Origin of the sequence: Pseudomonas sp. GM78, assembly GCF_000282475.1 — a bacterium.
In the GTDB taxonomy this organism is placed as follows: Bacteria; Pseudomonadota; Gammaproteobacteria; order Pseudomonadales; family Pseudomonadaceae; genus Aquipseudomonas.
In genome coordinates this window covers 1-115,343 of the sequence record NZ_AKJF01000074.1, presented here as the reverse complement: position 1 = coordinate 115,343, position 115,343 = coordinate 1, and the positions used below count along the sequence as shown (strand labels likewise).

The following is a 115,343-nucleotide window of genomic DNA, read 5'->3' as shown; positions in this document are numbered from 1 at the left end:
GGACAACGCGGTCACGACGCTGCCCAGGCTACGGCCACCCAGGATGTAGTCGGAAAGGTTGTTGGTGGAGCGATAGGCCATGAAGCCGATCAGCACCATTGCTGCGATGTAGATCACGAACGTGATCAGGGTTGGATTGCTTACGCTCATTTAAGTGATGCCCTGGCTTTGTTTTTATGTAGCTGCGGCTGGTGAACCGCACGCAAACGCTAAGGTTTGACGGACGATCCGGGATCCCGCGCATTTATGACTGATGTTTCCCCAGGAAAGCCATCAGCCGGCACACCGGTCTTATGACTGGTTGCACCTTGGGGCGCGAATGCTATTCAACAAAGCAAATAAGGTGCAACCCATTTCTTGAGAATAAGTTGCACCTAGTCGGAATTTTATTTCATAGCGGGTTTCTTGCTCCTTTTCGGAGCAAGAACAGACACCCTCCAATCCAAAAAGCACCAACCCGATGCAGCACTGACGTACCAGAATTTATTTCCTGACGAACTGCCGTTTATTCCAGCAAAAAAAGGGTTGCACCCGGTTGCACCTCTCTCATCGCGCGGCTAATCTTTGCGCCAGCTGATGCCACGCAGTCGTGGCAAACATGAGGATAAAAACATGGCTACCACCACCCTTGGGGTCAAACTCGACGACCCGACCCGCGAACGCCTCAAGGCTGCCGCGACCTCGATTGATCGCACGCCGCACTGGCTGATCAAGCAGGCAATTTTCAATTACCTGGAAAAACTCGAGGGTGGTGCAACCCTGTCCGAGCTCAACGGCATGGTCCGGGATATTGACGAAGCGGGCGAAGTCCACGTCGACCACGCGCACCAGTGTTTCCTCGAATTCGCCGAGAGCATCCTGCCGCAATCGGTCCTGCGCGCTTCGATCACCGCCGCTTACCGTCGCCCGGAACCCGAAGTGGTGCCGATGCTGATCGAGCAGGCGCGCCTGCCGGCGCCGACGGCTGAAGCCACCAACAAACTCGCCGCTTCGATCGCGGAAAAACTGCGCAATCAGAAGAGCGCTGGCGGCCGCGCAGGGATTGTTCAGGGCCTGCTGCAGGAGTTCTCCCTGTCGTCCCAGGAAGGCGTGGCGCTGATGTGCCTGGCCGAGGCGCTGCTGCGCATTCCGGACAAAGGCACCCGTGACGCGCTGATCCGCGACAAGATCAGCACCGGCAACTGGCACCCGCACCTGGGCAACAGCCCGTCGCTGTTCGTCAACGCTGCGACCTGGGGCCTGCTGCTGACCGGCAAGCTGGTGTCCACGCACAACGAAGCCGGCCTGACTTCGTCCCTGAGCCGCATCATCGGCAAGAGCGGCGAGCCGATGATCCGCAAGGGCGTCGACATGGCCATGCGCCTGATGGGCGAGCAGTTCGTCACCGGCGAAACCATCGCCGAAGCCCTGGCCAACGCCAGCAAGTTCGAAACCAAAGGTTTCCGCTACTCCTACGACATGCTCGGTGAAGCCGCACTGACCGAACACGACGCGCAGAAGTACCTGGCCTCGTACGAACAAGCCATCCACTCGATCGGCAAAGCGTCCCACGGTCGCGGGATTTATGAAGGCCCGGGCATTTCGATCAAGCTGTCCGCCCTGCACCCACGCTACAGCCGCGCCCAGTACGAGCGCGTGATGGACGAGCTGTACCCGCGCCTGCTGTCGCTGACCCTGCTGGCCAAGCAATACGACATTGGCCTGAACATCGACGCCGAAGAAGCCGACCGCCTCGAGCTGTCGCTGGACCTGCTCGAGCGCCTGTGCTTCGAGCCGCAACTGACTGGCTGGAACGGCATCGGTTTCGTGATCCAGGCTTATCAGAAGCGTTGCCCGTACGTGATCGACTACGTGATCGACCTGGCTCGCCGCAGCCGTCATCGCCTGATGATCCGCCTGGTGAAAGGCGCGTACTGGGACAGCGAAATCAAGCGCGCCCAGGTCGAAGGCCTGGAAGGCTACCCGGTGTACACCCGCAAGGTGTACACCGACGTGTCCTACATCGCTTGCGCACGCAAACTGCTGTCGGTGCCGGAAGTCATCTACCCGCAGTTCGCCACGCACAACGCCCACACCCTGTCGGCCATTTATCACATCGCCGGTCAGAACTATTACCCGGGCCAGTACGAGTTCCAGTGCCTGCACGGCATGGGTGAACCGCTGTACGAACAAGTGGTAGGCAAGGTTTCCGAAGGCAAGCTGAACCGTCCGTGCCGCGTGTACGCACCGGTTGGCACCCACGAAACCCTGCTGGCGTACCTGGTACGCCGCCTGCTGGAAAACGGCGCGAACACCTCGTTCGTCAACCGTATTGCCGACCAGTCGATTTCGATCCAGGAACTGGTGGCCGACCCAGTGGCGAGCATCGAGCAGATGGCGACCGTGGAAGGTGGCTTCGGCCTGCCGCACCCGCGCATTCCGCTGCCACGCGACCTGTACGGTTCCGAGCGCGCCAACTCCAGCGGCATAGACATGGCCAACGAACATCGCCTGGCTTCGCTGTCCTGTGCTTTGCTGGCCACCGCGCACAACAACTGGAAGGCCGCGCCGATGCTCGGCTGCGTTTCCAGCACTGAAACCCCTGCGCCAGTGCTGAATCCGTCCGACCTGCGTGACGTGGTTGGCCACGTACAGGAAGCGACCGTCGAAGACGTGGACAACGCGATCCAGTGCGCCCTGAACGCCGCACCGATCTGGCAGGCCACCCCGCCGGCCGAACGCGCCGCGATCCTGGAACGCGCCGCCGACCTGATGGAAGCCGAGATCCAGCCGCTGATGGGCCTGTTGGCTCGCGAAGCCGGCAAGACCTTTGCCAACGCTATCGCCGAAGTGCGTGAAGCCGTGGACTTCCTGCGCTACTACGCAGTGCAGGCGCGCAACGACTTCACAAACGACGCCCACCGCCCTCTGGGCCCTGTGGTGTGCATCAGCCCGTGGAACTTCCCGCTGGCGATCTTCAGTGGCCAAGTGGCTGCGGCACTGGCTGCCGGTAACCCGGTATTGGCCAAGCCTGCGGAACAGACGCCGCTGGTGGCTGCTCAAGCCGTGCGCCTGCTGCTCGAAGCCGGGATTCCGCAAGGCGTGCTGCAACTGCTGCCGGGCCGTGGCGAAACCGTCGGTGCCGGCCTGGTGGGCGACGATCGCGTCAAAGGCGTGATGTTCACCGGCTCCACCGAAGTTGCGCGCCTGCTGCAACGCAACATTGCCGGTCGCCTCGACAGCCAGGGTCGTCCGATTCCGCTGATCGCCGAAACCGGTGGCCAGAACGCGATGATCGTCGATTCTTCGGCACTGACCGAACAAGTGGTGATCGACGTGGTTTCGTCGGCCTTCGACAGCGCCGGCCAGCGTTGCTCGGCCCTGCGCGTGCTGTGCCTGCAGGAAGATTCCGCTGACCGCGTCATCGAAATGCTCAAGGGCGCCATGGCTGAAAGCCGCCTCGGCAACCCTGAGCGCCTGTCCGTGGACATCGGCCCGGTGATCGACGCCGAAGCCAAGGCAGGCATCGAGAAGCACATCCAGGCCATGCGCGACAAAGGTCGCAGCGTGTACCAAGTGGCCATCGCCGACGCCGAAGAAGTCAAACGTGGCACCTTCGTGATGCCGACGCTGATCGAACTGGAAAGCTTCGACGAACTGCAACGGGAGATCTTCGGCCCGGTGCTGCACGTGGTTCGCTACAAGCGCAAGGACATCGATCAACTGATCGCCCAGATCAACGCTTCCGGCTACGGCCTGACGCTGGGCGTGCACACCCGTATCGACGAGACCATCGCCAAGGTGATCGACAACGTCAATGCCGGTAACGTCTACGTCAACCGTAACATCGTGGGTGCCGTGGTCGGCGTACAACCGTTCGGCGGCGAAGGCCTGTCGGGTACCGGCCCGAAAGCCGGTGGTCCGCTGTACCTGTACCGCCTGCTTTCGACTCGTCCTACCGATGCGATCGAACAATCCTTCGCCCGTGGCGATGCGATTGCCGCACCGGACGTTCGTCTGCGTGACGCCATGGGCAAACCGCTGACCGCCCTGAAAGCCTGGGCTGACAGCAACAAGTTTGCCGACCTGAGCACCCTGTGCGTGCAGTTCGCCGCGCAAGCGCAAAGCGGTATCACCCGCTTGCTGGCCGGCCCGACCGGCGAGCGCAACAGCTACGCGATCCTGCCGCGTGAGCACGTACTGTGCCTGGCGGAAGTCGAAGGCGACCTGCTGACGCAATTGGCTGCGGTACTGGCTGTCGGCGGTTCGGCGGTATGGCCGGAAGCTGAACTGACCAAGGCCTTGCTCGCCCGTCTGCCGAAAGACATTCAGGCACGCATCAAGCTGGTTGCCGACTGGAACAAGGACGAAGTGGTGATCGATGCGGTTCTGCATCACGGCCACTCCGACCAGTTGCGTGCGGTTTGCCAGCAGGTTGCCAAGCGTGCCGGCGCGATTGTCGGGGTTCAGGGCTTGTCGCAAGGTGAGACCAATATTGCGTTGGAGCGCCTGGTGATCGAGCGTGCGTTGAGCGTTAACACCGCTGCGGCGGGTGGTAATGCCAGCCTGATGACCATCGGTTAAACAGAAGTAAAGCCGGGTGACTGCGATGGTTGCCCGGCGTTGTCAGAAGCAAGATCAAAAGATCGCAGCCTTCGGCAGCTCCTACATTTGGAATGCATTTCACTGTAGGAGCTGCCGAAGGCTGCGATCTTTTGCTTCTCCATCACCAAGATCAATCATCCTGTTCACCCTCCATTCCCACGCCTAGACTCGGCCCATCCCAATAAAAGGTAGGCCGCCATGTCCGAGACGTTGCTCAGTTCCCGCAATCTGGCTTTCGAGCTGTATGAAGTCCTCGATGCCGAGGGCCTGACCCAGCGTGAGCGTTTCGCCGAACACAATCGCGAAACCTTCGATGCCGCCCTCGGCACCGCCCGCAACATCGCCGAGAAGTTCTTCGCCCCGCACAACCGCAAGGGTGACGAGAACGAGCCGCGCTATGAAAACGGCCAGGCAATCCTGATTCCGGAAGTGAAACCGGCGGTGGATGCCTTCCTCGAAGCCGGCTTCCTCAACGCCGCACGCAGTTTCGATGCCGGCGGCATGCAACTTCCTACCCTGCTGTCGCAAGCCTGCTTCGCGCACTTTCAATCGGCCAACGCCGCATCGACTTCGTACCCGTTCCTGACCATGGGCGCAGCGAATCTGATTGAAAGTTTCGGTACCGAGGAGCAGAAACGCCGCTTCCTGCAGCCGATGATCGACGGCCGTTTCTTTGGCACCATGGCCCTGACCGAACCTCACGCGGGCTCGTCGCTGTCGGATATTCGTACACGGGCTGAGCCGGCATCCGACGGCACCTATCGACTCAAGGGCAACAAGATCTTCATCTCCGGCGGCGACCACCCGCTGTCGGAAAACATCGTGCACATGGTGCTGGCCAAGCTGCCGGATGCACCCGCCGGTGTGAAGGGTATTTCGTTGTTCATCGTGCCCAAGTTCCTGGTCAACGAGGACGGCAGCCTCGGCAAGCGCAACGACGTACTGCTGGCCGGGCTGTTCCACAAGATGGGCTGGCGCGGCACCACCTCCACCGCGCTGAACTTCGGCGATAACGGCGATTGTGTGGGCTATCTGGTAGGCAAGCCGCACCATGGCCTGAGCTACATGTTCCAGATGATGAACGAGGCGCGCATCGGCGTCGGCATGGGCGCGGTGATGCTCGGTTACGCCGGCTACCTCTACTCGCTGGAATACGCCCGTGAACGTCCCCAGGGGCGCGTGCCCGACAGCAAGGACCCGAACACCGCACCGGTGGCGATCATCCAGCACGCCGACGTCAAACGCATGTTGCTGACGCAAAAAGCCTACGTCGAAGGCTCCTTCGACCTCGGCCTGTACTCGGCGCGGCTGTTCGATGACACCACCACACTTGCGACCGAAGCCGAACGCAAGCAGGCCCATGAACTGCTGGACTTGCTGACCCCGATCGTCAAATCCTGGCCGTCGGAGTTCTGCCTGAAGGCCAACGAACTGGCGATCCAGATCCTCGGCGGCCACGGTTATACCCGTGAATACCCGGTGGAACAGTACTACCGCGACAACCGCCTGAACCCGATCCACGAAGGCACCCACGGCATTCAGTCGCTGGATCTGCTGGGGCGCAAACTGGCGCAGAACGGTGGCGCGGGGCTCAAGCAATTGATCCGCTTGATCGCCGACACCGCTGAGCGCGCACAGGCCCATGAATCGCTGAGCGCATTGCGTGAACCGCTGGAGAAACTGGTGGCGCGCCTGCAAACCGTGACCATTGACCTACTGACGGACCTGGCCCAGGGCAAGGTCAACAGCAGCCTGGCGAACTCGGCGCTGTACCTGAAAGTGTTCGGCCACACGGTGATTGGCTGGCGCTGGCTGGAACAGGCGATTCGTGCCGAGGAAGGGCTGGCCAATGGGAATGCGGCGGATGTGGGCTTCTATAAAGGTAAGTTGCAGGCGGCGCGGTACTTCCTGACGTGGGAAGTGCCGGCTTGCCACCATGAGTTGGCGATTCTTGAGGCGCGGGATGATGTTTGCCTGGGCATGCAGGATGAGTGGTTCTGATCCAACTTCTATGGAGTAGCTGAAATCCAATCGCGAGCAGGCTCGCTCCTACAAGGGAATTGCGTTCCAAATGTAGGAGTGAGCCTGCTCGCGATGGCGCCAGCACAGACAACACATCAGCTGAGTTTGAACCCACCCATCTGCCGCGCCAGATCATCCGCCAACCGCTGCAACGTCTGGCAATCCTCCCGACAAGCCCTGACCTCCCCCGCCGTCGCCCGCGCCAGATCGGAAATCCCCTGCACGTTGCGGTTGATCTCCTCGGTCACCGCCGACTGCTCTTCTGTCGCCGTCGCCACCTGGTGGTTCATGTCGCTGATGTGTTCGACCTGCCCGGTAATCGCCGCTAACGAAGCCCCAGTGCGCTGACTCGACTCCACCCCCGTGCCCGTCGCCGCTTGCCCGGTGTGCATCGACGACACCGCATTCTCCGCGCCCTGCTTGAGGCTGCCGATCATCTGCTGGATTTCATCGGTGGAAGCCTGCGTACGTCGAGCCAACGTACGCACTTCATCGGCAACCACCGCAAACCCGCGCCCCATATCCCCGGCCCGCGCTGCCTCAATCGCAGCGTTAAGCGCCAGCAGGTTGGTCTGTTCGGAAATCCCGCGAATCACCGCCAGCACCTGATCAATCGATGCCACCTGATCTGCCAGTTCGGCAACGGCGCTGGCGGCGACACCGATTTCGTCAGACATGCTTTCAATGTGACGGATCGAACCGCCGACCACCTCCCGCGCCTGCATGGCTTCATCTCGGGCGTTTTGCGAAGCGACTGCCGCGTTGCCGGCATTTTGCGCAATTTCCTGCACGGTCAGGCCCATTTCATGGACAGCAGTGGCAACCATGTCCGTCATCTCCTGCTGGCGCCCGGAACGCTCAGCGGTGTTGTCCACCACCCGCGCCACCTGGCCGACGGCGGTACGCAAGCGTTCGCTGGTGGCCAGTACTTCACCGATCATCTCGCGCTGGCTGTCGAGGAATCGATTGAAGCCGCGTGCCAGGCCACCGAGTTCATCGGCGCGGCTGGAATCTAACCGGTGGGTCAAATCTCCACCACCGCTACCGATAGCTACCAGCGCCGCTGTTACCTGACGAATCGGTCGTACCAACCCACGGGCCAGCAATACCACCAGCAACAGGCACACCAGGGCCACCGCCAGGCCAATTGCGCCACTCATCCACATGGCGCGACGGGCTTCGGCGTAGATCTGCGACTGTGGCACTTCGGCCACCAGGGTCCAGCCCAGATCACGAAGGGGCAGGCTCAATGCCAGGAAATCTTCGTCATCGCGCACAAACGCAGACGTCTTGGAGGTAGACAGCTGGCCCATCACGGCTTGCGCAGCCGGCTCGCCGATCTGTTCTGCCAAGGTACGCTTGCCGCTGAGTTGCGCCTCGGGATGGACCTGGATCAAACCATCGGAGCGCACGAGATAGACCTTGCCACGCTCACCGAAACTGAAGTTGTGGATCAGCTCGGACAGCTCTTTCATGCTCAGGCCCAGCCCGGCAACGCCCACGACCTTCCCGGCCTTCTCGACTTTAAGGTCGATGAAAAGCGCCAATTCTCCGGTGGCCGCATCGTTGTCGATATTGAGGGTGCGCGGCTGGTCGCTGTCGAGGAACGTATAGAACCAGGCGTCTTTGGGATTGGAACGACTGAGGGTCCGGTCCAGGCCCTTTTCGTTGAAGTAATGGTTGGACGCCGTGCCCACCATCAACGCGGTAAAGGCTTTGTGTTCGGCGCGCACGCCTTCAAGGTAAGTGGTGAATGTGCCGGTCTGGGCACTGTCTTCACCCGCGGCCAGCCAGTCACGCACCATGCTGTTGCTGGCGATGTCCTTGGCGGCGGTGAGGGGTTGCACGAGAATGCGTTCGATGTCGTTGCGCATCGCTTCGATGCTCGACGGCAGTGCCTGCTCGACCAGATAGCGCTGGGCGAGGCGGTTGACCACTAGGGTATAAACGCCAACCACGATCAGAATGCTGACCAGCAGGGCGGTGCCCATGCTCAGGATCAACTGCCACTGAATACCGCGTCGCCAGAACTGCATGGAGCACCCCCAAAGAATAAGAGGCTGAAACACTGCAACAGCCGTGCCGATTGTATACAACTAAACCGACAATTTATTCTTTGGTTGTGCGCAAAGCCGATCAGGCCTGATTGATCGTCTTGGAGATCACTTCAACCGTGGCGCTGACTTGCTCTTGGTAACGGTCGAGTTCCTGCTTGTGGCGCTTTTGCATTTCGATCTGCTGGGAACACAGATTCATTGCCGCCAGCACCAGCAGTCGGTCACCGATCAGGGTCGGGTACTTCTTCTTGGTGTCGGCCAGCGCAGCCTTCAACATCAATGCGGCGTCCAGCAGGGTCTGTTCTTCCCCGGCCGGAGCCCTGATCGAATAGTCCTCCCCCAGGATCGAGACGACTTTTACCCCTGCGCCGTAACTCATGCGCCGACAGGGCCAGCGCTGACGCGCTCAACCAGGGCCTGGATGCGTGCCACGGTGGCGCCTTGTTTCTCTTCCTGTTCCATCAGGCTCAGTTGCAGGCTTTCGTTTTCATCCTTGGCCTGGGCCAGTTCGGCGCTCAGGGTCTGGTTAGTGCTGACCAAGGTCTGGTTTTGTTGCACCAGATCGCTGACCAGTTGTTCCAATTGGCTTAGGGATGCTTCCAACATTTTGATTTTCCGGGCATTTTCAAAGGGCGCGTACGATAAAGAAAAGTCACGGTGGATGCCAGGGTTATACGGGCGCAAGGCCTTGATTTTCCTGACCAGTGACCATTCTCGCGAACTGTAGAGACTGTGATTGGCCCATCTGGTTCCTGCACTTCGTCGCCGTGGCGCAAATCAACGAACTTCGACCGACCGCTCCTGCAAAGCTTTTTGACAGCATCACAATTCAACAGGTTAGAATCGATGGCACGCAGACTGCATGGTCAGTTTGTGCCCGCCTTTCAGCCTTTCCGGAGTACTGCCTTTGAATGCGACGACCATCAACAGCCTGTTCTTGATCGGCGCGTTGCTGGTAGGTGCGAGCATTCTGGTGAGTTCACTTTCATCGCGCCTCGGCATCCCGATCCTGGTGATCATCCTGGCCGTGGGCATGGCGGCCGGCGTCGATGGCGGCGGCATTATCTTCGACAATTACCCCACCGCTTATCTGGTCGGCAACCTGGCACTGGCGGTGATCCTGCTGGACGGCGGCTTGCGTACCCGCGTATCGAGTTTCCGCGTGGCGTTATGGCCGGCGCTATCGCTGGCCACGGTTGGGGTGTTGATCACCACCGGGTTGACCGGCATGGCCGCGGCCTGGCTGTTCGATTTGAACCTGATCCAGGGCCTGCTGATCGGCGCCATTGTCGGCTCCACCGACGCCGCGGCAGTGTTTTCGCTGCTGGGCGGCAAGGGCCTGAACGAACGGGTAACCGCCAGCCTGGAAATCGAATCCGGCAGCAACGACCCGATGGCGGTGTTCCTCACCGTGACCCTGATCGACATGCTTGCCAGTGGCCAGACGGGCCTGCACTGGAGCCTGCTGACCCACCTGCTGCGCGAGTTCGGCATCGGTGGCGTCATCGGCCTGGGCGGTGGCTGGCTGATGCTGCAACTGGTCAACCGGATCAACCTGGCCACCGGCCTCTATCCCATCCTGGTCATTGCCGGTGGCCTGGTGGTGTTCGCCCTGACCAACGCTCTGCACGGCAGCGGCTTTCTGGCGGTGTACCTGTGCGGCCTGGTTATCGGTAACCGGCCGGTGCGCAGCCGCCACGGCATCCTGCACATGCTCGACGGCATGGCCTGGCTGGCGCAGATCGGCATGTTCCTGGTGCTGGGGCTGCTGGTCACGCCCCACGACCTGTTGCCGATTGCCCTGCCGGCGCTGGGACTGGCGCTGTGGATGATCCTGTTTGCCCGGCCGTTGTCGGTGATGGTCGGCCTGCTACCGTTCAAGGCATTCCACGGGCGCGAGAAGGCGTTCATTTCCTGGGTTGGATTGCGCGGCGCAGTTCCGATCATTCTGGCGGTGTTCCCGCTGATGGCTGGCCTGCCCAACGCCCAGCTGTACTTCAACCTCGCCTTCTTCATCGTGCTGGTGTCGCTGCTGGTGCAGGGCACGAGCCTGCCGTGGATCGCCAAACTGCTGAAGGTGACGGTGCCACCGGAGCCTGCGCCAATTTCCCGCTCGGCCCTGGAAGTGCACGTCACCAGCGAATGGGAGCTGTTCGTTTACCGCCTCGGTGCCGAAAAATGGTGCATCGGTTCGCACCTTCGCGAGCTGAAAATGCCCGAAGGTACCCGTATCGCTGCCCTGTTTCGTGGCGAACAACTGCTCCATCCGTCGGGTAGTACGGTGCTCGAAGTCGATGATTTGCTGTGTGTTATTGGCCATGAACACAACCTGCCGGCCCTTGGAAAACTGTTCAGCCAGGCACCGCAACGGGGTCTCGATTTGCGCTTCTTCGGTGACTTCGTACTCGAAGGAGACGCCCAGCTGGCCGCGGTTGCCGCCCTGTACGGGTTGAAGGTCGAAGGCATCGATCCGGACATGTCTCTGGGGCACTTCATTGCCCAGAAGGTTGGGGGTGCACCCGTGGTCGGTGACCAGGTTGAATGGAACAACACCATCTGGACCGTTGCGGTCATGGAGGGGAACAAGATCGGCAAAGTGGGCGTCAGATTCCCCGAAGGAAGTCGCCCGGGTCCTGGACTCTTCCTCTAAACTCCACTCTTCGCCTCGTATTTGATCGGTCTTTATGTCAAGCCTGCGCACCTTTTTCGTCATGGTCCTGTTGGGCCTGAGCCTCTCCGTCGGCACGCTGCAAGCCGCCGAACCACCCACCCGCGAATCCGTGCAGGCGAGCCTGGACAAGATCGCCGACCGCAAACTGCCGGAAGCCGATCAAAAGGCCCTGCAGTCCGTCCTGCAAAGCACGCTGACACAGCTCAACAACAAGCGCGATTACGAGCAGAAGCTGGTCGACCTCAAGCAACAACTGGCCAGCGCGCCCAAACTGACCATCGAGAACCAGCGTGAGCTGGCCCGCCTGAAGGCCAGCAGCGTGGTGCCGGTCGCGCAACGTTTTGCCAAAGAGTCGATCCAGCAACTTGAGCAACTGCTCACCGAACGTGCGACCCAGCAAAGCGATCTGCAAAAAGCCCTGGGCGACGCCAACAGCCTGATCATTACCGCCCAGACTCGCCCCGAACGTGCCCAAGCGGAAATTTCCGCCAGCCAGACGCGCATCCAGCAGATCAACAACATCCTCAAGGCCGGCAAAGACGCCGGCAAGACCCTGAGTGCCGAGCAGCGCGACCAGCTCAATGCCGAGCTCACGGCATTGAACGCTCTGATCCCGCTGCGCCGCCAGGAGCTGGCGGGCAATACCCAGCTGCAAGACCTGGGTAACAGCCAGCATGATCTGTTGACGGAAAAGTCCGATCGCCTGGATCAGGAAATTCAAGAACTGCAAAACCTGATCAACCAGAAGCGCCTCGCACAGTCTCAGGAAACGGTCACCCAGCAATCGATCGAAGCACAGAAGGCCGGTGGCAGCAGCCTGCTGGCTGTCGAAAGCACGGCCAACCTGAAGCTCTCGGACTACCTGCTCAAAAGCACCGACCGTCTCAATGAAGTCACGCAGAAGAACCTGCAAACCAAGCAACAACTGGACAGCCTGACCCAGAGCGATTCCGCCCTGGACGAGCAGATCAACGTGCTCAAAGGCAGCCTGCTGCTCTCCAAGATTCTCTACAAGCAGAAACAAGCCTTGCCACGCCTTCGGGTCGACCGTGACCTGGCGGACCAGATCGCCGATATCCGCCTGTATCAGTTCGAGGTCAGCCAGCAACGGGAGCTGCTCAGCAACCCGGCGACCTACGTCGACAACCTGCTGTCGACCCAGCCGCCCGAGCAGGTCACGCCACAGCTGCGCAAAACCCTGCTGGAACTGGCCACCACCCGTGCCGACCTGCTGGAACGACTGAATCGCGAACTGAGTGCAGTACTCAACGAATCCATCACCCTGCAACTCAACCAGAAGCAACTGCTCAGCACTGCGCAAAGCCTGCGGGCGACACTTGATGAGCAGATGTTCTGGATTCCCAGCAACAAGCCGCTGGATGTGGAGTGGTTTCGTACTGTGCCGGAGCGCCTGAGCCGTCAGGTCGATAGCCTGCCCTGGGCTTCGAGCCTGAGCGAATTGGTCGACGGCCTGACCCAACGCCCACTGTTGTTCCTGCCGCTGGCACTGCTGATTGGCGCACTGCTATGGCGACGCAAGCAGCTGTATGCCCGCCTGAACAAAGTCCACCAGGACATCGGACACTTCAAGCGTGACAGCCAGTGGCACACGCCCCAGGCGATTTTGATCAACATCCTGCTGGCAATGCCGGTGTCCCTGGGCCTCGCCTTGTGTGGCCTGGCCCTGCAAATCGACGCCCGCGGGCAAAACGCGAGCATGGGCGCGGCATTGCTGCAAATGGCCGGAGCCTGGCTGGTGTTCTACACCGCCTACCGAATCCTTGCGCCGGCTGGCGTGGCGGAACTGCACTTCCGCTGGGAAAAACCCCAGGTGGAGTTCCTGCGCGGTTGGGTCCGTCGCCTTGGCATGGTGGTGATGGCGCTGGTCACCGTGGTGGCGGTGGCGGAACTGCAACCGGCGGCACTGGCCGATGACGTGCTCGGCATGCCGGTGGTGCTGATCTGCTACGCCTTGATGACCTGGCTGCTCAGTCGCTTGCTGATCAGCAGCCCGACCCACGAAAACGCCTCGTTGTTCCGCAAGGCCCTGGGCATCGTGTTTACCGCGCTGCCTATCGCGTTGTTCGTGGCCGTGTGCTTCGGCTACTACTACACCGCGCTCAAACTCAGTGACCGGCTGATCAACACCCTTTACCTGCTGATGTTCTGGCTGGTAATCGAAGCGACCTTCGTGCGCGGCCTGAGCGTGGCGGCACGCCGCCTGGCTTACCAGCGCGCCCTGGCCAAACGCCAGGCGGCGAAAGAGGCCGGCGACGGCGAAGCGGTCATTGAAGAACCCACGATGGACATCGAAAAGGTCAATGAACAGTCCCTGCGCCTGATCCGCCTGGCGCTGCTGGGCGGCTTCATCGCTGCGCTGTATTGGGTCTGGGCCGACCTGATCACGGTGTTCTCGTACCTGGACAACGTCACCCTCTACGAATACACCAGCGGCACCGGCGCCAACATGAGCATGGTGCCGATCAGCATCGGCGACATGCTCGGCGCGCTGATCATCATCGGCATCACCTTTGCCCTGGCGCGTAACTTGCCGGGTCTGCTGGAAGTGTTCGTGCTGTCGAAGCTGAACCTGGCCCAGGGCAGCGCCTATGCCACCACCACGTTGCTGTCCTACGTGATCGCCGGTATCGGTTTCGTCTCCACCCTGTCGACCCTCGGCGTGAGCTGGGACAAGTTGCAATGGCTGGTCGCGGCGCTCTCGGTCGGCCTCGGCTTCGGTATGCAGGAGATCTTCGCCAACTTCATCTCCGGCATCATGATCCTGTTCGAACGCCCGGTGCGCATCGGTGACACCATCACCATCGGCAACCTGTCTGGCACGGTGAGCAAGATCCGCATTCGCGCCACCACCATCACCGACTTTGACCGCAAGGACATCATTGTCCCGAACAAGACGTTCATTACCGGACAACTGATCAACTGGTCGCTGACCGACACCATCACCCGCGTGACGCTCAAGCTTGGGGTCGATTACGGCTCGGACCTGGACCTGGTGAAAGAGCTGCTGTTGAAAGCCGCACGGGAAAATCCGCGGGTGCTCAAGGAACCCGAGCCGCACGTGTACTTCCTGAACTTCGGCGAAAGCACCCTCGACCACGAGTTGCGCATGCATGTACGCGACCTCGGCGACCGCAACCCGGTGCTCGATGAGGTCAACCGCTTCATCAACCGCGAGTTCAAGAAGCAGCACATCAACATCTCGTTCCGCCAGATGGAGGTCTACCTGAAGAATCTCCACGGCCAGGAATACAAGATGGTGCCGATCGAACCGGAAGCGAAAACCATCGTGCCACTGGTCGACGGCAAACCGGCGCAAGAACCGCCTGCCGCCAAACTCGACTAACCGGCCATTCCCCAGCAGAATGCTCGGACATTCTGCTGGAGTCGGCCCTTGAAAGCCCTCGACGAACTGACCTTCGACAATCGCTTCGACCGCCTGGGCGATGCGTTTTCTGCCCACGTGCTGCCTGAACCTATCGATAACCCGCGCCTGGTAGTCGCGAGCCCGGCTGCCATGGCGTTACTCGACCTAGACCCCGAAGTGGCCGAAACCCAAGAGTTCGCCGAGCTGTTCAGCGGGCACAAGCTCTGGGCTGACGCGATCCCCAGGGCCATGGTCTATTCCGGTCACCAGTTCGGTTCCTACAACCCGCAATTGGGCGATGGCCGCGGCCTGTTGCTGGGCGAGGTGTACAACGAGGCCGGCGAGCATTGGGACCTGCACCTCAAGGGCGCCGGTCAGACACCCTTTTCGCGCATGGGCGATGGGCGCGCGGTGCTGCGCTCCTCGATCCGCGAATTCCTCGCCTCCGAAGCCTTGCAGGCCCTGAACATCCCGACTACCCGAGCCTTGTGCGTGATTGGTTCCGACACCCCGGTCTGGCGCGAAAAACAGGAGCGCGCGGCCATGGTCCTGCGCCTGGCACCGAGCCATGTGCGCTTTGGGCATTTCGAGTATTTCTACTACACCAAACGGCCCGAGCAGCAAAAAGTACTGGGTGACCACGTTCTGGCCATGCATTTCCCGCAGTGCCTGGAACAACCGGAGCCTTACCTGGCAATGTTCCGTGAAGTGGTCGAGCGCAATGCCGAACTGATCGCCAAGTGGCAGGCCTACGGGTTCTGCCATGGCGTGATGAACACCGACAACATGTCGATTCTCGGCATTACCTTCGACTTCGGCCCATTCGCCTTCCTCGACGACTTCGACGCCAATTTCATCTGCAACCACTCCGATGACCAGGGCCGCTATTCATTCAGCAACCAGGTGCCGATCGGCCAGTGGAACCTCAGCGCCCTGGCCCAGGCCCTGACGCCGTTTATCAGCGTCGAGGCCCTGCGCGAAACCCTCGGCCTGTACCTGCCGCTGTTCCAGGCCCATTACCTGGATCTGATGCGTCGCCGCCTGGGGCTGACCACCGCCGAAGAGGACGACCAGAAACTGCTGGAACAACTGCTGCAACTGATGCAGAACAGCGGCGTCGATTACAGCCTGTTCTTCCGGCGCCTGGGGGAAGAATCACCCGAGGCGGCCGTCGGTCGTTTGCGCGATGACTTCGTCGACCTCAAGGGTTTCGATGCCTGGGGCGAGCTTTACGTCGCCCGCGTGGCCCGCGAAGGCGAGGTGGATCAGGAGCAGCGGCGCGCCCGGATGCATGCGGTCAATCCGCTGTACATCCTGCGCAACTACCTGGCGCAGAAGGCCATCGATGCAGCGGAAAGCGGTGACTACTCAGAGGTTCGACGACTGCATGCGGTGCTGAGCAAGCCGTTCGAGGAACAACCGGGGATGGAAAGCTACGCCGAGAGGCCGCCGGAGTGGGGCAAGCATCTGGAGATCAGTTGTTCGTCGTGAGGTGCCACGCGATTGAAAATCCGAGCGGGTGGCTCCAGATAGGAACTACTCGCTTCTCACTGGATATACCTCATGACTGAACCACTCCTCATCCCCTGCCCCCACTGCAACGGCCTCAACCGCATTCCCGCCGAGCGCCTGGGCGACCATCCGAAATGCGGACGCTGCAAGGCCGAGGTCCTGCTGAACAAGCCCTTCGAACTCAAGCAAGGTGATTACGCCAGTCAGATCAAGGGCGATCTGCCGCTTTTGGTGGATGTGTGGGCGGACTGGTGCGGGCCGTGCAAGTCGTTTGCGCCGGTGTTCGAACAGGCGGCAGGGCAATTGGCCGGCAAGTGTCGGCTGGCCAAGCTGGACAGCGAGGCGAACCAGCAATTGTCGGCACAGTTGGGAATTCGCTCGATTCCGAGCCTGATTCTGTTCAAGAACGGCCGGGAAGTGGCACGTCAGAGCGGGGCGTTCCCGTTACCGCAGCTGATGAGCTGGTTGCGTAGCCAGGGGATCTGAAGGTCTTCGGAACCACTGGAGGAGCGAGCCTGCTCGCGATGAGGGCTTTACATTCAACATCTCTGTTGACTGATCTACCGCCATCGCGAGCAGGCTCGCTCCTACAGTGTTTTGTGCAGACAGCAAAGATCAGGTGTTTTCCAGCAGATTGTGCAACTCGACAAACTGCTGCGTCAGCTTGTGCCGCGGGTCGAGATGGATCAGCGGCGTGTTGGCCTGATGGGATTCGCGCATGCGCACCGAGCTGCCCAAGTACACCGGCAGCACCGGCAGGCCTTCGGCGATCAATTCGTCGAGGATTTGCTGCGGCAGGCTGGCGCGGGCCTGGAACTGGTTGACCACGATGCCTTCGACTTCCAGGCCTTCGTTATGGTCATCCTTCAGCTCTTCTATCTCAGCCAGCACTCCGTACAGCGCCTGCCGCGAAAAACTGTCGCAATCAAAGGGAATCAATACACGATCAGCGGCAATCAACGCCGAAACCGCATAAAAATTCAATGCTGGCGGCGTGTCCAGATAGATTCGGTCGTAATCTTCATCAAGCTCTTCGAGCAATTTGCGCAGCTTGTTGATCTTGTGCTTGGCCTCAAGTTTGGGCTGCAAGTCCGCCAGCTCGGCCGTGGCAGTGATGACATGGAGGTTATCAAAGGGCGTTTCGTAGATATCGACCTGGTTCTTTTTGGAGAAAGGCCCGGAGGACAGGGTCTGCTTGAAGAAATCGGCAATCCCCATCGGGATATCGTCACCGGTGAGTCCCGTCAGGTACTGAGTGGAGTTGGCCTGGGCATCGAGATCGACCAACAGGGTGCGATAACCCTCGCTGGCGCTGACTGCCGCCAGATTGCAGGCAATGCTGGATTTGCCCACGCCACCTTTCTGATTGAACACCACGCGCCGCATTGCAAAACCTCCGTGTATCAAAGAATGACCGAGTGTAGTGGTGCACGGCATGGCTTCGCTACCTCGCAGGGACAAGGACTACACAGTCATCAGTCTTTTCTTGCCGAAAAAGCCTCTGGAATCACTGTGAGCCGAGGCCAAAGCCGACAGACGGCCCCGATGAAAATGTGAATAATTGCCAAACGTTCAGTTTTTGCGAACTGACCGGTACATCTCATTGAGCAAAACGTAACCAGTATTTGCTACACGTTCGTCGCACCGGGATAATGCGCACCACTTGGCGACAAGCGCCACGCAGGGTGTGCCGTGCCGTTGCGCCACTCACCGCGTCAGGAAGCCTGCAAGGGCGGGATTGAATGTCTGTGATCAATTTCAACATCGCCCAGTGGCGCGCTTGGGCCCCGGGGCTTGAAAGCGTGGATGACTGGCAGGCCTGGTGCCGGCAACCGTTGATGTTGCCGGCCAGCGATGCCGCACCCGATGTTTCGTTCCTGCCAGCCATGCAGCGTCGGCGGCTCAGCCGTCTGGCGCGCATGGCATTCAGTGTCGGCTGGCCATTGGCCGAAGGTCGTCAGGACCTGCCATTGGTGTTTGTTTCCCGTCACGGCGAAACCCCGCGCACCTTCGACATTCTCAGCGAACTGGCCGTCGACCAGCCGTTGTCGCCGACCCAGTTCAGCCTGTCGGTGCATAACGCGATCATCGGCCTGTGGTCGATCATGCGCGGTGAAACCAGCGAAATGACCGCCCTGGCCGCCGCCGGTGACGGCCTTGAATACGGCATGCTGGAGGCTGCGGCCCTGCTGACTGAAGGCTCACCCGCGGTATTACTGGTGGTCACCGAAGAGCAACCGCCGCAGGCCTATTCGGCCTGGATCGACGATGTGCCCTTCCCCTACGCCGTCGGCCTGCTGATTACCCCGGGTAATGACTGGCAGTTGTCCCTGAACAGCGCCACGGATGCGTTGTCCAACGCTCGCTGGCCCCATGCATTGAACCTGTTGTGCACGCTGCTGGGCCCGCAAACCACCTGCCAACATGCCTGGAAAAATCGTGTATGGACCTGGCAACGCAACCTGTGACTGAAAAAAACCGCGATGTCTATTACTGGCGCCTGCTGGCCACTGCCGCGAGCTTCGCCCTGTTCGGGCTGGGCGGCCTGTGCCTGCGCCTGGTGATTTTTCCGTTGCTGGCCTGCCTGCCGGGTGATGCCCAAACCCACCGGTTGCGTGCGCGTCAAACTGTCAGCCGCTGTTTCTGGTTGTTCGTCCGCTTCATGGCCCGCGCCGGCGTGCTGACCTACGAGATTCAAGGCGCGGAGAAACTCGGGCGGCCGGGCCAGATGATCATTGCCAATCACCCATCGCTGATCGACGTGGTGTTCCTGATCGGTCTGGTTCGCCATGCCAACTGCGTGGTCAAGCAAAGCCTTTGGGATAACCCGTTCACCCGCACCCCCCTGCGTCGCACCGAATACATCAGCAACGACGGCAGCATGGACATGCTCGATGCTGCCGCCGATGCGCTAAAACAAGGCCAAACCCTGATCATCTTTCCCGAAGGTACACGCACCCAGCCAGGCCAGGCGCCCGCCTTTCATCGGGGGGGCGCGGCAATTGCCGTGCGTGGTGCGAAAATCCTCACCCCCGTGGTAATCAGGGTCAGCCCGACCACACTGACCAAGGCCGAGCCCTGGTATCGGATCCCCCAGCGCCGCGTACACTTCAGTTTCCGCGTCGGGGACGATATAGATCCCCAAGCCTTCGCAGCGCTAGGCCCGCCCCCCCAGGCCTCGCGCAAGCTCAACGATTATTTGCATTCTTACTTTATCAAGGAGCTCGCCGAAGATGAGCGATCTGCACCGTGACATAAAGAACCTGATCATCGACGCCCTTGGCCTCGAAGACATCAGCGCCGAGGACATCGGAGACGATCAGACCCTGTTCGGCGAAGGCCTGGGCCTGGATTCGGTGGACGCCCTGGAACTGGGCCTGGCGATCCAGAAAAAGTACGGCATCAAGATCGATGCCGACGCCAAGGACACGCGCAACCACTTCAGTAACGTGGCGAGCCTTGCGGCCTTCGTCACTGCAAAACAGGCAGCTTGAGACCGGACCATGCAAACTCGTGACGACATTTTCAACACCCTGCGCGATGCCTTGGTCGAGCTGTTCGAACTGGACCCTGAACGGGTGAGTCTCGAATCCAACCTGTACCAGGACCTGGAAATCGACAGCATCGACGCGGTCGACCTGATCGATCACATCAAGCGCCAAACCGGCAAGAAAATCGCCGCCGAAGAATTCAAGTCGGTGCGTACCGTTAGCGACGTGGTCGAGGCGGTCTACCGTCTGGTTCAACCGACCGCATGAGTCGACTGATCGGCCTCGGCCTGCTGCTGGCGGGCTTGCTATACCCTTTTGCGGTGTATTTCGGCATGGAGCATTTCGCCCCGTGGCAGTTCGGGCTGCTGCTGGGCAGCCTGTGGCTGGCCCGCGCGATGACGGGGAAGCGACGCCCAGGCAGTTCGTGGATGGCTGGCGTGGCCATCCTGTTCTGCCTGCTGCTGGCGCTGTTCGACAGTCCGCTACTGCTGCGTTGGTACCCGGTATTGATCAGCGGGTTCATGCTGGGGCTGTTCGGACTGAGCCTGAAGTATGGTCCGCCGATGGTCGAACGCCTGGCCCGCCTGCGCGAAGCGCATTTGCCGGCCAAGGCCATCCGCTATACCCGCCAGGTGACCATCGCCTGGTGCGTGTTTTTCCTGTGCAACGGGATCTGCGCTGCAGCCCTGACACTGTGGGCGCCGCTGAGCTGGTGGATGCTGTACACCGGCCTGATCTCCTACGGATTGATAGGCCTGATGTTTGCCATTGAATGGCTAATACGACAACGGGTACGAGGCCGCCCATGAACTGGATAAAACTTGAGCATCTGCTGCTCAAGGCCGAGCCGGAGCGTGCCGTGACGGCCGAACCGCAGCTCGATCACGCACAATTGCGCGAGCAGGCCCTGCGCCTGGCCGCCGGCCTGCAAACCCGGGGTGTACGGCGCATTGCCGTGCACCTTGAAGATGCCGCCGACCTGGCGATTACCCTGTTGGGCGCATGGCGTGCCGGGGTCAGCGTGCTGCTGCCCGCCGACTTGCAACCGCAAACTCGCCAGCGCTGGTCCGGCGAAGTGGATGCATGGCTCACCGATCAGCCGGACGATACGCATCCTGGGGACTTTCAGGATCCGCCCCTTGGCGCCGCTGCGCTCGACCTTGACCGCTGCTCGCTGAGCCTGTGCACCTCCGGCTCCAGCGGCGAACCCAAGCGCATCGAAAAAAACCTGCGCCAACTGGCCAATGAAGTCCAGGCCCTGGAACAGCTGTGGGGCGCCGACCTGGGCCCAGCCTGCATCATTGGCAGCGTCGCCACCCAGCACATCTATGGCCTGCTGTTCCGGGTGCTGTGGCCACTGTGCGCGGGGCGCCCATTCGTTCGCAGACAACTGGCCTTCCCGGAAGACTTGCAGCGCGCCAGTCGCGAGCACCCGGTCTTCGCCTGGGTGGCCAGCCCGGCCCTGCTCAAGCGCATGGGCGACAACCTCGACTGGCCGGCGCTGAGCGCGGTACGTCGAGTGTTTTCTTCCGGTGGCGCGCTGCCCGTCGAGGCCGCGCAGCGCCTGCACCAATGCCTGCAGCAATGGCCCACGGAAATTTTCGGCAGTTCGGAAACGGGCGGCATCGCCTGGCGTCAGGGCCAGTCAATGTGGCAGCCCTTTGCCGACGTCCAGTTGAGCCAGGACAAGGAGGGTGCCTTGCTCATCGCCTCGCCCTACTTGCCTGACGGTCATATCGAACACACCGCCGATGCAGCACGGATCGCGGCTGACGGCCGGTTCGAATTGCTCGGGAGGCTGGACCGGATCGTCAAGCTGGAAGAGAAACGGATCTCGTTGCCGATGCTGGAGCAGGCGCTGATGGCCCACGACTGGGTTGCCGAGGCACGCCTGGGTGTCGTCCAGGAAAACCGCGCCTCGCTGGGCGCGTTGTTGGTCCTGAGTGACGCGGGCTTGCATGTGCTGCGTAATCAGGGTCGACGTACACTCACGGAACAACTGCGTCAACACCTGAGCCTGCACTGTGAAGCCCTGGCTTTGCCAAGGCGCTGGCGCCTGCTGCAACAACTGCCGTTGAACGCCCAGGGCAAACTGCCACAGGCCGACGTCGAAGCCCTGCTGCTGGCACCACGCCCCAAGGCGCCGCAAGTGCTGGAAAAGGTCGAAACCAACGGTGAGTGGAGCCTGCAGCTGGCCGTACCGCCGGACCTTGCCTATTTCAGCGGGCACTTTCCCACGGCTCCCGTGTTGCCCGGCGTGGTGCAGGTGGAATGGGCGATGCACCTGGGCCAGCAACTGATGAACCTGCCGGAGAAATTCGCCGGCATGGAGGTGCTGAAGTTCCAGCAACTGGTGCGTCCCGGCGACGAAGTCCAGCTGCACCTGCGCTTCGACCCAACCCGCGGCAAACTGTATTTCGCCTATCGCAACGAAACCGCCACCTGTTCCAGTGGGCGGATTTTGCTGGAGGCGGCACATGCATAACCCCTGCGCCGTCGTCCCGGTCTACAACCACGAGACCGCGATCACCACCGTGGTCGATGCGCTGCTCGCCAACCATCTGCCGTGCGTTCTGGTGGACGACGCCAGCAGCCCGGCCTGTGCCAGGGTGCTCGATCAATTGGCGCTGCGTGACAACGTGCATCTGATCCGCCTCGCCGCCAACCAGGGCAAGGGCGGCGCGGTGATGACCGGTCTGCGGGAAGCCTCGCGCCTGGGCTTCAGCCACGCCTTGCAGGTGGACGCCGACGGCCAGCACGACCTGCAGGATGTCCAACGTTTTGTCAAACGCTCGCGTGCCCATCCCGAGGCCGTGATCTGCGGCTATCCGCTGTATGACGACAGCGTGCCGAAGGGTCGTTTGTACGCCCGCTACCTGACCCACGTGATGGTCTGGATCAACACCCTGTCGCTGCAGATTCGCGACTCCATGTGCGGCTATCGCCTCTACCCCCTGCCCCCGGTCCTGGCGTTGATCGACGCGGCGAAGATCGGCAAGCGCATGGACTTCGACTCGGACATCCTGGTTCGCCTGGCCTGGCGCGGACAGCCGATGCAATGGCTGCAAACCAGGGTCCATTACCCATTGGACGGCGTTTCGCATTTCCGCATGTTCCACGACAACGTGTTGATTACGAGCATGCACACCCGGTTGTTCTTCGGCATGCTGCTGCGCTCGCCGCTGATCCTCTGGCGACGGTGGCGCACATGAACGCCGACAAGCAACACTGGGCCGACCGCGAGGAGCGCGGCAGTTTCTGGCTGATGAAATTCACCGCGGTCGCCGCCAGATTGCTAGGTCGTCGACTGCTGAGCCCATTGCTGTACGGCATCGTGTTGTACTTTTTCCTGTTCGGCCGCAGCGCCCGTCATAGCGCCTGGCAGTACCAGCAACGGCTCGCCGACTGGAGTGGGCGCGACGAACTGCGCCCGAGCCATTGGCGGGTGTTCGGCCAGTTCATGGCCTTCGCCGACTCCCTGCTCGACAAGCTCGACGTGTGGAACGGCAAGCTGGGCATCGAGCAAATCGAAATCATCGACCCGGCATTGCTGCGCAACCAGCTACGCGGTACACGCGGGCAAATGCTGGTGGGTGCACACCTGGGCAACCTCGAAGTCTGCCGTGCACTGGCGGAGATCGGCGAAAAGGTCACCATGAACGTGCTGGTGCACACCAAGCACGCCGAGCGCTTCAACCGTTTGCTGGGCGAAGCCGGTGCGACCAATCTGCGGTTGATCCAAGTCAGTGAACTGGACCCGCTGACCATGCTGCAACTGCACGAACGCCTGGAACGCGGCGAATGGCTGGCGATTGCCGGCGATCGCGTGCCGCTGCACGGCGGGCGTAGCGTGACCGTGGATTTCCTCGGTCACCCGGCAAAATTTCCGCAAGGGCCGTGGCTGCTGGCCGGACTGTTGAAGTGCCCGGTCAACCTGTTGCTGTGCCTGAAGAAACCCGATGGCGATTATCGCCTGACCCTCGAACCCTTCGCTGACGCGATCACCTGGAAACGCAGCGACCGTGAACAGGTCATTCATCAGTGGGCCACCCGCTATGCCGAGCGCCTGAGTCACTATTGCCTCGAAGCACCTCGACAATGGTTCAACTTTTACCCTTTCTGGAAGACCGATGACGACGCCAACGCTTGAGCCTGTAATCTTCGGCGAACGCCCTTTGCGCATCGACGATGTGCTGGCCCTGGCCAACCGCCAGGCGCCGACGCAGTTGCAGGGCGACCCAACGTTCCGCCAGCGCATCGCCAAAGGCGCGCAGTTCCTCGACTCCCTGCTCGACAAGGAAGGCGTGATCTACGGCGTGACCACCGGCTACGGCGATTCCTGCGTGGTCGCGGTGCCCCTGCATCACGTCGAGGCCTTGCCGCGTCATCTGTACACCTTCCACGGCTGCGGCCTGGGCAAGCTCCTTGACGCGCAGGCCACCCGCGCGGTGCTGGCGGCACGCTTGCAGTCGCTCTGCCAGGGTGTGTCCGGGGTGCGCGTGGAGCTGCTGGAGCGCCTGCAAGCATTCCTTGAACACGACATCCTGCCTCTGATTCCGGAAGAAGGTTCGGTCGGCGCCAGCGGTGATCTGACGCCGCTGTCGTACGTCGCCGCCACACTGTCCGGCGAGCGTGAAGTGATGTATCGCGGCGAGCGCCGGCAAGCTGCCGATGTTCACCGCGAACTCGGCTGGCAGCCGCTGGTGCTGCGTCCCAAGGAAGCGCTGGCACTGATGAACGGTACCGCCGTGATGACCGGGCTCGCCTGCCTGGCATACGCCCGCGCCGATTACCTGCTGCAACTGGCCACGCGCATCACCGCGTTGAACGTGGTTGCGCTGCAAGGCAACCCGGAGCATTTCGACGAGCGTCTGTTCGCCGCCAAGCCGCACCCGGGGCAGATGCAGGTCGCCGCCTGGCTGCGCAAGGATCTGGCCATCGACGCGCCGACCGCACCGCTGCATCGCCTGCAGGACCGCTACTCGCTGCGTTGCGCTCCCCATGTCCTCGGGGTGCTGGCCGACAGCCTGAACTGGTTGCGCTCGTTCATTGAAATCGAACTCAACAGCGCCAACGACAACCCGATCATCGATGCCGAAGCCGAACGCGTGCTGCATGGCGGGCACTTCTACGGCGGGCACATCGCGTTCGCCATGGACAGCTTGAAAAACCTCGTGGCCAACGTCGCCGACCTGCTCGATCGTCAACTCGCCCTGTTGGTGGATGAGCGCTACAACCACGGTTTGCCCAGCAACCTGTCGGGTGCCACGGCCGATCGCGCCATGCTCAACCACGGCTTCAAGGCTGTGCAGATCGGTGCCAGCGCCTGGACCGCCGAAGCGCTGAAAAACACCATGCCCGCCAGCGTTTTCTCTCGCTCCACCGAGTGCCATAACCAGGACAAGGTGAGCATGGGCACCATCGCGGCCCGTGATGCGATCCGCGTGCTGGAGCTGACCGAACAGGTTGCCGCCGCCACCTTGCTGGCCGCCAACCAAGGCGTCTGGCTGCGCGCTCAGGCCGAGGATGCGCGACCGCTGCCACCGGCCCTCGCGGCCATGCATGAAGCCTTGGGCCAGGATTTCCCGCCGGTCATCGAAGACCGCGCGCTGGAAGGCGAATTGCGCCTGTGCCTGCAACGTATAGCCGCACAACACTGGAGGCTGCATGCGTAGCAAGGGAGTGCTCTACACCGACACGCAAATCCTCGTGCCGTTCTTCGACGTCGACAGGATGAACGTCGTGTGGCACGGCCATTACGTCAAATACCTGGAAATCGCCCGCTGCGCATTGCTGGACAAGATTGGCCACAACTACTTGGCGATGTCCGAGTCGGGCTATGCGTGGCCGGTGATCGACCTGCAATTGCGCTACATACGCGGTGCGCAGTTCGGCCAGACGCTCAACGTGCGCGCCAATCTGGTGGAATGGGAGAACCGGTTGAAGATCAACTACCTGATCAGCGACCTGGAAACCGGCGAACGCCTGACCCGTGGGGTTTCCGTACAGGTCGCCGTCGACATGAGCAATCGCGAAATGCAATTGGCTTCGCCCAAGGTGTTCACCGACGCCGTTGCCAGGGTGCTGGCATGAACGCGCTCGGCAAATGCCTGGGCACTTTGTTGCTGTTCGGCTTGTGCTCGATGGCAAATGCTTTCGACCTGCAACAGCTCAGCGAGCAACTGGCCCGGCCCGATGTCATCCACGGCCAATTCATCCAGGAAAAACGCCTGCGTGCCCTGCCCCAGCCACTGACCAGCAAGGGCACTTTCGTCCTGGCGAAAAATCACGGCCTGTTGTGGCTGCTCAAGACGCCGTTGCAACAGGACTACCGCATCACCGCCACCGGCATTGCCCGGCGTGACGCCAGCGGCTGGCAGATGTTGCCGGGCAAGAGCGCCGGGGCTGAGCAGAACCGCTTGTTCCTCGCTGTTCTGCAAGGCGACAGCAGCGGACTGCAGCGCGATTTCGAGCTGTCGCTCAGTGGCGATGCTCAGAACTGGACATTGAAGTTGACGCCACGCTCGATGCTGCTCAAGCAGGTGTTCAACCAGATCAACATTACCGGCGGCGAACTGGTACACAGCATCGAACTGCTGGAAACCCAGGGCGACAGCACGCTGTTGCGCATGCAGGACAGCACCAGTGCGCAACCCTTGAGCGACACGGAGCAACATGACTTTGCCGAGTGAACGCAGGCTGCCGTGGCTGTTCCTGATCCTGCTTCTGGCAGTGCTGGCGCTCGCCGGCTGGCAATGGCGCGATGGCGCCCCGCTGTCGGCCAACCTGATGGAACTGGTGCCCGGCACAGCGCCGGATGCGCTGGAACTGCGCGCTGAACAACGCATGCAGGAACCGCTGAACCGCGAAATGCTGGTGCTGGTTGGCCACGCTGATCGCCAGCAAGCCATTGCCATGGCGCAGACACTGGGAGATCAGTGGCAAGCCAGCGGCCTGTTCGAAAAGGTCCAATGGAACCTGCAGGCCGACCTGCCGGCCCTGCGCACGCAACTGCTGCAAGGCCGACTGGCCATGCTCGCGGCAGAAGATCGCGAGCAGTTGATCGAACACCCCGATGCCTTTATCCAGCAACGGGTGCAGGCCTTATTTGACCCGTTCAGCGGTTTCAGCCTGGTGCCGAGCCAGGACGACTGGCTGGGCCTGACCGGGCGCATCCAGAACAGCCAGCCACAGCACGGTGCCGTGCAACTGGACATCGGCAGTGGCGCCCTTATCGCCGAGGCGGATGGCAAGCACTGGGTACTGCTGCGGGCGCGGACCACCGGCAATGCTTTCGACATGAACCTTCCGCTGCAGGTAGCCGACCTGCTCCAGCACAGCCGAGAGGAGGCCGCCCGGGCCGATGTGCAACTGCTGGCCGCGAGTGGTTTGTTGTACGCCGCCAACGGCCAGCGCCAAGCATCCCGCGAGATGACCTGGGTCGGTGGCGGTGCCACGGTCGGAATCCTGTTGTTGCTGTTGCTGGCCTTCCGCCGCTGGCGCGTCTTGCTGGCGTTTGTCCCGGTACTGGTGGGCATGCTGTTTGGCGCGGTGGCCTGCGTGGCACTGTTCGGCCACATGCATGTGATGACGCTGGTGTTGGGTTCGAGCCTGATCGGTGTCGCCGTCGATTACCCGCTGCATTACCTGTCCAAGAGCTGGAGCCTGAAACCCTGGCACAGCTGGCCGGCACTACGCCTGACCTTACCGGGCCTGACCCTGAGCCTGATCACCAGCGCCATCGGCTACCTGGCCCTGGCCTGGACGCCATTCCCGGCGTTGACCCAGATTGCCGTGTTCTCGGCGGCGGGCCTGCTGGGTGCCTATTTGTCCGCGGTGTGCCTGCTGCCCGCGCTGCTCAAGGGTGCCGAGCTGCGCCCGGCGCAATGGCCCCTGCGGCTTTGCGAGTTTTTACTGGGGCGCCGCGAAGCGCTGCTCAGGCATTTGAGCACCCCCGTGTTGCTGGCGCTGCTGATCGCTTTTTGTGCCGGCGGCCTGCTGCAGCTCGAAACCCGGAACGACATCCGCCAGTGGGTAGGCGCCCCGCAGCAGTTGACTGACGAAGCGCAGACCATTGCGCGAATCACCGGCTACCAACCCACCAGCCAGTTTTTCCTGGTGCAGGCGGCCGACCAGCAGCAATTGCTCGAACGCCAAAGCGCCCTGAGTGAACGCCTGGATCAGTTGGTCAGTTTGGAGAAACTTCAAGGCTACCTATCGCTCAATCAACTGGTCAGCCCGCCCAGCGAACAGCGCAAGGTGCGCGAAGCGTTAAGCAAATTGCCGCCGTTCTGGCAGCCGTTGCTCGATGTCGGCGTACCGGCACAGGCGCTGCAAGCGGAGCTGAGCCAGTTGCAGGCATTGCCCGTCGAAGACATCGACAGCGCGCTGGCCGGCCCGCTGGCCGAGCCTTATCGCCTGTTGTGGCTGGGGCCGACCGCTGACGGCGTGGCGGCGATGGTCAGCTTGCAGGGCCTGAACAATCCTGCCCTGTTGCGGGTACAGGCCGAGGACCTGCCAGGCGTGAAACTGGTGGATCGGTTGGGCGAATTGAACAGCGTGTTCGCCGCCACTCAGATCAGTGCCGCAGAATTGAAACTTGCCTCCTGCGTACTGATCGTGCTGGTGCTCATCCTGCCGTTCGGTGCTGGCGGCGCACTGCGCATTGTGTCCCTGCCATTGCTGGCGGCCTTGTGCAGCCTGGCCAGTCTGGGCTGGCTGGGACAGCCATTGACCCTGTTCAGCCTGTTCGGCCTGCTGCTGGTGACGGCGATCAGCGTCGACTACGCCATCCTCATGCGCGAACAGGTCGGCGGCGCCGCCGTGAGCCTGCTGGGCACCTTGCTGGCCGCACTGACCACCTGGCTGTCGTTTGGCCTGCTGGCGGTGTCGAGCACGCCGGCGGTGAGCAACTTCGGGCTGTCAGTGAGCCTGGGCCTGATCTTCAGCTTCCTGCTCGCGCCCTGGGCCGGTCGCCAGGTGCATGCCGCCAGCCTCACGGAACCGACAACATGATGATTGCGCTGTTCTGGGCGATGGCCCTGGTACTGTTCGCCCTGGCGACCCGGATCGGTCGCCATTTCGGCCTGATTCCGATCGTCAGCCAGTTGTTGCTGGCGACCCTCGGCCTGCCCCTGCTGATGTACTTCTGGATCGAACCGCAATGGCAGCTGAGCGGCACGGCGCTGGTGTCTCCCGGCTGGCTGAGGAACCTCTACAGCCTGAGTTTCGCGCTGCTGCTGGGCTATATCCTCAGTGATGTGATCGACCTGCAACTGGACCGCCAGAGCCTGAAAATCGCCCTGCCGAGTTTCTGCATTCCGTTCGCCTGCGGCCTGGCCACGGCCATCTGGCTGCTGCCGCCGCAACCCTGGATCAGTTCGCTGGCGGTCGGCCTGTTGTTCGCCATTACCGCGATCCCGGTGTTGTACCTGTACCTGCGGCACATCGCTTACCCGCACGCCGCCACCCGACGCCTGGTGCAAACCGCGATCATCATCGACCTGGCTTGCTGGACCCTGTTCGCCCTCGCCCAGGGCAGCCTGAACCTGAGCAGCCTGCTGCTGCCCCTGGCCGGCGCGTGTCTGCCGGTGCTCCTGCGTTTGCTGGGCCTGCGGCAAACGTGGCTCTACAGCCTGGGCTTTTTCGCGTTGCTGGTGGTCGCCGAACACTACAAGCTAAATGCCCTGATTTTCGGCATCGGTTATGTACTGATCATGGCGGCCCTCAAGGCACCGCTGATCCTGCCGTTGCCGGCGATCTGGATGAGCCGCTTGCAGACCTACATCGCCATTCCCCTGATCCTCACGTTCGGTATCGTGCAGATCAACGTGCACAGCGCGATGGACAGCCTGGGCTGGGCGCAGCTGGCGGCCCTGCTGCTGTTGCCGATTGCCAGCAAGCTGCTGGGCAACTGGCTCGGCCTTGGCTGGGCCGGCGCCTCGTTCCAGGGTGCCAGCCGCTGGCGCGAAAGCGTGCTGCTGAACATTCGCGGCTTGAGCGAGATCGTCTTTCTCAACCTGCTGCTGCAACAACAGCTCATCAGCCCGGCGCTGTACTTTGCGTTGATGCTGATGGGCCTGGTCGCGACCCTGCTGCCGGCACTGGCCGGCATGCATAAAGTCCCATTGATAGCTGCCGCCCCGGCAAGGAGCCCCCATGCCAATCGTTGAAACGCAACGTCGCCAGATCCTGGTCATCGGCGCTGGTCCCTCAGGGGCCATCGCCGCCGCGCTGCTCAAGCGCAAGGGGCATGACGTACTGGTGATCGAGCGTCAGCATTTCCCGCGGTTTTCCATCGGCGAAAGCCTGTTGTCCCACTGCCTGGATTTCGTCGAAGAAGCGGGCATGCTCGACGCCGTCAACGCCGCGGGTTTCCAATTGAAAACCGGGGCCGCGTTTGCCTGGCGCGAGCGTTACAGCACCTTCGATTTCGGCGATACATTCACGCCGGGCAAGCCGACGACGTTCCAGGTCCAGCGCGCCGATTTCGACAAACTGCTGGCTGATCAGGCCGCACTGCAAGGCGTGGAAATCCGCTATGGCGAAACCATCGTCAGCGTCGATTTCGATCAGGCCAAGCCGATACTCGGTGTACGACGCGAGGACGGCAGCGAGTACCGCATCGAGGCTGACTTCATGCTCGACGCCAGCGGATACGGCCGCGTCCTTCCGCGCCTGCTCGACCTTGAAGCACCGTCGAATTTCCCGGTACGCCAGGCGGTGTTCACCCATGTCGAAGACCATATCGACCACCCGAACTTCGATCGCACCAAGATCCTCATCACCACCCACCCTGTGCAGCGTGACGTCTGGTTCTGGACCATTCCGTTCAGCAATGGTCGCTGCTCGGTCGGCGTGGTGGCCGCAGCGGAACACTTCGCGGGCCGCAGCGACAACCTCGACGATTGCCTGCGCGGCTTCATTGCCGAGACTCCCAGCCTGGCCGGAGTGCTGGACAATGCGGTGTGGGACACGCCAGCACGCACCATCGGCGGTTACTCCGCCAATGTGAAAACCCTGCACGGGCCGGGCTTTGCGCTGCTGGGCAATGCGGCGGAATTCCTCGACCCGGTGTTCTCCTCCGGCGTGACCATCGCCATGCGCTCGGCGAGCATGGCCGCCGGGGTGCTGCACCGCCAGCTGCAAGGCGAGGCCGTGGACTGGCAGCGTGAGTTCGCCGAACCCCTCAAGCGCGGCGTCGATACGTTCCGCTGCTACGTCGAGGGCTGGTACGCCGGGACATTCCAGGACGTGATTTACTACCCTGACGGCAATGCGGAAATCCGCCGCATGATCAGCTCGATCCTCGCCGGTTATGCCTGGGACGAGCGCAATCCATTCGTCGCCGAACCGAAACGTCGACTGCGGATGCTGTCAGAACTCTGTGCACGGGATGCGACATGACTGGCAAACGCTACGTGGTGCGCAAACCCGTTGAAGGGTGTGCCTGATGATTCGATATCTGCTGTTGGGCTGCATCCTGTTGCTGTGCGCCTGTGCCAGCCAGGCGCCGCTGCCCGAACAGACCCCGAGCGTGGCGTTGCCGCTGCAATTGCACATCCAGCGCCTGCAAGCCGAACAGCGGCTGGATTGGGTGCTGGTCATCCAGCGTGAAGGTCCGGCCATTCGCTGGTCGATGATGGACTTGCTGGGTATTCCCCAGGCCCGTCAGAAACTGATCGATGGCCATTGGCACGCCGATGGCCTGCTGCCGCCCAACCCGGAAGCCCGCGAGCTGTTCGCCGCGTTGCTGTTTGCCCTGACCCCCAGGGATGAACTGCCTGGCAACTATCCGCAGGCGTGGCAGCACGGGGCACAACGCTCGTTGCCGGCGCGCTGGGACGTCCGTTACTCACAACCATTGAGCTTCGAATTGAATTTGCCCAAAGGCCCGACATATCAAATCACGCCCCTGAGCGGTGACGCACCATGACGGCTTACCTCAATGCCCTCGGGGTCGTCTGCGCCCTGGGCCGCGACAAAAACGAAGTCGCCCGCAACCTGTTCGCCGGCGATTGCTCCGGCATGCGCAGCGAGGCCGGCTGGGTGCCGGAGCGGTCATTGCCGGTGGGCGCGGTCCAGGGCGCACTCGTGCCGATTCCCGCAGAGCTGACCTGCCAACGCAGCCGCAACAATCAATTGCTGATGGAGGCCGTACTGCAAATTCGCAGTGATATCGATCAGGCGATCCAGGCCTACGGTCGCGACCGCATCGGTATCGTGCTGGGCACCAGTACTTCGGGCATCGAGGAAGCCAGCCAAGGCCTGGCCCGTTACGTGCGCGAACAGCAATTCCCGGCCGAATACGACTACCAGCAACAGGAACTCGGCGCACCGGCGAATTTTCTCGCCGACTGGCTGCAATTGAGCGGCCCGGCCTATGTGATTTCCACCGCCTGCACCTCCAGCGCACGCGCATTGATGAGTGCCCAGCGCTTGCTCGATCTGGGCGTGTGCGACGTGGTGCTGTGCGGTGGTGTCGACACCCTGTGCAAGCTGACCCTCAACGGGTTCTCGGCACTTGAAGCGGTGTCCGGGCAACGCTGCAATCCTTTTTCGGTGAACCGCAACGGCATCAATATCGGCGAAGCCGCCGTGCTGTTCCTGATGAGCAAACAGCCTGGCGACAGCCAGCCGATCGCCCTGCTGGGCAGTGGCGCCAGTTCCGATGCACACCACATTTCCGCACCGGAACCCACTGGCCGCGGCGCCCAACAGGCGATGCGCAAGGCGTTGAGCCGGGCCAACCTGCAACCCGGGCAGATCGCCTACCTGAACCTGCATGGCACCGCCACCCCGCACAACGACGCCATGGAAAGCCACGCGGTGGCGGCCTTGTTCCCGGCCGGCGTGCCCTGCTCTTCGACCAAACCCATGACCGGTCATACCCTTGGTGCGGCCGGCGCGCTGGAAGCCGCGTTCTGCTGGTTGAGCCTGAGTGACGACAACCGCGAACACAGCCTGGCACCGCATGTCTGGGACGGCCAGGCCGATCCCGAACTGCCCGCCCTGAAATGGGTGACTCCCGCCGATCGCCTGGCGTCCACTGGACCTCGCTACCTGATGAGCAATTCCTTCGCCTTCGGTGGCAACAACGTCAGCCTGATTATCGGAGACGCCCCATGATTGACTGGCCGCTCGCCGAACTGCTGCCCCACGCTGGCGACATGATTCTCATCGACGAGATCCTGGCATTCGATGAAGAACAGATTCATACCCGCCTCAGGGTCAAGCCCGGCGGGCTGTTCAACCTCGACGACGGCAGCCTGCCGGCCTGGGTCGGGATTGAACTGATGGCCCAGAGCGTCGCGGCCTTCGCCGGTTGCCAGGCGCGCCAGCGTGGCGATGCCGTGGAGCTGGGCTTTTTGCTCGGTTCCCGCAAGTTCGAATGCAACGTCGACCGTTTTCCCGCCGGCACCGAGCTGACCCTGCATGGCATCCGCTCGCTGGAAGATGACAACGGCATGGGCGTGTTCGAGTGCCACATCAACGCACCCGGCATTCACGCCAGCGCCCGCCTGAACGTGTATCGCCCGCCCCAGGCGGCTCAATATCTTCATGAATCCGAAGGAGTCCAGTCATGACTGAATTCGTACTGGTCACCGGTTCCAGCCGTGGCATCGGCCGCGCCATCGCCCTGCGCCTGGCCCAGGCCGGGCATGACATCGTGCTGCATTGCCGCAGTGGCCTGGCGGATGCCCAAGCCGTGCAAGTCGAGATCGAGGCCCTGGGTCGCACGGCGCGCATCCTGCAATTCGACGTGTCCGACCGCGCCGGCTGCAAAGCCATTCTTGAGGCCGACGTTGAAACCCATGGCGCCTATTACGGCGTGGTGCTCAACGCCGGGCTGACGCGTGACGGTGCTTTTCCGGCGCTGAGCGAGGATGATTGGGATGTGGTGATGCGCACCAACCTCGACGGTTTCTACAACGTGCTGCACCCGGTGATGATGCCGATGATCCGTCGGCGCGCCGCCGGGCGGATAGTCTGCATCACCTCGGTGTCCGGCTTGATCGGCAATCGTGGCCAGGTCAACTACAGCGCCTCGAAGGCCGGATTGATCGGTGCGGCGAAGGCGTTGGCGATCGAGTTGGGCAAGCGCAAGATCACCGTCAACTGTGTCGCACCCGGCCTGATCGACACAGCCATGCTCGATGAAAACGTGCCGGTGGAAGAAATGATGAAGATGATCCCCGCACAGCGCATGGGCACCCCTGAAGAGGTGGCCGGCGCGGTGAATTTCCTGATGTCGGCGGAAGCCTCGTACATCACCCGGCAGGTTCTGGCCGTCAATGGAGGCCTGTGCTGATGAAGCGCGTCGTCGTCACCGGCATGGCCGGCATCACCTCGCTGGGCAGCGATTGGGCAACCATCGCCGGCCACTTCGTGGCCAACCGCAGCGGCATCCGCCGCATGGACGAATGGGACCGCTTCACCGAACTCAATACGCGCCTGGCCGGGCCCATCGATGACTTCAAGGTGCCCAGCCACTGGACGCGCAAACAACTGCGCAGCATGGGCCGCGTTTCACGCTTGGCCGTCGGCGCGGCGGAACAGGCGCTGGCCGACGCCGGATTGCTCGGCGACGAATCGATCAAGGACGGGCGCATGGGCGTTGCCTGCGGCTCGTCCACCGGCAGCACTGACGAGATCAAGGCGTTCGGCAACATGCTGCTCAACTCGGTGGCCGAAGGCCTGAACGCCAACTCCTACGTGCGCATGATGCCGCACACCACGGCGGCCAATATCAGCATCTTCTTCGGCCTCACCGGCCGCCTGATCCCCACCTCCAGTGCCTGCACCAGCGGCAGCCAAGGCATCGGCTATGCCTACGAAGCCATCAAGTTCGGCCGCCTGCCGCTGATGCTCGCAGGCGGCGCCGAGGAACTGTGCCCGACCGAAGCCATGGTGTTCGACGCCCTCTACGCCACCAGCCTGAAAAACAACGCCCCGCACACCACCCCGCGCCCCTACGACAAAGGGCGCGACGGCCTGGTGATCGGTGAAGGCGGCGGCATGCTGGTGCTCGAAGAACTGGAACACGCCCTTGCACGGGGTGCCCGTATTCACGCCGAACTCGTCGGTTTCGGCAGCAATGCCGACGGCCAGCACACCACCCGCCCGGAACAAGTCACCATGAGCCGGGCCATGGAACTGGCCCTGGAAGACGCGGGCTTGAGCCCTGCCGACATCGGCTACGTCAACGGTCACGGCACGGCCACCGAACAGGGCGACATCGCCGAAACCCTGGCCACCAGCAGCCTGTTCGGCCAACACATGCCGATCAGCTCACAAAAGAGCTTCCTCGGCCACACCCTTGGCGCCTGTGGCGCGCTGGAGTCCTGGTTCAGCATCGAAATGATGAACAGCGACCTGTACGTCCATACCCTGAACCTCGACGAGGTCGACCCGCATTGCGGCAAGCTGGATTACCTGCGTGGCGAGTTTCGGCAGATGAGCAACCAGTATGTGATGAACAACAACTTCGCGTTTGGCGGGGTGAATACGTCGCTGATTTTCAAGCGCTGGTCGTAACCTGAAATATTTCCCCTGTGGGAGCGAGCCTGCTCGCGATGGTCGTTAACGATGACGCGTGTTTCCTGGATAACCGCGGCGCTCTTTAGTCCATCGTCGGAACGCCGCCCGGAGCATGCTCGCCCCTACAGTGACTCACCTTCCCCGTACTCAACTTTTTCAGGAACACCAGAAACGACAAAGGGCGCCTTTCGGCGCCCCTTCACAAACAGGTCGGCTTGTCATCGCCCTATACCTGCCTGGCTCTGTGATGGCTGGTTGCCCAGGATCCGCAGAGTCTCACAAGCCCCTTTCGGGAACGCAGTCAGTATTGTCCGAAATCACCTTGCGAACAACAGCTGGCAACTGGCCTGCCTCAATCAAACCTGTTGCGATTAAAGGCCTAAGGCCTTGCGCACCGCGACTTTGATCGCAAAAAACCCGTCTGTTTCAAGTTGTAAGATTACGTAAGAGCGCTTCCCTCGACGATCTCGGCTCTTGATCCGGTCAAGCCTGGAAAGACTGACGGTGGCAACCATATCGCATTTAGCCCAACAGGTCGGACTTGCTCCCTGCAGATGATTCGGCAGCTCCAGATGGTGTTCCAACATACGGTCCGGAGCGGTTGTACTGAGCGGCACAACCGTCACCAACAAGTTGTTGGTTCTGTGTTTGCGAATCACGACAACAGGTCTGACCTTTATCATCTCGGGAACTTCATATCCTCGAAAATCACAAATCAGTACGCTGCCTTCCTTGGGTTGAAATAGAAGTGACATCCATGGCACTCATCTAAAGAAATCGATTGTGCTCAATAACCGGGTGAATCACGAAACCGGATCCGTTACGCGAAGTGTCCCAGGACGCCAGTTCCGAGCCCTAAGCGTCAGCCTTCATGACTTCAACGGCTCAACCTTCCTCGTCAACAACTCCACAAACGCCCGCGCCATCGGCGACTTCTGGTCATTGCGCTGTACCAGCCACACCGCCGACACCGCCGCCGGATCAAGCAGCGGTCGATAGACCACGCCGTCAATGCGCATCCGTTGATAAGACGCCGGCAGCACCGACACACCAAGCCCCGCGGCCACCAAGCCGATAATGGTCATCGCCTCGCCGGCCTCCTGGGCGAAGTGCGGGCTGAAGCCGGCGTCTCGGGCCAGGCTGAGTAATTGCGCGTACAGGCCACTGCCGTAGCTGCGCGGGAAAAATACGAAGGGTTCGAGCGCCAGGGCGGACAGGAACAAGCCCTCTTCACTGTCTTTCACCAGCGGATGCTTGGAGCTAAGCACCGCGACCAAGGGCTCGCGCATCAGTTCGACCACGCTGAGCGAGTCGGGCAGCCCCAGCGGTCGCATGATTCCGACCTCGATCGACTCATCCACCAGTGCATCGGCGACCTGGGTGCTGCTCATTTCCCGCAGGTTCAAATGCACCGCCGGAAAACGCTGGCGAAACGAAAAAATCGCCTGGGGAATCGTTGAGTTGAACGGTGCCGACGAGGTGAAGCCGATTTTCAGTTCGCCCAGCTCGCCCAGCTGTGCCCGCCGCGCAACATCCGCGGCCTTGTCGACCTGCGCCAGCACCAGGCGCGCCTCTTCCAGGAACAGTCGACCGGCCTCGCTCAGCTCGACCCGACGATTGGTACGCTCGAACAAGCGCGCGCCGACCTCCTGTTCCAGCGTCTGAATCTGCTGGCTCAGCGGTGGTTGGGAGATGCCCAGCACCTGTGCGGCGCGGCCGAAATGCAGTTCTTCGGCGACGGCGATGAAGTAGCGCAGATGACGCAATTCCATGAAAACCCCATTAGGTCGTTAAAGCTATCAAACAGGTCGAACAATATATTGGATTGAATCATTAGCCAGCTATATGCTTTTTTCGTTGCCTGACCGGCTGCACTCCTCCGAGGTCCACCGTGAAAACTGCTGTCGCTCCACTTGCCCATGAAGTTCCTCCCACCGCCTTGGACGATGTGGCTGTTGAGCTGAAAGAGATCTACATCGAAAAAGGCACGCCGGCGTTCATGCGCACCGTGTTGGCGCTGTTCTGCGGCGGCTTCGCGACGTTCGCCCTGCTCTACTGCGTGCAACCGATGATGCCGCTGCTGTCCCACGAGTATTCCATCAACGCGGCACAGAGCAGCCTGATCCTCTCAGTGGCCACGGGCATGCTTGCCATCGGCCTGCTGATCACCGGCCCGATCTCCGACCGTGTCGGACGTAAACCGGTGATGGTGGCGGCGCTGTTCGCCGCCGCACTGTGCACCATGGCCAGTGCGATGATGCCGAGCTGGCATGGCGTGCTGGCGATGCGCGCACTGATTGGATTGTCGTTGAGCGGCCTGGCGGCGGTTGCGATGACCTACCTGAGCGAAGAGATTCACCCGCAGCACATCGGCCTCGCCATGGGCTTGTACATCGGCGGCAACGCCATCGGCGGGATGAGCGGGCGTCTTATCACCGGTGTATTGATCGACTTCGTCAGCTGGCACACGGCAATGCTGGTGATCGGTGGTCTGGCGCTGATTGCGGCAGCGGTGTTCTGGAAAATCCTCCCTGAGTCGCGCAACTTCCGCCCCCGCTCGATGCACCCGCGCAGCCTGGTCGACGGTTTCACCATGCACTTTCGCGACGCCGGCCTGCCGCTGCTGTTCCTCGAAGCCTTCGTGCTGATGGGGGCGTTCGTCACCTTGTTCAACTACATCGGCTACCGCTTGCTGGCCGAGCCGTATCACATGGATCAGGTCTTTGTGGGGCTGCTTTCCGTGGTGTACCTGTCGGGTATCTACAGCTCGGCGAAAATCGGCTCGCTGGCGGACAAAATCGGCCGCCGCAAAGTGCTCTGGAGCACTATCGCGCTGATGATCAGCGGCCTCGCCCTGACGATGTTCACGCCATTGCCGCTGGTCATCCTCGGCATGCTGGTCTTCACGTTCGGCTTCTTCGGTGCCCACTCCGTCGCCAGCAGCTGGATCGGCCGCCGCGCCCTCAAGGCCAAGGGCCAGGCATCGTCCTTGTACCTGTTCAGCTACTACGCCGGCGGGAGCATTGCCGGTACGGCGGGCGGCGTGTTCTGGCACTTGGGCGGCTGGAACGGCATCGGCTTGTTCATCGGCACCTTGCTGGTCGTGGCATTGCTGGTGGCGTTGAAACTGGCGAAGTTGCCACCGCTGGGTGGTGTTAAAACTTAAGAAAATAAAGTTTTCTGAAAAAAACGCCCGGCATGAGCCGGGCGTTTTTTATCGGGTTTCGATTATTCGTGATACTGCGCCGACAACTCATGTACCGCACGCAGGAAGGCGCCGGCGTGTTCCGGATCGACTTCCGGGGTAATGCCATGGCCGAGGTTGAACACGTGGCCACTGCCTTTGCCGTAGCTGGCGAGGATGCGGCCAACTTCGGTGCGGATCGCTTCAGGCTTGGCGTAGAGCACCGTAGGATCCATGTTGCCTTGCAAGGCAACCTTGTCACCGACACGGGCGCGGGCGCTACCGATGTCGCAGGTCCAGTCCAGGCCAAGGGCATCAGCGCCAGCATCGGCAATGCTTTCCAGCCACAGGCCGCCGTTCTTGGTGAACAGGATGACCGGCACCTTGCGGCCTTCGTGCTCGCGGATCAGGCCGCTGACGATTTTGCGCATATAAGCCAGGGAAAACTCCTGGTACGCCGCCGCCGAGAGGCTGCCGCCCCAGCTGTCGAAGATCTGTACCGCTTGCGCGCCGGCCTGGATCTGGCCGTTGAGGTAACTGGTGACCGTCTGCGCGAGCTTGTCCAGCAGCAGGTGCAAGGCTTGCGGGTTGTCGTAGAGCATGGTTTTGGTCTTGCGGTAGTCTTTCGACGAGCCGCCTTCGACCATGTAGGTGGCCAGGGTCCATGGGCTGCCGGCGAAGCCGATCAACGGCACGCGGCCGTTCAGTTCACGGCGAATGGTGCTCACCGCGTCCATCACGTAACCCAGGTCTTTCTGTGGATCAGGAATCGGCAGGGCTTCGATGTCGGCGAGGGTGCTGACGACTTTCTTGAAGCGCGGGCCTTCGCCGGTTTCGAAGTACAGGCCTTGGCCCATGGCATCGGGGATGGTCAGGATGTCGGAGAAGAGGATCGCCGCGTCCAGCTGAGGGTAGCGGTCGAGGGGCTGCATCGTGACTTCGCAAGCGAACGCCGGGTTCATGCACAGGCTCATGAAATCGCCGGCCTTGGCGCGGCTGGCGCGGTATTCAGGCAGGTAGCGACCGGCTTGACGCATCATCCACACAGGGGTGACGTCTACGGGTTGCTTGAGCAGGGCGCGCAGGAAACGGTCGTTCTTCAGGGCAGTCATGTCGGCATCCGGAAAAAAAGTGCGGGCATTTTCTCAGAGCCGGACGCAAAAGGCACGGCAAGCGCCGCACCTTTTGTCTATCGGGTCAATTTGTCGCAATGGAATGCTGTTTTCAGCAACACCGAGAAACAACTGTAGGAGTGAGCCTGCTCGCGATGACGGAGTGTCAGCCATTGCATCTGGTGACTGATTCACCGCCATCGCGAGCAGGCTCGCTCCTACAGGGTTTTGTGTTGCCTGATCAGACGCCCAGGTAATCCAGGATCCCTTCCGCCGCATTACGGCCTTCGAAGATCGCCGTCACCACCAGGTCAGAACCGCGAACCATATCGCCACCGGCGAAGATTTTCGGGTTGCTGGTCTGGTGCTTGTACTGACCCTGTTCCGGAGCGACTACACGGCCCTGGCTGTCGGTCTGGATGCTGAACTGTTCGAACCACGGCGCCGGGCTCGGACGGAAACCGAAGGCGATGACCACGGCGTCAGCCGGAATGATCTCTTCGGAGCCCGGGATCGGCTCGGGGCTGCGACGGCCACGGGCGTCCGGCTCGCCGAGACGGGTCTCGACCACCTTCACGCCTTCGACCCGGTCTTCACCGACAATCGCGATCGGCTGGCGGTTGTAGAGGAATTTCACGCCTTCTTCCTTGGCGTTCTTCACCTCTTTGCGCGAGCCCGGCATGTTCGCCTCGTCACGACGATAGGCACAGGTCACCGACTTGGCGCCCTGGCGAATCGAAGTACGGTTGCAGTCCATCGCGGTGTCGCCACCGCCGAGTACCACGACCCTCTTGCCTTTCATGTCGACGAAATCTTCCGGCGACTTTTCAAAGCCCAGGTTGCGGTTGACGTTGGCGATCAGGAAGTCCAGCGCGTCATACACGCCCGGCAGGTCTTCACCGGCGAAGCCGCCTTTCATGTAGGTGTAGGTGCCCATGCCCATGAACACGGCATCGTATTCTTCGAGCAGTTGCTCCATGGTCACGTCCTTGCCCACCTCGGTGTTGAGGCGGAACTCGATGCCCATGCCGCTGAAAACTTCGCGACGATTGCTCAGCACGGTCTTTTCCAGCTTGAACTCGGGGATACCGAAGGTCAGCAGACCGCCGATTTCCGGGTTCTTGTCGAACACCACCGGCGTCACGCCACCGCGCACCAGCACGTCGGCACAGCCCAGGCCCGCCGGGCCCGCACCGATGATCGCGACACGCTTGCCGGTCGGCTTGACCTTGGACATGTCCGGGCGCCAGCCCATGGCGAACGCGGTGTCGGTGATGTACTTCTCCACCGAACCGATGGTCACCGCGCCGAAGCCGTCGTTGAGGGTGCAGGCACCCTCGCACAGACGGTCCTGCGGGCACACCCGGCCGCAGACTTCCGGCAGGGTGTTGGTCTGGTGCGACAGCTCGGCGGCGGCGAGGATGTTGCCCTCGGCCACCAGCTTCAGCCAGTTGGGAATGAAGTTGTGCACCGGGCACTTCCATTCGCAATACGGGTTGCCGCAACCCAGGCAGCGGTGGGCCTGGTCGGCCGACTGCTGGGGTTTGAACGGTTCGTAGATTTCAACGAACTCTTTCTTGCGTTGACGCAACAGTTTCTTCTTCGGATCCTTGCGCCCGACCTCGATGAACTGGAAGTCATTATTCAGACGTTCAGCCATTTTAAAACCTCATCAAACTCTTCAGGCGCATATCACTGCGGGTTGGCACGGGTGCTGGAAAGCAACGATTTCAGGGAGGCAGCCTTGGGCTTCACCAACCAGAAACGGCGCACGTAATCGTCGAGGTTCTCGGCGAGCTCACGACCCCACTCGCTGTCGGTTTCCTCGACGTACTCGTTCAGCACGCGTTGCAAATGGCTGCGGTAGGCTTCCATCGCCTCGCCGCTGATCCGCTGGATTTCCACCAGTTCGTGGTTGACCCGGTCAACGAAGGTGTTGTCCTGGTCGAGCACATAGGCGAAACCGCCGGTCATGCCAGAGCCGAAGTTGTAACCGGTCTTGCCCAGGACGCAGACGAAACCACCGGTCATGTACTCGCAGCAGTGATCGCCAGTGCCTTCCACGACGGTGTGGGCACCGGAGTTACGCACGGCGAAACGCTCACCCGCGGTACCGGCGGCGAACAGCTTGCCGCCAGTGGCACCGTACAGGCAGGTGTTGCCGATGATGGCACTGTCCTGGGTCTTGTAGATGCTGCCTTTTGGCGGAACGATCACCAGCTTGCCGCCGGTCATGCCCTTGCCGACGTAGTCGTTGGCATCGCCTTCCAGGTACATGTTCAGGCCGCCGGCGTTCCACACACCGAAGCTCTGGCCGGCCGTGCCCTTGAAGCGGAAGGTGATTGGCGCATTGGCCATGCCCTGGTTGCCGTGCTTACGGGCGATGTCGCCGGAGATCCGCGCGCCAATGGAACGGTCGCAGTTGCAGATATCCAGTTCGAACTCCGCGCCGCTCTTGTCGTTGATCGCCGAGGTGGCCATGTCGACCATTTTCTCGGCCAGCAGGCCTTTGTCGAACGGCGGGTTGCGCTCAACGCCGCAGAACTGCGGTTTGTCCGCCGGCACGTGGTCGCTGCCCAACAATGGGGTCAGGTCCAGGTGATGCTGCTTGGCGGTCTGGCCTTCGAGCACTTCCAGCAGATCGGTACGACCGATCAGCTCTTCGAGGGAACGCACGCCCAGCTTGGCCAGCCACTCACGGGTTTCTTCGGCGACGTAGGTGAAGAAGTTCACCACCATGTCGACGGTACCGATGTAGTGATCCTTGCGCAGCTTCTCGTTCTGGGTCGCGACGCCGGTGGCGCAGTTGTTCAAGTGGCAGATGCGCAGGTATTTGCAGCCCAGGGCAATCATTGGCGCGGTGCCGAAGCCGAAGCTTTCAGCGCCGAGGATGGCCGCCTTGATCACGTCGAGGCCGGTCTTCAGGCCGCCGTCGGTCTGTACCCGGACTTTGCCGCGCAAGTCGTTGCCGCGCAGGGTCTGGTGGGTTTCGGCCAAGCCGAGTTCCCAAGGAGCGCCCGCGTATTTGATCGAGGTAAGTGGCGAAGCACCGGTACCGCCGTCGTAGCCGGAGATGGTGATCAAGTCCGCATAGGCCTTGGCCACACCGGCGGCGATGGTACCCACGCCCGCTTCCGCTACCAGCTTCACCGAGACCAGTGCCTTCGGGTTGACCTGCTTGAGGTCGAAAATCAGCTGCGACAAGTCTTCGATCGAATAGATGTCGTGGTGCGGTGGTGGCGAAATCAGGGTGACGCCTGGCACTGCGTAACGCAGCTTGGCGATCAGGCCGTTGACCTTGCCGCCTGGCAGTTGACCACCTTCGCCCGGCTTGGCGCCTTGGGCAACCTTGATCTGCAGCACTTCGGCGTTGACCAGGTATTCCGGGGTCACACCGAAACGACCGGTAGCAACCTGCTTGATTTTCGAGCTCTTGATGGTGCCGTAGCGCGCCGGGTCTTCGCCGCCTTCGCCGGAGTTGGAACGTGCACCGAGGCGGTTCATGGCTTCGGCCAGAGCTTCGTGAGCCTCAGGCGACAGGGCGCCCAGCGAGATACCGGCGGAGTCGAAGCGCTTGAGCACCGATTCCAGCGGTTCGATTTCGCTGATGTCCAGCGGCGTGTCGAGGGTTTTCACCTTCAGCAGGTCACGGATCATCGACACCGGGCGGTTGTCCACCAGCGAGGTGTATTCCTTGAACTTGCTGTAGTCGCCCTGCTGCACGGCGGCTTGCAGGGTGTTGACCACGTCCGGGTTGTAGGCGTGATATTCGCCGCCGTGGACGAACTTCAGCAGGCCGCCTTGCTGGATCGGCTTGCGCGCGCTCCAGGCTTCGGTGGCCAGGGCTTTCTGCTCGGCTTCGATGTCGACGAAACGCGCGCCCTTGATGCGGCTTGGCACGCCCTTGAAGCTCAGGTTGCAAACTTCCTCGGACAGGCCGATCGCCTCGAACAACTGCGCACCGCGGTACGAAGTGATGGTCGAGATACCCATCTTCGACAGGATCTTGAGCAGGCCTTTGGTGATGCCCTTACGGTAGTTCTTGAACACCTCGTAGAGGTCGCCCAGCACTTCACCGGTACGGATCAGGTCGCCCAGCACTTCATAGGCCAGGAACGGATAAACGGCAGAGGCACCGAAACCGATCAACACGGCGAAGTGATGCGGGTCACGTGCGGTCGCGGTTTCCACCAGTATGTTGGAGTCGCAACGCAGGCCTTTTTCGGTCAAGCGGTGGTGTACCGCGCCGGTGGCCAGGGAGGCGTGGATCGGCAACTTGCCCGGGGCAATATGACGGTCACTCAGGACGATCTGCGTACGACCGGCGCGCACGGCTTCTTCAGCCTGATCGGCGACGTTACGGATCGCCGCTTCCAAACCGATGCTTTCATCGTAGTTGAGGTCGATTTTCTGGCGTTCGAAGCCCGGACGATCGAGATTCATCAGCGAGCGCCACTTGGCCGGGGAAATGACCGGCGAGCTGAGGATCACGCGTGAAGCGTGTTCCGGCGACTCCTGGAAGATGTTGCGCTCGGCACCGAGGCAGATCTCCAGCGACATGACGATGGCCTCACGCAGCGGGTCGATCGGCGGGTTGGTCACCTGCGCGAACTGCTGGCGGAAATAGTCGTACGGCGTGCGCACGCGCTGGGACAGCACGGCCATCGGCGTATCGTCGCCCATCGAACCCACGGCTTCGTAGCCTTGTTCGCCGAGCGGGCGCAGCACCTGGTCGCGCTCTTCGAACGTGACCTGGTACATCTTCATGTATTGCTTGAGCTGATCGACGTCGTAGAAGGCCGAACCGTGGTCGTTGTCTTCCATGGTCGCCTGGATGCGCAGGGCATTCTTGCGCAGCCATTGCTTGTACGGATGACGGGACTTGAGGCGGTTGTCGATGGCATCGGTGTCGAGGATCTGACCGGTCTCGGTGTCCACGGCAAAGATCTGGCCCGGACCCACGCGGCCCTTGGCGATCACGTCTTCAGGCTGGTAGTTCCAGACACCGATTTCCGAAGCCAGGGTGATGAAGCCGTTCTTGGTGGTGACCCAACGCGCCGGACGCAGACCGTTACGGTCGAGCAGGCACACCGCGTAGCGACCATCGGTCATTACCACGCCGGCCGGGCCGTCCCACGGTTCCATGTGCATCGAGTTGTATTCGTAGAACGCACGCAGGTCCGGGTCCATGGTCTCGACGTTCTGCCACGCAGGCGGAATGATCATCCGCACGCCACGGAACAGGTCGATGCCACCGGTGACCATCAGCTCGAGCATGTTGTCCATGCTCGAGGAGTCGGAACCGACGCGGTTGACCAGCGGGCCGAGCTCTTCCAGGTCCATCAGGTCGTTGCTGAACTTGGTGCGACGGGCCACGGCCCAGTTGCGGTTGCCGGTGATGGTGTTGATCTCGCCGTTGTGCGCCAGGAAGCGGAACGGTTGGGCCAGCGGCCATTTCGGCAGGGTGTTGGTGGAGAAGCGCTGGTGGAACACGCAAATCGAGGTTTGCAGGCGCTCATCGCTCAGGTCCGGATAGAAGGCGGTCAGGTCCGCCGGCATCATCAGGCCTTTGTAGATAATGGTCTTGTGCGAAAAGCTGCAGACATAGTGGTCGGTATCGGCGGCGTTGGACACCGATGAGCGACGACGGGAGGTGAACAGCTTGACGGCCATGTCCTGGTCGCTCAGGCCTTCGCCACCGATGAACACCTGCTCGATCTGTGGCAGGCGCTCAAGGGCCAGGCGGCCGAGGACGCTGGTGTCGATCGGCACTTTGCGCCAGCCGACCAACTGCAGGCCGGCAGCCAGGATCTCGCGGTTCATGTTCTCGCGAGCGGCTTCGGCCTTGACCGGGTCCTGGTTGAAGAAAACCATGCCCACAGCGTATTGCTTGGGCAATTCGACGCCGAAGGTTTCCTGGGCGATGGCTCGCAGGAACACGTCCGGCTTTTGAATCAGCAGACCGCAACCGTCGCCGGTCTTGCCGTCAGCATTAATCCCACCGCGGTGGGTCATGCAGGTCAGGGCCTCGATGGCCGTTTGCAAAAGGGTATGACTGGGCTCGCCCTGCATATGGGCAATCAGGCCGAAACCGCAGTTATCCTTGAATTCATCTGGTTGGTACAGACCTGCTTTCATAGACACTTTCTCACCAGGCTGCCTCTCATCGAGGCAAATTTCTTTTCAATTCAACCACTTACCATCCGCGCCGAACGTACGCCAGCTTTGCGGGGGCAAAAGGGAGGTCATTGTACACACCGACACTTGGCCTCACAAATTTGGCGACGAAATGTCGCAAATCTATGTCGCATTTGTGAAAGGTTTAAAGCGATCTGCTGTGCTAGTCAAAACTTTTTTAATTTTGACCGCAACGACTCAAAGACTACTGTGACGCAGACACCACAAGGCACGCGGCCTGTAGAGGCGGCATGCCGTGCAGAAATTTTGAGGTGCTTGGAGAGGCGGCCTGGGTAAGGCCGCCGAATCTTCAGCGGGCTGTTGCCAGTTCCTGTTGGACGCTGGCGACAGAGCGTGGCCAAGGTTTACCAGCCTGAACCTTCGCTGGCAAGGCCTTGATGGCGGAAACGGCTGCATCACGATTGGCGAAGTTGCCGTAGGTGATCACGTAGAGCGGCTTGCCGTTGAGGACTTTCTTGAAATAACGGTACTCGCCGCCCTGCTCCTTGACGAAGTTTTGAGCGGCGGTTTCGGAGCTGGTGCCGAGGATCTGCACCACGTAGTTACCTGGCGCCTGACCTGCGTACCAGGTGCCACCGGCAGCCTTGGCGACGGTCGCTGGCTTCTCGGCCGGCTTGGCGGCAACGGCGGCTGGCTTGGCTGGCGCCGGAGCTGGAGCCGGCTTGGCAACCGGAGCAGGCGCTGGCTTGGCGGTAGCGACCTGGGTCGGTGCAGGCGTCGGCTTGGCTGCTGGCGTTGGCGCTGGACCGGCTGGAACGCCGGCTGGTGGTGCAATGGTGGTCACGGTCGGCGGTGTGGCGCTGGAACCCTCGACCGGCACCCCGTCATCGCCCTCGGTGATGCCTCCCGCCGCTTCGGCCAACGGAGCCCGCATGACCGGTTGCGAATTGCCGACCAACGGCAATGGCGTTGGCTGCGAGTTGCCAGCGAATTCGACGGCCGGTGCACCGCCTTGCGAACCCTGGCCGAGCGGTAGTTGCGCCTGCTCGTTGGCAGGCGCCCCCGTGGTCGGTGTCTTGCTGCGACCGGGCATCAACCAGGCGGCAGCTACCGCGACCACAACGACGGCGGAAATCGCCAATACGTGTTTCTTCGGCATATTGAACCCCATACTTGGACGCTTCACCGCTGAGCGGCTGGCAATCATGGCTTCGATCATCGCATCGCGGGCAACCTGGTTGATGTTGCCAGGCCAACCCTCGGAGCTTTCGTGAATATCAGAGATCTGATTTGCGGTGAAAAGTTCGATACCCCGGCCGGCGCCTTCGAGCCGCTGCTCCAGGTATTCACGCGTTTCCTCTTCGGTGTAAGGCTGCAGCTCGATGACGTGGAAGCGTTCTTCCTCGAGTTGCAAAGCCTCAAGCTGAGCGATCATTGACGACTCGCCGAACAGGAACACATGCGGACGGCCTTCCGGTGCGCCCGCGCCCAGGGCCATCAAGGCTTCAAGCGCGGACTCGTCGAGCTGCTCGGCATCATCGACCAGCAGATACACTTCCTGCCCCGTGAGAGCAAGCTGCACCACCTGTTTCAGGATCGCACCGACCTCGGCCTGGGCAACGTCCAGTGCCTGGGCAACCTGGCGCAGCACACCAGCCGAATCTCCCGCACCACGGGCGGAAACCACCACGCTTTGCACGGTCTGCTTGTTGGTACTGGCCACCAGGGCCTGGCGCAGCAGGGTCTTGCCACTGCCGTGCGGACCTGTGACCACCAACAGCAACTGGCTGTACCGCGCCAGATGGTGCAACTGCCCCAGCACCGGCTTGCGCTGGGCAGGGAAAAACTTGAAGCCAGGGACCCGTGGAGCAAAAGGGTCATGATTCAACTGGTAGTGGCCGAGGAAAGCCTCGTCGGCATGCAAACTAGTCATCGTGTTCTTATTAACCTTTAAGCTGAGCCAAGGCGCGGTAATCCGCTCCCAGCGTGGCCTGTAGAACCTCTTTCGGATAATCGTCGGTCACTACCGCTTCGCCCATGTGGCGCAGCAGCACCAGGCGCAAACGACCGTCGATCACTTTCTTGTCAATTGCCATGTGTTCGAGGAAATCGGCTGGCGTCATCTCTTCAGGCGGAACAACCGGCAGGCCGGCGCGCTGGAACAGGCGAATGCCGCGATCGCGCTCCTGTTCGCTGATCCAGCCCAGGCGCGCGGACATTTCCAGAGCCATTACAGTGCCAGCAGCGACCGCTTCACCATGCAGCCAGACACCATAGCCCATATGGGTCTCGATGGCGTGACCGAAGGTATGACCCAGGTTGAGCGTTGCCCGTACACCGGTCTCCTTCTCGTCGGCGCCGACCACGGCCGCCTTGGCTGCACACGAGCGCTCGATGGCATAGGTCAGGGCTTGCTGATCCAGATTGCGCAGGCGGTCCACGTTGTCTTCCAGCCAGGTCAGGAACGGCTCATCGCAGATCAGCCCGTACTTGATGACTTCGGCCAGGCCGGCGGACAGCTCGCGGGCCGGCAGGGTGTTGAGGGATGTGGTGTCGATCAGCACGACGTTCGGCTGATAGAAGGCGCCAACCATGTTCTTGCCCAGCGGGTGGTTGATCCCCGTCTTGCCACCCACCGAAGAGTCAACCTGCGACAGCAGCGTGGTCGGAACCTGGATGAAATCGACACCGCGCTGGTAGCAGGCAGCCGCAAAGCCGGCCATGTCGCCAATCACGCCGCCGCCCAGGGCAATCACCGTGGTGCGCCGGTCGTGCCGCGCGGTCAGCAGACCGTCGAAAATCAGTTGCAGGGTTTCCCAGGTCTTGAAGGCCTCACCGTCTGGCAGCACCACGGAGATTACCGAGAACTGCGCAAGACTGCGGGACAGGCGTTCAAGATAGAGCGGCGCGACGGTTTCATTGGAAATGATCGCCACTTGCCGTCCGCGAATATGCGGGGCCAGCAGCTCAGGCTGGTCCAACAAACCTTCGCCAATATGAATCGGGTAGCTGCGCTCGCCTAGATCGACCTTGAGTGTCTGCATGTGTCCCCACAGTGAAGATGGAATCAGGCAACCTGCCTTGAGTTAACGAATGTCTACGGCCACCGCTGGTGTGACGCCGCTCGTCGGCCGTTCGCCACAACCTGGAGCGGTCATGGCAGGACGCCGAGGATAGCGCATTTCGTGCGACGCTTTAACGGGGCGGCAATTGCTGCAAACGCTCCAGGATATCGAGCACGACCATACGCGGCGGTCGCTCATCGGTTTCCACCACCAGATCGGCGATTTCCCGATAGAGGGGGTCGCGGATCGCCAGCAGATCCCGCAGGGTCTTGGCCGGATCGGCAGTGCGCAACAATGGCCGATTGCGGTCGCGGGACGTGCGGCCGACCTGCTGCTCGACGGAGGCATGCAGATAGACCACCCGTCCGCCGGCACGCAGCGCCCGACGATTGGCTTCGCGCATGACCGCGCCACCCCCCGTCGCCAGCACCACGCCGTCGTAATCGCATAGCTCGGCAATCATTGCCTGCTCGCGCTCACGAAAGCCTGGTTCGCCTTCCTTGTCGAAGATCCATGGGATATTCGCGCCCGTGCGTAATTCAATTTCCTTATCGGAATCTTTGAATGGCAAGCGCAGCTCTTTGGCCAGCAACCGGCCGATGGTGCTTTTTCCAGCCCCCATCGGTCCTACAAGTATCAAATTTCGCACAGAATCAACGACTCACAGCAATCGCCTGGTTATTCATGATACGCGGTGTGAGAAACACCAACAGCTCGGATTTTTTCTCCGAAACCACGTCACGCCGGAAAAGGCGGCCAAGATACGGCACATCGCCAAGAAATGGCACCTTATCTACAACCTTGCTTTGAGTATTTGAGAAAACGCCACCAATGACGATGGTCTCGCCATCGTTGACCAGGACCTTGGCATTGACCTCGTTTTTCTTGATCGGCGGCACATCCTGAACCTTGTTCAGGTAGTCCGGCTCGTCCTTGGTGACCTTGACCTCCATGATGATCCGGTTGTCCGGCGTGATCTGCGGCGTCACCTCCAGCGACAGCGAAGCCTCTTTGAACGAGACCGACGTAGCGCCGCTGGAGCTGGCTTCCTGATAGGGAATCTCGGTGCCCTTGAGGATTTTTGCGGTTTCCTTGTCGGAGGTGACCACCTTGGGTTGCGAGACGATTTCGCCGTTGCCGGTCTTCTCCATGGCCGACAATTCAAGGTCCAGCAAGACGTTGTCCGTGATAAAGGCGATGCCGATGCCCGACGTGTTGTTGGCGACCCCCAGGTCGACGAACGGCGAGCTGCCGCCATCGCTGGTGCCGTTACCGACTCCCGAGGCGCTCCAGTTGCCTTTGTTCTGTATCGAGCCTCCCCAACGCACGCCGAGACTCTTGTCGTAGTCGACGTTGGCTTCGACGATACGCGCCTCGATCATCACCTGACGCACCGGAATATCCAGCTGTGCAACGATTCGCCGCAGTTCGTCGAGCCGGTCCTGGGTCTGGTAGGCAATGATGTTGTTGGTGCGTTCATCGACGGTGATCGAGCCCCGTTCGTCGGTTTTCGCCTCGGCATTGGTCACCGACTGGAACAGTTTGGCAATATCGGCCGCCTTGGCGTAATTGACCTGCAACAGTTCCCGACGCAGTGGTGCCAGGTCGGCAATCTGCTTCTGTGACTCCAGCTCCTGGCGTTCACGGGCGGCAATTTCGTCGGCCGGGGCGACGAGCAACACATTCCCTACCATGCGCTTGTCCAGGCCCTTGGTTTTCAACACCAGGTCCAGCGCCTGGTCCCAGGGTACATTCTGCAGGCGCAGGGTAATGCCCCCCTGCACCGTGTCACTGGCGACCAGATTGAGATTGGTGAAATCGGCAATCAACTGCAGCACCGAGCGCACGTCGATGTCCTGGAAATTCAGCGAGAGCTTTTCGCCACTGTAGGCATGGCGGTCGGCGTTACGCTTTTGCAGGTCGTCGACAGTCATCGGGCGGATGCTGACGGTCAGCTTGTTGTCGGTCTGGTAGGTCGAATAGTCGAAGGCACCGCTGGGTTCGATGGTGATCGTCGCCCTGTCCCCTGTGGCACTGGCATTGACGAACTGCACCGGCGTGGCGAAATCCTTGACGTCCAGGCGTACACGCAATGGCTCGGGCAATCGAGTTCTGGTGAAGCCGAGAATGATCTTGCCTTCGCGCTCCTGAATATCGGGTGCAATGGACGGATCCGACAAGTCGATCACGACATTGCCCTCCCCTTGGGTACCCCGCTGGAAATCCACCGCACGAATCGCCTTGCCTGCCGGTGCAACCGCGCGCGCATGGGCCGGGACCGGTACAGCAGCGGCAGCCGCTCTCGGTGCCGGGCTATTGCCACCCTGCCCGACGACCACAAACAGGTTATTGCCTTCGACCCGGAAGTCGTAGGGGCTCAACCGGGTCAGATTGATGATCAGCCGCGCACGATCCTTGGCCTCCACCACGGTCGCGCTGCGGGCATTGCCAATACCCAGGTCGCGGGTCTTGCTCGCCAGCTGACTGACGACACCGGGCAGATCCAGGGCAATCCTGGCAGGGGACTCCGTGGTGTAGCCACGAGGTGTCGGGGGTGGTTCGTCGAACACCAGCTTCAACTCGACGCGGTCCCCTGGCAGCGCCGCAACATCCAGCGCCTTGAGGTTGGCCGCTTGTACCATCGGCGACAGCAACGCTATCCATAGCGATACTCCGAGGGCGGAGAAAATCCTGTTCATTGTACGAGTTCCACTATGAGTGCTCTTTCAAAGGAAGGGTCCGCGGACGCTCCAGCCAGGCACCTTCGCCGTCGGGAACGATTTCGACCACCTCGACTTGCGAGCCACTGAAGGCGACGATCCGGCCGTCGTTACGCCCCAGGTAATCACCGACTTTCAGCCGATGCACCCCACCGGCGCCGCGCAGTAACGCAAAGGAGCCTGCCGCATTGGAGATCGTGCCGACCATTTCAAACTGCTCGATATTGAAACCCTCGAGGTACTGCTTGACCCGGCTGGGGTCAGGCTTGACGTTGCGCGCCCCCTGCTGGTGTGCAAGATCGACTTTGACCTGCGGGGAAAACGGGCTGCGCAAGTTGGCGGCGTTGTAGGTGAATGTCGGGTAAGACCGGAATGTCGGCATTGGTTCAATCTTGCCCGGCGCCCGCAGGCGCATTTCGTTCATGTAGGCGTCCAGGTCGCTGAAATCATCGCCGCCGCCACAGCCTGCCAATACGGCGACCAATACCACCATCGGAAAACCACGTGACGGGCTCATCAACGCAGCCCCTTGTCGTTGTAGCGGTAAGTCCTGGCCAGGATGCTCATGCGCAATTTCGGTCCGTTGTCGGGATTGATCGGCGCCAGGTCGAAATCATGCAGAGTGACGATACGCGGCAACCCGGCCACGCCACTGACGAAAGTGGCCAGGTCGTGATAGGCGCCGGTGACCGTGATCTGGATCGGCAATTCGATGTAGAACGGCTGGGCGACCTCCGGCAACAGCTTGATCTCTTCGAACTCCAGGCCACTGCCGAGCCCAGTACGCGTGATGTCCTCCAGCAGACCGGGGACTTCGGTGTCGCTGGGCAATTGCCGTAGCAGCACGCCGAAGGAGTTCTCCATCGCTTTCATCTGCTGGGTGTAGAGCTCCAGATTCGCCGCCATACTGGATTTGCTGGCAAATTGCTCCTTGAGGGTCGACCCCTCCTCGCGCTTGAGTTCGAGCTGATTCTTTAGCTCGCTCGTGGAAAAGTTGTAGCCGATCGACAGCACCAAAATTGCGACCACAATGCCCATCAGGACTTTGATCGCAGGCGGCCAGGCCCCCATGTTGTGGGTGTCCAGCTCGTTGATGTCGATCCGGCGCAACCCTTCGAACCATTCGGTCGGACTCATTCGCCATCCTCGACGGCCGCAGCCTGGGTCTGACGAACGGTCAACTGAAAAACATTGGCCTGATCCAGTTGGCCCGCGGTCGTCGCCTTGACTTCGGTCAGGCTGGGCGCATCGAACCAGTCGGACGCATCCAGGTTTCGCATCAGGTCTGAAACACGGTTGTTCGATTGCGCCGCACCGGTGATGGACAAGGTATTGCCCGCCATTTTGACTTCTGTGAAATACACCCCATCGGGCAAGGTCCGCGCGAGCTGATCAAAAATTCGCCCGCTGTTCGGGCGATTGCCCTGCAGGTCCTGGATGATGCGCATGCGCTCGACCAATTCTTGACGACGAGCCTTGAGATCGCTGATCTGCTTGATCCGTTCGTCGACCACTGCGATCTGTTTGCTGATGTAGTCGTTACGCGCAATCTGCCGCTCGATAGCGCTGTTGATGACCTGGTTGGCGGCGAGCAATGCACCTGCCGACCCCACCAGTACGCCCGCCAGCACCAGTAGAAAGCGCTTGCGCCGCTCTTCACGCCGCTCTTCGCGCCAAGGTAATAGATTGATCCGCGCCATCAGTCGAAACTCCTGAGGGCCAGCCCGCAGGCAATCATCAACGCCGGCGCATCGCTGGCCAGGGCCGCGGCGTTTACCCTGCTGCCCAACGTCATGTCGCAAAACGGATTGGCCACCTGCGTGGGCGTATCCAATTGCTGCTCGATCATCCGGTCCAGACCGGGGACTGACGCGGTACCGCCCGCCAGCAGAATATGGTCGACCGCGTTGTGTTGGCCCGAAGCGAAGAAGAACTGCAATGAGCGCGACACTTGCTGCACCAGCGCCTCTCGAAATGGCTGCAACACTTCGCTGACATAATCATCCGGCAAACCGCCCTGCTTCTTCGCCAGGCCGGCCTGCTCAGCGGTCAGGCCATATCGGCGCCCAATTTCCTCCGTGAGCTGGCGGCCACCGAACAATTGCTCGCGGGTGTAGATGATTCGCCCGTCATGCAGCACGCTCAGGGTGGTCATCGTGGCCCCGATATCGACCACTGCCACCAGACGCCCTTGAGCGCCACCCTGCTGACTCTCGAGCAAACCGAAAGAACGCTCCAGGGCATGGGCTTCGACATCGACCACGCGCGCAGTCAAGCCCGCCAGCGCCAGGGCGGCCTCACGGACCTCGACGTTTTCCTTGCGACAGGCGGCGAGCAGCACATTGACCCGACCAGGATTGCGCGCTGACGCACCCTGAACTTCGAAATCGATGGCGACCTCGTCCAAAGGATAAGGGATGTACTGGTCGGCCTCGATCTTGAGCTGGTCTTCCATCTCGTCGTCGGTAAGGCCGGCATCCATCTCGATGGTCTTGGTGATCACCGCCGAACCCGCCACCGCCACCGCCGCGCTCTTTAGGTTGGTCCGGGCCTTGACCAGCACACGCGACAGTGCCTGGGCCACGCCATCGGGCTCGGCGATATTTTTCTCGACGACCGCACTGAGGGGCAATGGCTCGACCGCGTAGGCCTCGACCTTATAGCCATTGCCCTGGCGGCTCAGCTCCAGCAGCTTTACCGAAGTGGAGCTGATATCGATCCCCAGAAGCGACCTGGCTTTTTTATTGAAGAGTCCTAGCACTACCAATTCCCTATGACTTTCCGTGAGTTACGGACTCCATTACGGGTGTTGCGTTCAATCCACCCGTCTTGACAGCTAGCGCAAATAACGCCTTGGACGGAAAAATGCTTATAATGCCCAGCGTTTTTTCCGCTTTTTTCTCAAGCGCGGGTCGTTCTCCTTAGCCTGAACCCTGATGCCAAATTCATTTTTTGCCCTGGATGTCCAAAAGCCTTGATTCGTCTGCTGAAATTTTTCGGTTGGTCCATCGTCGCCGTATTCTGCGGACTGCTTCTGGGTCTGAGTGGGGCGTTTCTTTACCTTAGTCCCGGTTTGCCGTCCGTTGAGGCGCTGAGAAGCATCCAGTTGCAGATTCCTTTGCGGGTCTACAGCAGCGACAACAAGTTGATCGCAGAATTTGGCGAAATGCGCCGTACACCGATCCGTTTCGCCGACATTCCCCCCAATTTCATTAATGCGTTACTAAGTGCTGAAGACGACAACTTCGCCAACCACTACGGCGTCGACCCCAGCAGCCTGATGCGCGCCGCCACTCAACTGGTCAAAAGCGGCCATATCCAGTCCGGCGGCAGCACCATCACCATGCAGGTGGCGAAGAACTTCTTCCTGACCAGCGAACGCAGCTTCTCGCGCAAAACCACCGAAATCCTCTTGGCCCTGCAGATCGAACGGCAACTGACCAAGGACGAAATCCTTGAGCTGTACGTCAACAAGATCTATCTGGGTAACCGCGCCTACGGCATCGAAGCCGCGGCGCAGGTGTATTACGGCAAGTCGATTCGCGACATCAGCCTGGCGCAGATGGCGATGATCGCCGGCCTGCCCAAGGCGCCTTCGCGATTCAACCCGCTGGCCAACCCGGCCCGCAGCAAGGAGCGTCGCGACTGGATCCTGGGGCGCATGTACAAGCTGGGCAAAATCAGCGAAGCCGACTACACCACCGCCATCAACGAGCCACTGAACGCCAGCTATCACGTGCCGACCCCGGAAGTGAACGCGCCCTACATCGCCGAGATGGCTCGCGCCGAAATGGTTGGTCGCTATGGCAGCGATGCGTACACCGAAGGTTTTCGCGTCACCACCACGGTGCCGAGCAACCTTCAGGAAATGGCCAACACCGCCCTCCACGAAGGCTTGATGACCTATGACCAGCGTCACGGCTATCGGGGCCCCGAGTCCCGCCTGCCGGGCAAGACGCGCGAGGCGTGGGCGGCCGAACTGACCAAGCAACGCACCATCAGCAGCCTTGAGCCGGCCATCGTCACCCAGGTCGACAAGACCGGCCTGCAGGTGCTGACCCGTACTGGCAGCGAACACGTCGGCTGGGACAGCATGAAATGGGCTCGCCCATTCCTGAACACCAACAGCATGGGCGCCAATCCGAAGCAGCCTTCGGATGTGGCCCAGGTCGGCGACCTGATTCGGGTGCAGCGCCAGGCGGACAATTCGCTGAAATTCAGCCAGATCCCGCAGGCTCAGGGTGCTCTGGTCTCCCTTGACCCGCAAAACGGCGCCATCCGCGCACTGGTCGGCGGTTTCGCCTTTGAGCAGAGTAACTACAACCGCGCCCTCCAGGCCAAGCGCCAACCGGGCTCGAGCTTCAAGCCTTTCGTCTACAGCGCCGCACTGGATAACGGTTACACCGCCTCCAGCCTGGTGAACGACGCACCGATCGTGTTTGTCGACGAATACCTGGACAAGGTCTGGCGCCCGAAAAACGACACCAACACCTTCCTCGGCCCGATCCGCCTGCGTGAAGCGCTCTACAAGTCGCGCAACCTGGTTTCGATCCGCCTGCTGCAAGCGATGGGCGTTGGCAAGACCATCGACTACATCTCCCGCTTTGGCTTCAACAAGCAGGACCTGCCGCCCAACCTGTCCCTGGCCCTGGGCACCGCGACCCTGACGCCAATGGAAATCGCCACGGGCTGGAGCACCTTTGCCAACGGCGGCTACAAGATCACCCCGTACATCATCGACAAGATCGACAGCCGCAACGGCGACACGCTATTCGTTGCCAACCCGCCCAGCGTGCCTAAAGGCGGGGCCGCAACCGACGGTATCGCCGCTCCCGCCGCCGAAGCCTTTACGGTCAATGCAACACCTGGCCAGGTACCGGGCGTGCAAGCAGCCCCGCAAACGCCTGCCGTGGCGGAGCGCATTGTCGATGGGCGTACGACTTACATCCTCAACAGCATGCTGGAGGACGTGATCAAGCTCGGTACCGGCCGTCGCGCACTGGCCCTGGGCCGCGGCGACATTGCCGGCAAGACCGGTACCACCAACGAATCCAAGGACGCCTGGTTCTCCGGTTACAACGCTGACTACGTCACCACCGTCTGGACCGGCTTCGACCAACCCGAAAGCCTGGGCCGCAAGGAGTTTGGCGGCACTGTCGCCCTGCCGATCTGGATGAACTACATGGGTGCTGCGCTCAAAGGCCTGCCGCCCCACACGCAGCCAGAGCCGGAAGGCATCCTGAGCCTGCGGGTAGATCCGATCAGCGGCCGTGCAGCCACTCCAGGCACGCCAGGGGCCTACTTCGAACTGTTCAAGGTCGAAGATACGCCGCCGACGGGGAACGAGCTGGGCAACGGCAATGCGCCAGGCAGCCCGCTACCGGCGGATGAGGGCGCGCCGATCGATTTGTTCTGATCGCAAGCCACATCAAAAAGCCCTGCCCTCGTGAGAAGTGCAGGGCTTTTTGTTGCAGAGCAAGATCAAAAAATCGCAGCCTTCGGCAGCTCCTACGGAGGAACGCGTTCTCATGTAGGAGCTGCCGAAGGCTGCGATCTTTTGATCTTCGACCCATAAAAAACCCGGCCAATGGCCGGGTTTTTTATAGAGCGGCTACTTAGCCGTTGAACACGTCATCCACGCTTTTCAGCGGGTAGTTCTTCGGATACGGCAGGGTAGCCACGCCGGTCTCGATCGCAGCCTTGGCCACGGCATCGGAGATCACGGTGATCAGGCGGGCGTCCATTGGTTTCGGAATGATGTACTCACGACCGAATTCCAGCGCGATGCCGCCGTAGGCGTCGCACACGTCCTGAGGTACTGGCAGCTTGGCCAGTTCGCGCAGGGCGTTAGCCGCAGCCACTTTCATTTCTTCGTTGATGCGCTTGGCGCGGACGTCCAGGGCACCACGGAAGATGAACGGGAAGCCCAGAACGTTGTTGACCTGGTTCGGGTAGTCCGAGCGGCCGGTGGCCATGATCACGTCGTCACGGGTGGCGTGGGCCAGCTCCGGGGAGATTTCCGGATCCGGGTTCGAGCAAGCGAACACGATCGGGTTCGGCGCCATCGACAGCAGGCCTTCAGCACTCAGCAGGTTCGGGCCGGACAGGCCGACGAACACGTCTGCGCCTTGCAGGGCGTCTGCCAGGGTGCGCTTGTCGGTCGCGTGGGCGAAGACGGCCTTGTACTGGTTCAGGTCGTCACGGCCGGAGTGGATCACACCGGTACGGTCAACCATGTAGATGTTTTCGATGTTGGCACCCATGCTCACCAGCAGTTTCATGCAGGAGATGGCAGCAGCACCGGCACCCAGGCACACGATCTTGGCTTGCGGCAGGGTTTTGCCAGCGATTTCCAGGGCGTTGATCATGCCGGCCGCGGTCACGATTGCGGTGCCGTGCTGGTCGTCGTGGAATACCGGGATGTCGCACTGCTCGATCAGGGCACGTTCGATCTCAAAGCACTCAGGCGCCTTGATGTCTTCCAGGTTGATGCCACCGAAAGTGATGGAGATGCGCTTGACGGTGTCGATGAAGGCTTGCGGGCTTTCGGAGTCGACTTCGATGTCGAAAACGTCGATGCCGGCGAAGCGCTTGAACAGCACGCCTTTACCTTCCATCACTGGCTTGGAGGCCAATGGGCCGAGGTTGCCCAGGCCCAGAATCGCGGTGCCATCGGAAATAACTGCAACCAGGTTGCCTTTGCCGGTGTACTTGTAGGCCAGTTCAGGATCGCGGGCGATCTCGCGTACTGGTTCGGCTACGCCCGGGCTGTAGGCCAGCGACAGGTCGCGAGCGGTAGCAGTGGCCTTGGTGAGCTCGACACTCAGCTTCCCTGGACGAGGATTGGCGTGATATTCGAGAGCGGCAGTTTTCAGATCAGACATTTTGGCATTCCGCTTTTACTGTTGGACAGACTGGTCAGCGAGGATACGCGCCTGACAAAATCCCCACAAGACTGACCGGTCACCCCTGTCAAGCGCCCCACCCTACGACTTTGGCCCAAGAGCCGCGAAACACAAGGGATAGAGTGTTCACAATCCAATCAAAAAATGTCTACAATTATTTGGAAATGGCCATTGCAGCCGAATCACAGGCACAAAAAAGGCGTCCCGGGGGACGCCTTTTTCATCAGCATGGAAAAACGGTAGCGTTCTCCCAGGATGATCGGCCTTAGGCCTTTTTCGCACCGAAAGCACCGAAACGGTCTGCGAAGCGCTGAACGCGGCCGCCAGTGTCCAGAGTCTTCTGCTTACCGGTGTAGAACGGGTGGCATTCGTTGCAAACGTCGATCGCCAGGGCTTTGCCGAAGGTCGAACGGGTTTCGAACTTGTTGCCGCAGCTGCAGGTAACAGCAACTGCTGGGTATTCTGGATGGATATCAGCTTTCATGGTGTCTTCCTCGGGCTAGCGTGCCGCCACCCAACACTATTGTTGAATACCGCACGTAATTAGGCCGCGGATTCTACCAGACAATGCCAATCACGCAAGCTGTCCCTCAAACCGGTCGTCTGCTAGGCTCCCGGCCCTGAGCCTTCCTTTGTACCCGTCTATCGAGATCCCCCCGCGTGCCCGACGCCATTCTGCGCCTCGCCCTGCCTTCGCCCCTGCGCCGCCTGTTCGACTACCGGGCACCGGCTGGCGTGCTGCGTGCGCAGTTGCACCCCGGCATGCGTTTGCGGGTGCCGTTCGGCCGGCGGGAGATGATCGGGATTCTGGTGGAAGTTACCGACACCAGCGAAGTGCCGGTGGAAAAACTCAAGCCCGCCCTCGCCCTGCTTGACGCTACGCCGCCGTTGCCGCCCACGCTGTTCAAGCTGTGCCTGTGGACCTCGCAGTACTACCAGCACAGCCTCGGCGACACCTTGAGCTGGGCACTGCCGGTATTGCTACGCCAGGGCGAACTGGCCGAGGCGCGCCAGGAGCGCTTCTGGTCCGCCGCGCCGGGCGCCAGCCTCGATGACCCGCGTATCGCCCGCGCCCCGCGCCAGCGCGAAGCCCTGGCAACGCTGGCCCAGCACCCCCATGGCGTCGCCCATCAGCTGCTGAGCAAACTGATGCTGAGCAAGGACAGCCTCGATCTGTTGCTGGCCAAGGATCTGGTCCAGGTCGAAATTCGCAGGCACGCCCCCGGAGCCCGACACGAACACTGGCTGGCCCAACCAGAGCTACCACTCAACCCGGAGCAGCGGGCCGCGTATGAAGCCATTCGCGCCGGGTTCGACCGCTACCACGCGTTCCTGCTCGCCGGCGTTACCGGCAGCGGCAAGACCGAAGTCTATTTGCAGTTGATTCGCGAAACATTGGAGGCCGGCAAGCAAGCGCTGGTACTGATCCCGGAAATCAACCTCGGCCCACAGACCCTGGCGCGCTTCGAGCAACGGTTCAACGCGCGTATCGCGCTGATTCACTCGGCGGTCAATGATCGCGAACGTCTCGAGGCCTGGCTCGCCGCCCGAGACGGTGAAGCCGACATCATTATCGGTACCCGCTCGGCGCTGTTCACGCCAATGAAAAACCCGGGCCTGATCATCATCGACGAAGAGCACGACGGCTCCTATAAACAGCAGGAAGGCTTGCGCTATCACGCACGCGATCTGGCGCTGGTCAGGGCTCGCCAGGAAAACATCCCGATTGTCCTGGGCTCTGCCACGCCTTCATTGGAAAGCCTGCACAACGCCTACACCGGTCGCTATGGCCTGCTGCGGCTGAACGAGCGCGCCGGCGGCGCCAAGCAACCACGATTCCTGCGGTTGGATGTGAAAAGCCGACCACTGGACAGCGGTATTTCCGGGCCGATGCAACAAGCCATCGGCCAGACCCTCGCTGCCGGCCAACAGGTGCTGGTATTCCTCAACCGCCGCGGCTTTGCCCCGACCCTGCTGTGTCATGACTGCGGCTGGATGTCCGAGTGCCAACGCTGCGATGCGCGCATGACCGTGCACCAGCGCTATGGCGAACTGCGCTGCCATCATTGCGGCTATGTCGAACGCGTGCCGCGCCAGTGCCCCAAGTGCAGCAAGGTCGACTTGCGTCCCGTGGGGGCCGGCACCGAACGGGCCGAGGAACGCCTGGGGATCCTGTTTCCGGACTATCCGGTGCTGCGGGTCGACCGCGACAGCACGTCGCGCAAGGACGCGATGAATCAGTTGTTCGCGACCATCCAGAAAGGCCAGCCATGCATCCTGGTCGGCACGCAGATGCTCGCCAAGGGCCACCACTTCCCACGGGTAACCCTGGTCTCGATCCTGGATGCGGACGGCGGGCTGTTCTCCGGCGACTTCCGCGCCAGTGAGCGCATGGCGCAACTGATTGTCCAGGTCGCCGGGCGGGCAGGCCGGGCGGAAGAGCCGGGCAAGGTGATCATCCAGACCCACCTGGCCGACCATCCGCTGCTGGTGCAGTTGACCGAGCAGGGTTACTTCGCCTTTGCCGAGCAGGCCTTGAGCGAACGTCGCGCAGCCGGCCTGCCGCCGTTTGCGCATTTGGCATTGCTGCGGGCCGAGGCGCACAAGCCCGGCCAAGCCGAAGGGTTTCTTGATGAGGCCTGCAGCGAGGCCGAGCGCTTGCTCGCCGAACAGAACCTGAGCGGAATCGAACTGCTCGGGCCGGTGCCGGCACCGATGGAGCGACGGGCCGGACGTTATCGTGCACAGTTGCTGTTACAGGCGACGGCACGGGCACCACTGCACCGATTGCTTGCCAGTTGGTTGCTGGTGCTGGAGCAGATGCCGAGCGGGCGGGCGGTGCGCTGGTCGCTGGATGTCGACCCCGTCGATTTGTATTGATTTGAAGATCGCCTTCGCGAGCAGGCTCGCTCCCACAAGTGCCGGTATTCCAATGTGGGAGCGAGCCTGCTCGCGAAGAGGCCCGTATAGTCACCGCATATCCATAACCTGCCCGCTATAGTTGGCAAGGCCGCCTCGGCAACGGATAATGCCCAGTTTTTCCACCAGCGCATTGATGCGCCGCCGCGCCTGCGGTCGAAAGAGAAGACCATGAAAGACACCATTCGCCAGCTGATCCAACAAGCCATCACCCAACTCGTCAACGAAGGTGTGTTGCCTGAAGGCCTGTCGCCGGCGATCCAGGTTGAAAACTCGCGCGACAAGAAGAACGGCGACTTCGCCAGCAACATCGCCATGATGCTGGCCAAGCCTGCGGGCATGAAGCCACGCGACCTGGCGGAAAAAATCATCGCGGCCCTGCCGGCTGACGAAAACGTCTCCAAGACCGAAATCGCCGGCCCTGGCTTCCTGAACTTCTTCCAGAACACCCAGGCCCTGGCTACACGCCTGGACGCCGCCTTGGCCGATGAACACATCGGCGTGCGCAAGGCCGGCCCGGTACAGCGCACCGTGGTCGACCTGTCAGCACCGAACCTGGCCAAAGAGATGCACGTCGGCCACTTGCGCTCGACCATCATTGGCGACGGCGTAGCCCGCGTGCTCGAATTCCTCGGTGACGAAGTGATCCGGCAGAACCACGTCGGCGACTGGGGCACCCAGTTCGGCATGCTGATGGCTTACCTGCAGGAAAACCCGATCACCAGCGACGAGCTGTCAGACCTGGAAAACTTTTACCGCGCCGCCAAGGGCCGCTTTGACGAATCCGAAGAGTTCGCCGACCGCGCCCGCGGCCTGGTGGTCAAGCTGCAGGCTGGCGATCCCGATTGCCTGGCGTTGTGGACCAAGTTCAAGGACATCTCGCTGTCCCACTGCCAGAAGATCTACGAGCTGCTGAACGTCAAACTGACCATGGCCGACGTGATGGGCGAAAGCGCCTACAACGACGACCTGATCAATGTGGTCAACGACCTGAAGGCTGCCGGCATGCTGGTCGAGAGCAACGGCGCCCAGTGCGTGTTCCTCGACGAGTTCAAGAACGCCGACGGCGACCCGCTGCCGGTGATCATCGTCAAGGCCGACGGCGGCTACCTCTACGCCACCACCGACCTGGCCGCCGTGCGCTACCGCAGCGGCAAGCTCAAGGCCGATCGCGCCCTGTACTTCGTCGACCAGCGTCAGGCCCTGCACTTCCAGCAAGTGTTCGCCGTCGCCCGCAAGGCCGGCTTCGTGACGCACCCGATGGAAATGGAACACATGGGCTTCGGCACCATGAACGGCGCTGACGGTCGTCCGTTCAAGACCCGTGATGGCGGCACCGTGAAACTGATCGACCTGCTGACCGAAGCCCAGGAACGCGCCTACACCCTGGTCAAGGACAAGAACCCTGAGCTGGCCGAAGCCGAGCTGCGCAACATCGCCAAGGTGGTGGGTATTGGCGCGGTGAAATACGCCGACCTGTCCAAGCACCGCACCAGCGACTACAGCTTCAACTTCGACCTGATGCTGAACTTCGAAGGCAACACCGCGCCGTACCTGCTGTACGCCTACACCCGCGTGGCTGGCGTATTCCGCAAACTCGGCAAGGACTTCAGCGAAGTAGAGGGTCAGATCGTTCTCGAAGCAGCGCACGAGCACGAGCTGGCGGCGAAACTCGCGCAGTTCGGCGAAGTGCTGAACAACGTGTCCGAGAAAGGCACGCCGCACATCCTCTGCACCTACCTGTACGACGTCGCCGGCCTGTTCTCCAGCTTCTACGAGAACTGCCCGATCCTCGCCGCCGACACCCCGGAACAAATGCAGAGCCGCCTGCGCCTCGCCGCGCTGACCGGTCGCACTCTCAAGCAAGGCCTGGAACTTTTGGGCCTGGAAACTCTGGAGCGTATGTAAGTTGGCTGCCAAGAAAAAACCTGCACCCAAGCGTGGCGCCAGCCGTTACCAAGCTCCAGCGAAGCAACCGATTCCGGGTTGGCTGTGGATGGCCATCGGCCTGACGGTCGGTGCCTTCATCGTATTCCTGATGAAGCTGGAGCCGGGCAAGGGCAGCGACACGGTCAAGCGCGAGAAAGTCGAGCAGCAACAGAAAGCCACCAAGATCGCCGAGGCCAACAAGACCCCGCCGAGCCCGACGCAACCGGTGAAGCCGAAGTACGACTTCTACACCCTGCTGCCGGAATCGGAGGTCATCGTGCCGCCGGATGCGGTGCCGGAAAAAACCCTGCCGACACCACAAGTGCCGGCCATTCCGACTACGCCGGTTACCCCGGCGGAAGCGGCGAAGATCGATACCGCCCGCGCCCAGGCAGCCCTGGCCGGCATTACGCCGCCGCCAGCGCCACCGGTGGCCAAGGCCGCACCGGTGACCAAGTTCTTCCTGCAGGCCGGATCGTTCCGCAAGGAGGCTGACGCGGACAAGGTGCGGGCGCAGATCATTCTGCTGGGCCAGGCGGTGGCGGTTGAATCGGGTACGGTGAAGGACGAGACCTGGTATCGGGTGTTAGTGGGGCCGTTCAGTAACCGTGAGCAGTTGACCACGGCACAGAAACAACTGGCCGGTGCCGGCTTCAGCAATCTGTTGTTACAACAACGCCAGAACCGCTGACCCCTTCAGAACCACCGCGCCATCGTTCATCGCCAGCAGGCTGGCTCCCACAGGGTTGGCGCAGATCCCTGTGGGAGCCAGCCTGCTGGCGATGGCGTCATGTCCAACACCACATATCCGCGTTTGACTCACACCGCTCGTCCCCTCTCCCGTCCTACAGTTGAAATCCACTCCACCACCCCCATATGAATGGGCATACGGCATTTTCGCCCCGCAGCGTGGAGACTCTTCCCTTGACCACCATCGTTTCAGTTCGCCGCCACGGCAAAGTCGTCATGGGCGGCGACGGCCAGGTTTCCCTTGGCAATACCGTGATGAAAGGCAACGCGAAAAAAGTTCGTCGCCTGTACCACGGCCAGGTCATTGCCGGTTTTGCCGGTGCCACCGCTGACGCCTTTACCCTCTTCGAACGCTTCGAAGGCCAACTTGAAAAGCATCAGGGTCACCTGGTACGCGCAGCTGTCGAGCTCGCTAAGGAATGGCGTACCGACCGTTCCCTGAGCCGTCTCGAAGCCATGCTCGCCGTTGCCAACAAGGACGCCTCGCTGATCATCACCGGCAACGGTGACGTGGTCGAGCCAGAAGACGGCCTGATCGCCATGGGCTCCGGCGGCGCCTATGCACAAGCCGCGGCCAGCGCACTGCTGAAAAAAACCGACCTGTCGGCCCGGGAAATCGTCGAAACCGCCCTCGGCATTGCCGGCGACATCTGCGTATTCACCAACCACACCCAGACCATTGAGGAGCAGGACTGCGCCGAGTAAGCCTGATTCGGCCCCCGTGCCACGGCTCATTCTTGCTTGAGGTCCTTTGAATATTATGTCCATGACTCCCCGTGAAATCGTCCACGAACTCAATCGCCATATCATCGGCCAGGACGATGCCAAGCGCGCCGTCGCCATTGCCCTGCGCAACCGCTGGCGCCGCATGCAGCTGCCTGAAGAGCTGCGTGTTGAAGTAACGCCCAAGAACATCCTGATGATCGGCCCGACCGGTGTCGGTAAAACCGAGATCGCCCGTCGCCTGGCCAAACTGGCCAACGCGCCTTTCATCAAGGTCGAAGCCACCAAGTTCACCGAAGTCGGCTACGTCGGCCGTGACGTCGAATCGATCATTCGCGACCTCGCCGATGCCGCGATCAAGCTGCTGCGCGAACAGGAAATCGTCAAGGTACGCCACCGCGCCGAAGACGCTGCGGAAGAGCGCATCCTCGACGCCCTGCTGCCACCGGCACGCATGGGCTTCAGCAGCGACGATGCCCCGACCCAGGACTCCAACACCCGCCAGCTGTTCCGCAAGCGCCTGCGCGAAGGCCAGCTGGATGACAAGGAGATCGAAATCGAAGTCGCCGAAATGGCCGGCGTCGACATCTCCGCGCCACCGGGCATGGAAGAAATGACCAACCAGCTGCAAAGCCTGTTTGCCAACATGGGCAAGGGCAAGAAGAAAGCCCGCAAGCTCAAGGTCAAGGAAGCGCTGAAGCTGGTGCGCGACGAAGAAGCCAGCCGCCTGGTCAACGATGAAGAGTTGAAGGCCAAGGCCCTGGAAGCGGTCGAGCAGCATGGCATCGTGTTCATCGACGAAATCGACAAGGTCGCCAAGCGTGGTAACTCCGGCGGCGTCGATGTGTCCCGCGAAGGCGTGCAGCGCGACTTGCTGCCGCTGATCGAAGGCTGCACCGTCAACACCAAGCTGGGCATGGTCAAGACCGACCACATCCTGTTCATCGCCTCCGGTGCTTTCCACCTGAGCAAGCCAAGCGACCTGGTGCCCGAGCTGCAAGGTCGTCTGCCGATCCGTGTCGAACTCAAGGCCCTGAGCCCGGAAGATTTCGAGCGTATCCTCAGCGAGCCCCACGCTTCGCTCACCGAGCAATATTGCGCGCTGCTGAAAACCGAAGGCCTGGGCATCGAGTTCCTGCCGAGCGGCATCAAGCGCATTGCCGAGATCGCCTGGCAGGTCAACGAGAAAACCGAAAACATCGGTGCCCGTCGCCTGCACACCTTGCTTGAACGCCTGCTCGAAGAAGTGTCTTTCAGCGCCGGCGACCTGGCCAGCGTCCATGACGACAAGGTGATCCAGATCGACGCCGACTACGTCAACGGCCACCTGGGCGAATTGGCGCAGAACGAAGACCTGTCCCGTTATATCCTGTAGGTCATGTGATTCCTTGTAGGAGCACGGCTTGCCGGCGATGGCGCACCTGAGATCGCCATCGCCGGCAAGCCGTGCTCCTACAAGGGTCAGACCATGCATACAAACGGACATCCGGTCATGACCCAACTCCCCACCGACATCAAGCTGCACAAAGCCTCGAAAACCCTGACGCTCAAATACGCGTCCGGCGAGGAATACACCCTGCCCGCCGAGTTCCTGCGCGTGCACTCTCCCTCCGCCGAGGTCCAGGGCCACGGCAAACCCATCCTGCAATTTGGCAAGATCAACGTAGGACTGAGCAAGATAGAACCAGCCGGTCAGTACGCACTGAAGCTGACCTTCGACGATGGCCACGACAGCGGCCTGTTCACCTGGGAATACCTCTACGAACTGGGGCGGCGTCATGACGCACTCTGGGACGATTATCTTGCCGAGCTCAAGGCCGCAGGAAAAACCCGCGACCCGAACGAATCTGTCGTCAAGCTAATGCTCTAGCCCGCACCTCTTGCTCTTTAGAGGGCATTTTCTAATTCCATCTGTTTGAATGCTCGGCTTTAGGGTCGACGCTTGGCCCGCTTGCGAAAAAAATTAAACTCGGGTAACCAATGGAGCTGGCAAGTTCCCTGCAGTGCTCTCTGAACTGAAAAGCAGTGATGCAGAATTAACGGTCACCCGAGCGTAGTACCTGGCATTGGCTGTGTGACTACACAGTGGGACCAAGGTACTCGTCTCAGGGCAATGGAGCGTCGTAGATGAGTAACAAGAGTAACGATGAGTTGAAGTATCAAGCCTCGGAAAACACCCTGGGGCTCAATCCTGTCGTTGGGCTGCGTGGAAAGGATCTACTGGCTTCTGCTCGAATGGTGCTTAGGCAGGCCATCAAGCAACCGGTGCATAGCGTCAAACATGTCGCGCACTTTGGTCTTGAACTCAAGAACGTGCTGTTTGGTAAATCCGGGCTGCAACCGACCAGCGATGACCGTCGCTTCGCCGATCCGGCCTGGAGCCAGAACCCGCTCTACAAACGCTATTTGCAAACCTACCTGGCGTGGCGCAAGGAACTCCACGCCTGGATCGACGAAAGCAACCTCGGCCCCAGCGATGTGGCACGCGGGCACTTCGTGATCAACCTCATGACCGAAGCCATGGCGCCGACCAATACCGCGGCCAACCCGGCGGCGGTCAAACGCTTTTTCGAAACCGGCGGCAAGAGCCTGCTTGACGGCCTCTCGCACCTGGCCAAGGATCTGGTACACAACGGCGGCATGCCGAGCCAGGTCAACATGGGCGCGTTCGAGGTCGGCAAGAGCCTGGGCGTGACCGAAGGCGCGGTGGTGTTTCGCAACGATGTGCTGGAACTGATCCAGTACAAGCCGACCACCGAGCAGGTGCACGAACGCCCGCTGCTGGTGGTGCCGCCACAGATCAACAAGTTCTACGTTTTCGACCTGAGCCCGGACAAGAGCCTGGCGCGGTTCTGCCTGCGCAACAACGTGCAGACCTTCATTGTCAGCTGGCGCAACCCGACCAAGGAACAGCGCGAGTGGGGCCTGTCGACCTACATCGAAGCCCTCAAGGAAGCGGTTGATGTCGTCACCGCGATCACCGGCAGCAAAGACGTGAACATGCTCGGAGCCTGCTCCGGCGGCATCACTTGCACCGCGCTGCTGGGCCATTACGCGGCGATCGGCGAGAACAAGGTCAACGCCCTGACCTTGCTGGTGAGCGTGCTCGATACCACCCTCGAAAGCGACGTCGCCCTCTTCGTCAATGAACAGACCCTCGAAGCCGCCAAGCGCCACTCGTACCAGGCCGGCGTACTGGAAGGCCGCGACATGGCGAAGGTCTTCGCCTGGATGCGCCCCAACGACCTGATCTGGAACTACTGGGTCAACAATTACCTGCTGGGCAACGAACCGCCGGTGTTCGATATCCTGTTCTGGAACAACGACACCACCCGGTTGCCCGCGGCGTTCCACGGCGATCTGATCGAGCTGTTCAAAAACAACCCACTGATTCGCCCGAATGCACTGGAAGTGTGCGGCACCGCCATTGACCTCAAGCAAGTGACGGCCGACATTTTCTCCCTGGCCGGCACCAACGACCACATCACCCCGTGGAAGTCCTGCTACAAGTCAGCGCAGCTGTTTGGCGGCAACGTTGAGTTCGTGCTGTCGAGCAGCGGACATATCCAGAGCATCCTGAACCCGCCGGGCAATCCGAAATCCCGTTACATGACCAGCACCGAAGTGGCGAACAATGCCGATGAATGGCAACAGAACGCCACCAAGCACACCGATTCCTGGTGGCTGCACTGGCAGGCCTGGCAGGCCCAACGCTCGGGCGAGCTGAAAAAGGCCCCGGCAAAACTGGGCAACAAGGCCTATCCGCCGGGTGAAGCGGCGCCAGGCACGTACGTGCACGAACGGTAACTGACACACCCCGCTCCACTGCAGGAGCGAGCATGCTCGCGATGGACGTCAACGATTACGCGCACTGTCTGGCTTAACTCGTTGCCTTGGCGTTTTTCGCGAGCAGGCTCGCTCCTACAAGGGTTCAGGGATGAATTAACCCACAGGGCCAGAAGCATGCCGCAACCGTTCATATTCCGCACCGTCGACCTGGATGGCCAGACCCTCCGCACGGCGGTGCGCCCCGGCAAGCCTCACTTGACGCCACTGCTGATTTTCAACGGCATCGGCGCCAACCTGGAGCTGGTGTTTCCGTTTGTCGCAGCGCTGGACCCGGACCTGGAAGTCATCGCCTTCGACGTCCCCGGTGTCGGCGGTTCGTCCACGCCGAATCTTCCGTATCGATTTCCAAGCCTGGCCAAACTCACGGCACGCATGCTCGACTACCTCGATTACGGGCAAGTCAATGTGATAGGCGTGTCCTGGGGTGGCGCCCTTGCACAGCAATTCGCCTATGACTATCCAGAGCGTTGCAAAAAGCTTGTCCTGGCAGCAACGGCAGCGGGTGCGGTGATGGTGCCGGGCAAGCCGAAAGTCTTGTGGATGATGGCCAGCCCACGACGTTACATCCAGCCCTCCCATGTGATCCGCATTGCCCCGATGATCTACGGCGGCGCGTTCCGTCGCGACCCAACGCTGGCCGCGAGCCATGCGGCAAAGGTCCGTTCGGCAGGCAAGCTCGGTTACTACTGGCAACTGTTCGCCGGCCTCGGCTGGACCAGCATTCACTGGCTGCACAAGATCAACCAGCCGACCCTGGTCCTGGCCGGTGACGACGATCCCTTGATCCCGCTGGTCAACATGCGCTTGCTGGCCTGGCGGATTCCCAATGCCCAGTTGCACATCATCGATGACGGCCATCTGTTCCTGATTACCCGGGCCGAAGCGGTGGCACCGATCATCATGAAGTTCCTTGAGGAGGAGCGCCAGCGTGCGGTGATGCACCCGCATCCGGCGCCATTTGGTGGCTGACCGGCCCATTTTTTGTATGGCAAAGAGGGGGCAGCGGGACATCGCACCGCGCAACAACCCGTTACAGCGTCTATGGTGTTCTGGTTCGGTGTTTTGTATTTGGCCTGAAGACGAAGGAGTGTTGAGTCATGCGCGATAAACCTGCGAGGGAGTCACTACCCACTCCCGCCAAGTTCATCAATGCACAAAGTGCGATTACCGGCCTGCGCGGCCGGGATCTGGTTTCGACTTTGCGCAGTGTTGCCGCCCATGGCCTGCGCCACCCCGTGCATACCGCGCGGCACGCCTTGAAACTGGGTGGTCAACTGGGTCGCGTGCTGCTGGGCGACACCCTGCATCCCACCAACCCGCAGGACCGGCGTTTCGACGACCCGGCGTGGAGTCTCAACCCCTTTTATCGTCGCAGCCTGCAGGCCTACCTGAGCTGGCAGAAGCAGGTCAAAAGCTGGATCGACGAAAGCAACATGAACCCCGATGACCGCGCTCGCGCGCACTTCGCGTTCGCCCTGCTCAACGATGCCGTGTCGCCGTCCAACAGCCTGCTCAATCCGCTGGCGATCAAGGAAATCTTCAACTCCGGCGGCAACAGCCTGGTGCGCGGGATCGGCCACCTGGTCGACGACCTCCTGCACAACGACGGCTTGCCCCGGCAAGTCACCAAGCACGCATTCGAGGTCGGCAAGACCGTCGCCACCACTACCGGCGCCGTGGTGTTTCGCAACGAACTGCTGGAGCTGATCCAGTACAAGCCGATGAGCGAAAAGCAGTATTCCAAACCGCTGCTGGTGGTGCCGCCACAAATCAACAAGTACTACATTTTCGACCTCAGCTCCCACAACAGCTTCGTCCAGTTCGCGCTCAAGAACGGCCTGCAAACCTTCGTCATCAGTTGGCGCAATCCGGATATACGCCACCGCGAATGGGGCCTGTCGACCTACGTTGAAGCGGTAGAAGAAGCGATGAATGTCTGCCGGGCGATCACCGGCGCCCGCGAAGTCAACCTGATGGGTGCCTGCGCCGGCGGGCTGACCATTGCCGCCCTGCAGGGTCACCTGCAAGCCAAGCGCCAGCTGCGCCGTGTTTCCAGCGCGACGTATCTGGTGAGCCTGCTCGACAGCCAACTGGACAGCCCGGCCACGCTTTTCGCCGACGAACAGACGCTGGAAGCCGCCAAGCGCCGCTCCTATCAGAAAGGTGTGCTGGACGGGCGCGACATGGCCAAGGTCTTTGCCTGGATGCGCCCCAACGATTTGATCTGGAGCTACTTCGTCAACAACTACCTGATGGGCAAGGAGCCGCCAGCGTTCGACATTCTCTACTGGAACAACGACAACACACGCCTGCCGGCCGCCCTGCATGGCGACTTGCTGGACTTCTTCAAGCACAACCCGCTGAGCCATCCCGGTGGCCTGGAAGTCTGTGGCACCGCGATCGACCTGCAGAAGGTCACCGTCGACAGCTTCAGCGTGGCCGGCATCAACGACCACATCACGCCGTGGGACGCGGTGTATCGCTCGACCCTGCTGCTCGGTGGCGAGCGCCGCTTCGTCCTGTCCAACAGCGGTCATGTGCAGAGCATTCTCAACCCGCCGAACAATCCGAAAGCCAACTACCTCGAAGGCGCAAAACTGAGCGGCGACCCCAGGGCCTGGTACTACGACGCCAAGCCCGTCGAAGGCAGCTGGTGGACGCAATGGCTGGGCTGGATTCAGGAACGCTCGGGCGCAAAAAAAGAAACGCATATGTCCCTCGGCAATCAGGATTTTCCACCGATGGAGGCGGCGCCCGGGACTTACGTGCGCGTGCGCTGATGTTCAACGACCACGGTCTCTACCGGCCGTGGCATGACTCGATCATAAGAAGACTGGATGAAAACCCGCGAACGGATCCTCGAATGTGCCCTGCAGTTGTTCAATGAGAAGGGCGAACCGAATGTTTCCACCATGGAAGTTGCCAACGAAATGGGCATCAGCCCGGGCAATCTGTACTACCACTTCCACGGCAAGGAACCGCTGATTCTCGGCCTGTTCGAACGTTTCCAGGCCGAACTGGCCCCGTTGCTCGATCCACCGGCCGACGTCGAGCTGGCCCCTGAGGATTACTGGCTGTTCCTGCACCTGATCGTCGAACGCCTGTCCCACTATCGCTTTCTGTTCCAGGACCTGTCGAACCTGGCCGGGCGCCTGCCGAAACTGGCCAAGGGTATTCGCAACCTGCTCAATGCGCTCAAGCGCACACTGGCGTCGCTGCTGGCCCGATTGAAGGCCCTGGGGCAACTCGTGAGCGACACCCAGGCGCTGGGGCAACTGGTTGAGCAGATCACCCTGACGCTGCTGTTCTCACTGGACTATCAGCGCATACTCGGTCGCGCAGGCGAAGTGCGCTTGGTGGTCTACCAGATCATGATGCTGGTGGCGCCGCACCTGTTGCCGCCGATCAAAGCGGCGACTGAACAAATGGCGCTGCAGTACCTGGAAGAGCATTAAGATCTTTTCAGGCCTAAAACAAAAACGCCCGACCTTGGCAGGCCGGGCGTTTTTTTAGAGCCCCGAACGATCAGGACTGACTGGTTGGCGTCGATGGAGCTGGCGCGGCAGTCTGGGTTACAGCAGGGGTCGGCGCGGCAGCGGAGTTCGCAGTGCTGGCCGGAGCTGCCGAAGCAACCGGGGTTGCCGGTTTGACTGGAGCCTCTGCTGGTTTCGCGGCGGCAGCTTTTGGAGCTGCCGGTTTTTTCACTGCCGGTTTTTTCGCAGCAGCAGGTTTTGCCGCTGGCTTGGCAGCCGGTTTGGCGGCAGCGGTTTTCGCTGCAGGCTTGGCGGCGGTTTTAGCAGCTGCCGGTTTTGCCGCTGGTTTGGCAGCGGCTGGCTTGGCAGCGGCAGTTTTTGCAGCCGGTTTGGCAGCTGCTTTAGCAGCAGGTTTGGCCAATGGCTTGGCTGCGGTTTTGGCGGCCGGTTTAGCTGCCGCGGTTTTCGCCGCAACAGGCGCAACCTTGGCACCGGTGAGTTTTTCGATTTGCTTGGTCAGGGTATCGACCTTGCTGTGCAGCGCCTTGACTTCATTGCGGCTCGGCACGCCCAGGCGCGAAATGGCGCTGTTCAGGCGCTTGTCGAAAGCACCTTCGAGCTCATCCCACTTGCCCAGTGCACGATCTTTCACGCCACTGATGCGCGACTTGGCCGACGAAGCGGAGTCCTTGGCGGCGTCGACAGTCTTGCCAACAGCGCTCTTGGTGAGCTTCTCGGCTTTCTCGCCGTCCTTGACCAGTGAGTCGAAGAGTTTGCTGCCGTCAGTGTCGATCTTCGAGTACACGCCCAAACCAGCCAGCCAGATTTTGCGGGAGTAGTCTTCGACTTTCCCGATCCACGAGCTGCCTTCTTTGTCAGTATTCTTTTTACCAGCCATCCCGTTCTCCTTAAGATTTACGCTCGACGCGTTCGAGCAGTGCCGTGAGCTCATCGAGCTTGGCAGAGAGTGCCTCAACGTCATGTTTAGACGGAATGCCGATACGATTCAAGGTACTTGCGACACGCGTGTCGAACGCTCTCTCGACTTTGTCGAGTTGCAGTTCGACCTTGCCTTTGAAAGTGCTCACTTCGGTCTTGGCTTCATCGATCTCGGCATTGGCCGCTTCAAGCTTCTCGGCAACTACTTTTTTGCCTTTGGTTTCAACTGCTTGCCCAGCCTTGATCAACTCTTGAAAGTACTCGCTACCCTCTTGGCCTACCTTGGTGTAGGCACCCAGGCCCGCCAGCCAGATCTTGCGGGCATACGATTTGACGTCATGCAGAGCGGTCGTCGATGCGTCGATTTTTTTCTTCAAAATAACTTTTGCCATGGTGCACCTCACGCGCAGAAGGTTTGAGGAACTGCCCGCGAAAGTGTCGGGCTCTGGCACAAAGTAGGGAGAAAAATTAGAAACGGCACCCTAACAACCGACATGATTCATTGGCCTCACTACAAAACAAATGTGGGAGCCAGCCTGCTGGCGATAGCAATTTATCCATCAACATCAAAGTTGACTGATGCACCGCCATCGCCAGCAGGCTGGCTCCCACAGGGGATGTGGTTCGACTCGGGAATCAGACGAGCGCTTTATCCAACGCCTTTTCGATTTCCGCTTTGATCATGCCGCTCATGGCCGACATCATCAGGCCCAACTCCACATCGACCTTGATCGAGTCGTCAGTGACATGCACCGCGCCTTTCACACCGGAGCGCTTGAGGTTCAGGGTGTCACCGGACCACTGCGGCTCCAGGCCATATTGATCGGAAAGTTTTTGCGCCAGCTTGTCGGCCTTCTCGCGGGCCGCTTCCTTACCCAGGCCGTGGGCACGCTCAACACTAAAATGGGCCATTGAATGACTCCTGCTTTATGAATGCTTGTTCATTGAATCTTGACCGCTGCTGCGGCAAAACGTCCCGAGGGTGATCCATCTTACCTGCAGCCTTGCCAAGACAAAGCATCCCTTGGGGATTAGAATGTCGCGCATTCTCTTTTGGTGACAGCGATATGACTGATCAGCGCAAAGGCAGCGATGCCGAACCCACCACTCACTTCGGCTTCAAAAACGTTCCGGAAAGCCAGAAAGCGGAAAAAGTCGCTGAGGTTTTCCACTCGGTAGCCGCCAAGTACGACCTGATGAACGACCTCCTGTCGGGCGGCATGCACCGTCTGTGGAAGCGTTTTGCGATCGAATTGTCGGGTGTGCGCACCGGCAACCGGGTGCTGGACATTGCTGGTGGCACGGGCGATCTGACCCGCAAGTTCTCCCACCTCGTTGGCCCGACCGGTCAGGTAGTCCTGGCCGACATCAACGAATCCATGCTCAAGGTTGGCCGTGACCGCCTGCTGGACCTGGGTGTGGCCGGCAACGTCGAATTTGTCCAGGCCGATGCGGAAAAACTACCGTTCCCGGACAACCATTTCGACTGCGTGACCATCGCCTTCGGCCTGCGCAACGTGACGCACAAGGAAGACGCCCTGCGCTCCATGCTGCGCGTGCTCAAGCCTGGTGGTCGCCTGCTGGTACTGGAGTTCTCCAAGCCGACCAACGCGCTGATGTCCAAAGCCTACGACGCCTACTCGTTCGCCTTCATGCCATTGATGGGCAAGCTGATCACCAACGACTCGGAAAGCTACCGCTACCTGGCCGAATCGATCCGCATGCACCCGAACCAGGAAACCCTGAAGTCGATGATGGTCGAGGCCGGTTTCGACCGCGTGACCTATCACAACATGACCGCAGGCATCGTCGCCCTGCACCGTGGCATCAAGCCCTGATGCTGCTCGCCGGCGTGCTCGCCAGCGTTGAGCTTGGCCTGAACCGGGTGCTTCGTCTCGACAGCACGGCGCTGCCGCGGCTGGCGCATTTGGCTGGCAAGGTGATTGCCGTCGATTGCCGCAGTCCGGCGTTGCAAGTGTTCATCATGCCCAGCGATGAAGGCCTGATGCTCGCTTCCCATTGGGAAACCGGCGCCGACTGCACCTTGCGTGCACCAGCCTCCAGCCTGCTGAAGCTGGCGATGAGCAAGGACAAGACGGCGGTGCTGCACGCACCTGAAGTCGAGCTCGACGGCGACAGCGGGGTGCTGCTGGAACTGGCGGCGATCCTCCAGGACCTCGAGCTGGACTGGGAGTACGAACTCTCACGCTGGCTCGGCCCCGTCACCACGCAACTGGTCGGCGGTCACCTGCGCAGCCGCGCCCGCTGGTATCAGCAAGGGTTCGCCAGCCTCGGCCAGAACCTGGGCGAATACCTGGCCGAAGAATCACGCACCCTCGTCGGTCAGCGCGAAGCCGAAGCCCGATTCAGTGAACTGGACCAGATCAAACTCGATCTGGAACGTCTCGAGGCGCGTTTCGAGCGCCTTTCCCGATCCCTCGACCCAAGCGATAACGCATGAAGCTGCTTGCCGTCCGCCGTCTGTTGCGCATCCAGCGCGTCGTGATCCGCTACCGCCTCGATGACCTGCTGTTCGCCCTGCCGCTGCCCTGGTTCCTGCTGGTGCTGCGTTACGCCTTGCCGTGGCGCTGGTTCCCGCGCAAGACCCTGGACTTGAGCCGCGGCGCACGATTGCGCCTGGCGTTGCAGGACCTGGGGCCGATTTTCATCAAGTTCGGGCAGATCCTTTCCACCCGCCGCGACCTTCTGCCCGAAGACATCGCCGATGAGCTGATGATGTTGCAGGACCGCGTGCCGCCGTTCGACTCGCAAGTGTCGGTCAAGCTGATCGAAGAGCAGCTCGGCAAGAAAATCAGCGAAGTGTTCAGCCGCTTCGACGTCGAGCCGCTGGCCTCGGCGTCGGTGGCGCAGGTGCATGCCGCGCAGTTGAAGACCGGCGAAGAAGTGGTCGTAAAGGTGATCCGCCCGGGTCTCAAGCCAATCATCGCCCAGGATCTGGCGTGGCTGTTCATCCTCGCCCGCGCCGCCGAAAAACTCTCGGCCGATGCGCGCCTGCTGCATCCGGTGGACGTGGTCCAGGACTACGAAAAAACCATCTACGACGAACTCGACCTGCTGCGCGAGGCGGCCAACGCCAGCCAGTTGAAGCGCAACTTCGACGGCTCGCCGCTGCTGTACGTGCCACAAGTCTACTGGGACTGGTGCCGGCCGAAAGTGCTGGTGATGGAGCGCATCTACGGCATCCAGGTCACCGACCTCGCGACCTTGGCCGACCAGCGCACCGACATGAAAATACTCGCCGAACGCGGCGTGGAGATCTTCTTCACCCAGGTGTTCCGCGACAGCTTCTTTCATGCCGACATGCACCCCGGCAACATCTTCGTCAGCACCGTGCAGCCGTGGAGCCCGCAGTACATCGCGATCGACTGCGGCATCGTCGGCAGCCTCACCCCCGAGGACCAGGATTACCTGGCGCGCAACCTGTTCGCCTTCTTCAAGCGTGATTACCGGCGTGTGGCACAGCTGCACATCGATTCGGGCTGGGTGCCAGCGGAAACCAAACTCAACGAATTCGAAGCGGCGATCCGTACTGTGTGCGAGCCGATCTTCGAAAAACCGTTAAAAGATATTTCCTTCGGCCAGGTGCTGATGCGCCTGTTCCAGACAGCCCGGCGCTTCAACATGGAAGTACAGCCGCAGCTTGTCCTCCTGCAGAAAACCCTGTTGAACATCGAAGGCCTGGGCCGTCAGCTGTACCCGGACCTCGACCTGTGGAACACCGCGCAGCCCTTCCTCGAACGCTGGATGCGTGAGCGCGTCAGTCCCAAAGCCTTGTTTGGCAACGTGCAGAGCCAGATCGAACAGATCCCGCACCTGGCCAACATGACCCGTGACCTGCTTGAACGCCTGTCCCAGCCCCACGCCAGCGATCCGCCACCGCCGTGGCACCGTCGCCGTGATGACTGGTTCCTGCGCCTGCTCGGTACGGCCCATCTGGCCGGTGGCGCGATCCTCGCCGCGGGCGGGCCATTGAACGATCTGGCCTACTGGCCGGCGGGCATCATGATGGCGGTCGGCTTGTATCTGGTCGTTCGCCGATAGCCAGTTGTGCTGCGCACTGGCACACTGTTTCAACGTTGAGCCTGACTAATGATGTGTCGGGCTCGCTGTCGGAGTCGAAGATGAACAACTGGCTGGACGAGATCAAGTGGGATGCCGACGGCCTGGTGCCGGCGATTGCCCAGGACCACAAGACCGGGCGCGTCCTGATGATGGCCTGGATGAACCGCGAAGCACTGGAACTGACGGCTGCCGAGAACCGCGCCATCTACTGGTCGCGCTCGCGTGGCAAGCTGTGGCGCAAGGGCGAGGAATCCGGCCACGTGCAGAAGCTGCATGAGATGCGCCTGGACTGCGACGCCGACGTGATCATCCTGATGGTCGAGCAAGTCGGCGACATCGCCTGCCATACCGGCCGCCAGAGCTGCTTCTACCGTGTTTTCGAGAACGGTGACTGGACGACTGTCGACCCGGTCCTGAAAGATCCGCACGCCATCTACTCCGCAGGACACAAACATGAGTGACACGTTGACCCGTCTGGCCCAGGTGCTGGAAGAGCGCAAAGGCGCCGCCGCCGACAGCTCGTACGTCGCCAGCCTGTACCACAAGGGCTTGAACAAGATTCTGGAAAAAGTCGGCGAAGAGTCGGTCGAGACCATCATTGCCGCCAAGGACGCCGCCATCAGCGGCGACTGCAGCGATGTGATCTACGAAACCGCCGATTTGTGGTTCCACAGCATGGTCATGCTCGCCCAATTGGGGCAGCATCCCCAGGCTGTACTCGATGAACTGGACCGTCGCTTCGGTCTGTCCGGACACGCTGAGAAAGCCTCGCGCCCGTCCGCCTGAATAACTATTAGAGAGGAGCAGCAGCATGGGCATTTTTGACTGGAAACACTGGGTCGTCATCCTGGTTGTCGTCGTACTGGTATTCGGCACCAAGAAACTGAAAAACCTCGGCACCGACGTCGGCGAGTCGATCAAGGGCTTTCGCAAGGCCATGAACGACGACGAAAAACCGGCCGATCCGACAGCGACTCCGGCCCAACCGGTGCCACCGGTTCAGCCACAGGCCTCTGTGAACCAGCCGCACACCATTGACGTGCAGGCGCAGAAAGTCGAAGAGCCGATCCGCAAAGACTCGTGAGCACTGACTAATGTTTGGTATCAGCTTCTCTGAACTGCTGCTCGTTGGCCTCGTCGCCCTGCTGGTGCTGGGCCCCGAGCGCCTGCCGGGCGCTGCGCGCACCGCCGGCCTGTGGGTCGGGCGCCTCAAGCGCAGCTTCAATGCAATCAAACAGGAAGTTGAACGTGAAATCGGTGCCGACGAGATTCGTCGGCAACTGCACAACGAGCACATCCTGTCGCTTGAGCAGGAGGCCCGCAAGATCTTCTCGCCGACCCAACAGCAACCGACACCTGTCGAGCCTGTGGCGGCGCAGACGATTGATGCGCCTGTCGTTGAACCTGCGCCTGTCGCAGCTGCACCTGTCGCAGCGACGCCGGCCACCCCCGTTACACCTGCGGCTGCGCCCGTTGCGTCGGCCCCTCATGACCCAACACTGCCGCCGCGAGCCCCATGAGCGATCTTCCTGAAAACGACCAGCACATGCCGCTGGTTTCGCACCTCACCGAGTTGCGTACCCGCCTGCTGCGCTGTGTAGCGGCGATCTTCATCATCTTTGCCGGGCTGTTCGCCTTTACCCAGCAGATCTACACCTTCGTCTCGACCCCGCTGCGCGCCTACCTGCCAGCCGGCGCGACGATGATTGCCACGGATGTGTCGTCGCCGTTCCTGACGCCACTGAAGCTGACCATGATGGTGTCGCTGTTCCTGGCGATCCCGGTGATCCTGCACCAGATCTGGGGCTTCATCGCGCCAGGCCTGTATAAGCACGAGAAGCGCATCGCCGTTCCCCTGCTGTGCTCGAGCATCGTACTGTTCTACGCCGGCATGGCATTCGCCTATTTCCTGGTGTTCCCGCTGATCTTCAAATTCTTCGCCGCCGCCACCCCGGCCGGTGTGGAAATGATGACCGACATCACCAGCTACCTCGATTTCGTCATGACGCTGTTCTTCGCCTTCGGCGTGGCGTTCGAAATCCCGGTGGCCGTGGTGCTGCTGGTGTGGATCGGCGTGGTCGACGTCAAGTACCTGAAGAAAATCCGCCCGTACGTGATCATCGGCTGCTTCGTGGTCGGCATGATCCTGACCCCGCCGGACATCTTCTCGCAGACCCTGTTGGCGGTACCGATGTGGCTGCTGTTTGAAATCGGCATCCTGTTTGGCAGCCTGATCAGCAAACGCGGCGAGCATCCGGACGACCAGCCTGCCGACGATAACAACGACCAGCCGCCAGCGACCCAACCGTGAACCTGCTGCTCCTTGAAGAGGCCGACTTCATTGCGGCCGACCGGGTTGTGCTGCGCGATCGGCGGTTGACCCACATGCAGGAAGTCCATCGCTGTGAGGTCGGCGACAGCATGCGGGTCGGCCGCATCGGCGGCCTGATGGGCTCGGCCGAGGTCCTGCGCCTGGACGCCAACGAGGCGGAACTGCGCGTCACCCTCGACCAGCCTCCGCCCGCCAAGCTGCCGCTGACCCTGGTCCTGGCCCTGCCGCGGCCCAAGATGCTGCGCAGGGTGTTCCAGACCGTCGCGGCCATGGGTGTGCCACGGGTCGTGCTGGTAAACAGCTATCGCGTCGAAAAGAGCTTCTGGCAGACCCCGTTCCTGGAGCCCGAGGCCATTCGCGAGCAATTGATCCTGGGCCTCGAACAGGCCAGGGACAGCGTGCTGCCGCAAGTCGTGATCGAGAAACGCTTCAAGCCGTTCGTCGAGGATCGCCTGCCTGCCATCACCGAAGGTACCCTCGGCCTGGTTGGCCATCCGGGCCAGTACCCGCCCTGCCCCCGCGCCCTGACCGAGCCTGTGACCCTGGCCATAGGCCCGGAAGGTGGCTGGATCCCCTATGAGATCGACTTGCTGGGCAAATCCGGCCTGCAACCGGTGCAGCTGGGCGAGCGCATCCTGCGCGTGGAAACCGCCGTTACCGCGCTGCTGGCACGCCTTTTCTAAAAAACGCAGCGCCTACCCGCTTGTCAGATAGCGCCTATAGATTGCCGACCTGCAGCCGATACACCTCCCATGAAACCAATGTGTGGTCCAAGGGAGCTGCAGCATGTACCAATCGCTAGCCGATAAACTGGGGAACGTAAGCGTAAACCGCAAGCTGGGCGTCGGCTTCGGTCTTGTGCTGCTGCTGACGATGCTGATCACCTTCACCGGCTGGACCGGCCTGAGCGACGTTACCCGTCGCGGTGATACGCTGGGGTTCATTTCCGATATCAACGGGATGACCAAAGACCTGCGCATCGCCCGCCTGGACTACGAAATGCGCCGCGGCGAACAAGGCCCCGGTGCCGTGAATGATTTGCTGGGCAAGCTCGACTCCAACCTGCAAGCGGCTCGCCGGATGATCGAGCAACCCGCCGACGTGGCCATGGTCGACCAGCAATTGGCCGCCGTCAGCCAATACAAGCAAGCCTTCGCGTCCATGACCCAAATCAGCGCCAGCCGCGAAGACGCCCGCAGCAAACTGGGCGCCACCGCCGACAATGCCGTGGCCAAAGTCGCTGAAGTCGAACAATCCATGCTGCAAGGCGACAGCGTGGCGCAGTTCAACAGCGTGATCGACCTGAGCAAACTGATCCAGCAAGCGCGCTTCCAGGTGCGAGGCTACACCTACAGCGGTAAAGCCGAGGCCGAGCAGCCGGCGCTGGATGCCATCGACAACGCCCTGAAATACCTGCAAAGCCTGCCGGCGAAGCTGCCGGAACAACACCTCGGTAACCTGCAGCAAGCAACCGACTCGCTCAAAGCCTACCGCGCCGCGGTGAGCCAGTACCGTGATTCCCAGACCGCCAGCGCCGAAGCGTTCAAACACATGGCCGCCCAAGGGGAAATCCTGCTCCAGGTCAGCCAGAAGCTCACCGTTTCGCAAACCCTGGTGCGCGATACCGACGTGGCGCACGCCAAGAACATGCTGTTGCTGGCCACCGTCCTGGCCCTGGTCTTTGGCCTGTTTGCCGCCTGGGCCATCACCCGGCAGATCGTGATTCCGCTGAACCAGACCCTCAAGGCGGCCGAGCGCATCGCCGCTGGCGACCTGACCCACAACCTGCTCTCCAAGCGCCAGGACGAACTAGGCCAGCTGCAACGGGCCATCCAGAGCATGACCCAGGGCCTGCGTGAACTGATTGGCGGCATCAGCGACGGCGTTACGCAAATCGCCAGCGCCGCCGAGGAACTGTCCGCCGTTACCGAACAAACCAGCGCCGGCGTGACCAACCAGAAGGTCGAGACCGACCAGGTGGCCACCGCCATGAATGAAATGACGGCTACGGTGCAGGAAGTCGCGCGCAACGCCGAGGAAGCCTCCGAAGCCGCCGTCGCCGCCGATCAACAGGCCCGCGAAGGTGACAAGGTGGTCGGCGAAGCCATCGCGCAGATCGAGCGCCTGGCCCTGGAAGTGAGTCACTCCACCGAGGCCATGGGCGAGCTCAAGCGCGAAAGCGACAAGATCGGCAGCGTGCTCGACGTGATCAAGTCCGTCGCCCAGCAAACCAACCTGCTGGCGCTCAACGCGGCCATTGAGGCCGCCCGTGCCGGTGAAGCCGGACGTGGTTTCGCGGTGGTCGCCGATGAAGTGCGCAGCCTGGCGCAGCGCACCCAGAAGTCCACCGAAGAGATCGAAGAGCTGATCGTCGGCCTGCAAAACGGCACGCAGCAAGTGGCAAGCATCATGGACAACAGTCGCGCCCTGACCGACAGCAGCGTGGAGCTGACCCGTCGCGCCGGCGGCTCACTGGAGAACATCACCCGCACGGTGTCGGCGATCCAGGCGATGAACCAGCAGATTGCCGCCGCTGCAGAACAGCAGAGCGCCGTCGCCGAAGAGATCAACCGTAGCGTGCTGAACGTGCGCGATGTGTCGGACCAGACGTCGGCTGCGAGTGAAGAGACGGCGGCATCCAGCATCGAGCTGGCGCGGCTGGGGACGCATTTGCAGATGCTGGTGGGCAAGTTCAGGGTTTGAGGTGATGCGAGGTCCCAGGTTCGCTTGGGACCGAGGTGATGCAATCGCCAGCAGGCTGGCTCCCACAGGGATTGGTGTGAACACCACAAATCCACTGTGGGAGCTAGCCTGCTAGCGATTAGCGGCCCCCAAGGCCGCTGCTTTTAGAGGACCTGGCGGAGGAACGCCTGCGCCCGCGGATCCTTCGGCGCATCGAAGAACTCCGCTGGCGAAGCGTCTTCCAGCAATTTCCCGTGATCGAAAAACAACACCCGATCCGCCACTTCCCGGGCAAAGCCCATTTCATGGGTGACGCAGACCATGGTCATGCCCTCCACGGCCAGGTTTTTCATCACATCCAGCACTTCCCCGACCATTTCCGGGTCCAGCGCCGAAGTCGGTTCATCGAACAGCATGACCTTCGGCTCCATCGCCAACGCCCGGGCAATGGCCACGCGCTGTTGCTGACCGCCGGACAGGCGCGACGGAAACTCATTGGCCTTCTGCGCAATACCGACCTTTTCCAGCAGCGCCAGGGCCTTGGCCTCGCGCTCCTTCTTGCCGCGCTTGCGCACGACTTTCTGCGCCAGGCAGAGGTTTTCCAGCACGGTCATGTGCGGGAACAGGTTGAAGTGCTGGAACACCATGCCGACTTCGCGGCGATAGGCGTTCACGTCGGTTTTCGGGTCCGCCAGTTGCAGGCCATCGATACTCACCGAGCCCGAGTCGAACTCTTCAAGGCCATTGAGGCAGCGCAGGAAGGTCGACTTGCCGGAACCGGACGGACCGATCACTACCAGCACTTCGCCCTTGGCAACGTTGGTGCTGACGTTATCCACCGCACGCACCACCTGGCCGCGGGTGTCGTAGACTTTTACCAGATCGCGGACTTCAATCACTTTGCGCGAGCCTCCGCTCAAGCCGACTGGCGATTTTCGACAGCGGCAGGTTGATCAACAGGTACAGGCCGGCGACGCAGAACAGGATTTCGAACGGCGAGAACGAGGTGGTGATGACTTCGCGACCGCTTTTGAGCAGTTCGGTAATCGCGATCACCGACACCAGCGACGTGTCTTTCACCAGGCTGATGAACTGCCCGGCCAGGGGTGGCAGTACGCGTTTGAACGCCTGCGGCAACACCACATGACGCATCGACTGCCCCGCGCTCAAGCCCAGGGAGCGCGCGGCTTCGTTCTGGCCACGGGCAATCGACTGCACGCCGGAGCGGATGATTTCCGCCACGTAGGCGCCGGTGAACAGCGACAGCGCCGCGATCCCGGCGAATTCCCGGGACAGGTTCATCACCGTGCCGATAAAGAAGTAGAAAATGAAGATCTGTACCAGCAGCGGCGTACCGCGCACCAGCTCGACGTAGATGGTCGAGAGGTCGCGCAGGGTCGGGTTGTTCGACAGCCGGCACAGGCCTGTCGCCAGGCCGATCAACAGGCCGAGCACGCCAGACACCACCGACAGCCACAGCGTGGTCCACAGCCCCCACAACAGTGGGCCGGCGGCCCAGTGACGGGTGACGCCAATCACATCGCCTTCGGCCACGTCATCGCCTTGGGCGACTTGCAGGCTGTTGTCATCGACAGTCAGGTGTTGCTCGTCGCCGGCGTCATTGCGCAGGGTGACTTCAGCCTTGTCGCCCTTGCGCACCAATTCGCTGACGGTAGAGATGTCGGCGGCGCGCTGGGACTCTTCGGCGTGGTAGGCGAAGTACTGCGGTACGCGGTTCCAGCGCCATTCGTAGGACATCAGCGAGGTGGCGTAATACAACGCGCCGGCCAGGCCGATCAGCACCAGCACGGTCAGCACGTGCCAGGGCCATTGGGCTTTTTTCTGTTTCATTACAGGTTCCGGGATTTGTGTTGCCTTGGAGGCCTCATCGCCAGCAGGCTGGCTCCCACAGAAGAATGCATTTCATTGTGGGAGCCAGCCTGCTGGCGATTGGGCGCGACGCGGTCTATCTGACCGAGCCTTACTCCATGTCCTTCTGCCAAGCGGTGTCTTTGAACCACTTGTCATGGATGCGATCGTAGGTGCCGTCTTCGTGGATCTGGTGCAGGAAGTTGTTGATGAAGTTGATGCTGTCGTAGTCACCCTTCTTCAGCCCGAACGCCAGCGGCTCGTAGGTGAACGGCTTGTCGAGGAACACCAGCTTGCCGTTGCCAACCTTGTTAACGGCGACAACGTTGTAAGGCGCGTCGTAGATGAAGGCGTCAGCCTTGCCGTTGACCACGTCGAGCACGGCTTCCTGTTCGTTGTCATAACCGTGGTACTTGGCTTTGGAGATCAGCTTTTTAGCGACCATTTCGCCGGTGGTGCCGAGCTTGGAGGTGATGCGGTAGTCAGCGGTGTTCAGGTCTTTGTAGGACTTGACGGTGCCTTCCAGCTCCTTGCGGATCAGCAGGGTCTGGCCAACGACGATGAACGGTTCGCTGAAGTTCAGGCGCAGGTTGCGTTCCTGGGTCAGGGTCATGCCGCTGCCGATCATGTCGAACTTGTCGGTCAACAGCGCAGGGATGATGCCGTCGTAGCCGGTGGACACCAGCTCCAGCTTGACGCCCATGGCCTTGGTCATGGCTTTGAGGATGTCGACTTCGAAACCGATGATCTCGCCGCGTTTGTTGGTCATTTCGAACGGCATGTAGGTCGGGTCCATGCCGACTTTCAACGTGCCGCGCTTGACCGCGTCATCAATGGCACCGGCCTGCGCCGCGCTGACTGCAACCAATGCCGTGACGCCGACCAGCAGCATCGACAGATACTTCTTCATCTTCAAGCCCCCAAAACCATTGCGTTTGCGGCGCGAAATCGACAGTTTTCCAAGGAAAACAGACAGATACGGACACAAAGCGGTCCGGGCGCACCAATTCGGGGACGGATGCTAACGCACTTGCTCAATTGCACAAGGGTTGAGGCGGGATTTGTTGTGTTTTGACTGATCAAAAAAAACCCGCTTTCGCGGGTTTTTTTCGTTATGCCAACTGCGGCTGCACGCTCAGCGGCCTGAGCGGCAACAGCGGTGCATGCGGATCGGCCTGGACCGATTTGCGCCATGCGCCCAGCCACTCGGGGTGACCTTCGCTCCAGACCTGCTCATGCAGGCGAGCCAATGCCACCGGGTCGCTCAGCAGCTGTACACGCTCATTGTTGGTCAGGCCTTCAGGCCCTACCTTCATGGCGTGGCGCACTCGCTCGACCCGCAGCCATTCGATCGGCTCGGCCTCACGGTGACGCGAGGTCGCCAGCGAGCACGCCAGGGCGTTCTGCTGCGGATCGACCACCGAACGCACAAAGCCGTCGTTCAGCGCATGCCAGCGGTTCTCGTGGGTGTACTGATCAGTCGCCAACAACGCCTGCGGCGGATTGTATTCCTCAGGAATCAGGAACAGGCTCTCGTCACGGGACTTGAGGCCCAGGCCGACACGGCTGGAAATCACCGACACCGGGATCGACAGCATCAACGAACCGACAATCGGTACCAGCCACCACAGGAAGCTCGGGTTCAGCCAGATCACCAGCAGTGCCCAGAAGAAACCCAGCAAGGTCTGCGGCCCGTGGCGCTTGACCGCTTCGCTCCATGGCGTGGAGTCGTCGTCACGCTGCGGCGAGTTCCAGGTAGCGGCCCAGCCCAGGAACGCGGCGAGCACGAAACGGGTGTGGAAAATCATCCGCACCGGCGCCAGCAGCATGGAGAACAGCATCTCCAGCAGCATCGACAACGTCACCTTGAACTTGCCCCCGAACTCTTTCGCACCCTTGGCCCAGATCAGGATGATGCTCAGCAGCTTCGGCAGGAACAGCAATACGATCGTGGTCGAGAACAGCGCGATCGCCTTGTCCGGGTGCCATTGTGGCCACAGCGGATAGAGCTGGCGCGGTTCGAGGAAGTATTGCGGTTCCATCAGCGTGTTGACCGCCAGCAGCGCCGTCGACAACACGAGGAAGAAGAACCACAGCGGCGCCGACAGGTAAGACATCACGCCGGTCAGGAACACCGCACGGTGCACCGGGTGCATGCCCTTGACCAGGAACAGGCGGAAGTTCATCAGGTTGCCGTGGCACCAGCGACGGTCACGCTTGAGTTCGTCCAGCAGGTTCGGCGGCAATTCTTCATAGCTGCCCGGCAAGTCGTAGGCAATCCACACGCCCCAACCGGCACGACGCATCAGCGCGGCTTCGACGAAGTCGTGGGACAGGATCGCACCGGCGAACGCGCCTTTGCCCGGCAACGGCGCCAGGGCGCAGTGCTCGATGAACGGCTTCATGCGGATGATCGCGTTGTGGCCCCAGTAGTGGGATTCGCCCAACTGCCAGAAGTGCAGGCCGGCGGTGAACAGCGGACCGTACACGCGGGTGGCGAATTGCTGCATGCGCGCATACAGGGTGTCCATGCCCGACGCACGTGGCGCGGTCTGAATAATCCCGGCGTCCGGCGTGGCTTCCATCAGGCGTACCAGACTGGTCAGGCACTCGCCGCTCATTACCGAGTCGGCGTCGAGCACAACCATGTACTTGTAGTCACCACCCCAGCGACGGCAGAAGTCGTCGAGGTTGCCGCTTTTACGTTTCACACGACGACGACGGCGGCGATAGAAGATCTTGCCGAAGCCCTTGGCTTCACGGCAGACGTCCAGCCAGGCCTGCTGTTCGGCGACGCAGATGTCGGCGTCGTTACTGTCGCTGAGGACGAAGAAGTCAAAGCGATCCAGGTCACCCGTGGCGGCTACCGACTCGAACGTTGCGCGCAGACCGGCGAATACCCGAGGCACGTCTTCGTTACAGATCGGCATCACCAGCGCGGTGCGCGCGTCCTTCGGAATCGGTTCGTTGCCGGCGCTTTTGCCGGAGATACGGTATTTATCGTGACCGGTGAGCAACTCGAGGAAACCCATCAGCGCGGTCCAGAAACCGGCCGAAACCCAGCAGAACAGAATCCCGAAAAGTATCAGGATGCTGGTCTGCAAGGCATACGGCAGCACTTGCGTGGCGGTTTGCAGCAGCGGTTGGTGCAGGACTTCTTCAAGGTCGACGAACGACCAGCCCTGGTACGGCATGAGGCCTTTCATGAACCAGCCGGCGACGATGGTCTGGCCGAGCATCAGTACCAACAGAATGTAGCGACGGATCGAACCGACTGTCCGCCAGCGCGCCGCCGGCAGCACGTTCTCGTCTTTTGGCGGCTTCGGCGGGTTGGTGCGACCGGTCAGGCGTCGCCAGCCGCGCACCAGGATATTGGTACGCCATGGCTCCGGCACGACCTTGGTCCGACGAATCGGCGGGGTCGCCTTCAGGCATACGCGACCGCTGGCGTCGAGCGCCAGCATTTCGGCGTCCTGCAATTCTTCGGCGGTGCTCAGGGTCAGGCGCGTGCCAACCGAGGCCTGGGCGGCTTCGGTCGGTGCGTCGAACGCCTTGGACGACAGACGTTCATGCAGTTCGCTGAACGACCTGCAGCCCGCGAGTTCCGCGCGCTGCTGGTCGGTCATCGGCAGATGTGCCAGGTACTCGGACAGAGTCTCTGGCTGTACTTGAGAATTACTCATCGGCAGGCAACTGGTAGCTCCAGGTCTCGGTCAGGACTTCTTCAGTCGATGCCGATTCCGGTGTGGCTGGGACCGCGTCGGCAGCAGCAGGCTGCTTGACGTCATTGTTGTTCGCCTTGTCCTTGGCATCTGCAACTGGCTTGGCTTCGGCCTGTTTGGCCTCGGCGGCCTTCGCTTCCTTGTCCGCTTTCTCCGCTTGCTTGGCAGCTACCTTGTCGGCCTTGGCTACGGAAGAGGTGGAAGCTGGAATCGAAGTCTTGGCCAGATCGGCAGGCACGATGTTCTGCACAAGTGCCGCACGCATCTCGGTGGACTTGCTCGGGTCCTTGATCTTCATGCGCAACGTCAGGCGCCAGCCCTTGGTTTCAGGGTTGTAGCGCACGCTGTTCTCGACCAGCTCGGCGTTTTCGCCGACGCTGACCTGGCTGCGCACGTCTGTATCAGGCGCCAATGCCGCCAGGGACGGACCTTCAAAGTCCACCAGATAGGCAACGCTGCCATCCGGCTGACGAATCAGGTTGGACTGTTTCACGTCACCGGTGGACTTCAGCGTCTGACTGACCCAGGCACTGTCCGGTGCGTGCAGCGCCGCTTCGTCCATGGTCCAGTGCATGCGATAGGCGAAGTCCAGCGGCTGGCCTGGCTCCGGCAGCTTTTCCGGGCTCCAGAAAGCCACGATATTGTCGTTGGTTTCGTCGGCGGTCGGAATCTCGACCAGATCGACGGTGCCCTTGCCCCAGTCGCCTTTCGGTTCGATCCACGCGCTTGGACGCTTGTCGTAGCGGTCGTCGAGGTCTTCGTAGTGGCTGAAGTCACGGCCACGTTGCAGCAAGCCGAAACCACGCGGGTTCTCGACCGAGAAGTTGCTCACCGCCAGGTGTTTCGGGTTGTTCAGCGGACGCCAGATCCACTCGCCGTTGCCGGCATGGATCGCCAGACCGCTGGAATCGTGCAGCTCACGACGGTAGTTGAGGACTTTCGACGGCTGGTTGGCGCCGAACAGGAACATGCTGGTCAGTGGCGCGATGCCCAGTTTGCCGACCTTGTCACGCAGGAACATCTGCGCCTTGACGTCGACGATGGTGTCGCTGCCCGGACGCAGGGTCAGGCGATAGGCACCGGTCGCCCGTGGCGAATCCAGCAGGGCGAAGATCACCAGGTGCTTGTCGCCCGGCTTCGGCTGTTGAATCCAGAACTCGCGAAAACGCGGGAATTCTTCGCCGGACGGCAGTGCGGTATCGATCGCCATGCCGCGAGCGGACAAACCGTAGACGTGACCCTTGCCCACCACGCGGAAGTAACTCGCGCCCAGCATGGTCATGATTTCGTCTTGCTTGTCAGCCTTGTTGACCGGGTACAGGACGCGGAAACCGGCATAACCCAGTTGTTCGGTGGCCTTGGGATCGAACTTGACGTCGCCGAAATCGAAACGACTTGGGTCGTACTTGATCTCTTCGACGGTGTTCGCCGTGATTTCGTTAATTTTCACCGGAGTATCGAAATGCATGCCCTGGTGATAGAACGACAGCTTGAACGGGGTCTTCTGATCGGCCCATTCGGCTTTTTCAGTCAGGAAGCGAATTTTCTGATAATCGGCGAATTTCATCTCGCGAAATTCGTTCGGCAGGTTACTGCGCGGAGCTTCGTACTTCTGCCCGGCCAGCTCTTTTGCCTTGACCGATACATCATCCAGACTGAATGCCCAAAGCTGGCCGGCGCTGAGCAGGCACAGCAGTGCCGAGCCCGCTACCAATGCGCTACGAAACCGTTTGGCAGTCAATTTTGGTGCGTTACAGGGACTAACAATCACGAGCAACCCTCGCCGAAAACAGATCAAAAAACCAACGGCCAGTTAAAGGGCCAGCAGGTATCCGGTACGAAAAAACCGGTCCCGCAAACCACTCTTGCCAAGTTGGCGAGCATTGTTCCGACTCCGCTGGGGCAAAATGATTCCCCAATCGGATCCGGACAAGTCTCTACCTAAGTCAAAATGGACCAACGAACGCTGATCCCCGTAGCGCGCGATTATCTAGTAGGCCGCGTTACAACGCATCAGGGGTAACAAAGTATTTATCGGGGAAAACGCCTGTTTTCAGTCGAAAAGCGCTTAAAAAGTTGTTTCAAGCGCTTTCAGGTCTGTAACAGGAAGGTAACCGGGCCATCATTGACCAGGTGCACCTGCATATCCGCGCCGAATCTACCTGATGCCACAGTGCCATGCACCTGTTTCGCTTTGCTTAATAGATAGTCGAAAAGCTCTTCGCCCAAGGCCGGAGGGGCCGCGGTCGAGAAACTCGGGCGCAACCCGCTCTTGGTGTCGGCGGCCAGGGTGAACTGCGAGACCAGTAGCAACCCGCCCTTCACATCCGCCAGGGACAGGTTCATCTTGCCCTCAGCGTCGCTGAACACTCGATAGTTAAGCAGCTTATTGAGAAGTTTGTCGGCGCTGGCCCGCGTGTCGTCCGGTTCAACGGCGACCAGCACCAGCAAACCCTGGTCGACCGCGCCGACCACCTGCCCCGCGACCTCGACCCGCGCGCCGCGCACGCGCTGCAGCAGCCCCTTCATGCTTCGTCAGGGGCCAGATCGAGCAAGCGCCGCGCCATCCGATCGGCGGCGCGCACCAATGCATCGGTAATCCCCGGTTCAGCGGCAGCATGGCCAGCGTCACGGATGATTTGCAGTTCGCTGTTCGGCCAAGCCTGGTGCAGCTCCCAGGCGTTATCCAGCGGGCAAATCACGTCATAGCGACCATGGATTATCACCCCGGGCAAATGAGCGATTTTGTCCATGTCGCGAATCAACTGATTGGCTTCAAGGAACGCATTGTTGGTGAAGTAGTGGCATTCGATACGAGCGATGGATAGCGCGCGCTGGGGCTCGGAAAAACGATCGACTACCAAAGGGTTCGGCCGCAGGGTCGCGGTCCGGCCTTCCCACGTGGACCAGGCCTTGGCCGCGTGCATCTGGGCGATCTGATCGTTGCCGGTCAGGCGTTTGTGGAATGCGGTGAGCAAATCGTGGCGCTCATCCTGCGGGATAGGCGCGATGTAGTCCTGCCAGTAATCGGGGAACAGACGGCTGGCGCCCGCCTGATAGAACCATTCGATTTCCTGCGGGCGGCAGAGAAAAATCCCGCGCAGGATCAACCCGTGCACACGCTCCGGATGGGTTTGCGCGTAGGCCAGCGCCAGGGTCGAACCCCAGGAGCCGCCGAACAGCACCCACTTGTCTATACCCAGGTGCTCGCGGATTCGCTCAAGGTCGGCGACCAGATCCCAGGTCGTGTTGTTTTCCAGACTGGCGTGGGGGGTGGAGCGACCGCAACCACGTTGATCGAAGGTCACGATGCGGTACAGGTTGGGATCGAAGTAGCACCGGCTCGCCGCATCACACCCGGCGCCGGGACCGCCGTGAATGAACACCACCGGCAAACCTTGCGGTGAACCGCTTTCGTCGACATACAGCGTGTGGGTCTCGTCGACGGCCAGATCGTGCCGGGCGTGGGGTTTGATCTGCGGGTACAAAGTCTGCATTGCGCACTCCGTAAGGGGTCGAGGTCATCCCTGGGGGGACTTCTATTATTTTGCCGTTGGGCATCATAAACCCGAATTACGTCATTGAGCATGCACATGTAGAGTCAGAGTTATCGTTCCCACGCTCTGCGTGGGAATGCATCCCGTGACACTCTGCGTCACAGTGGACGCGGAGCGTCCATGGCGGCATTCCCACGCAGAGCGTGGGAACGATCAGTTGCAGGGTTACACGTTGTAATGCTTTTCGCCCCAGGCCAGCAGGCCTTGCAGCAATTCCTTCAACACCACCCGCGTCGGCTCGGCCAGATCCGGCCGATAACGGAACGGCTCGAACTCTTCCATATACGTGCACTGCCCCAGCTCCAGTTGCACGGCATGAATGTTTTCTGCCGGATTGCCGTAGTGACGAGTGATGTGCCCGCCCTTGAAGCGCCCGTTCAGCACATGGCTGTAGTCCGGGTGACCGGAGCAGATCGTTTCCAGCTGCGAAGCCAGCTGCGGATCACAACTGGCGCCGTTGAAGGTACCGAGGTTGAAGTCCGGCAGCTTGCCGTCGAACAGGTGCGGGATGATCGAGCGGATCGAGTGCGCGTCGAAAAGCAGTGCATAGCCGAATTCGGCTTTGAGGCGCGCCAGCTCTTGCTGCAAGGTACTGTGGTACGGCGTCCAGATCTGTTCCAGATAAGTTGCACGCTCTTCCTTCGAAGGCTCCAGGCCTTCGCGGAACAACGGGATACCGTCGAACAGGGTCGCCGGGTACAGACCGGTGGTGGCGCCAACATACAAAGGCTTGTCGTCGGACGGCCGGTTCAGGTCGATGACGAACCGCGAGTATTCGGCGGCGAGGGTGCTGGCACCCAGTTCGGCGGCGAAATCGTATAGCTGCGGGATGTGCCAGTCGGTGTCCGGTAAGCTTTTCGCGTCGGGGATCAACCCGGCTTCGACTGCAGGGGTCAGACGCACACCGGCATGAGGCATGCTGATCAGCAGCGGTACGCGCCCTTGTTTGAAGTTCAGAACCTTATCCACAACTGCTCTCCTACAGACTTGTTTCGACGCCGTGACGCACGACGCGTTTTTCCAGGTCGCCGCCCAGCCAGTAGCACAAGTCGGCCGGGCGATCGATTTGCCAGGCAACGAAATCCGCGACCTTGCCTGCCTCCAGCGAACCGTGGGTAGCGGACAAGCCCAATGCCGTGGCGGCATGAATCGTCGCGCCCGCCAGGGCCTCCTCCGGGGTCATGCGGAAACAGGTGCAGGCCATGTTCAACATCAAGCGCAACGAAAGCGCCGGCGAGGTGCCGGGGTTGAGGTCGCTGGCGATGGCGATTTTCACCCCGTGCTTGCGCAAGGCCTCCATCGGCGGCAATTGGGTCTCGCGCAGGAAATAGAAGGCGCCTGGCAGCAACACCGCCACCGTGCCGGACTTGGCCATGGCGATGGCGTCGTCTTCGGTCATGAATTCCAGATGATCGGCCGACAGTGCGTGGTAACGCGCCGCGAGGCTCGAGCCGTGCAGGGACGAGAGCTGCTCGGCGTGCAGCTTCACCGGCAGACCCAGTTCCCGGGCAGTGATGAATACGCGCTCAACCTGAGCTGGGGAAAACGCCAGGTATTCGCAAAAGGCATCCACCGCGTCCACCAGCCCTTCGGCAGCCAGGGCGGGGAGCATTTCACTGCAGATGTGATCGATGTAATCGTCGGCGCGATCGGTGTACTCCGGCGGCAAGGCGTGAGCCGCCAGGCAGGTGCTGCGCACGCTGACCGGCAGTTCGGCACCGAGACGACGGGCGACTCGAAGCATCTTGCGTTCGTTGGCCAGGTCCAGGCCGTATCCGGATTTGATTTCGATGCTGGTGACGCCGTCGCGCATCAGGCTTTTCAGGCGCTTGGCGGCGCTGGCGAACAGTTCGTCTTCGCTGGCCGCGCGAGTGGCACGCACGGTGCTGGCGATGCCGCCACCGCTTGCTGCAATTTCCGCGTAGCTGACGCCTTGCAGGCGTTGCTCGAATTCGCCACTGCGATTACCGCCGAACACCGTGTGGGTGTGGCAGTCGATCAGGCCGGGAGTGACCCAGGCCCCGTTCAATTCATTGACCGCCGGGTACTCGCCGGACGGCAGTTCACTGCGCGGGCCGACCCACTCGATGTGCGCACCGGACGTCACGATGGCCGCATCCTCGATGATCGAGTAGACGCCTTGGGCCATGGTTGCGACGTGGCAGTGTTGCCAGAGGGTTTTCATCCCTTAGTCTCCACAGTATTCAAAATCGAATCGCCAGCAGGCTGGCTCCCACAGAGGTACGCATTGCAACTGTGGGAGCCAGCCTGCTGGCGATGAGTCCATCACAGGCTAGGCAGCAACTTCGCCGAAACCAGCTCATTCAAGCAACGCGAAGCCAACAACTCGCTCGCCGCATTAATGTCCGGCGCAAAGAAGCGATCCTTCTCATAAAACGGCACTTCGTTACGCAGGATGGCGCGGGCCTTTTCCAGCTTTGGCGAAGTCTTCAGGCCATTGCGCAGGTCCAGGCCCTGAGCGGCGGCCAGCCATTCCACAGCCAGGATGCCACGGGTGTTCTCGGCCATTTCCCACAGACGCTTGCCCGCAGCCGGGGCCATGGATACATGGTCCTCCTGGTTGGCGGACGTCGGCAGACTGTCCACCGAATGCGGATGGGACAGCGCCTTGTTCTCGCTGGCCAGCGCCGCGGCGGTCACCTGGGCGATCATGAAGCCGGAGTTCACACCGCCATTGGCCACCAGGAACGGCGGCAGTTGCGACATGTGCTTGTCCATCATCAGCGAAATGCGGCGCTCGCTCAGGGAGCCGATTTCAGCGATGGCCAAGGCCATGTTGTCAGCGGCCATGGCCACCGGTTCGGCGTGGAAGTTACCGCCGGAAATCACGTCACCTTCGGCGGCGAACACCAGCGGGTTATCGGAGACGGCGTTGGCTTCGATCGCCAGCACTTCGGCAGCCTGGCGGAACTGGGTCAGGCAGGCGCCCATGACTTGCGGCTGGCAACGCAGGGAGTACGGGTCCTGGACCTTCTCGCAGTTTTCGTGCGAATCGGAGACTTCACTGCGCTCGCCCAGCAGATCGCGGTAAGCGGCAGCGGCATCGATCTGGCCTTTCTGGCCACGGGCGGCGTGGATGCGTGCATCGAATGGCGAGCGCGAACCCAGCACGGCTTCGACAGTCAGGCCACCGAGGGCCAGGGCGCCGGCGAACAGGTCTTCACCTTCAAACAGACCGCGCAGGGCAAACGCGGTGGACACTTGCGTGCCGTTGAGCAGCGCCAGGCCTTCTTTCGCGGCCAGGGTCAGCGGGGTCAGGCCGGCGACTTTCAGCGCTTCGGTGGCTTCCATCCACTCGCCCTTGTAGCGCGCCTTGCCTTCGCCCAGCAGCACCAGCGACATGTGCGCCAACGGTGCCAGGTCGCCGGACGCACCGACCGAACCTTTGAGTGGAATGTGCGGGTAGACCTCGGCGTTGATCAAGGCGATCAGCGCGTCGATCACCACACGACGGATTCCGGAGAAACCACGGCTCAGGCTGTTGACCTTGAGCACCATGACCAGGCGTACCAACGCGTCGCTGATCGGTTCGCCGACACCGGCGGCATGAGACAGCACCAGCGAGCGCTGCAGGTTTTCCAGGTCTTCGCTGGCGATACGGGTCGAGGCCAGCAGGCCGAAACCGGTGTTGATGCCGTAGGCGGTGCGGTTCTCGGCGAGGATCTGCTCCACGCAGGCAACGCTGGCTTCGATCTGGGCCGCGGCGCTGTGGTCGAGGGTGATTTTGACCGGTTGCTGATAAACATCACGCAGTTGGGCAAGGCTCAGTTGGCCGGGAATCAAATTAAGCGCAGTCATTTCATGCTCCTTTTGAGAGTTTGTTATTAACTACCAGACGCTCCGGATAATTCCGTTGTCCGTCGCTTCCCCCTTTTGTGAGGGGGCTGGCGCCTTGGCACGCTGGTTTTGTGTGGAAATCAGTTCAGATTCGGTAACGCCTTTTGCAACAAAGCCGGGTCTTTCAAAATGCTGGCGGCGGCGGCGATGTCCGGCGCCAGCCAGCGGTCCTGATCGTAGGCAGGCACGCGCTCACGCAACAGACGCCATGCCGCATCGGTACCGGCGCCGAAGCGCTGCTCTTTGAGAAATTCAAAGGCCTGGGCCGCCAGCAGGTACTCGATGGCGAGAATCTGCGTGCAGTTTTCCAGCGCGCGATGCAGCTTCAGCGCGGCGTTGGTGCCCATGCTCAGGTGGTCTTCCTGCAAGCCCGAAGTCACGTAGTTATCGAGCACTGCCGGTTGCGCCAGTTGGCGATTTTCCGCGCACAGCGAAGCGGCGACGTACTGCACGATCATCATCCCGGAGTTCACCCCGGGATTGGCCACCAGGAATGCCGGCAGACCGCTGACGTGCGGGTTGATCAAACGGTCCAGGCGACGCTCGGCGATGGAGCCGATTTCCGCCATGGCGATGGCCAGCAGGTCCGCCGCCAGCGCCACCGATTGCCCGTGAGGATTGGCCTGGGACATGACCCGGAAGTTGTCTGGCGTCCCCAACAGCAACGGGTTATCGGTGCAGCCGTTCAGTTCGGTTTCGACTTGCTTGATCGCGTGATCGAGCTGATCGCGAGCGGCGCCGTGCACCTGCGGGATCGAGCGGATGCTCAATGCATCCTGGGTACGAATGCCTTTGCTCTGTGCAATCACTTCACTGCCATCGAGCAACGCACGCAGGTTGATCCCGACCCGTTGCATGCCCGGATGCGGCTTGAGCGCGATGATCTCGGCATCGAACGCAGCGATCTGCCCACGTTGGGCCTCGAAGCTCATGGCGCTGATCACGTCGGCCCATTGCAGCAGGCGCGTGGCGTCGGCAATCGCCAGGCAGCTGAGGCCACTCATGCACGGTGTGCCATTGACCAGGCACAGACCGTCCTTGGCGCCGAGTTGAACCGGTTGCAGGCCTTCTTCGGCCAGTGCCTGTTGCGAAGGCACGACTTGCCCGCGATAGCTGACATTGCCGACCCCCAGCAGGGCAATACTGATGTGGGCCATGTGGGTCAGGTAACCGACCGAACCCTGGGACGGCACTTGCGGGGTGATGCCGCGATTGAGCAGCGCCAGCAGGGCTTCGACCACCCGACGATGCACGCCGGATTTGCCTTGGGTGAAGTTGAGGATCGCCGCACACATGATTGCGCGGGTCTGCTCGTCGGCCAACGGTGCGCCAACGCCGCAGGCGTGACTGAGCAGGGTATTGCGCGACAGCTGGCTCAGTTGTTCGTCTTTGAGCGAAACGTTGCACAAGGCGCCCAGGCCGGTGTTCACGCCATAGGCGCGTTCGCCGCTGGCGACGATGCGCTGGACGATTGCCTGGGCATTCTCGATGCGCGCCCAGGCCTGCGCCGACAGTTCAAGCGGTGCGCCGTGACGGGCGACTGCAACCACATCCTGCCAACGCAACGGGGCGTCGGCGATAACGATTTTTTCAGCCTGGGACATCACTAACCTCATACCTGAATATTGATGCAGCTTTACCGGCCTCATCGCGGGCAAGCCCGCTCCCACAGGGACAGGCTTTGTTACACAGATAGTGTGCATACCTCAGAACCTGTGGGAGCGGGCTTGCCCGCGAAGGGGCCCGCCCAATCACCGCAATTCTCTTAAACCACCGCCGCCCGACGCTGCACGAACCGGTCGACATACTCATCCGCAGGCGAATGCAGGATCTCTCGTGGCGTGCCGACCTGGATCAGGCGGCCGTCCTTGAGGATCGCGATGCGGTTGCCGATGCGCACGGCCTCGTCGAGGTCGTGGGTGATGAAGACGATGGTCTTGTGCAGGGTCTTTTGCAGTTCCAGCAACTGGTCCTGCATCTCGGCGCGAATCAACGGATCGAGGGCGCTGAACGCTTCGTCCATCAGGATGATGTCGGTGTCCGCCGCCAACGCCCGGGCCAAACCTACACGCTGGCGCATGCCGCCGGAGAGCTGGTGCGGGTATTTGTTTTCGTAGCCCTTAAGGCCCACGGTGTTGATCCAATGCAGCGCGCGCTCGGCACACATCTGCTTACTCTCGCCACGGATTTTCAAGCCGTAGGCGACGTTGTCCAGCACGCTCTTGTGCGGCAGTAGGCCAAAGCTCTGGAACACCATGCTGATCTTGCGCCGGCGAAATTCGCGCAGGGCTTCCATGTCGTATTGCAGGATGTCCACGCCATCCACCAGGATCGCGCCGCTGGTCGGGTCGATCAGGCGATTGAAGTGGCGGACCAGGGTGGATTTGCCGGAACCGGACAGGCCCATGATCACGAAGATCTCGCCGCTGCCGATGCTCAGGGACAAATCGTTCACGCCGACCACGCAGCCGGTTTCGGACAGCACCTGATCCTTGGTCTTGCCCTGGCCAACCATCGCCAGGGCATCCTTGGCGCGGTTGCCGAAAATCTTGAAGACGTTCTTGACTTCGATCTTGCTCACGGTTGCGTTGTTCATTTGCTCACCTCATGCCGTGCACGACCGTACGCCTGTGTAATGCGGTCGATCACCACTGCCAGAATCACGATCGCCAGGCCGGCTTCCAGCCCGCGTCCGACGTTGAGGGTCTGAATCCCCACCAGCACGTCTTCACCCAGGCCACGGGCACCGATCATCGAGGCGATCACCACCATCGACAGGGCCATCATGGTGGTCTGGTTGATCCCGGCCATGATGCTTGGCAGGGCCAGCGGCAATTGCACACCGAACAGTTGCTGCCAACGGTTGGCACCGAAGGCGTTGATGGCTTCCATCACCTCGCCGTCAACCTGGCGAATCCCCAGGTCGGTCAGGCGGATCAGCGGTGGCGCGGCGTAGATCACGGTGGCGAAAATCGCCGGGACCTTGCCCAGGCCGAACAGCATCAGCACCGGGATCAGGTACACGAAGCTCGGCATGGTCTGCATGATGTCCAGCAACGGCATCAGCACCGAACGCAGGCGATTGCTGCGGGCCGAGAGGATGCCCAACGGGATGCCGATCAGCACCGAAATGACCGTGGCCACCATCATCAGCGCCAGGGTCTGCATCAGCTTGTCCCAGAGGCCGACCGCGCCCACCAGGAACAGCAAGCCGACGATGACCGCCGTGGTCACCACTTTGCGGGTCGCGTGCCAGGCAACGCCCGCCACGATCGCCAGCATCAGCCACCAGGGGGCCGCACGCAGCAGCCCTTCAAGATTGACGATGGCCCACAACAGGGTGTCGGAGATGCTGCGGAACACATCGCCGTAGTTGGTGACCAGCGAATCGACCCAACCGTTGACCCAGTCGGCGATGGAAAAGGTAAAGCTTTCGGGAAACATAAGAGACTCTCAATCAAGGGGTTGCGATCAAGCATCCGACTGCCGCTGCCGACAGCCGGAGAAGCCCAACCTACAAGGCCGCGTCGATTTTCTTGGCTGCGTCTTCACTTACCCAGGCGTGCCAGACTTCAGGATGTTCCTTCAAGAAGATCTTGGCCAGTTTTGGCGACTCGATCCGCTCTTTGGTCATGCGGCCCAGGTTCTGGTTCAGCAGGTCGATTGGAATGTTGACCTTATCCAGTACGGCCACCAGTTCCGGCGCCTCTTCGTGGAAAGTCTTGGACAGGCCGACCTTGATGGTCACGGTCTTGTTCACGCCGGGCTTCTCTTCGAGCTTCACGACGTCGACCTGACCCATCAACGGCGTTGGCGACCAGTAGTAGAACAGGATCGGTTCGCCACGCTTGTAGCTCGACAGCACGGCGGCATCCAAGGCCGGGCCGGTGCCTGGGCGGAAGTTGGTGTAGGTGCTTTCCAGGCCGTAGCTTTTCAGCATTTCACTGTTGTCCAGCTCACAGGTCCAGCCGGCCGGGCAGTTATAGAAACGCCCTTTGGATGGCTCTTCGGCGTCCTTGAACACGGCAGAGTATTTGCCCAGGTCAGCGATATTTTTCAGGTCCGGGGCCTTGGGTTCCAGCTTACGCTTGGCATCGCCTTCGATCACGTAGCGCGGCACGTACCAGCCTTCGATCGCACCGACGACCGGAGCGCCGACACCGACGACCTTGCCGGCCTTCTCGGCCTTGTTCCAGACCTCGCTGCGGCCGACCCACTCTTCGGCGAACACCTGGATATCGTTGCTGCTCAGGGCGTTTTCCATGGTGATGGAGTTACCCGGCAGGCTGTCGGTCTTGCAGTCGTAGCCTTTTTCCAGCACGACTTGCATCACGTCGGTCAGCAGCATGGCGCTTTCCCAGTTCAAGCCGGCGAATTTCACCGGTTTGCCTGACTCGCACCAACCCGCCGCCTGAGTGGCGCCGGCACTGGCCAGCAGGCCCATGGAAAGCAATGTGGTCAGCAGGGTCTTGTTCGATTTCATTGTAGTGACGCTCCTAATCATGAATTGGCTTACGGCAGTCAAGAGGCATCCAGCCCTGTCCACGTCCAATCAGGCCTGCGCCGCAGCGCGACCGGCCCCGCTTGTTTTAGGTTGTACAACGCTGTCCTGCTCGAGCGGCAGAATCAGGTGATCAGGTACTGCTCCGTGCCATTTTTTCGCACACACGTAATACAGGGCTGCGGGAATCACCAGACCGATAATCCAGGAAATATCCACACCACCCAGGGCATCCACCAGCGGACCGGTATAGAACTTGGTGGCGATGAACGGCAGCTGCACCAGCACACCGAAAACATAGACGCTGATACCGAGGGTGTTCCAACGGCCGTAGCGACCGTTCGGATCAGCCAGCGCCGGTACGTCATAGCGCTCGCGGGTGATGCAGTAGTAGTCCACCAGGTTGATCGCACTCCAGGGAGTAAAGAACGCCAGCAGGAACAGGATGAAAGACTTGAACGCGCCGAGGAACGAGTGCTGACCGAGCAACGCCATCAGGGTCGCAGCACCGACGATGCCCAGCACGAAGACCAGACGCTGCAAGTGCGTTACCTTCAGGTCACCACGGAAACCGCTGATGATGGTCGCAATGCACATGAAGCTGCCGTAGGAGTTGAGCGTGGAGATGGTGACCTTGCCGAACGCAATGCTGAAATACAGCAGCGCAGCGGTGGCACCGGTACCGCCCAAACCAACGATGTAGGCCACTTCGTGGCCGGCGAATTGTCCGTTGGCCGAGGCAGCGGCAAGCACGCCGAGGATCATCGCCACCTGTGCGCCAATCACCGAACCTGCGCCAGCGGCGAAAAAGGTTTTCACCGAGGAAGTCTTGCTCGGCAGGTAGCGTGAATAGTCAGCCACGTAAGGGCCGAAGGCGATCTGCCAGGACGCCGCGAGCGACACCGCAAGCAGGAAGCTGCTCCAGCTGAAGTGGCGGATTTCCAGCAGTGCGCCAACGTCAGTCTGGCTCATCAAACGGCTGAACAGGTAAACGAAGGCAATCACACCAATGACGCTGGCAACACGGCCAATCCAGTGGATCACCCGATAACCGAGTACCGTGACCAGCACGATGACACTGGCGAAGATGAGGATACCGACGGTGTCACTGACACCAAACAACTGGCCCAGTGCCTGTCCGGACAGCACGGTGCCCGTTGCAGTGAAGCCCAGGTACATCAGGCAGACCAGCACGATCGGGATGGCCGCGCCATAAACGCCGAACTGCACCCGGCTGGAGATCATCTGCGGTAGGCCAAGCTTGGGCCCTTGCGCAGCATGCAGTGCCATGACGCCGCCGCCGATCAGTTGGCCGATCAACAGACCGATCAACGACCAGAACACGTCACCGCCCAACACCACGGCCAGGGCCCCGGTGACAATCGCGGTGATTTGCAGGTTGGCACCCATCCACAGGGTGAACTGGCTGAACAGACGACCGTGTCTTTCCGCTTCCGGGATGTAGTCGATCGAACGTTTCTCGATCAACGGTTTGTTGCCTGCACGTTCGCTGCTGACAGCCATGGTTCAACCTCTGTGGATTGTTTTAATTGTTCTATCGGGTTACTCGGCCCCTGTGGGAGCGGGCTTGCCCGCGATGACGTCGGCATGTTCAACATCAATTCCGACAATGCCGCCGCCATCGCTGGCAAGCCAGCTCCCACAGGTTTGTTTATTTACCGGTAATCATCGGCAGGTTCAGCCCTTGTTCCTTGGCGCAGTCGATCGCGATCTGGTAACCCGCATCGGCGTGGCGCATGACGCCGGTCGCCGGGTCGTTGTGCAGCACGCGCGCGATACGCTCGGCCGCTTCATCGGTACCATCGCAGACAATCACCATGCCCGAGTGCTGGGAGAAGCCCATGCCGACGCCGCCGCCGTGGTGCAGGGACACCCAGGTCGCGCCGCTTGCGGTGTTGAGCAGGGCGTTGAGCAGTGGCCAGTCGGACACGGCATCGGAACCGTCCTGCATCGATTCGGTTTCGCGGTTCGGGCTGGAAACAGAACCGGAATCCAGGTGGTCGCGACCGATCACGATTGGCGCCGACAGCTCACCGCTGCGCACCATTTCGTTGAACGCCAGGCCCAGCTTGGCGCGCAGGCCCAGGCCAACCCAGCAGATACGTGCCGGCAGACCCTGGAAGCTGATGCGCTCACGCGCCATGTCCAGCCAGTTGTGCAGGTGGGCGTCGTCCGGGATCAGCTCTTTTACCTTGGCGTCGGTCTTGTAAATGTCTTCGGCGTTGCCCGACAGCGCAGCCCAACGGAACGGGCCGATGCCACGGCAGAACAGTGGACGAATGTAAGCCGGTACGAAGCCTGGGAAGTCGAATGCGTTTTCCACGCCTTCTTCCTGGGCCATCTGACGGATGTTGTTGCCGTAGTCGAAAGTCGGGATGCCCATTTTCTGGAAATCCAGCATCGCTTTAACGTGTACGGCCATCGATTGCTTGGCGGCTTTGACCACGGCAGCAGGCTCGGTCTTGGCGCGAGCGCGGTACTCTTCCCAGGTCCAGCCCGCTGGCAGGTAGCCGTTCAGTGGGTCGTGGGCGCTGGTCTGGTCGGTGACCATGTCCGGACGCACACCGCGACTGACCAGTTCCGGCAGGATTTCAGCGGCGTTACCCAGCAGGGCGATGGAGATCGCTTTGCCTTCCTTGGTGTATTTGGCGATGCGTGCCAGAGCGTCGTCGAGGTCTTTGGCTTGCTCGTCGACGTAGCGGCTGTTCAAACGGAAATCGATGCTGACCTGCTGGCATTCGATGTTCAGCGAGCAAGCGCCGGCCAGGGTTGCAGCCAGGGGTTGAGCGCCACCCATGCCGCCCAGGCCAGCGGTCAGTACCCACTTGCCGGTCAGGTCATCGTTGTAGTGCTGGCGACCAGCCTCGACGAAGGTTTCGTAGGTGCCCTGGACGATGCCCTGGCTGCCGATGTAGATCCAGCTGCCGGCGGTCATCTGGCCGTACATGGCCAGGCCTTTGGCGTCGAGTTCGTTGAAGTGTTCCCAGCTGGCCCATTTTGGCACCAGGTTGGAGTTGGCGATCAATACGCGCGGGGCATTGGCGTGAGTCTTGAACACGCCGACCGGCTTGCCGGATTGCACCAGAAGGGTCTCGTCGTCGTTCAGGTTGGTCAGGCTCTCGACGATCTTGTCGTAGCATTCCCAGTTACGTGCCGCACGACCGATACCACCGTAAACCACCAATTCCTTAGGGTTCTCGGCGACTTCCGGGTCGAGGTTGTTCATCAGCATGCGCAGCGGCGCTTCGGTCAGCCAGCTCTTGGCGGTCAGCTTGTTACCGCGGGCAGCGCGGATTTCAACGTCACGAAACTTGGTAGTTTTATTGTCAGTCACGAAAAAGACTCCTCAGCGATCAATCCAAACCAACCCTGGCGGTGGGTAAGCCAGCCTGTGCGCGTCAACGCGCCACAAGCGAATCAGTGGACGTTGCGGGGAGTCTCGATCGACTCATACGCATACGTCTTTACTTGTACATACAAGCATATGCAATCAAGCGGCCAACTTGTTGGATGGGCATTCAAGAAAAATTCTGAAACGGCTGGAGCGCGCCTGGATCAAGGGTTTCGACGTAGATGAAAATTTACGAGGGGATTTTTTGAGGATGGGTGGCGTTGTTACTTGAGCGTGGTTTTGCGCCACGCTGGGGCGTTCGGTAACAAAGTGGTGCGCGTACGGGAACGCTGAAAAGCAAAAGATCGCAGCCTTCGACAGCTCCTACAGGGTTTACACCATTCAATGTAGGAGCTGCCGAAGGCTGCGATCTTTTAAGGATTTTGAATCAGCGTGCAGTTAGCTCAATTACACAGCATGAGCCATTGCTGGAGACTTCCAACAGCCCGGTGTTACCGACAAGTTGCAGGCAATCATGACGACCCAGTTGCGAAGCACTGTTACCGACCTTCACCTCCAGCGCATCGCTGACGCTGAACACCAGCACAGTCCCCGCCTCGCTGAAAAACCGCTGCTCACCGCTCAGCCATTGCAGCCGTGCGCTGTAACGCTTCGGCGCATAAATCAGGTTGAAATCGCGGATCGGCCCACCCAGCAAAGTGCAGGACACTTGGCTTTCGCCGCTGAAGGCAAACGGATCGATCGGTAACAACGGCCGCGTGACCTGACCGTCCACCGACAAGGTCATGCCGTCGCCCTGCAGTACGGTAATGATCCGCTCGTAACCGGCGAAAGTGGAAAACCCGCCCGACTCGCCGATGTCGGCAATCGACAGGCGCCAGCCGAAACCGTCCAGGCCAGTGCCGGCGTCGCGAGTGATTTCTTCGGTACTGCCGCCGCCGTTTTTCCACGGCATGCGCGGGTAATCTTTGGCGCGTAAAACTTTCAGCTCATTCATTTGTGGAACCGACCTTCCAGACGATGACGGGAACCGGGGTGAATCAAGCGAGCGGCGGTCACCGGCTGACGCCCCGACCAGGTGCGGCGACGGATCAGCAGGCACGGCTCGCCTTTTTCAATCTGCAGCAACTTGCATTCGGACGGCTCGGCCAGAATCGCCTCGACCACGTGCTCGCCTTCGGTCAGCGGCGCGACCTGGTTCAGATAGGCGTACGGCGTTTGCAGGGTGAAGTCCTGCTTGAGGTAGTCGGGCGCCACCAGCGCGTTGACGAAACGGTCTTCGATTTGCACCGGAATGTCGTTTTCGAAATGCACGATCAGCGAGTGGAACACCTTTTGCCCTTCGCGCATGTCCAGCGCCAGGGCGCGTTCGGAGCCGGCGGCCTCTTCTTCAAGGGTAATCACCTTGCAGGTATGGCGATGGCCACGGGAGGCGATTTCGTCGGCGATGTTGTGCACTTCGAACAGGGCGGACTGGCTTTTCGGCTCGGCGACGAAAGTACCGACACCTTGCATGCGCACCAACAGACCGTCGGCGGTCATTTCGCGCAACGCGCGGTTGATGGTCATGCGGCTGAAGCCCAATTGGCTGACCAGCTCGCTTTCCGACGGAACGCGGTAGTGCGGCGGCCAGTTACCGCTGTCGATTTGCTGGGTGATCATTTGTTTGACGCGGGCGTACAGGGGCGCCGGACTGTCGCCCATGTTCGCGGCCAACGGGGAGACTGGAGGCGGAGTCGGCACGGTTATTCCTTGGTCGTTTGATTGATGTCGCTAGCTTGCCGGAGTTTACCGGGCAGGCAAACGTCTGTATATGTATATACAAATAACACACGATGGGGTGCTGAACCATGTCCGCCTTCTTTGCCGAACGCGCGCTGCTGCCTAACGGATGGGCCAACAATGTACGTCTTGAGGTCAGCGCCGATGGCGTCCTGACCCATATCCAGGCCGATTCCCATGCAGATGACGCCGAACGGTTGAGCGGTCCGCTGCTGCCAGGCATGCCGAACCTGCACTCCCACGCCTTCCAGCGGGCAATGGCCGGGCTGGCGGAAGTGGCAGGTAACCCGAATGACAGTTTCTGGACCTGGCGCGACCTGATGTATCGCCTCGTCGGAAAAATCAGCCCGGAACAACTCGGCGTCATTGCCCGCCAGCTGTACATCGAAATGCTCAAGGCCGGTTACACGTCGGTCGCGGAATTTCATTATGTGCACCATGACCACAACGGCCAACCTTATGCCGACCCGGCTGAACTGGCCCTGCGCATCAGTCAGGCAGCCAGCGAAACCGGTATTGGCCTGACCCTGCTGCCGGTGCTCTACAGTCATTCCGGTTTCGGTGGCCAGAGCCCGAACGACGGCCAGCGCCGCTTCATCAACAGCACCGAAAATTACCTGAAGCTTCAATCGCGCCTGCAACCCCTGCTGGCTCAGCAGAAGGCCCAGTCCCTGGGTTTGTGTTTCCACTCATTGCGCGCGGTCACGCCGCAACAGATCAGCGAAGTGCTGGCGGCCAGCGACAAGCAATGCCCGGTGCACATTCATATCGCCGAACAGCAGAAGGAAGTCGAAGACTGCCTGAGCTGGAGCGGTCGTCGTCCGCTGCAATGGCTGTATGAAAATACCGAAGTCGATCAGCGCTGGTGCCTGGTCCATGCCACCCACGCCAACCCGGAAGAAGTCACGCTGATGGCCAAGAGTCGCGCCATCGCTGGCCTGTGCCTGACCACCGAAGCCAACCTGGGCGACGGGATTTTCCCCGCAGTGGATTTTCTCGCCCAGGGCGGGCGCATGGGCATCGGTTCCGACAGCCATGTGTCGTTGAGCGTGGTGGAGGAACTGCGTTGGCTGGAATACGGGCAACGCTTGCGCGATCAGCGTCGTAACCGGTTGTACGGCGCGGACCAGCCGATGGTCGGCCGCACACTGTATGACGCAGCACTGGATGGCGGCGCACAAGCGCTGGGTCAGCCGATTGGCGCGCTGGAAGTGGGTAACCGCGCGGATTGGCTGGTGCTGGATGGCAACGATCCGTATCTGGCGACCGCCAGTGGTGACGGGATTCTGAATCGGTGGTTGTTTGCCGGTGGCGATCGTCAGGTGCGTGATGTGCTGGTCAATGGCCAGTGGGTGGTGCGTGACGGGCGGCATGCCGGGGAAGAGGAAAGCAATCGCGCCTTCACTCAGGTCCTGCGCGAACTCTTGGGCTGAAACCCTGCTACTGATCGTTCCCACGCTCTGCGTGGGAACGATCATGTGTTAACCGTCAGTCCGAGGTCTTCGCCATCTGCGTATCCGACGCCCGCCAGATCAGCCGCGTGGTGTCATAGCCCTGCTGACGCGCCTTGCTCAGCAATTCTTCACGCACGACACCGTTGACGGTCGGTGTGCGCGCCAGCAACCACAGGTAACGACGACTCGGGTCGCCGACGATAGCAGTCTTGTAGTCATCGCTGACGTACAACACCCAGTATTCGCCCTTCGCCACGCCCGGTATCAACCTTGAAAACCAGGTATCGAATTCGACCCACAGTTTGTCGCTCTTGCCTGGGACTTGTGGATACGCCGTGCCCTTGACCTCTTCCCATTGCCACTGTGCCGTCAGGCAGCGATTCAACACCGCGACGTTACCGTCAGGCTTGAGCGTGTAGTGGGCTTCGGATTGCGCGCAGTCGCGCTGGAAGTACATCGGCATTCGCGCCAACTCGTACCAGGTACCTTGATAGCGCTTGAGATTGACACTGTTGGCGGTTTTGGGCGCCAACGGGTCCTGGCCAGAACTGGCACAACCGGCCAACACCAGGCCGGCAAAAAGCAAGATCAATAACCGCTTCATTGTTTTTCTCCCGTGGGCCTGTGGCCCCGGTTTACTTCAGGCCTTGGCCGGAAAACATCAACACTTTGTCACCGGCGAACTGCACGCTGATAAAGCTGTTCTTGTCGCCCCATGTGCAACTGGACATGCCGAGCGCGCCCGAGCAATCGGCAGGTTTACCCAACAGGGTTTCAACATCGGCCTTGGCCATTCCTGACTCCAGCTTGGAGTAGTTTTCCTGATTGACCTTGCTGCACGCAGCCAACAACACGCAAAACGACAGCAGGGCGATGGATCGCAGCGACATGTGAAACTCCACGGACGAGGGTATTGGCATGACTGCCAAGCTGAACCTTAGAAGAGAAAACCCCAGTCTGGTTCCCTTCCCGACGGGCTATTTATCAGGCCGCTCGTCTGCCTTTGCGCGAATTTTCAACCACTTCGTCCTGCTGCCGGGTATTTCGTCGTTTTTTGCATAAAGCGCCTAATCTTTGGCGCCGTCCAGTCGACATACAGGCAACGCAAAGCCACGCTCGTGACATTTGCCTCCCTTTTGTTGACCAGTTCTCCTGCGGTAGCTCATCCAATGACCAGAAACATGAAATTCAGCCACAAGATCTTGTTGGCTGCCGCCCTCGTGGTGGCCGTCGCATTCGCTTGTTTCATCCTGTTCAACGACTATCGCCAGCGCCAGACCTTGCGCAGCAGCACCGAAGCCTCGATGCAGGAACTTGGCAGCCTGACCACCAGCAACATCCAGACCTGGCTGGAAAGCCGCATGCAGTTGCTGCAATCCATGGCCCAGCAGGTCAGCGCCGACGGCAATGCCCCTGCCAGCCTGAAACGCATCATCGACCTGCCCGCCTACACCGGCAATTTCCAGCTGAGTTACTTCGGTGGCGCCGATGGCGTGATGTTCTCGGTCCCGGCGGGCAATCGCGCGGCAGACTACGACCCGCGCGCCCGCGGCTGGTACAAGGCTGCCAACAGCGCACAACAGACCATCGTCACTGAACCGTACATCGCCGCTTCTTCCGGCAAGCTGGTGATCACGGTGGCAACGCCGGTTCAGCGCCAGGGCCAGATGATTGGCGTTGCTGGCGCCGACATCGACCTGTCCAGCGTCAGTGCAATCATCAACTCGCTGAATTTCGGCGGCCACGGCCATGCCTTTATCGTGGGCGCCGACGGCAAGATCCTGATTCACCCGGACAGCAAATGGGTGCTCAAAAACCTCACCGACGCTTACCCCAACGGTGCGCCGAAAGTCAGCCCGGGCATGAAGGAAGTCGAGATCGATGGCAAGAGCCAGTTCATTTCCTTCACCCACGTCAACGGTGTGCCGTCGGCGGATTGGTACGTGGCACTGGTGCTGGATCAGGACACCGCGTTCTCGATGCTGAGCGAATTCCGCACCTCGGCGATCATCGCCATGGTGATTGCAGTGCTGATCATCATCACGTTGCTGGGCATGCTGATCAGTGTCCTGATGCAGCCGTTGCTGACCATGGGCCGTGCCATGCACGACATCGCCGAAGGCGAAGGTGACCTGACCAAACGCCTGACCATCCACGGCCATGACGAATTTGGCGCACTGGGGCTGTCGTTCAACCGTTTCGTCGAACGCATCCACACCTCGATCAGCGAAGTGTCCTCGGCCACGGGCCAGGTCAACGAAGTGGCGCTGCGCGTGGTCGCCGCGTCCAATTCGTCGATGTTCAACTCCGACCAGCAAGCCTCGCGCACCAGCAGCGTGGCCGCCGCGATCAATCAACTCGGCGCCGCCGCCCAGGAAATCGCCCAGAACGCCGCCCTCGCCTCGCAGCATTCGAGCGATGCGCGCGCGCTGGCCGAAGAGGGCCAGCAGGTTGTGGATAAAACCATCTCGGCGATGCACCAGCTGTCGGCAAAGATCAGCGATTCGTGCGGCAACATCGAAACGCTCAACAGCAACACCGTCAACATCGGGCAGATTCTGGAGGTGATCACCAGCATCTCCCAGCAGACCAACCTGCTGGCGCTCAACGCAGCGATCGAAGCTGCGCGTGCTGGTGAAGCCGGACGTGGTTTTGCGGTGGTCGCCGACGAAGTGCGCAACCTCGCCCACCGCACCCAGGACTCGGCGCAGCAAGTGCAGAAGATGATCGAGGAACTGCAAGTCGGCGCCAGGGAAGCGGTAACCATCATGACCGACAGCCAGCGTCAGAGCGAAAGCAGCGTTGGCATCGCCAACCAGGCCGGCGAACGCCTGGGCAGCGTGACCCAGCGCATCGGCGAGATCGACGGCATGAACCAGTCCGTGGCGACGGCAACTGAAGAGCAGACGGCCGTGGTGGAATCGATCAACGTCGACATCACCGAGATCAACACGTTGAACCAGGAGGGTGTGGAAAACCTGCAGTCGACCTTGCGCGCGTGTGCTGACCTTGAACAGCAGGCGGCGCGGTTGAAGCAGTTGGTCGGCAGTTTCAGGATCTAAGGCGCTCTAACCGACCTCATCGCGAGCAGGCTCGCTCCCACAATGGATCGCCGCCGAGCACAAATTTTGTGTCCCTGTGGGAGCGAGCCTCCTCGCGATGACGGCATCAGTAAAGACGAACCGCTCTATTCATCACTGGTCGACCCGCACTGACACAAGACTGAATTAAGACTAAACTCAGTCTTACTCATTCCGTCGGGGAGCCACGCCATGAAGCTTTCATCTCAAATCAAGCCAATCAGTTATTTGAAAAGTCATACCGCGGAAATCGTCAAAACACTCACTGAAAGCCGCGAGCCATTGGTGATCACCCAAAACGGTGAAGCCAAACTGGTAGTCATGGACGTGAAAAGCTTTGAAGAGCAAGAAGACACGATGGCCCTTTTAAAGCTTTTGGCGATGGGTAATCGTGAGATTGAGGAAGGTAAGTTTCGCGATGCCGAGGATGTTTTCGCTGACCTGGACAAGGCTGACCATCAATGAGTTTAACGGTCGTCATTCTTCAATCCGCCGAAACAGACTTGAAAGAACTCCGCACCTATCTCATTAAAAACTTCTCAAGCCAAACCTGGCAAAGCACTTACTCGAACCTGAAAGCTGCCATCCGCCATTTGGGGGAGCAACCCTATTCAGGGTCGGTACCGGAAGAAATCGAGAAGCTGAATCTCAGCCAGTATCGACAGATCCTCTCAGGAATGAACAGAGTCATTTATGAGGTTCGTGAACAGACAGTCTTCGTTCACATCATTGCCGATACGCGAAAAAGCCTGCCAACGTTACTGATGAAGCGACTGCTACAAGGCAATCCTGACGGGCGTTTTTAGAAACGTGACCCTGGCCTGGAAAGAAACGCCAATTCCTCAGCCGTACTCTCTCGCCCCAACACCGCATTGCGATGCGGAAACCGTCCAAACTGCGCAATCACCTTCTGATGCCGCTCGGCAAAATCCAGGTAATCGGCAAACAACGCCCGATCACTCTCCGGTTGTTGCGCCACCAGATCGATGTAGCGCGAGACGCCTTCGTTCTGCACCGCGAGGTTCTCGCTGTGTTCGAACACCAGGAGGATGAACACTTGCTGAATCGGTGATAACTGCCGATCAAAATCCGCGGCAATGCCTTGGGCGACCAGTTTCTGGGCCCGCAGATCACCGGAAAAAGCTTTGGGGGTGTCGCGAAAGATCATGCGCGGGAGTTGATCGAGCAACAGTACCAGTGCCAGCCAACCTTCGGGACGTTGCATCCACTCGGTCAATCCGCCGGCCAGTGCCTGCTCGACCTGGCCCCCGAAACGCTCGCGCGCCTCGAGGTCCTGGCTGTCACGCTTGCCAAACCATAACTTGCCCTTGTCAGCCGCAATTGCCCTGGCTGTTTCGACTGTACCGAACCACCAATCAAGCAACGGCTGCCAGGGCGCGTTCATGGTTTATTCCTTGTGGTAAGCCGTCACGCGTGCGACTTCTTCTTTCGAGCCCAGGAACACCGCTACGCGCTGGTGCAGGCCTTCAGGCTGGATGTCGAGAATGCGCTGGTGACCGTTTGTGGACGCGCCGCCCGCCTGTTCCACCAGGAACGACATCGGGTTGGCTTCGTACATCAGGCGCAGTTTGCCCGGCTTCGACGGCTCGCGGCTGTCGCGTGGGTACATGAACAAGCCACCACGGGTCAGGATGCGGTGCACGTCGGCGACCATCGCGGCAACCCAACGCATGTTGTAGTTCTTTTTCAGCGGGCCTTCATCGCCTGCCAGCAGTTCGCCAACGTAGCGCTGTACCGGTGCTTCCCAGTGACGCTGGTTGGACGCGTTGATGGCGAACTCCTGGGTGGTTTCAGGAATGGTGATGTTTTCGTGGGTCAGTACGAAACTGCCCATTTCACGGTCAAGGGTGAAACCTTTCACGCCGTCGCCCAGGGTCAGGATCAACATGGTCTGTGGACCGTAGATCGCGTAACCGGCGGCCACTTGCTGGGTACCTGGCTGCAGGAAAGCCTTTTCGTTCAAGGGCTCGTTCTGGCTCAGGTATTCGTTCGGGCAGCGCAGTACCGAGAAGATGGTGCCGACCGGGGCGTTGATGTCGATGTTCGACGAACCGTCCAGCGGGTCGAATACCAACAGGTACGCGCCTTTCGGGTATTTGCCCGGGATCTGGTAGGCATTGTCCATTTCTTCGGACGCCATGCCGGCCAGGTGACCGCCCCATTCGTTGGCTTCGAGCAGGATCTCGTTGGAGATCACGTCGAGCTTCTTCTGCACTTCGCCCTGGACGTTTTCAGTGCCCATGCTGCCCAGAACGCCACCCAGGGCGCCTTTGGACACGGCGTGGTTGATCTCCTTGCAGGCACGCGCCACCACTTCGATCAGGAAGCGCAGATCGGCAGGAGTGTTGTTGCTGCGGGTCTGCTCAATCAAATAGCGACTCAAGGTAACGCGGGACATGGAAGGCTCCGGAGGAATGGGGGACTAAAAACCCGCGCAGTTTAACGCGAGTCGGGGCGCATTTCCTCCTATCAGACGTGATCGGCTCAAGAGAGTTCATGCGCGGGGTTCAGCGTAGTAGGAAACTGCCTTCTTTTGTAGAAGCAGGTTTGCTCGAAAATGGTGCGCAGCGCCAGCCATTTTCAGGTGTTGGCTGGCGGCTTGCGCAGCAGACTGAACGCCATTGCCGCCAGGAAGAACACGCCAAGCAACAACACCGCCCACAAGCCAAACTTCTTCCAGTCGGTGCCCGCCGATGCCGGCACGGTCGGCACCATCGGGGGCACCGGCGCCCCGCCATCAACCGACGCCTGGCCCAACGTCGCCAGCTTGGCCGCGCTGTAATCCGGAATCAGCGTCGACAACGGCAAGCTCGCCGCCTTTACCGTCGCATTGCCCAACGCCAACCTGTAAGGTCCAGGCCCCCGCACCAGAAACACCAATTGCGTCGCCCGCACGGCAAACTTCAGCGTTGGCGCTTGAGCGCCCAAGCCACCACCGCGCTCATCCACGGTCAGTTTCAACTGTTGCACGGGCAGCCCGGGTAACTGCAATTGGTTCTGCACCACATCCTCGCCACTCTGGGTCAGGCGATAGAGCAAGCCATTGTTCAATGGTTGCCACGGCAAGCTGCTATCGCGACGCCCAGACAGGATGACCGGCGCCAGGCTGTTGGGTTGACTCAACTCGACCTGTACTCGCTCGACGCTCAGCACCCTCGGTAACTGCCAGGTGTATTCCCCTGCCTTCACGCTACTGCCGTGCAACTCGTTGGACCAGACCAACGGCAGCGGCAAGCTGCGCACGCTTTGCAGCTGCGCCGATGTCAGTGTCGGTGCTGATTGCGGCGTGTCCCACAGCAAGCGCAGATAGCGTGCCGACTGCCCCGGCAGGCCGACCTCAAGCTGCTCGACCCGTTCATCGGCAAACGTCAGCCGCGCCAGTTGCCCCTCGCCCCAGGACTGCCAATGCTGCAAATCGTCGCTGGCCTCGATACTGAACCGCTGGAAGCCATCGCGCTCGCTGGTCCAGTCGAGGATCAGCTGCTGCAACGGCGCCTTGATGGCGCTTGCATCCAGTAGCCAGCCACGTAACGCTTCCTCCCCCACCTCCAGCTCAGTGGAAGGCTGCACCTGAACCAGGGTGCCATTGGCATTCGCTTGCACCCGCACGTTCGGGGCATGTTCGGTCGCGTCCGCCGAGTCGTACAGCGGGAACCATTTGACGTCAGTCAGCGTGCGGCTGTCGTCAGTTTGTGCGCTGGCCTGTGACAGGGCATAGGCCAGCGGTTCGCCAGCGGCGTTGAACACACGCACATCACTGAGGTCGGTCTGCCGTGCGCTCAACTGCACGGCCAGGGGCAGCTCAAGGCGATACCATGGACCTTCACCGCTCACGGCCAATGGCACTTGCGTGGCGAAGTCCGCCGGTGCTTCCTGGGCAGAGACAGTCAGTGCCAAGCCCATTGCGATACCCAGCCAGACCAGGTTCAGCTTCTGACTCAAGACGACACTCCTTGGGTTTGCGGTGCCGGTTTCTCGGGATCCGCCACGGTTTCGACGCGCTTGGGTGGCAACGGGGCGAAATAGCCCACTACCAGCAGCAACACGCCAACGCCGATAAACGACACGATCCGCGCCAGCCCGCCACGGTTGCTCAATTCCACGAAGAACAATTTCGCCACCACCACGCCGATCAGGGCCGCACCGATCAACCAGACTTCACGGCGATGACGCAGATGACCACCAATCATCAAAGCCAGTGCCATCAAGGTCCAGACGATGGACAGGCCGGCCTGGACCCGCATGGATTGGAGCAAGGCCTCCAGCTCGAACGGCACGCCGCCCCAATGGTGAGCCGTGCGCATCACCAGGGCCGTGAAGAACAGGAACAACGAAACACCGACGATCAGTTGCGCAGCAGCGGCCACAGCAGCGGCATAGCGCCCGCGGATCGCCAGTTGCGCGGCCTCGCTGCGGGACCAGGCGTAGACGCCAAACAACGCAAGCAGCAGGCCCAAATCCAGCGGGTTGACCAGCGGTACATAGGGCAAGGGCTCAGCCTTGCCATCGCTGACGATATTGGCCAGCCAGAACCAGCCCAGCATCAACAATGCCAAAGGCGCGGCGGCATACACACGGTATTCGCGAGCGTAGGCCGACACCGGCCAGGGCCAGGCACGGGGCGCCGCCATCAGCACCAGGTACAGGCTCGGCAGCAGCGCCCAGCCCAGCCAGCGCCAGGCGTTGTACTGTTCGGACAACAGCAGCAAGCCATAACGCAGCTCAAGCGCCAGCACACCGATCAGCAGCCAGCACCCGATTACGTGGGCACTGCTCAGGACAGCGCTCGGCAGCATGGGCGCCAAGCGCCGCAGGGAGACGAAATGCACGACGAACACCACGGCCCACAGCAGCCAACCGACGTTGGCCGCCGGATGAAATCGCGGATGCCAGGCGGCGAGCAACACCAGGCCGGCGGCCGGGATCAGCAAAGTGCAGAGCACACCCAGCGCCGGCCACGCCAGGCGCAGCGCCAACACGGCCCACAGCGCCACGCTGATTGCCGCGGCCGCCAGCATCAACGTGGCCTGCAGCGGCAATCGGGCAAACAGCAGCACTTCACTGACCCAAGCCAAGGCCCACCACCCCGCTCCCCACGCCAGCAATGTCCAGGACAAGCGCTGCAGGTTCACGCGATCGATCACCGTGACAGCAACGCCGATGTGCAAGCGCCACGCCCCGATCAACGCGACCAGGCCCAGCATCAGCGGCGACCAGAATCCGGCATGGGCCAACGGGCGCAAGCCTTCGCTGGCCAGCGGTTCAGCCACCAGGAACAACACGGCACCCAGCAACTGAACGACCAATGCACCCAGCAGGAATGTGGCCGAGGGCAGGCGCAGAGCGACGAACAACGTCAGCAGCCCGGCCAATGCCCAACTGATTGACGTGCCATGGGCGAAAAAGAACATCGGCGCCAGCAAGTAGACAAACGTCAGGCCGAGAGCGGCAAGGACCGGAGGGACATGGCGTTCCCAGGAGGAAGTCTGCCCAGGCAAGGCCTTGTGCAGTTGATGAAAGCTGAACAGCAATGCGCCGCCGAGCATCAACGCCCCCAGCGGCGTGCCCTCAAGCAGGCTGCTCTCGCCGCTGCGCAGTTCACCGAGAAACACCAGCGCCGCGCCCGCCTGCAACAACAAGGCAAACGCTCGGGCGAGCGGACGTTGCTGGCGCAGGCCCAGCCAGAAAATCCCCGCGCCTTCCACCGCCCATGCCGCGCTCGTCCACCGCGCATCCAGCCCCAGGGGAATCGCCAGGCTGGTGAAAATCACACCCAGCGCCAGGCAGGTTTCCGCCAATAGCAGTGCGCGACCACCCATCAGCCAACGAGCCAGGCCCAGATAGATCACCCCAAGCGCCAGGGCGCTGAACGCGGCAGCGAACTCCAGATGCTGAACCAGGGCGAACTGCAATCCAAAGCCAACCAACGGCGGACCGAACAGCAACGTGCCGTCGACGTAATCACCCTTGCGCGCGGACCAGCGCAACAGCGCTTCACGGCTTTCATCCTCGGGCGCGTCACCCATTTGCAGCAATTTACGTCGGGGGAACAACAAGCCGA

99 protein-coding genes and 3 pseudogenes (1 of these 102 running past the window's edge) are annotated in these 115,343 nt (G+C 61.0%); 54 read left to right on the top strand and 48 right to left on the bottom strand.

The genetic code is table 11. The features are described 5' to 3' along the window. Nucleotides 1-150: the beginning of a sodium/proline symporter PutP gene (gene putP, locus PMI35_RS19830; RefSeq protein ID WP_008058211.1), read on the bottom strand. Its footprint begins 1,335 nt before the window's first position; 150 of the gene's 1,485 nt are visible here — the first part of the coding sequence; the start codon lies at nt 148-150; its stop codon lies beyond the left edge, outside the window. Between the two features lie 462 nt (nt 151-612). On the opposite strand from putP, the gene putA reads away from it, so the two are divergent. Beyond that, nucleotides 613-4,563 (top strand): trifunctional transcriptional regulator/proline dehydrogenase/L-glutamate gamma-semialdehyde dehydrogenase, encoded by a 3,951-nt coding sequence (gene putA, locus PMI35_RS19835; protein WP_008058210.1) that lies wholly within the window; start codon nt 613-615, stop codon nt 4,561-4,563. Nucleotides 4,564-4,782: 219 nt separating this feature from the next. Then, nucleotides 4,783-6,585: an acyl-CoA dehydrogenase gene (locus PMI35_RS19840; protein WP_008058209.1), complete on the top strand. Its 1,803-nt coding sequence runs from the start codon at nt 4,783-4,785 to the stop codon at nt 6,583-6,585. 116 nt (nt 6,586-6,701) lie between these two features. On the opposite strand, the gene PMI35_RS35885 is transcribed toward PMI35_RS19840, so the two are convergent. From PMI35_RS35885 to PMI35_RS19855, 4 genes and pseudogenes are all read right to left on the bottom strand, one after another. Beyond that, nucleotides 6,702-7,433: a methyl-accepting chemotaxis protein gene (locus tag PMI35_RS35885; RefSeq protein ID WP_443217056.1), complete on the bottom strand. Its 732-nt coding sequence runs from the start codon at nt 7,431-7,433 to the stop codon at nt 6,702-6,704. Between the two features lie 132 nt (nt 7,434-7,565). Beyond that, nucleotides 7,566-8,597, bottom strand: a pseudogene (locus PMI35_RS35880) (HAMP domain-containing protein); the annotation flags it as partial. Between the two features lie 145 nt (nt 8,598-8,742). Continuing rightward, entirely contained in the window at nt 8,743-9,042 is a 300-nt protein-coding gene (locus tag PMI35_RS19850; protein WP_008058206.1) for a cell division protein ZapA, read from the bottom strand. Continuing rightward, nucleotides 9,039-9,269, bottom strand: coding sequence for a hypothetical protein (locus PMI35_RS19855; protein WP_008058204.1), 231 nt, complete (start codon nt 9,267-9,269; stop codon nt 9,039-9,041). The genes PMI35_RS19850 and PMI35_RS19855 overlap by 4 nt, the downstream gene beginning before the upstream one ends. A gap of 301 nt (nt 9,270-9,570) precedes the next feature. Here PMI35_RS19855 and PMI35_RS19860 point away from each other — a divergent pair, with 301 nt between their 5' ends. The 4 genes from PMI35_RS19860 to trxC all read left to right on the top strand — a co-directional run bounded on the left by PMI35_RS19860 (nt 9,571) and on the right by trxC (nt 16,717). Continuing rightward, nucleotides 9,571-11,313, top strand: a complete 1,743-nt coding sequence (locus PMI35_RS19860) for a potassium/proton antiporter (RefSeq protein ID WP_008058202.1) — start codon at nt 9,571-9,573, stop codon at nt 11,311-11,313. A gap of 34 nt (nt 11,314-11,347) precedes the next feature. After that, nucleotides 11,348-14,698 (top strand): mechanosensitive channel MscK, encoded by a 3,351-nt coding sequence (gene mscK, locus PMI35_RS19865; protein WP_008058191.1) that lies wholly within the window; start codon nt 11,348-11,350, stop codon nt 14,696-14,698. Nucleotides 14,699-14,746: 48 nt separating this feature from the next. Continuing rightward, entirely contained in the window at nt 14,747-16,210 is a 1,464-nt protein-coding gene (selO, locus tag PMI35_RS19870; RefSeq protein ID WP_008058189.1) for a protein adenylyltransferase SelO, read from the top strand. A 72-nt stretch (nt 16,211-16,282) separates the two neighbouring features. Continuing rightward, entirely contained in the window at nt 16,283-16,717 is a 435-nt protein-coding gene (trxC, locus tag PMI35_RS19875; RefSeq protein WP_008058187.1) for a thioredoxin TrxC, read from the top strand. 129 nt (nt 16,718-16,846) lie between these two features. On the opposite strand, the gene PMI35_RS19880 is transcribed toward trxC, so the two are convergent. Further along, a complete protein-coding gene (locus PMI35_RS19880) occupies nt 16,847-17,617 on the bottom strand; it encodes a ParA family protein (RefSeq protein WP_008058185.1) in 771 nt (256 codons plus the stop codon). Nucleotides 17,618-17,973: 356 nt separating this feature from the next. On the opposite strand from PMI35_RS19880, the gene PMI35_RS19885 reads away from it, so the two are divergent. Genes PMI35_RS19885 through PMI35_RS19975 form a run of 19 tightly spaced genes read left to right on the top strand, consistent with a single transcriptional unit; the run spans nt 17,974 to nt 35,259 of the window. Further along, entirely contained in the window at nt 17,974-18,699 is a 726-nt protein-coding gene (locus tag PMI35_RS19885) for a beta-ketoacyl synthase chain length factor (RefSeq protein ID WP_008058183.1), read from the top strand. Continuing rightward, a complete protein-coding gene (locus tag PMI35_RS19890; protein ID WP_008058181.1) occupies nt 18,675-19,484 on the top strand; it encodes a lysophospholipid acyltransferase family protein in 810 nt (269 codons plus the stop codon). The genes PMI35_RS19885 and PMI35_RS19890 overlap by 25 nt, the downstream gene beginning before the upstream one ends. Further along, nucleotides 19,465-19,725, top strand: coding sequence for a phosphopantetheine-binding protein (locus PMI35_RS19895; protein WP_008058179.1), 261 nt, complete (start codon nt 19,465-19,467; stop codon nt 19,723-19,725). Before PMI35_RS19890 ends, PMI35_RS19895 begins: the two co-directional genes overlap by 20 nt. A 9-nt stretch (nt 19,726-19,734) precedes the next feature. Next, complete coding sequence (locus PMI35_RS19900; protein WP_008058177.1) at nt 19,735-19,989, top strand: acyl carrier protein; 255 nt, start codon at nt 19,735-19,737, stop codon at nt 19,987-19,989. Continuing rightward, the gene (locus PMI35_RS19905; protein ID WP_008058174.1) at nt 19,986-20,531 is read left to right on the top strand and encodes a hypothetical protein; all 546 of its coding nucleotides are present in this window, start codon (nt 19,986-19,988) and stop codon (nt 20,529-20,531) included. Before PMI35_RS19900 ends, PMI35_RS19905 begins: the two co-directional genes overlap by 4 nt. After that, nucleotides 20,528-22,207, top strand: a complete 1,680-nt coding sequence (locus PMI35_RS19910) for an acyl-CoA synthetase family protein (protein WP_008058173.1) — start codon at nt 20,528-20,530, stop codon at nt 22,205-22,207. Before PMI35_RS19905 ends, PMI35_RS19910 begins: the two co-directional genes overlap by 4 nt. Continuing rightward, nucleotides 22,200-22,934, top strand: a complete 735-nt coding sequence (locus tag PMI35_RS19915) for a glycosyltransferase family 2 protein (RefSeq protein WP_008058172.1) — start codon at nt 22,200-22,202, stop codon at nt 22,932-22,934. The genes PMI35_RS19910 and PMI35_RS19915 overlap by 8 nt, the downstream gene beginning before the upstream one ends. After that, nucleotides 22,931-23,872: an LpxL/LpxP family acyltransferase gene (locus tag PMI35_RS19920; RefSeq protein WP_008058171.1), complete on the top strand. Its 942-nt coding sequence runs from the start codon at nt 22,931-22,933 to the stop codon at nt 23,870-23,872. Before PMI35_RS19915 ends, PMI35_RS19920 begins: the two co-directional genes overlap by 4 nt. After that, complete coding sequence (locus PMI35_RS19925) at nt 23,853-25,397, top strand: HAL/PAL/TAL family ammonia-lyase (RefSeq protein WP_008058170.1); 1,545 nt, start codon at nt 23,853-23,855, stop codon at nt 25,395-25,397. The genes PMI35_RS19920 and PMI35_RS19925 overlap by 20 nt, the downstream gene beginning before the upstream one ends. Beyond that, the gene (locus tag PMI35_RS19930; protein ID WP_008058169.1) at nt 25,390-25,815 is read left to right on the top strand and encodes an acyl-CoA thioesterase; all 426 of its coding nucleotides are present in this window, start codon (nt 25,390-25,392) and stop codon (nt 25,813-25,815) included. The genes PMI35_RS19925 and PMI35_RS19930 overlap by 8 nt, the downstream gene beginning before the upstream one ends. Then, nucleotides 25,812-26,414 (top strand): outer membrane lipoprotein carrier protein LolA, encoded by a 603-nt coding sequence (locus PMI35_RS19935; RefSeq protein WP_008058168.1) that lies wholly within the window; start codon nt 25,812-25,814, stop codon nt 26,412-26,414. The genes PMI35_RS19930 and PMI35_RS19935 overlap by 4 nt, the downstream gene beginning before the upstream one ends. Continuing rightward, on the top strand, nt 26,398-28,737 hold the full coding sequence (locus tag PMI35_RS19940) for an MMPL family transporter (RefSeq protein ID WP_008058167.1): 2,340 nt from the start codon (nt 26,398-26,400) through the stop codon (nt 28,735-28,737). The genes PMI35_RS19935 and PMI35_RS19940 overlap by 17 nt, the downstream gene beginning before the upstream one ends. Then, on the top strand, nt 28,734-29,894 hold the full coding sequence (locus tag PMI35_RS19945) for a hypothetical protein (protein WP_008058166.1): 1,161 nt from the start codon (nt 28,734-28,736) through the stop codon (nt 29,892-29,894). Before PMI35_RS19940 ends, PMI35_RS19945 begins: the two co-directional genes overlap by 4 nt. Then, nucleotides 29,881-31,128 carry an NAD(P)/FAD-dependent oxidoreductase gene (locus tag PMI35_RS19950; protein WP_008058165.1) on the top strand — a complete coding sequence of 416 codons (1,248 nt, stop codon included), beginning with the start codon at nt 29,881-29,883 and terminating at the stop codon, nt 31,126-31,128. Before PMI35_RS19945 ends, PMI35_RS19950 begins: the two co-directional genes overlap by 14 nt. Nucleotides 31,129-31,174: 46 nt before the next feature. Beyond that, nucleotides 31,175-31,657 (top strand): hypothetical protein, encoded by a 483-nt coding sequence (locus tag PMI35_RS19955; RefSeq protein ID WP_008058164.1) that lies wholly within the window; start codon nt 31,175-31,177, stop codon nt 31,655-31,657. Next, complete coding sequence (locus tag PMI35_RS19960) at nt 31,654-32,850, top strand: beta-ketoacyl-[acyl-carrier-protein] synthase family protein (RefSeq protein WP_008058162.1); 1,197 nt, start codon at nt 31,654-31,656, stop codon at nt 32,848-32,850. Before PMI35_RS19955 ends, PMI35_RS19960 begins: the two co-directional genes overlap by 4 nt. Next, entirely contained in the window at nt 32,847-33,308 is a 462-nt protein-coding gene (locus tag PMI35_RS19965) for a hotdog family protein (RefSeq protein ID WP_008058160.1), read from the top strand. Before PMI35_RS19960 ends, PMI35_RS19965 begins: the two co-directional genes overlap by 4 nt. Further along, nucleotides 33,305-34,033 carry a 3-oxoacyl-ACP reductase FabG gene (gene fabG, locus PMI35_RS19970; RefSeq protein WP_008058155.1) on the top strand — a complete coding sequence of 243 codons (729 nt, stop codon included), beginning with the start codon at nt 33,305-33,307 and terminating at the stop codon, nt 34,031-34,033. Before PMI35_RS19965 ends, fabG begins: the two co-directional genes overlap by 4 nt. Continuing rightward, complete coding sequence (locus PMI35_RS19975; protein WP_008058153.1) at nt 34,033-35,259, top strand: beta-ketoacyl-ACP synthase; 1,227 nt, start codon at nt 34,033-34,035, stop codon at nt 35,257-35,259. The genes fabG and PMI35_RS19975 overlap by 1 nt, the downstream gene beginning before the upstream one ends. Before the next feature lie 374 nt (nt 35,260-35,633). Here the strand turns inward: PMI35_RS19975 and PMI35_RS0132515 are convergent, their stop codons facing one another. Both PMI35_RS0132515 and PMI35_RS19980 read right to left on the bottom strand, forming a co-directional pair. Further along, nucleotides 35,634-36,017 (bottom strand): type II toxin-antitoxin system PemK/MazF family toxin, encoded by a 384-nt coding sequence (locus PMI35_RS0132515; protein WP_032831513.1) that lies wholly within the window; start codon nt 36,015-36,017, stop codon nt 35,634-35,636. 114 nt (nt 36,018-36,131) lie between these two features. Further along, the gene (locus PMI35_RS19980; RefSeq protein WP_008058151.1) at nt 36,132-37,034 is read right to left on the bottom strand and encodes a LysR family transcriptional regulator; all 903 of its coding nucleotides are present in this window, start codon (nt 37,032-37,034) and stop codon (nt 36,132-36,134) included. 167 nt (nt 37,035-37,201) lie between these two features. On the opposite strand from PMI35_RS19980, the gene PMI35_RS19985 reads away from it, so the two are divergent. Next, nucleotides 37,202-38,428, top strand: coding sequence for an MFS transporter (locus PMI35_RS19985; protein ID WP_443217055.1), 1,227 nt, complete (start codon nt 37,202-37,204; stop codon nt 38,426-38,428). A gap of 62 nt (nt 38,429-38,490) precedes the next feature. On the opposite strand, the gene hemE is transcribed toward PMI35_RS19985, so the two are convergent. The 11 genes from hemE to PMI35_RS20040 all read right to left on the bottom strand — a co-directional run bounded on the left by hemE (nt 38,491) and on the right by PMI35_RS20040 (nt 54,242). Next, on the bottom strand, nt 38,491-39,558 hold the full coding sequence (gene hemE / locus PMI35_RS19990) for a uroporphyrinogen decarboxylase (protein ID WP_008058147.1): 1,068 nt from the start codon (nt 39,556-39,558) through the stop codon (nt 38,491-38,493). Nucleotides 39,559-39,799: 241 nt separating this feature from the next. Further along, on the bottom strand, nt 39,800-41,218 hold the full coding sequence (locus tag PMI35_RS19995; RefSeq protein WP_008058145.1) for an FAD-dependent oxidoreductase: 1,419 nt from the start codon (nt 41,216-41,218) through the stop codon (nt 39,800-39,802). A gap of 32 nt (nt 41,219-41,250) precedes the next feature. After that, on the bottom strand, nt 41,251-45,696 hold the full coding sequence (gltB, locus tag PMI35_RS20000) for a glutamate synthase large subunit (protein WP_008058142.1): 4,446 nt from the start codon (nt 45,694-45,696) through the stop codon (nt 41,251-41,253). Nucleotides 45,697-46,045: 349 nt separating this feature from the next. Then, entirely contained in the window at nt 46,046-47,629 is a 1,584-nt protein-coding gene (locus PMI35_RS20005; protein WP_008058140.1) for an AAA family ATPase, read from the bottom strand. Between the two features lie 10 nt (nt 47,630-47,639). After that, on the bottom strand, nt 47,640-48,740 hold the full coding sequence (gene aroB / locus PMI35_RS20010) for a 3-dehydroquinate synthase (protein ID WP_008058138.1): 1,101 nt from the start codon (nt 48,738-48,740) through the stop codon (nt 47,640-47,642). A 151-nt stretch (nt 48,741-48,891) separates the two neighbouring features. Next, nucleotides 48,892-49,410, bottom strand: coding sequence for a shikimate kinase AroK (gene aroK / locus PMI35_RS20015; protein WP_032831512.1), 519 nt, complete (start codon nt 49,408-49,410; stop codon nt 48,892-48,894). A gap of 4 nt (nt 49,411-49,414) precedes the next feature. After that, the gene (gene pilQ / locus PMI35_RS20020; protein ID WP_008058128.1) at nt 49,415-51,460 is read right to left on the bottom strand and encodes a type IV pilus secretin PilQ family protein; all 2,046 of its coding nucleotides are present in this window, start codon (nt 51,458-51,460) and stop codon (nt 49,415-49,417) included. A gap of 13 nt (nt 51,461-51,473) precedes the next feature. Further along, complete coding sequence (locus PMI35_RS20025; protein WP_008058127.1) at nt 51,474-51,998, bottom strand: pilus assembly protein PilP; 525 nt, start codon at nt 51,996-51,998, stop codon at nt 51,474-51,476. Next, complete coding sequence (locus PMI35_RS20030; protein WP_008058126.1) at nt 51,998-52,618, bottom strand: type 4a pilus biogenesis protein PilO; 621 nt, start codon at nt 52,616-52,618, stop codon at nt 51,998-52,000. The genes PMI35_RS20025 and PMI35_RS20030 overlap by 1 nt, the downstream gene beginning before the upstream one ends. Beyond that, nucleotides 52,615-53,181 (bottom strand): PilN domain-containing protein, encoded by a 567-nt coding sequence (locus tag PMI35_RS20035; protein ID WP_008058125.1) that lies wholly within the window; start codon nt 53,179-53,181, stop codon nt 52,615-52,617. Before PMI35_RS20035 ends, PMI35_RS20030 begins: the two co-directional genes overlap by 4 nt. Continuing rightward, nucleotides 53,181-54,242, bottom strand: a complete 1,062-nt coding sequence (locus tag PMI35_RS20040) for a pilus assembly protein PilM (RefSeq protein WP_008058124.1) — start codon at nt 54,240-54,242, stop codon at nt 53,181-53,183. Before PMI35_RS20040 ends, PMI35_RS20035 begins: the two co-directional genes overlap by 1 nt. Before the next feature lie 216 nt (nt 54,243-54,458). Here PMI35_RS20040 and PMI35_RS20045 point away from each other — a divergent pair, with 216 nt between their 5' ends. Continuing rightward, nucleotides 54,459-56,897 carry a penicillin-binding protein 1A gene (locus tag PMI35_RS20045; protein WP_443217054.1) on the top strand — a complete coding sequence of 813 codons (2,439 nt, stop codon included), beginning with the start codon at nt 54,459-54,461 and terminating at the stop codon, nt 56,895-56,897. A 199-nt stretch (nt 56,898-57,096) separates the two neighbouring features. Here PMI35_RS20045 and PMI35_RS20050 read toward each other — a convergent pair whose 3' ends face one another. Then, entirely contained in the window at nt 57,097-58,365 is a 1,269-nt protein-coding gene (locus PMI35_RS20050; protein ID WP_008058122.1) for a malic enzyme-like NAD(P)-binding protein, read from the bottom strand. Between the two features lie 286 nt (nt 58,366-58,651). Then, a complete protein-coding gene (rpmE, locus tag PMI35_RS20055) occupies nt 58,652-58,870 on the bottom strand; it encodes a 50S ribosomal protein L31 (protein WP_008047849.1) in 219 nt (72 codons plus the stop codon). Between the two features lie 176 nt (nt 58,871-59,046). Between rpmE and PMI35_RS20060 the strand changes: the two genes are divergently transcribed. The 10 genes from PMI35_RS20060 to PMI35_RS20105 all read left to right on the top strand — a co-directional run bounded on the left by PMI35_RS20060 (nt 59,047) and on the right by PMI35_RS20105 (nt 72,011). Then, nucleotides 59,047-61,266 (top strand): primosomal protein N', encoded by a 2,220-nt coding sequence (locus tag PMI35_RS20060; protein WP_008058121.1) that lies wholly within the window; start codon nt 59,047-59,049, stop codon nt 61,264-61,266. 210 nt (nt 61,267-61,476) lie between these two features. After that, nucleotides 61,477-63,213, top strand: coding sequence for an arginine--tRNA ligase (gene argS, locus PMI35_RS20065; protein ID WP_008058119.1), 1,737 nt, complete (start codon nt 61,477-61,479; stop codon nt 63,211-63,213). Nucleotide 63,214: 1 nt separating this feature from the next. Continuing rightward, nucleotides 63,215-63,925: an SPOR domain-containing protein gene (locus tag PMI35_RS20070; protein WP_008058118.1), complete on the top strand. Its 711-nt coding sequence runs from the start codon at nt 63,215-63,217 to the stop codon at nt 63,923-63,925. 233 nt (nt 63,926-64,158) lie between these two features. Next, on the top strand, nt 64,159-64,689 hold the full coding sequence (hslV, locus tag PMI35_RS20075; protein WP_007975582.1) for an ATP-dependent protease subunit HslV: 531 nt from the start codon (nt 64,159-64,161) through the stop codon (nt 64,687-64,689). Between the two features lie 55 nt (nt 64,690-64,744). Further along, on the top strand, nt 64,745-66,082 hold the full coding sequence (gene hslU / locus PMI35_RS20080; RefSeq protein WP_008058117.1) for an HslU--HslV peptidase ATPase subunit: 1,338 nt from the start codon (nt 64,745-64,747) through the stop codon (nt 66,080-66,082). A 117-nt stretch (nt 66,083-66,199) separates the two neighbouring features. After that, entirely contained in the window at nt 66,200-66,577 is a 378-nt protein-coding gene (locus PMI35_RS20085) for a gamma-butyrobetaine hydroxylase-like domain-containing protein (RefSeq protein ID WP_008058116.1), read from the top strand. Nucleotides 66,578-66,834: 257 nt separating this feature from the next. After that, nucleotides 66,835-68,514 carry a class II poly(R)-hydroxyalkanoic acid synthase gene (phaC, locus tag PMI35_RS20090; protein ID WP_008058114.1) on the top strand — a complete coding sequence of 560 codons (1,680 nt, stop codon included), beginning with the start codon at nt 66,835-66,837 and terminating at the stop codon, nt 68,512-68,514. Nucleotides 68,515-68,670: 156 nt separating this feature from the next. Next, nucleotides 68,671-69,525, top strand: coding sequence for a poly(3-hydroxyalkanoate) depolymerase (gene phaZ / locus PMI35_RS20095; RefSeq protein WP_008058112.1), 855 nt, complete (start codon nt 68,671-68,673; stop codon nt 69,523-69,525). Nucleotides 69,526-69,653: 128 nt separating this feature from the next. Continuing rightward, nucleotides 69,654-71,336: a class II poly(R)-hydroxyalkanoic acid synthase gene (gene phaC, locus PMI35_RS20100; protein ID WP_008058111.1), complete on the top strand. Its 1,683-nt coding sequence runs from the start codon at nt 69,654-69,656 to the stop codon at nt 71,334-71,336. A 57-nt stretch (nt 71,337-71,393) separates the two neighbouring features. Next, nucleotides 71,394-72,011 (top strand): TetR/AcrR family transcriptional regulator, encoded by a 618-nt coding sequence (locus PMI35_RS20105; RefSeq protein ID WP_008058109.1) that lies wholly within the window; start codon nt 71,394-71,396, stop codon nt 72,009-72,011. A 70-nt stretch (nt 72,012-72,081) separates the two neighbouring features. Here PMI35_RS20105 and PMI35_RS20110 read toward each other — a convergent pair whose 3' ends face one another. The 3 genes from PMI35_RS20110 to PMI35_RS20120 form a co-directional block, all read right to left on the bottom strand. Next, nucleotides 72,082-72,927 (bottom strand): phasin family protein, encoded by an 846-nt coding sequence (locus PMI35_RS20110; protein ID WP_008058107.1) that lies wholly within the window; start codon nt 72,925-72,927, stop codon nt 72,082-72,084. A gap of 10 nt (nt 72,928-72,937) precedes the next feature. Beyond that, nucleotides 72,938-73,360, bottom strand: coding sequence for a phasin family protein (locus PMI35_RS20115; protein ID WP_008058105.1), 423 nt, complete (start codon nt 73,358-73,360; stop codon nt 72,938-72,940). A gap of 244 nt (nt 73,361-73,604) precedes the next feature. Next, entirely contained in the window at nt 73,605-73,880 is a 276-nt protein-coding gene (locus PMI35_RS20120) for a polyhydroxyalkanoic acid system family protein (protein WP_008058103.1), read from the bottom strand. Nucleotides 73,881-74,035: 155 nt separating this feature from the next. Here PMI35_RS20120 and ubiE point away from each other — a divergent pair, with 155 nt between their 5' ends. From ubiE to PMI35_RS35870, 11 genes and pseudogenes are all read left to right on the top strand, one after another. Further along, nucleotides 74,036-74,806 (top strand): bifunctional demethylmenaquinone methyltransferase/2-methoxy-6-polyprenyl-1,4-benzoquinol methylase UbiE, encoded by a 771-nt coding sequence (gene ubiE, locus PMI35_RS20125; RefSeq protein ID WP_007989286.1) that lies wholly within the window; start codon nt 74,036-74,038, stop codon nt 74,804-74,806. Beyond that, nucleotides 74,806-75,429, top strand: a complete 624-nt coding sequence (locus PMI35_RS20130) for a ubiquinone biosynthesis accessory factor UbiJ (protein ID WP_008058101.1) — start codon at nt 74,806-74,808, stop codon at nt 75,427-75,429. The genes ubiE and PMI35_RS20130 overlap by 1 nt, the downstream gene beginning before the upstream one ends. Next, nucleotides 75,426-77,030, top strand: a complete 1,605-nt coding sequence (gene ubiB / locus PMI35_RS20135) for a ubiquinone biosynthesis regulatory protein kinase UbiB (RefSeq protein ID WP_008058100.1) — start codon at nt 75,426-75,428, stop codon at nt 77,028-77,030. The genes PMI35_RS20130 and ubiB overlap by 4 nt, the downstream gene beginning before the upstream one ends. 80 nt (nt 77,031-77,110) lie before the next feature. Continuing rightward, nucleotides 77,111-77,512 carry a phosphoribosyl-AMP cyclohydrolase gene (gene hisI, locus PMI35_RS20140; protein ID WP_008058098.1) on the top strand — a complete coding sequence of 134 codons (402 nt, stop codon included), beginning with the start codon at nt 77,111-77,113 and terminating at the stop codon, nt 77,510-77,512. After that, nucleotides 77,505-77,837, top strand: coding sequence for a phosphoribosyl-ATP diphosphatase (locus PMI35_RS20145; RefSeq protein ID WP_007899279.1), 333 nt, complete (start codon nt 77,505-77,507; stop codon nt 77,835-77,837). The genes hisI and PMI35_RS20145 overlap by 8 nt, the downstream gene beginning before the upstream one ends. 25 nt (nt 77,838-77,862) lie before the next feature. After that, the gene (locus tag PMI35_RS20150; protein ID WP_008058096.1) at nt 77,863-78,135 is read left to right on the top strand and encodes a twin-arginine translocase TatA/TatE family subunit; all 273 of its coding nucleotides are present in this window, start codon (nt 77,863-77,865) and stop codon (nt 78,133-78,135) included. 10 nt (nt 78,136-78,145) lie between these two features. Continuing rightward, nucleotides 78,146-78,571: a Sec-independent protein translocase protein TatB gene (gene tatB, locus PMI35_RS20155; RefSeq protein WP_008058094.1), complete on the top strand. Its 426-nt coding sequence runs from the start codon at nt 78,146-78,148 to the stop codon at nt 78,569-78,571. Beyond that, the gene (gene tatC / locus PMI35_RS20160) at nt 78,568-79,362 is read left to right on the top strand and encodes a twin-arginine translocase subunit TatC (protein WP_008058092.1); all 795 of its coding nucleotides are present in this window, start codon (nt 78,568-78,570) and stop codon (nt 79,360-79,362) included. The genes tatB and tatC overlap by 4 nt, the downstream gene beginning before the upstream one ends. After that, entirely contained in the window at nt 79,359-80,066 is a 708-nt protein-coding gene (locus tag PMI35_RS20165) for a 16S rRNA (uracil(1498)-N(3))-methyltransferase (protein ID WP_008058090.1), read from the top strand. The genes tatC and PMI35_RS20165 overlap by 4 nt, the downstream gene beginning before the upstream one ends. 103 nt (nt 80,067-80,169) lie before the next feature. Further along, a pseudogene (locus PMI35_RS35875) lies at nt 80,170-81,231 on the top strand (methyl-accepting chemotaxis protein); the annotation flags it as partial. Further along, a complete protein-coding gene (locus PMI35_RS35870) occupies nt 81,223-82,086 on the top strand; it encodes a methyl-accepting chemotaxis protein (RefSeq protein ID WP_442967302.1) in 864 nt (287 codons plus the stop codon). The pseudogene PMI35_RS35875 and the gene PMI35_RS35870, both read left to right, overlap by 9 nt. 143 nt (nt 82,087-82,229) lie before the next feature. On the opposite strand, the gene PMI35_RS20175 is transcribed toward PMI35_RS35870, so the two are convergent. The 18 genes from PMI35_RS20175 to hutC all read right to left on the bottom strand — a co-directional run bounded on the left by PMI35_RS20175 (nt 82,230) and on the right by hutC (nt 104,649). After that, nucleotides 82,230-82,964, bottom strand: a complete 735-nt coding sequence (locus tag PMI35_RS20175; protein WP_008058081.1) for an amino acid ABC transporter ATP-binding protein — start codon at nt 82,962-82,964, stop codon at nt 82,230-82,232. Next, complete coding sequence (locus tag PMI35_RS20180; RefSeq protein ID WP_008058080.1) at nt 82,957-83,916, bottom strand: amino acid ABC transporter permease; 960 nt, start codon at nt 83,914-83,916, stop codon at nt 82,957-82,959. The genes PMI35_RS20175 and PMI35_RS20180 overlap by 8 nt, the downstream gene beginning before the upstream one ends. 130 nt (nt 83,917-84,046) lie before the next feature. Continuing rightward, on the bottom strand, nt 84,047-84,844 hold the full coding sequence (locus PMI35_RS20185; RefSeq protein WP_032831511.1) for a transporter substrate-binding domain-containing protein: 798 nt from the start codon (nt 84,842-84,844) through the stop codon (nt 84,047-84,049). Between the two features lie 202 nt (nt 84,845-85,046). Continuing rightward, nucleotides 85,047-87,617 carry a glucans biosynthesis glucosyltransferase MdoH gene (mdoH, locus tag PMI35_RS20190; RefSeq protein WP_008058075.1) on the bottom strand — a complete coding sequence of 857 codons (2,571 nt, stop codon included), beginning with the start codon at nt 87,615-87,617 and terminating at the stop codon, nt 85,047-85,049. Further along, nucleotides 87,610-89,427 (bottom strand): glucan biosynthesis protein G, encoded by a 1,818-nt coding sequence (locus tag PMI35_RS20195; RefSeq protein WP_008058074.1) that lies wholly within the window; start codon nt 89,425-89,427, stop codon nt 87,610-87,612. Before PMI35_RS20195 ends, mdoH begins: the two co-directional genes overlap by 8 nt. Before the next feature lie 320 nt (nt 89,428-89,747). Beyond that, nucleotides 89,748-90,185, bottom strand: coding sequence for a D-aminoacyl-tRNA deacylase (dtd, locus tag PMI35_RS20200; RefSeq protein ID WP_008058072.1), 438 nt, complete (start codon nt 90,183-90,185; stop codon nt 89,748-89,750). Beyond that, nucleotides 90,182-91,153, bottom strand: coding sequence for a prolyl aminopeptidase (gene pip / locus PMI35_RS20205; protein WP_008058071.1), 972 nt, complete (start codon nt 91,151-91,153; stop codon nt 90,182-90,184). The genes dtd and pip overlap by 4 nt, the downstream gene beginning before the upstream one ends. A 225-nt stretch (nt 91,154-91,378) precedes the next feature. After that, nucleotides 91,379-92,182 carry an N-formylglutamate deformylase gene (gene hutG / locus PMI35_RS20210; RefSeq protein WP_008058070.1) on the bottom strand — a complete coding sequence of 268 codons (804 nt, stop codon included), beginning with the start codon at nt 92,180-92,182 and terminating at the stop codon, nt 91,379-91,381. A 10-nt stretch (nt 92,183-92,192) separates the two neighbouring features. Beyond that, nucleotides 92,193-93,398 carry an imidazolonepropionase gene (hutI, locus tag PMI35_RS20215; protein WP_008058069.1) on the bottom strand — a complete coding sequence of 402 codons (1,206 nt, stop codon included), beginning with the start codon at nt 93,396-93,398 and terminating at the stop codon, nt 92,193-92,195. Nucleotides 93,399-93,499: 101 nt separating this feature from the next. Beyond that, nucleotides 93,500-95,032: a histidine ammonia-lyase gene (gene hutH / locus PMI35_RS20220; RefSeq protein ID WP_008058068.1), complete on the bottom strand. Its 1,533-nt coding sequence runs from the start codon at nt 95,030-95,032 to the stop codon at nt 93,500-93,502. Between the two features lie 119 nt (nt 95,033-95,151). After that, complete coding sequence (hutH, locus tag PMI35_RS20225; protein WP_008058067.1) at nt 95,152-96,675, bottom strand: histidine ammonia-lyase; 1,524 nt, start codon at nt 96,673-96,675, stop codon at nt 95,152-95,154. A 161-nt stretch (nt 96,676-96,836) separates the two neighbouring features. Beyond that, on the bottom strand, nt 96,837-97,667 hold the full coding sequence (locus tag PMI35_RS20230; protein WP_008058063.1) for a quaternary amine ABC transporter ATP-binding protein: 831 nt from the start codon (nt 97,665-97,667) through the stop codon (nt 96,837-96,839). After that, a complete protein-coding gene (locus PMI35_RS20235) occupies nt 97,664-98,515 on the bottom strand; it encodes an ABC transporter permease (protein ID WP_008058061.1) in 852 nt (283 codons plus the stop codon). Before PMI35_RS20235 ends, PMI35_RS20230 begins: the two co-directional genes overlap by 4 nt. 70 nt (nt 98,516-98,585) lie before the next feature. Continuing rightward, nucleotides 98,586-99,554: an ABC transporter substrate-binding protein gene (locus tag PMI35_RS20240; protein WP_008058059.1), complete on the bottom strand. Its 969-nt coding sequence runs from the start codon at nt 99,552-99,554 to the stop codon at nt 98,586-98,588. Nucleotides 99,555-99,623: 69 nt separating this feature from the next. Continuing rightward, entirely contained in the window at nt 99,624-101,096 is a 1,473-nt protein-coding gene (locus PMI35_RS20245) for a purine-cytosine permease family protein (protein WP_008058056.1), read from the bottom strand. A gap of 148 nt (nt 101,097-101,244) precedes the next feature. Continuing rightward, on the bottom strand, nt 101,245-102,927 hold the full coding sequence (gene hutU / locus PMI35_RS20250; RefSeq protein ID WP_008058053.1) for a urocanate hydratase: 1,683 nt from the start codon (nt 102,925-102,927) through the stop codon (nt 101,245-101,247). Nucleotides 102,928-103,372: 445 nt separating this feature from the next. After that, complete coding sequence (locus tag PMI35_RS20255) at nt 103,373-103,942, bottom strand: HutD/Ves family protein (protein WP_008058052.1); 570 nt, start codon at nt 103,940-103,942, stop codon at nt 103,373-103,375. Next, nucleotides 103,939-104,649 (bottom strand): histidine utilization repressor, encoded by a 711-nt coding sequence (gene hutC / locus PMI35_RS20260; RefSeq protein ID WP_162135916.1) that lies wholly within the window; start codon nt 104,647-104,649, stop codon nt 103,939-103,941. The genes PMI35_RS20255 and hutC overlap by 4 nt, the downstream gene beginning before the upstream one ends. A 146-nt stretch (nt 104,650-104,795) precedes the next feature. Between hutC and PMI35_RS20265 the strand changes: the two genes are divergently transcribed. Then, entirely contained in the window at nt 104,796-106,160 is a 1,365-nt protein-coding gene (locus tag PMI35_RS20265; protein ID WP_008058051.1) for a formimidoylglutamate deiminase, read from the top strand. Nucleotides 106,161-106,215: 55 nt separating this feature from the next. On the opposite strand, the gene PMI35_RS20270 is transcribed toward PMI35_RS20265, so the two are convergent. Together PMI35_RS20270 and PMI35_RS20275 are read right to left on the bottom strand one after the other, a co-directional pair. Next, on the bottom strand, nt 106,216-106,785 hold the full coding sequence (locus PMI35_RS20270) for a lipocalin family protein (protein WP_008058050.1): 570 nt from the start codon (nt 106,783-106,785) through the stop codon (nt 106,216-106,218). Between the two features lie 31 nt (nt 106,786-106,816). Then, nucleotides 106,817-107,071 (bottom strand): hypothetical protein, encoded by a 255-nt coding sequence (locus tag PMI35_RS20275; RefSeq protein ID WP_008058046.1) that lies wholly within the window; start codon nt 107,069-107,071, stop codon nt 106,817-106,819. Between the two features lie 28 nt (nt 107,072-107,099). On the opposite strand from PMI35_RS20275, the gene PMI35_RS34610 reads away from it, so the two are divergent. The 5 genes and pseudogenes from PMI35_RS34610 to PMI35_RS20290 all read left to right on the top strand — a co-directional run bounded on the left by PMI35_RS34610 (nt 107,100) and on the right by PMI35_RS20290 (nt 110,067). Beyond that, on the top strand, nt 107,100-107,243 hold the full coding sequence (locus tag PMI35_RS34610; RefSeq protein ID WP_008058040.1) for a hypothetical protein: 144 nt from the start codon (nt 107,100-107,102) through the stop codon (nt 107,241-107,243). Between the two features lie 107 nt (nt 107,244-107,350). Further along, nucleotides 107,351-108,385 (top strand): annotated as a pseudogene (locus tag PMI35_RS35865) (HAMP domain-containing protein); the annotation flags it as partial. 93 nt (nt 108,386-108,478) lie between these two features. Next, on the top strand, nt 108,479-109,243 hold the full coding sequence (locus tag PMI35_RS35860; RefSeq protein WP_370628229.1) for a methyl-accepting chemotaxis protein: 765 nt from the start codon (nt 108,479-108,481) through the stop codon (nt 109,241-109,243). Nucleotides 109,244-109,453: 210 nt separating this feature from the next. After that, nucleotides 109,454-109,726, top strand: coding sequence for a type II toxin-antitoxin system Phd/YefM family antitoxin (locus PMI35_RS20285; RefSeq protein WP_008058036.1), 273 nt, complete (start codon nt 109,454-109,456; stop codon nt 109,724-109,726). Further along, nucleotides 109,723-110,067, top strand: coding sequence for a type II toxin-antitoxin system RelE/ParE family toxin (locus PMI35_RS20290; protein ID WP_008058035.1), 345 nt, complete (start codon nt 109,723-109,725; stop codon nt 110,065-110,067). Before PMI35_RS20285 ends, PMI35_RS20290 begins: the two co-directional genes overlap by 4 nt. On the opposite strand, the gene PMI35_RS20295 is transcribed toward PMI35_RS20290, so the two are convergent. The 4 genes from PMI35_RS20295 to PMI35_RS20310 all read right to left on the bottom strand — a co-directional run. Then, complete coding sequence (locus tag PMI35_RS20295) at nt 110,064-110,666, bottom strand: DUF924 family protein (protein ID WP_008058034.1); 603 nt, start codon at nt 110,664-110,666, stop codon at nt 110,064-110,066. The genes PMI35_RS20290 and PMI35_RS20295 overlap by 4 nt on opposite strands. Before the next feature lie 3 nt (nt 110,667-110,669). Then, nucleotides 110,670-111,680, bottom strand: a complete 1,011-nt coding sequence (locus PMI35_RS20300) for a class 1 fructose-bisphosphatase (RefSeq protein WP_008058033.1) — start codon at nt 111,678-111,680, stop codon at nt 110,670-110,672. A gap of 182 nt (nt 111,681-111,862) precedes the next feature. Beyond that, nucleotides 111,863-113,224 (bottom strand): DUF3999 domain-containing protein, encoded by a 1,362-nt coding sequence (locus tag PMI35_RS20305; RefSeq protein ID WP_008058032.1) that lies wholly within the window; start codon nt 113,222-113,224, stop codon nt 111,863-111,865. Then, nucleotides 113,221-115,343: DUF2339 domain-containing protein (locus tag PMI35_RS20310; RefSeq protein ID WP_008058031.1), on the bottom strand; the 2,123-nt coding region annotated here is incomplete at its 5' end. The genes PMI35_RS20305 and PMI35_RS20310, both read right to left, overlap by 4 nt.

What these genes read in the sequence shown, in the direction of transcription:
- PMI35_RS19850 (WP_008058206.1), bottom strand. Translation starts at nt 9,042, where the DNA reads ATGAGTTACGGCGCAGGGGTAAAAGTCGTCTCGATCCTGGGGGAGGAC.
- PMI35_RS0132515 (WP_032831513.1), bottom strand. Translation starts at nt 36,017, where the DNA reads ATGTCACTTCTATTTCAACCCAAGGAAGGCAGCGTACTGATTTGTGAT.
- PMI35_RS19965 (WP_008058160.1), top strand. Translation starts at nt 32,847, where the DNA reads ATGATTGACTGGCCGCTCGCCGAACTGCTGCCCCACGCTGGCGACATG.
- PMI35_RS20245 (WP_008058056.1), bottom strand. Translation starts at nt 101,096, where the DNA reads ATGGCTGTCAGCAGCGAACGTGCAGGCAACAAACCGTTGATCGAGAAA.
- PMI35_RS20050 (WP_008058122.1), bottom strand. Translation starts at nt 58,365, where the DNA reads ATGTCTGATCTGAAAACTGCCGCTCTCGAATATCACGCCAATCCTCGT.
- hutI (WP_008058069.1), bottom strand. Translation starts at nt 93,398, where the DNA reads ATGAAAACCCTCTGGCAACACTGCCACGTCGCAACCATGGCCCAAGGC.
- PMI35_RS19995 (WP_008058145.1), bottom strand. Translation starts at nt 41,218, where the DNA reads ATGGCTGAACGTCTGAATAATGACTTCCAGTTCATCGAGGTCGGGCGC.
- PMI35_RS19980 (WP_008058151.1), bottom strand. Translation starts at nt 37,034, where the DNA reads ATGGAATTGCGTCATCTGCGCTACTTCATCGCCGTCGCCGAAGAACTG.
- PMI35_RS20130 (WP_008058101.1), top strand. Translation starts at nt 74,806, where the DNA reads ATGCTGCTCGCCGGCGTGCTCGCCAGCGTTGAGCTTGGCCTGAACCGG.
- trxC (WP_008058187.1), top strand. Translation starts at nt 16,283, where the DNA reads ATGACTGAACCACTCCTCATCCCCTGCCCCCACTGCAACGGCCTCAAC.
- PMI35_RS19975 (WP_008058153.1), top strand. Translation starts at nt 34,033, where the DNA reads ATGAAGCGCGTCGTCGTCACCGGCATGGCCGGCATCACCTCGCTGGGC.
- PMI35_RS20180 (WP_008058080.1), bottom strand. Translation starts at nt 83,916, where the DNA reads ATGAAACAGAAAAAAGCCCAATGGCCCTGGCACGTGCTGACCGTGCTG.
- PMI35_RS19940 (WP_008058167.1), top strand. Translation starts at nt 26,398, where the DNA reads ATGACTTTGCCGAGTGAACGCAGGCTGCCGTGGCTGTTCCTGATCCTG.
- rpmE (WP_008047849.1), bottom strand. Translation starts at nt 58,870, where the DNA reads ATGAAAGCTGATATCCATCCAGAATACCCAGCAGTTGCTGTTACCTGC.
- PMI35_RS19955 (WP_008058164.1), top strand. Translation starts at nt 31,175, where the DNA reads ATGATTCGATATCTGCTGTTGGGCTGCATCCTGTTGCTGTGCGCCTGT.
- aroB (WP_008058138.1), bottom strand. Translation starts at nt 48,740, where the DNA reads ATGCAGACACTCAAGGTCGATCTAGGCGAGCGCAGCTACCCGATTCAT.
- PMI35_RS20105 (WP_008058109.1), top strand. Translation starts at nt 71,394, where the DNA reads ATGAAAACCCGCGAACGGATCCTCGAATGTGCCCTGCAGTTGTTCAAT.
- PMI35_RS20240 (WP_008058059.1), bottom strand. Translation starts at nt 99,554, where the DNA reads ATGAAATCGAACAAGACCCTGCTGACCACATTGCTTTCCATGGGCCTG.
- PMI35_RS35860 (WP_370628229.1), top strand. Translation starts at nt 108,479, where the DNA reads ATGTTCAACTCCGACCAGCAAGCCTCGCGCACCAGCAGCGTGGCCGCC.
- tatB (WP_008058094.1), top strand. Translation starts at nt 78,146, where the DNA reads ATGTTTGGTATCAGCTTCTCTGAACTGCTGCTCGTTGGCCTCGTCGCC.
- hutC (WP_162135916.1), bottom strand. Translation starts at nt 104,649, where the DNA reads ATGGGCGACAGTCCGGCGCCCCTGTACGCCCGCGTCAAACAAATGATC.
- PMI35_RS20235 (WP_008058061.1), bottom strand. Translation starts at nt 98,515, where the DNA reads ATGTTTCCCGAAAGCTTTACCTTTTCCATCGCCGACTGGGTCAACGGT.
- pip (WP_008058071.1), bottom strand. Translation starts at nt 91,153, where the DNA reads ATGCAGACTTTGTACCCGCAGATCAAACCCCACGCCCGGCACGATCTG.
- hemE (WP_008058147.1), bottom strand. Translation starts at nt 39,558, where the DNA reads ATGACTGCCCTGAAGAACGACCGTTTCCTGCGCGCCCTGCTCAAGCAA.
- PMI35_RS20230 (WP_008058063.1), bottom strand. Translation starts at nt 97,667, where the DNA reads ATGAACAACGCAACCGTGAGCAAGATCGAAGTCAAGAACGTCTTCAAG.
- PMI35_RS19910 (WP_008058173.1), top strand. Translation starts at nt 20,528, where the DNA reads ATGAACTGGATAAAACTTGAGCATCTGCTGCTCAAGGCCGAGCCGGAG.
- mscK (WP_008058191.1), top strand. Translation starts at nt 11,348, where the DNA reads ATGTCAAGCCTGCGCACCTTTTTCGTCATGGTCCTGTTGGGCCTGAGC.
- PMI35_RS20110 (WP_008058107.1), bottom strand. Translation starts at nt 72,927, where the DNA reads ATGGCTGGTAAAAAGAATACTGACAAAGAAGGCAGCTCGTGGATCGGG.
- argS (WP_008058119.1), top strand. Translation starts at nt 61,477, where the DNA reads ATGAAAGACACCATTCGCCAGCTGATCCAACAAGCCATCACCCAACTC.
- PMI35_RS20145 (WP_007899279.1), top strand. Translation starts at nt 77,505, where the DNA reads ATGAGTGACACGTTGACCCGTCTGGCCCAGGTGCTGGAAGAGCGCAAA.
- PMI35_RS35885 (WP_443217056.1), bottom strand. Translation starts at nt 7,433, where the DNA reads ATGGTTGCCACTGCTGTCCATGAAATGGGCCTGACCGTGCAGGAAATT.
- tatC (WP_008058092.1), top strand. Translation starts at nt 78,568, where the DNA reads ATGAGCGATCTTCCTGAAAACGACCAGCACATGCCGCTGGTTTCGCAC.
- PMI35_RS19920 (WP_008058171.1), top strand. Translation starts at nt 22,931, where the DNA reads ATGAACGCCGACAAGCAACACTGGGCCGACCGCGAGGAGCGCGGCAGT.
- phaC (WP_008058114.1), top strand. Translation starts at nt 66,835, where the DNA reads ATGAGTAACAAGAGTAACGATGAGTTGAAGTATCAAGCCTCGGAAAAC.
- PMI35_RS19895 (WP_008058179.1), top strand. Translation starts at nt 19,465, where the DNA reads ATGAGCGATCTGCACCGTGACATAAAGAACCTGATCATCGACGCCCTT.
- PMI35_RS20285 (WP_008058036.1), top strand. Translation starts at nt 109,454, where the DNA reads ATGAAGCTTTCATCTCAAATCAAGCCAATCAGTTATTTGAAAAGTCAT.
- PMI35_RS20085 (WP_008058116.1), top strand. Translation starts at nt 66,200, where the DNA reads ATGACCCAACTCCCCACCGACATCAAGCTGCACAAAGCCTCGAAAACC.
- ubiE (WP_007989286.1), top strand. Translation starts at nt 74,036, where the DNA reads ATGACTGATCAGCGCAAAGGCAGCGATGCCGAACCCACCACTCACTTC.
- PMI35_RS19855 (WP_008058204.1), bottom strand. Translation starts at nt 9,269, where the DNA reads ATGTTGGAAGCATCCCTAAGCCAATTGGAACAACTGGTCAGCGATCTG.
- PMI35_RS20035 (WP_008058125.1), bottom strand. Translation starts at nt 53,181, where the DNA reads ATGGCGCGGATCAATCTATTACCTTGGCGCGAAGAGCGGCGTGAAGAG.
- phaC (WP_008058111.1), top strand. Translation starts at nt 69,654, where the DNA reads ATGCGCGATAAACCTGCGAGGGAGTCACTACCCACTCCCGCCAAGTTC.
- PMI35_RS19900 (WP_008058177.1), top strand. Translation starts at nt 19,735, where the DNA reads ATGCAAACTCGTGACGACATTTTCAACACCCTGCGCGATGCCTTGGTC.
- PMI35_RS19925 (WP_008058170.1), top strand. Translation starts at nt 23,853, where the DNA reads ATGACGACGCCAACGCTTGAGCCTGTAATCTTCGGCGAACGCCCTTTG.
- PMI35_RS19885 (WP_008058183.1), top strand. Translation starts at nt 17,974, where the DNA reads ATGTCTGTGATCAATTTCAACATCGCCCAGTGGCGCGCTTGGGCCCCG.
- PMI35_RS20275 (WP_008058046.1), bottom strand. Translation starts at nt 107,071, where the DNA reads ATGTCGCTGCGATCCATCGCCCTGCTGTCGTTTTGCGTGTTGTTGGCT.
- ubiB (WP_008058100.1), top strand. Translation starts at nt 75,426, where the DNA reads ATGAAGCTGCTTGCCGTCCGCCGTCTGTTGCGCATCCAGCGCGTCGTG.
- fabG (WP_008058155.1), top strand. Translation starts at nt 33,305, where the DNA reads ATGACTGAATTCGTACTGGTCACCGGTTCCAGCCGTGGCATCGGCCGC.
- PMI35_RS19915 (WP_008058172.1), top strand. Translation starts at nt 22,200, where the DNA reads ATGCATAACCCCTGCGCCGTCGTCCCGGTCTACAACCACGAGACCGCG.
- PMI35_RS35870 (WP_442967302.1), top strand. Translation starts at nt 81,223, where the DNA reads ATGACCCAGGGCCTGCGTGAACTGATTGGCGGCATCAGCGACGGCGTT.
- PMI35_RS19880 (WP_008058185.1), bottom strand. Translation starts at nt 17,617, where the DNA reads ATGCGGCGCGTGGTGTTCAATCAGAAAGGTGGCGTGGGCAAATCCAGC.
- hutH (WP_008058068.1), bottom strand. Translation starts at nt 95,032, where the DNA reads ATGACTGCGCTTAATTTGATTCCCGGCCAACTGAGCCTTGCCCAACTG.
- PMI35_RS19930 (WP_008058169.1), top strand. Translation starts at nt 25,390, where the DNA reads ATGCGTAGCAAGGGAGTGCTCTACACCGACACGCAAATCCTCGTGCCG.
- PMI35_RS19840 (WP_008058209.1), top strand. Translation starts at nt 4,783, where the DNA reads ATGTCCGAGACGTTGCTCAGTTCCCGCAATCTGGCTTTCGAGCTGTAT.
- PMI35_RS20185 (WP_032831511.1), bottom strand. Translation starts at nt 84,844, where the DNA reads ATGAAGAAGTATCTGTCGATGCTGCTGGTCGGCGTCACGGCATTGGTT.
- PMI35_RS20150 (WP_008058096.1), top strand. Translation starts at nt 77,863, where the DNA reads ATGGGCATTTTTGACTGGAAACACTGGGTCGTCATCCTGGTTGTCGTC.
- mdoH (WP_008058075.1), bottom strand. Translation starts at nt 87,617, where the DNA reads ATGAGTAATTCTCAAGTACAGCCAGAGACTCTGTCCGAGTACCTGGCA.
- PMI35_RS20115 (WP_008058105.1), bottom strand. Translation starts at nt 73,360, where the DNA reads ATGGCAAAAGTTATTTTGAAGAAAAAAATCGACGCATCGACGACCGCT.
- PMI35_RS34610 (WP_008058040.1), top strand. Translation starts at nt 107,100, where the DNA reads ATGACTGCCAAGCTGAACCTTAGAAGAGAAAACCCCAGTCTGGTTCCC.
- PMI35_RS20290 (WP_008058035.1), top strand. Translation starts at nt 109,723, where the DNA reads ATGAGTTTAACGGTCGTCATTCTTCAATCCGCCGAAACAGACTTGAAA.
- pilQ (WP_008058128.1), bottom strand. Translation starts at nt 51,460, where the DNA reads ATGAACAGGATTTTCTCCGCCCTCGGAGTATCGCTATGGATAGCGTTG.
- PMI35_RS19905 (WP_008058174.1), top strand. Translation starts at nt 19,986, where the DNA reads ATGAGTCGACTGATCGGCCTCGGCCTGCTGCTGGCGGGCTTGCTATAC.
- PMI35_RS20295 (WP_008058034.1), bottom strand. Translation starts at nt 110,666, where the DNA reads ATGAACGCGCCCTGGCAGCCGTTGCTTGATTGGTGGTTCGGTACAGTC.
- hutH (WP_008058067.1), bottom strand. Translation starts at nt 96,675, where the DNA reads ATGTCCCAGGCTGAAAAAATCGTTATCGCCGACGCCCCGTTGCGTTGG.
- PMI35_RS19945 (WP_008058166.1), top strand. Translation starts at nt 28,734, where the DNA reads ATGATGATTGCGCTGTTCTGGGCGATGGCCCTGGTACTGTTCGCCCTG.
- PMI35_RS19950 (WP_008058165.1), top strand. Translation starts at nt 29,881, where the DNA reads ATGCCAATCGTTGAAACGCAACGTCGCCAGATCCTGGTCATCGGCGCT.
- putA (WP_008058210.1), top strand. Translation starts at nt 613, where the DNA reads ATGGCTACCACCACCCTTGGGGTCAAACTCGACGACCCGACCCGCGAA.
- dtd (WP_008058072.1), bottom strand. Translation starts at nt 90,185, where the DNA reads ATGAAGGGGCTGCTGCAGCGCGTGCGCGGCGCGCGGGTCGAGGTCGCG.
- PMI35_RS20255 (WP_008058052.1), bottom strand. Translation starts at nt 103,942, where the DNA reads ATGAATGAGCTGAAAGTTTTACGCGCCAAAGATTACCCGCGCATGCCG.
- PMI35_RS20120 (WP_008058103.1), bottom strand. Translation starts at nt 73,880, where the DNA reads ATGGCCCATTTTAGTGTTGAGCGTGCCCACGGCCTGGGTAAGGAAGCG.
- PMI35_RS20265 (WP_008058051.1), top strand. Translation starts at nt 104,796, where the DNA reads ATGTCCGCCTTCTTTGCCGAACGCGCGCTGCTGCCTAACGGATGGGCC.
- PMI35_RS20005 (WP_008058140.1), bottom strand. Translation starts at nt 47,629, where the DNA reads ATGACTAGTTTGCATGCCGACGAGGCTTTCCTCGGCCACTACCAGTTG.
- gltB (WP_008058142.1), bottom strand. Translation starts at nt 45,696, where the DNA reads ATGAAAGCAGGTCTGTACCAACCAGATGAATTCAAGGATAACTGCGGT.
- PMI35_RS19960 (WP_008058162.1), top strand. Translation starts at nt 31,654, where the DNA reads ATGACGGCTTACCTCAATGCCCTCGGGGTCGTCTGCGCCCTGGGCCGC.
- PMI35_RS20300 (WP_008058033.1), bottom strand. Translation starts at nt 111,680, where the DNA reads ATGTCCCGCGTTACCTTGAGTCGCTATTTGATTGAGCAGACCCGCAGC.
- phaZ (WP_008058112.1), top strand. Translation starts at nt 68,671, where the DNA reads ATGCCGCAACCGTTCATATTCCGCACCGTCGACCTGGATGGCCAGACC.
- PMI35_RS20270 (WP_008058050.1), bottom strand. Translation starts at nt 106,785, where the DNA reads ATGAAGCGGTTATTGATCTTGCTTTTTGCCGGCCTGGTGTTGGCCGGT.
- PMI35_RS19935 (WP_008058168.1), top strand. Translation starts at nt 25,812, where the DNA reads ATGAACGCGCTCGGCAAATGCCTGGGCACTTTGTTGCTGTTCGGCTTG.
- PMI35_RS20030 (WP_008058126.1), bottom strand. Translation starts at nt 52,618, where the DNA reads ATGAGTCCGACCGAATGGTTCGAAGGGTTGCGCCGGATCGACATCAAC.
- hisI (WP_008058098.1), top strand. Translation starts at nt 77,111, where the DNA reads ATGAACAACTGGCTGGACGAGATCAAGTGGGATGCCGACGGCCTGGTG.
- PMI35_RS19890 (WP_008058181.1), top strand. Translation starts at nt 18,675, where the DNA reads ATGGACCTGGCAACGCAACCTGTGACTGAAAAAAACCGCGATGTCTAT.
- PMI35_RS20025 (WP_008058127.1), bottom strand. Translation starts at nt 51,998, where the DNA reads ATGAGCCCGTCACGTGGTTTTCCGATGGTGGTATTGGTCGCCGTATTG.
- hslU (WP_008058117.1), top strand. Translation starts at nt 64,745, where the DNA reads ATGTCCATGACTCCCCGTGAAATCGTCCACGAACTCAATCGCCATATC.